This window comes from Photobacterium sp. S4TG1 (assembly GCF_036040035.1).
Classification (GTDB): Bacteria; Pseudomonadota; Gammaproteobacteria; order Enterobacterales; family Vibrionaceae; genus Photobacterium.
This window is the reverse complement of record NZ_JAYXUH010000002.1, coordinates 57672-173014: the sequence shown is the minus strand read 5'-3', so window position 1 is coordinate 173014 and position 115343 is coordinate 57672. Positions and strand designations below refer to the sequence as shown.

110 protein-coding genes, 4 tRNA genes and 2 pseudogenes (2 of these 116 cut by a window edge) are annotated in these 115343 nt (G+C 36.7%); 83 read left to right on the top strand and 33 right to left on the bottom strand.

Annotated elements, in window-relative coordinates; all coding sequences use genetic code 11:
* A protein-coding gene (locus VXS03_RS04435) for a DUF11 domain-containing protein (protein WP_327762206.1) crosses the window boundary here: on the top strand, positions 1 to 50 show its 3' portion. The gene continues 379 nt to the left of window position 1, outside the view; 50 of the gene's 429 nt are visible here — the last part of the coding sequence; its start codon lies off the left edge, out of view; the stop codon is at positions 48 to 50.
* A gap of 44 nt (positions 51 to 94) precedes the next feature.
* Here VXS03_RS04435 and VXS03_RS04430 read toward each other — a convergent pair whose 3' ends face one another.
* Complete coding sequence (locus VXS03_RS04430) at positions 95 to 553, bottom strand: hypothetical protein (protein ID WP_327762205.1); 459 nt, start codon at positions 551 to 553, stop codon at positions 95 to 97.
* 76 nt (positions 554 to 629) lie between these two features.
* On the opposite strand from VXS03_RS04430, the gene VXS03_RS04425 reads away from it, so the two are divergent.
* The 3 genes from VXS03_RS04425 to VXS03_RS04415 all read left to right on the top strand — a co-directional run bounded on the left by VXS03_RS04425 (position 630) and on the right by VXS03_RS04415 (position 4668).
* A complete protein-coding gene (locus VXS03_RS04425; RefSeq protein ID WP_327762204.1) occupies positions 630 to 1307 on the top strand; it encodes a CatB-related O-acetyltransferase in 678 nt (225 codons plus the stop codon).
* A 490-nt stretch (positions 1308 to 1797) separates the two neighbouring features.
* Positions 1798 to 2997, top strand: coding sequence for an acetate/propionate family kinase (locus VXS03_RS04420; protein ID WP_327762203.1), 1200 nt, complete (start codon positions 1798 to 1800; stop codon positions 2995 to 2997).
* A gap of 192 nt (positions 2998 to 3189) precedes the next feature.
* Complete coding sequence (locus tag VXS03_RS04415; RefSeq protein WP_327762202.1) at positions 3190 to 4668, top strand: C69 family dipeptidase; 1479 nt, start codon at positions 3190 to 3192, stop codon at positions 4666 to 4668.
* An 84-nt stretch (positions 4669 to 4752) separates the two neighbouring features.
* Here VXS03_RS04415 and VXS03_RS04410 read toward each other — a convergent pair whose 3' ends face one another.
* The gene (locus VXS03_RS04410; protein ID WP_327762201.1) at positions 4753 to 5004 is read right to left on the bottom strand and encodes a FeoC-like transcriptional regulator; all 252 of its coding nucleotides are present in this window, start codon (positions 5002 to 5004) and stop codon (positions 4753 to 4755) included.
* Positions 5004 to 7334 (bottom strand): Fe(2+) transporter permease subunit FeoB, encoded by a 2331-nt coding sequence (gene feoB, locus VXS03_RS04405; RefSeq protein ID WP_327762200.1) that lies wholly within the window; start codon positions 7332 to 7334, stop codon positions 5004 to 5006. Before feoB ends, VXS03_RS04410 begins: the two co-directional genes overlap by 1 nt.
* Before the next feature lie 350 nt (positions 7335 to 7684).
* Between feoB and VXS03_RS04400 the strand changes: the two genes are divergently transcribed.
* Positions 7685 to 8125 (top strand): hypothetical protein, encoded by a 441-nt coding sequence (locus VXS03_RS04400; protein ID WP_327762199.1) that lies wholly within the window; start codon positions 7685 to 7687, stop codon positions 8123 to 8125.
* Between the two features lie 368 nt (positions 8126 to 8493).
* Here the strand turns inward: VXS03_RS04400 and VXS03_RS04395 are convergent, their stop codons facing one another.
* From VXS03_RS04395 to VXS03_RS04375, 5 genes are all read right to left on the bottom strand, one after another.
* Positions 8494 to 8733, bottom strand: a complete 240-nt coding sequence (locus tag VXS03_RS04395; RefSeq protein WP_327762198.1) for a hypothetical protein — start codon at positions 8731 to 8733, stop codon at positions 8494 to 8496.
* Positions 8690 to 8851: a hypothetical protein gene (locus tag VXS03_RS04390; RefSeq protein WP_327762197.1), complete on the bottom strand. Its 162-nt coding sequence runs from the start codon at positions 8849 to 8851 to the stop codon at positions 8690 to 8692. Before VXS03_RS04390 ends, VXS03_RS04395 begins: the two co-directional genes overlap by 44 nt.
* 117 nt (positions 8852 to 8968) lie before the next feature.
* Positions 8969 to 9187: a hypothetical protein gene (locus VXS03_RS04385; protein WP_327762196.1), complete on the bottom strand. Its 219-nt coding sequence runs from the start codon at positions 9185 to 9187 to the stop codon at positions 8969 to 8971.
* A 363-nt stretch (positions 9188 to 9550) separates the two neighbouring features.
* Positions 9551 to 10939, bottom strand: coding sequence for a hexose-6-phosphate:phosphate antiporter (uhpT, locus tag VXS03_RS04380; protein ID WP_327762195.1), 1389 nt, complete (start codon positions 10937 to 10939; stop codon positions 9551 to 9553).
* Between the two features lie 743 nt (positions 10940 to 11682).
* Positions 11683 to 11841: a hypothetical protein gene (locus tag VXS03_RS04375; protein ID WP_327762194.1), complete on the bottom strand. Its 159-nt coding sequence runs from the start codon at positions 11839 to 11841 to the stop codon at positions 11683 to 11685.
* A 262-nt stretch (positions 11842 to 12103) separates the two neighbouring features.
* Between VXS03_RS04375 and VXS03_RS04370 the strand changes: the two genes are divergently transcribed.
* Positions 12104 to 12469: an STAS/SEC14 domain-containing protein gene (locus tag VXS03_RS04370; RefSeq protein ID WP_327762193.1), complete on the top strand. Its 366-nt coding sequence runs from the start codon at positions 12104 to 12106 to the stop codon at positions 12467 to 12469.
* 156 nt (positions 12470 to 12625) lie between these two features.
* Here VXS03_RS04370 and VXS03_RS04365 read toward each other — a convergent pair whose 3' ends face one another.
* A complete protein-coding gene (locus VXS03_RS04365) occupies positions 12626 to 12838 on the bottom strand; it encodes a VF530 family protein (protein ID WP_327762192.1) in 213 nt (70 codons plus the stop codon).
* A gap of 350 nt (positions 12839 to 13188) precedes the next feature.
* Complete coding sequence (locus VXS03_RS04360) at positions 13189 to 14010, bottom strand: hypothetical protein (protein WP_327762191.1); 822 nt, start codon at positions 14008 to 14010, stop codon at positions 13189 to 13191.
* Positions 14011 to 14590: 580 nt separating this feature from the next.
* On the opposite strand from VXS03_RS04360, the gene VXS03_RS04355 reads away from it, so the two are divergent.
* The 9 genes from VXS03_RS04355 to VXS03_RS04315 are packed head-to-tail and all read left to right on the top strand — an operon-like array spanning position 14591 to position 21483.
* A complete protein-coding gene (locus tag VXS03_RS04355; RefSeq protein WP_327762190.1) occupies positions 14591 to 14989 on the top strand; it encodes an ATP synthase subunit I in 399 nt (132 codons plus the stop codon).
* Position 14990: 1 nt separating this feature from the next.
* Positions 14991 to 15758: a F0F1 ATP synthase subunit A gene (gene atpB, locus VXS03_RS04350; protein WP_080155448.1), complete on the top strand. Its 768-nt coding sequence runs from the start codon at positions 14991 to 14993 to the stop codon at positions 15756 to 15758.
* Between the two features lie 51 nt (positions 15759 to 15809).
* Positions 15810 to 16046 carry a F0F1 ATP synthase subunit C gene (gene atpE, locus VXS03_RS04345; RefSeq protein ID WP_036791577.1) on the top strand — a complete coding sequence of 79 codons (237 nt, stop codon included), beginning with the start codon at positions 15810 to 15812 and terminating at the stop codon, positions 16044 to 16046.
* Positions 16047 to 16098: 52 nt separating this feature from the next.
* Positions 16099 to 16569 carry a F0F1 ATP synthase subunit B gene (atpF, locus tag VXS03_RS04340; RefSeq protein ID WP_080155449.1) on the top strand — a complete coding sequence of 157 codons (471 nt, stop codon included), beginning with the start codon at positions 16099 to 16101 and terminating at the stop codon, positions 16567 to 16569.
* Positions 16570 to 16583: 14 nt separating this feature from the next.
* Positions 16584 to 17132: a F0F1 ATP synthase subunit delta gene (locus VXS03_RS04335; protein WP_080155450.1), complete on the top strand. Its 549-nt coding sequence runs from the start codon at positions 16584 to 16586 to the stop codon at positions 17130 to 17132.
* A gap of 12 nt (positions 17133 to 17144) precedes the next feature.
* Positions 17145 to 18686, top strand: a complete 1542-nt coding sequence (atpA, locus tag VXS03_RS04330; RefSeq protein WP_080155451.1) for a F0F1 ATP synthase subunit alpha — start codon at positions 17145 to 17147, stop codon at positions 18684 to 18686.
* 57 nt (positions 18687 to 18743) lie between these two features.
* Positions 18744 to 19616 (top strand): F0F1 ATP synthase subunit gamma, encoded by an 873-nt coding sequence (gene atpG, locus VXS03_RS04325; protein ID WP_297483157.1) that lies wholly within the window; start codon positions 18744 to 18746, stop codon positions 19614 to 19616.
* Positions 19617 to 19637: 21 nt separating this feature from the next.
* Positions 19638 to 21023, top strand: a complete 1386-nt coding sequence (gene atpD, locus VXS03_RS04320; protein WP_080155453.1) for a F0F1 ATP synthase subunit beta — start codon at positions 19638 to 19640, stop codon at positions 21021 to 21023.
* 16 nt (positions 21024 to 21039) lie between these two features.
* The gene (locus VXS03_RS04315) at positions 21040 to 21483 is read left to right on the top strand and encodes a F0F1 ATP synthase subunit epsilon (RefSeq protein ID WP_080155454.1); all 444 of its coding nucleotides are present in this window, start codon (positions 21040 to 21042) and stop codon (positions 21481 to 21483) included.
* 228 nt (positions 21484 to 21711) lie between these two features.
* Here the strand turns inward: VXS03_RS04315 and VXS03_RS04310 are convergent, their stop codons facing one another.
* Entirely contained in the window at positions 21712 to 22656 is a 945-nt protein-coding gene (locus VXS03_RS04310; RefSeq protein WP_327762183.1) for a helix-turn-helix transcriptional regulator, read from the bottom strand.
* A gap of 175 nt (positions 22657 to 22831) precedes the next feature.
* Here VXS03_RS04310 and VXS03_RS04305 point away from each other — a divergent pair, with 175 nt between their 5' ends.
* Entirely contained in the window at positions 22832 to 23593 is a 762-nt protein-coding gene (locus tag VXS03_RS04305; protein ID WP_327762182.1) for an EAL domain-containing protein, read from the top strand.
* Positions 23594 to 23618: 25 nt separating this feature from the next.
* On the opposite strand, the pseudogene VXS03_RS04300 reads toward VXS03_RS04305, so the two are convergent.
* The 3 genes and pseudogenes from VXS03_RS04300 to VXS03_RS04290 all read right to left on the bottom strand — a co-directional run.
* Positions 23619 to 24245 (bottom strand): annotated as a pseudogene (locus tag VXS03_RS04300) (ISAs1 family transposase); the annotation flags it as partial.
* A 6-nt stretch (positions 24246 to 24251) separates the two neighbouring features.
* A pseudogene (locus tag VXS03_RS04295) lies at positions 24252 to 25170 on the bottom strand (IS1595 family transposase).
* A gap of 880 nt (positions 25171 to 26050) precedes the next feature.
* Entirely contained in the window at positions 26051 to 28339 is a 2289-nt protein-coding gene (locus tag VXS03_RS04290; protein ID WP_327762181.1) for an Ig-like domain-containing protein, read from the bottom strand.
* A gap of 223 nt (positions 28340 to 28562) precedes the next feature.
* On the opposite strand from VXS03_RS04290, the gene VXS03_RS04285 reads away from it, so the two are divergent.
* The 8 genes from VXS03_RS04285 (at position 28563) to VXS03_RS04250 (ending at position 38509) form a co-directional block, all read left to right on the top strand.
* Positions 28563 to 29132, top strand: coding sequence for a hypothetical protein (locus VXS03_RS04285; RefSeq protein WP_327762180.1), 570 nt, complete (start codon positions 28563 to 28565; stop codon positions 29130 to 29132).
* A gap of 73 nt (positions 29133 to 29205) precedes the next feature.
* Positions 29206 to 29751: a hypothetical protein gene (locus VXS03_RS04280; RefSeq protein WP_327762179.1), complete on the top strand. Its 546-nt coding sequence runs from the start codon at positions 29206 to 29208 to the stop codon at positions 29749 to 29751.
* 50 nt (positions 29752 to 29801) lie between these two features.
* The gene (locus tag VXS03_RS04275; RefSeq protein WP_327762178.1) at positions 29802 to 32537 is read left to right on the top strand and encodes a CS1-pili formation C-terminal domain-containing protein; all 2736 of its coding nucleotides are present in this window, start codon (positions 29802 to 29804) and stop codon (positions 32535 to 32537) included.
* Positions 32538 to 32539: 2 nt separating this feature from the next.
* The gene (locus tag VXS03_RS04270; RefSeq protein WP_327762177.1) at positions 32540 to 33259 is read left to right on the top strand and encodes a hypothetical protein; all 720 of its coding nucleotides are present in this window, start codon (positions 32540 to 32542) and stop codon (positions 33257 to 33259) included.
* Positions 33222 to 34313: a hypothetical protein gene (locus VXS03_RS04265; RefSeq protein ID WP_327762176.1), complete on the top strand. Its 1092-nt coding sequence runs from the start codon at positions 33222 to 33224 to the stop codon at positions 34311 to 34313. Before VXS03_RS04270 ends, VXS03_RS04265 begins: the two co-directional genes overlap by 38 nt.
* A gap of 96 nt (positions 34314 to 34409) precedes the next feature.
* Positions 34410 to 34661 (top strand): hypothetical protein, encoded by a 252-nt coding sequence (locus VXS03_RS04260; RefSeq protein WP_327762174.1) that lies wholly within the window; start codon positions 34410 to 34412, stop codon positions 34659 to 34661.
* 289 nt (positions 34662 to 34950) lie between these two features.
* Positions 34951 to 36042: a NapC/NirT family cytochrome c gene (locus tag VXS03_RS04255; RefSeq protein WP_327762172.1), complete on the top strand. Its 1092-nt coding sequence runs from the start codon at positions 34951 to 34953 to the stop codon at positions 36040 to 36042.
* Positions 36043 to 36055: 13 nt separating this feature from the next.
* Positions 36056 to 38509, top strand: a complete 2454-nt coding sequence (locus tag VXS03_RS04250; RefSeq protein ID WP_327762171.1) for a molybdopterin guanine dinucleotide-containing S/N-oxide reductase — start codon at positions 36056 to 36058, stop codon at positions 38507 to 38509.
* Positions 38510 to 38587: 78 nt separating this feature from the next.
* On the opposite strand, the gene VXS03_RS04245 is transcribed toward VXS03_RS04250, so the two are convergent.
* The 3 genes from VXS03_RS04245 to VXS03_RS04235 all read right to left on the bottom strand — a co-directional run bounded on the left by VXS03_RS04245 (position 38588) and on the right by VXS03_RS04235 (position 40974).
* Complete coding sequence (locus VXS03_RS04245; protein ID WP_327762169.1) at positions 38588 to 39196, bottom strand: DUF2799 domain-containing protein; 609 nt, start codon at positions 39194 to 39196, stop codon at positions 38588 to 38590.
* A gap of 95 nt (positions 39197 to 39291) precedes the next feature.
* Positions 39292 to 40323, bottom strand: coding sequence for a tryptophan--tRNA ligase (trpS, locus tag VXS03_RS04240; protein ID WP_327762167.1), 1032 nt, complete (start codon positions 40321 to 40323; stop codon positions 39292 to 39294).
* Positions 40324 to 40752: 429 nt separating this feature from the next.
* Entirely contained in the window at positions 40753 to 40974 is a 222-nt protein-coding gene (locus VXS03_RS04235; protein WP_327762166.1) for a GntR family transcriptional regulator, read from the bottom strand.
* Positions 40975 to 41133: 159 nt separating this feature from the next.
* On the opposite strand from VXS03_RS04235, the gene VXS03_RS20265 reads away from it, so the two are divergent.
* The 25 genes from VXS03_RS20265 (at position 41134) to VXS03_RS04115 (ending at position 69872) form a co-directional block, all read left to right on the top strand.
* Entirely contained in the window at positions 41134 to 41298 is a 165-nt protein-coding gene (locus tag VXS03_RS20265; RefSeq protein ID WP_442957416.1) for a YadA-like family protein, read from the top strand.
* Positions 41299 to 41920: 622 nt separating this feature from the next.
* A complete protein-coding gene (locus VXS03_RS04230; RefSeq protein WP_327762165.1) occupies positions 41921 to 43384 on the top strand; it encodes an MFS transporter in 1464 nt (487 codons plus the stop codon).
* 241 nt (positions 43385 to 43625) lie between these two features.
* Positions 43626 to 45488 (top strand): potassium transporter Kup, encoded by a 1863-nt coding sequence (locus tag VXS03_RS04225; protein ID WP_327762164.1) that lies wholly within the window; start codon positions 43626 to 43628, stop codon positions 45486 to 45488.
* A 106-nt stretch (positions 45489 to 45594) separates the two neighbouring features.
* Positions 45595 to 47061: an ATP-binding protein gene (locus tag VXS03_RS04220; RefSeq protein WP_327762162.1), complete on the top strand. Its 1467-nt coding sequence runs from the start codon at positions 45595 to 45597 to the stop codon at positions 47059 to 47061.
* Entirely contained in the window at positions 47054 to 47749 is a 696-nt protein-coding gene (locus tag VXS03_RS04215) for a response regulator (RefSeq protein ID WP_327762161.1), read from the top strand. Before VXS03_RS04220 ends, VXS03_RS04215 begins: the two co-directional genes overlap by 8 nt.
* A gap of 125 nt (positions 47750 to 47874) precedes the next feature.
* Entirely contained in the window at positions 47875 to 48147 is a 273-nt protein-coding gene (locus VXS03_RS04210) for a hypothetical protein (protein WP_327762160.1), read from the top strand.
* Positions 48148 to 48149: 2 nt separating this feature from the next.
* A complete protein-coding gene (tatA, locus tag VXS03_RS04205; RefSeq protein ID WP_394166397.1) occupies positions 48150 to 48353 on the top strand; it encodes a twin-arginine translocase TatA/TatE family subunit in 204 nt (67 codons plus the stop codon).
* A 252-nt stretch (positions 48354 to 48605) separates the two neighbouring features.
* Positions 48606 to 48947, top strand: a complete 342-nt coding sequence (locus VXS03_RS04200; protein WP_327762159.1) for a hypothetical protein — start codon at positions 48606 to 48608, stop codon at positions 48945 to 48947.
* 277 nt (positions 48948 to 49224) lie between these two features.
* Entirely contained in the window at positions 49225 to 50940 is a 1716-nt protein-coding gene (locus VXS03_RS04195; protein ID WP_327762158.1) for an NAD-dependent malic enzyme, read from the top strand.
* Between the two features lie 368 nt (positions 50941 to 51308).
* The gene (rbsD, locus tag VXS03_RS04190; RefSeq protein WP_327762157.1) at positions 51309 to 51728 is read left to right on the top strand and encodes a D-ribose pyranase; all 420 of its coding nucleotides are present in this window, start codon (positions 51309 to 51311) and stop codon (positions 51726 to 51728) included.
* 56 nt (positions 51729 to 51784) lie between these two features.
* Positions 51785 to 52711 carry a ribokinase gene (gene rbsK / locus VXS03_RS04185; protein ID WP_327762156.1) on the top strand — a complete coding sequence of 309 codons (927 nt, stop codon included), beginning with the start codon at positions 51785 to 51787 and terminating at the stop codon, positions 52709 to 52711.
* A gap of 54 nt (positions 52712 to 52765) precedes the next feature.
* Positions 52766 to 54088 (top strand): L-fucose:H+ symporter permease, encoded by a 1323-nt coding sequence (gene fucP / locus VXS03_RS04180; protein WP_327762155.1) that lies wholly within the window; start codon positions 52766 to 52768, stop codon positions 54086 to 54088.
* A 53-nt stretch (positions 54089 to 54141) separates the two neighbouring features.
* A complete protein-coding gene (locus tag VXS03_RS04175) occupies positions 54142 to 55158 on the top strand; it encodes an aldose 1-epimerase family protein (RefSeq protein ID WP_327762154.1) in 1017 nt (338 codons plus the stop codon).
* Between the two features lie 172 nt (positions 55159 to 55330).
* Positions 55331 to 56248 (top strand): ribokinase, encoded by a 918-nt coding sequence (gene rbsK / locus VXS03_RS04170; RefSeq protein ID WP_327762153.1) that lies wholly within the window; start codon positions 55331 to 55333, stop codon positions 56246 to 56248.
* A gap of 32 nt (positions 56249 to 56280) precedes the next feature.
* On the top strand, positions 56281 to 57288 hold the full coding sequence (locus VXS03_RS04165; protein WP_327762152.1) for a substrate-binding domain-containing protein: 1008 nt from the start codon (positions 56281 to 56283) through the stop codon (positions 57286 to 57288).
* A gap of 179 nt (positions 57289 to 57467) precedes the next feature.
* A complete protein-coding gene (locus tag VXS03_RS04160) occupies positions 57468 to 58400 on the top strand; it encodes an alpha/beta hydrolase (protein WP_327762151.1) in 933 nt (310 codons plus the stop codon).
* 323 nt (positions 58401 to 58723) lie between these two features.
* Complete coding sequence (locus VXS03_RS04155; RefSeq protein WP_412547359.1) at positions 58724 to 59020, top strand: SemiSWEET transporter; 297 nt, start codon at positions 58724 to 58726, stop codon at positions 59018 to 59020.
* A 209-nt stretch (positions 59021 to 59229) separates the two neighbouring features.
* Positions 59230 to 61674, top strand: a complete 2445-nt coding sequence (locus VXS03_RS04150; RefSeq protein WP_327762150.1) for a polysaccharide lyase 8 family protein — start codon at positions 59230 to 59232, stop codon at positions 61672 to 61674.
* A 202-nt stretch (positions 61675 to 61876) separates the two neighbouring features.
* Complete coding sequence (locus VXS03_RS04145; RefSeq protein WP_327762149.1) at positions 61877 to 63166, top strand: anaerobic sulfatase maturase; 1290 nt, start codon at positions 61877 to 61879, stop codon at positions 63164 to 63166.
* Between the two features lie 70 nt (positions 63167 to 63236).
* Entirely contained in the window at positions 63237 to 64856 is a 1620-nt protein-coding gene (locus VXS03_RS04140) for a sulfatase family protein (RefSeq protein ID WP_327762147.1), read from the top strand.
* Between the two features lie 169 nt (positions 64857 to 65025).
* A complete protein-coding gene (locus VXS03_RS04135) occupies positions 65026 to 66501 on the top strand; it encodes a DUF2264 domain-containing protein (RefSeq protein ID WP_442957422.1) in 1476 nt (491 codons plus the stop codon).
* A 116-nt stretch (positions 66502 to 66617) separates the two neighbouring features.
* On the top strand, positions 66618 to 67472 hold the full coding sequence (locus VXS03_RS04130; RefSeq protein ID WP_327762145.1) for a tagatose bisphosphate family class II aldolase: 855 nt from the start codon (positions 66618 to 66620) through the stop codon (positions 67470 to 67472).
* Positions 67473 to 67663: 191 nt separating this feature from the next.
* Positions 67664 to 68644 carry a sugar kinase gene (locus VXS03_RS04125; protein WP_327762144.1) on the top strand — a complete coding sequence of 327 codons (981 nt, stop codon included), beginning with the start codon at positions 67664 to 67666 and terminating at the stop codon, positions 68642 to 68644.
* Positions 68631 to 69275 (top strand): bifunctional 4-hydroxy-2-oxoglutarate aldolase/2-dehydro-3-deoxy-phosphogluconate aldolase, encoded by a 645-nt coding sequence (locus tag VXS03_RS04120; RefSeq protein ID WP_327762143.1) that lies wholly within the window; start codon positions 68631 to 68633, stop codon positions 69273 to 69275. Before VXS03_RS04125 ends, VXS03_RS04120 begins: the two co-directional genes overlap by 14 nt.
* 9 nt (positions 69276 to 69284) lie before the next feature.
* A complete protein-coding gene (locus tag VXS03_RS04115) occupies positions 69285 to 69872 on the top strand; it encodes a DJ-1/PfpI family protein (RefSeq protein WP_327762142.1) in 588 nt (195 codons plus the stop codon).
* Between the two features lie 545 nt (positions 69873 to 70417).
* On the opposite strand, the gene VXS03_RS04110 is transcribed toward VXS03_RS04115, so the two are convergent.
* Positions 70418 to 71101 (bottom strand): type 1 glutamine amidotransferase domain-containing protein, encoded by a 684-nt coding sequence (locus VXS03_RS04110; protein WP_327762141.1) that lies wholly within the window; start codon positions 71099 to 71101, stop codon positions 70418 to 70420.
* A gap of 262 nt (positions 71102 to 71363) precedes the next feature.
* A complete protein-coding gene (locus VXS03_RS04105; protein ID WP_080155491.1) occupies positions 71364 to 72086 on the bottom strand; it encodes a YebC/PmpR family DNA-binding transcriptional regulator in 723 nt (240 codons plus the stop codon).
* A 326-nt stretch (positions 72087 to 72412) separates the two neighbouring features.
* On the opposite strand from VXS03_RS04105, the gene VXS03_RS04100 reads away from it, so the two are divergent.
* The 4 genes from VXS03_RS04100 (at position 72413) to VXS03_RS04085 (ending at position 74543) form a co-directional block, all read left to right on the top strand.
* The gene (locus VXS03_RS04100; protein ID WP_327762137.1) at positions 72413 to 73150 is read left to right on the top strand and encodes an IclR family transcriptional regulator; all 738 of its coding nucleotides are present in this window, start codon (positions 72413 to 72415) and stop codon (positions 73148 to 73150) included.
* Positions 73151 to 73191: 41 nt separating this feature from the next.
* Positions 73192 to 74172 (top strand): formimidoylglutamase, encoded by a 981-nt coding sequence (locus VXS03_RS04095; RefSeq protein ID WP_442957421.1) that lies wholly within the window; start codon positions 73192 to 73194, stop codon positions 74170 to 74172.
* Positions 74173 to 74335: 163 nt separating this feature from the next.
* Positions 74336 to 74426: transfer RNA gene (locus VXS03_RS04090), tRNA-Ser, on the top strand.
* A 40-nt stretch (positions 74427 to 74466) separates the two neighbouring features.
* Positions 74467 to 74543, top strand: a tRNA-Asp gene (locus VXS03_RS04085).
* Between the two features lie 312 nt (positions 74544 to 74855).
* Here the strand turns inward: VXS03_RS04085 and VXS03_RS04080 are convergent.
* Positions 74856 to 75476, bottom strand: coding sequence for a LysE family translocator (locus VXS03_RS04080; protein ID WP_327762482.1), 621 nt, complete (start codon positions 75474 to 75476; stop codon positions 74856 to 74858).
* Positions 75477 to 75818: 342 nt separating this feature from the next.
* Here VXS03_RS04080 and VXS03_RS04075 point away from each other — a divergent pair, with 342 nt between their 5' ends.
* Positions 75819 to 76457, top strand: a complete 639-nt coding sequence (locus VXS03_RS04075; RefSeq protein WP_327762134.1) for a deoxynucleoside kinase — start codon at positions 75819 to 75821, stop codon at positions 76455 to 76457.
* Positions 76458 to 76524: 67 nt separating this feature from the next.
* Here the strand turns inward: VXS03_RS04075 and VXS03_RS04070 are convergent, their stop codons facing one another.
* Positions 76525 to 77559 carry an ABC transporter substrate-binding protein gene (locus tag VXS03_RS04070; protein WP_327762132.1) on the bottom strand — a complete coding sequence of 345 codons (1035 nt, stop codon included), beginning with the start codon at positions 77557 to 77559 and terminating at the stop codon, positions 76525 to 76527.
* 187 nt (positions 77560 to 77746) lie between these two features.
* Between VXS03_RS04070 and VXS03_RS04065 the strand changes: the two genes are divergently transcribed.
* The 4 genes from VXS03_RS04065 to VXS03_RS04050 all read left to right on the top strand — a co-directional run bounded on the left by VXS03_RS04065 (position 77747) and on the right by VXS03_RS04050 (position 79848).
* On the top strand, positions 77747 to 79027 hold the full coding sequence (locus VXS03_RS04065; protein WP_327762130.1) for an NAD(P)/FAD-dependent oxidoreductase: 1281 nt from the start codon (positions 77747 to 77749) through the stop codon (positions 79025 to 79027).
* A 103-nt stretch (positions 79028 to 79130) separates the two neighbouring features.
* Positions 79131 to 79478, top strand: a complete 348-nt coding sequence (locus VXS03_RS04060) for a RidA family protein (RefSeq protein ID WP_327762129.1) — start codon at positions 79131 to 79133, stop codon at positions 79476 to 79478.
* A 162-nt stretch (positions 79479 to 79640) separates the two neighbouring features.
* Positions 79641 to 79731 (top strand) — tRNA-Ser (locus tag VXS03_RS04055).
* A 40-nt stretch (positions 79732 to 79771) separates the two neighbouring features.
* A tRNA-Asp gene (locus tag VXS03_RS04050) sits at positions 79772 to 79848 on the top strand.
* Positions 79849 to 80260: 412 nt separating this feature from the next.
* On the opposite strand, the gene VXS03_RS04045 is transcribed toward VXS03_RS04050, so the two are convergent.
* The 3 genes from VXS03_RS04045 to VXS03_RS04035 form a co-directional block, all read right to left on the bottom strand.
* A complete protein-coding gene (locus tag VXS03_RS04045) occupies positions 80261 to 80365 on the bottom strand; it encodes a 30S ribosomal protein THX (protein ID WP_327762127.1) in 105 nt (34 codons plus the stop codon).
* Between the two features lie 290 nt (positions 80366 to 80655).
* Positions 80656 to 82284: an AMP-binding protein gene (locus tag VXS03_RS04040; protein WP_327762481.1), complete on the bottom strand. Its 1629-nt coding sequence runs from the start codon at positions 82282 to 82284 to the stop codon at positions 80656 to 80658.
* A gap of 290 nt (positions 82285 to 82574) precedes the next feature.
* Positions 82575 to 83828 (bottom strand): leucine-rich repeat-containing protein kinase family protein, encoded by a 1254-nt coding sequence (locus VXS03_RS04035; RefSeq protein ID WP_327762126.1) that lies wholly within the window; start codon positions 83826 to 83828, stop codon positions 82575 to 82577.
* Positions 83829 to 84058: 230 nt separating this feature from the next.
* Between VXS03_RS04035 and VXS03_RS04030 the strand changes: the two genes are divergently transcribed.
* From VXS03_RS04030 to VXS03_RS03995, 8 genes are all read left to right on the top strand, one after another.
* Positions 84059 to 84778 (top strand): L,D-transpeptidase family protein, encoded by a 720-nt coding sequence (locus VXS03_RS04030; RefSeq protein ID WP_327762124.1) that lies wholly within the window; start codon positions 84059 to 84061, stop codon positions 84776 to 84778.
* 131 nt (positions 84779 to 84909) lie between these two features.
* Complete coding sequence (locus VXS03_RS04025; RefSeq protein ID WP_327762123.1) at positions 84910 to 85371, top strand: TetR/AcrR family transcriptional regulator; 462 nt, start codon at positions 84910 to 84912, stop codon at positions 85369 to 85371.
* Positions 85372 to 85588: 217 nt separating this feature from the next.
* Positions 85589 to 87004 carry a TolC family protein gene (locus VXS03_RS04020; RefSeq protein WP_327762122.1) on the top strand — a complete coding sequence of 472 codons (1416 nt, stop codon included), beginning with the start codon at positions 85589 to 85591 and terminating at the stop codon, positions 87002 to 87004.
* Positions 87004 to 87978 (top strand): HlyD family secretion protein, encoded by a 975-nt coding sequence (locus VXS03_RS04015; RefSeq protein ID WP_327762121.1) that lies wholly within the window; start codon positions 87004 to 87006, stop codon positions 87976 to 87978. The genes VXS03_RS04020 and VXS03_RS04015 overlap by 1 nt, the downstream gene beginning before the upstream one ends.
* 4 nt (positions 87979 to 87982) lie before the next feature.
* Positions 87983 to 89167, top strand: coding sequence for an ABC transporter permease (locus VXS03_RS04010; RefSeq protein ID WP_327762120.1), 1185 nt, complete (start codon positions 87983 to 87985; stop codon positions 89165 to 89167).
* A complete protein-coding gene (locus VXS03_RS04005; protein ID WP_327762119.1) occupies positions 89154 to 90305 on the top strand; it encodes an ABC transporter permease in 1152 nt (383 codons plus the stop codon). The genes VXS03_RS04010 and VXS03_RS04005 overlap by 14 nt, the downstream gene beginning before the upstream one ends.
* Before the next feature lie 164 nt (positions 90306 to 90469).
* On the top strand, positions 90470 to 90943 hold the full coding sequence (locus VXS03_RS04000; RefSeq protein WP_327762480.1) for a glycine zipper 2TM domain-containing protein: 474 nt from the start codon (positions 90470 to 90472) through the stop codon (positions 90941 to 90943).
* Positions 90944 to 91360: 417 nt separating this feature from the next.
* On the top strand, positions 91361 to 92647 hold the full coding sequence (locus VXS03_RS03995) for an MFS transporter (RefSeq protein ID WP_327762118.1): 1287 nt from the start codon (positions 91361 to 91363) through the stop codon (positions 92645 to 92647).
* A gap of 98 nt (positions 92648 to 92745) precedes the next feature.
* Here VXS03_RS03995 and VXS03_RS03990 read toward each other — a convergent pair whose 3' ends face one another.
* The 3 genes from VXS03_RS03990 to maoP all read right to left on the bottom strand — a co-directional run bounded on the left by VXS03_RS03990 (position 92746) and on the right by maoP (position 96221).
* Entirely contained in the window at positions 92746 to 94725 is a 1980-nt protein-coding gene (locus tag VXS03_RS03990) for a flavohemoglobin expression-modulating QEGLA motif protein (protein ID WP_327762117.1), read from the bottom strand.
* Complete coding sequence (gshB, locus tag VXS03_RS03985; protein ID WP_080155510.1) at positions 94712 to 95737, bottom strand: glutathione synthase; 1026 nt, start codon at positions 95735 to 95737, stop codon at positions 94712 to 94714. The genes VXS03_RS03990 and gshB overlap by 14 nt, the downstream gene beginning before the upstream one ends.
* A gap of 127 nt (positions 95738 to 95864) precedes the next feature.
* Complete coding sequence (gene maoP, locus VXS03_RS03980; protein WP_327762116.1) at positions 95865 to 96221, bottom strand: DUF413 domain-containing protein; 357 nt, start codon at positions 96219 to 96221, stop codon at positions 95865 to 95867.
* A gap of 221 nt (positions 96222 to 96442) precedes the next feature.
* Here maoP and hdfR point away from each other — a divergent pair, with 221 nt between their 5' ends.
* Both hdfR and VXS03_RS03970 read left to right on the top strand, forming a co-directional pair.
* A complete protein-coding gene (hdfR, locus tag VXS03_RS03975; RefSeq protein ID WP_327762115.1) occupies positions 96443 to 97303 on the top strand; it encodes an HTH-type transcriptional regulator HdfR in 861 nt (286 codons plus the stop codon).
* Between the two features lie 226 nt (positions 97304 to 97529).
* Positions 97530 to 97694: a hypothetical protein gene (locus VXS03_RS03970; RefSeq protein ID WP_162836320.1), complete on the top strand. Its 165-nt coding sequence runs from the start codon at positions 97530 to 97532 to the stop codon at positions 97692 to 97694.
* A 133-nt stretch (positions 97695 to 97827) separates the two neighbouring features.
* Here the strand turns inward: VXS03_RS03970 and VXS03_RS03965 are convergent, their stop codons facing one another.
* Positions 97828 to 98280 carry an exoribonuclease R gene (locus VXS03_RS03965; RefSeq protein WP_327762113.1) on the bottom strand — a complete coding sequence of 151 codons (453 nt, stop codon included), beginning with the start codon at positions 98278 to 98280 and terminating at the stop codon, positions 97828 to 97830.
* 294 nt (positions 98281 to 98574) lie between these two features.
* On the opposite strand from VXS03_RS03965, the gene mrcB reads away from it, so the two are divergent.
* Both mrcB and VXS03_RS03955 read left to right on the top strand, forming a co-directional pair.
* Positions 98575 to 100893 (top strand): penicillin-binding protein 1B, encoded by a 2319-nt coding sequence (gene mrcB / locus VXS03_RS03960; RefSeq protein WP_327762112.1) that lies wholly within the window; start codon positions 98575 to 98577, stop codon positions 100891 to 100893.
* A 118-nt stretch (positions 100894 to 101011) separates the two neighbouring features.
* A complete protein-coding gene (locus VXS03_RS03955) occupies positions 101012 to 101560 on the top strand; it encodes an NUDIX hydrolase (RefSeq protein WP_327762479.1) in 549 nt (182 codons plus the stop codon).
* Between the two features lie 58 nt (positions 101561 to 101618).
* Here VXS03_RS03955 and VXS03_RS03950 read toward each other — a convergent pair whose 3' ends face one another.
* Positions 101619 to 102035 (bottom strand): META domain-containing protein, encoded by a 417-nt coding sequence (locus VXS03_RS03950; protein ID WP_327762111.1) that lies wholly within the window; start codon positions 102033 to 102035, stop codon positions 101619 to 101621.
* 346 nt (positions 102036 to 102381) lie between these two features.
* Here VXS03_RS03950 and VXS03_RS03945 point away from each other — a divergent pair, with 346 nt between their 5' ends.
* The 4 genes from VXS03_RS03945 (at position 102382) to VXS03_RS03930 (ending at position 104432) form a co-directional block, all read left to right on the top strand.
* Entirely contained in the window at positions 102382 to 102597 is a 216-nt protein-coding gene (locus tag VXS03_RS03945) for a DUF3820 family protein (protein ID WP_327762109.1), read from the top strand.
* Positions 102598 to 102601: 4 nt separating this feature from the next.
* Positions 102602 to 103144: a hypothetical protein gene (locus VXS03_RS03940; RefSeq protein ID WP_327762108.1), complete on the top strand. Its 543-nt coding sequence runs from the start codon at positions 102602 to 102604 to the stop codon at positions 103142 to 103144.
* A 2-nt stretch (positions 103145 to 103146) separates the two neighbouring features.
* A complete protein-coding gene (gloA2, locus tag VXS03_RS03935; RefSeq protein WP_327762107.1) occupies positions 103147 to 103530 on the top strand; it encodes an SMU1112c/YaeR family gloxylase I-like metalloprotein in 384 nt (127 codons plus the stop codon).
* Between the two features lie 113 nt (positions 103531 to 103643).
* Positions 103644 to 104432: a ParA family protein gene (locus VXS03_RS03930; protein WP_327762106.1), complete on the top strand. Its 789-nt coding sequence runs from the start codon at positions 103644 to 103646 to the stop codon at positions 104430 to 104432.
* A gap of 56 nt (positions 104433 to 104488) precedes the next feature.
* Here the strand turns inward: VXS03_RS03930 and VXS03_RS03925 are convergent, their stop codons facing one another.
* Positions 104489 to 105322, bottom strand: a complete 834-nt coding sequence (locus VXS03_RS03925; RefSeq protein ID WP_327762105.1) for a mechanosensitive ion channel family protein — start codon at positions 105320 to 105322, stop codon at positions 104489 to 104491.
* Positions 105323 to 105670: 348 nt separating this feature from the next.
* Between VXS03_RS03925 and VXS03_RS03920 the strand changes: the two genes are divergently transcribed.
* Together VXS03_RS03920 and VXS03_RS03915 are read left to right on the top strand one after the other, a co-directional pair.
* Positions 105671 to 107554 (top strand): DUF4832 domain-containing protein, encoded by a 1884-nt coding sequence (locus VXS03_RS03920; protein ID WP_327762104.1) that lies wholly within the window; start codon positions 105671 to 105673, stop codon positions 107552 to 107554.
* A gap of 96 nt (positions 107555 to 107650) precedes the next feature.
* Complete coding sequence (locus VXS03_RS03915; RefSeq protein WP_327762103.1) at positions 107651 to 108205, top strand: rhodanese-like domain-containing protein; 555 nt, start codon at positions 107651 to 107653, stop codon at positions 108203 to 108205.
* Positions 108206 to 108275: 70 nt separating this feature from the next.
* On the opposite strand, the gene VXS03_RS03910 is transcribed toward VXS03_RS03915, so the two are convergent.
* Entirely contained in the window at positions 108276 to 108698 is a 423-nt protein-coding gene (locus VXS03_RS03910; RefSeq protein WP_080155523.1) for a DUF3010 family protein, read from the bottom strand.
* 295 nt (positions 108699 to 108993) lie between these two features.
* On the opposite strand from VXS03_RS03910, the gene VXS03_RS03905 reads away from it, so the two are divergent.
* Positions 108994 to 109167 carry a hypothetical protein gene (locus VXS03_RS03905; RefSeq protein ID WP_327762102.1) on the top strand — a complete coding sequence of 58 codons (174 nt, stop codon included), beginning with the start codon at positions 108994 to 108996 and terminating at the stop codon, positions 109165 to 109167.
* Positions 109168 to 109232: 65 nt separating this feature from the next.
* On the opposite strand, the gene VXS03_RS03900 is transcribed toward VXS03_RS03905, so the two are convergent.
* Together VXS03_RS03900 and VXS03_RS03895 are read right to left on the bottom strand one after the other, a co-directional pair.
* The gene (locus tag VXS03_RS03900; protein WP_327762101.1) at positions 109233 to 109583 is read right to left on the bottom strand and encodes a hypothetical protein; all 351 of its coding nucleotides are present in this window, start codon (positions 109581 to 109583) and stop codon (positions 109233 to 109235) included.
* A 40-nt stretch (positions 109584 to 109623) separates the two neighbouring features.
* Positions 109624 to 110130, bottom strand: coding sequence for a M48 family metallopeptidase (locus VXS03_RS03895; RefSeq protein ID WP_327762100.1), 507 nt, complete (start codon positions 110128 to 110130; stop codon positions 109624 to 109626).
* Between the two features lie 138 nt (positions 110131 to 110268).
* On the opposite strand from VXS03_RS03895, the gene VXS03_RS03890 reads away from it, so the two are divergent.
* The 6 genes from VXS03_RS03890 to VXS03_RS03865 all read left to right on the top strand — a co-directional run.
* Complete coding sequence (locus VXS03_RS03890) at positions 110269 to 110715, top strand: methyltransferase family protein (RefSeq protein WP_327762098.1); 447 nt, start codon at positions 110269 to 110271, stop codon at positions 110713 to 110715.
* A gap of 105 nt (positions 110716 to 110820) precedes the next feature.
* A complete protein-coding gene (mog, locus tag VXS03_RS03885) occupies positions 110821 to 111354 on the top strand; it encodes a molybdopterin adenylyltransferase (RefSeq protein WP_327762096.1) in 534 nt (177 codons plus the stop codon).
* Between the two features lie 204 nt (positions 111355 to 111558).
* A complete protein-coding gene (locus VXS03_RS03880; RefSeq protein ID WP_327762095.1) occupies positions 111559 to 111843 on the top strand; it encodes a molybdenum cofactor biosynthesis protein in 285 nt (94 codons plus the stop codon).
* 361 nt (positions 111844 to 112204) lie between these two features.
* Positions 112205 to 113617 carry an undecaprenyl-phosphate glucose phosphotransferase gene (locus VXS03_RS03875; protein WP_327762093.1) on the top strand — a complete coding sequence of 471 codons (1413 nt, stop codon included), beginning with the start codon at positions 112205 to 112207 and terminating at the stop codon, positions 113615 to 113617.
* A gap of 18 nt (positions 113618 to 113635) precedes the next feature.
* Positions 113636 to 114928 (top strand): hypothetical protein, encoded by a 1293-nt coding sequence (locus VXS03_RS03870; protein WP_327762092.1) that lies wholly within the window; start codon positions 113636 to 113638, stop codon positions 114926 to 114928.
* A 1-nt stretch (position 114929) separates the two neighbouring features.
* Positions 114930 to 115343 carry the 5' portion of a polysaccharide biosynthesis/export family protein gene (locus VXS03_RS03865; protein ID WP_327762091.1) on the top strand. 123 nt of this gene lie beyond the right edge of the window, so only the first 414 of its 537 coding nucleotides appear in the window; the start codon lies at positions 114930 to 114932; its stop codon lies off the right edge, out of view.

Below are 115343 nucleotides of genomic sequence, written 5' to 3'. Positions count from 1 at the left end.
TTGAGGCCGGAGTTACGGCGCGAGTAAGTTATCAAGTAACGATTAAATAACGGTATCACTGGCGCTTTACTCATAACAAACGATAGTTGTTTTACTACTTATGGCTATCAATAAAATGCTGCAGTATTTGTAGGCTATTTGGTGAGTTTGCTTGTTCTGTAACTAAAAAGTTATAGATAGTATTTTCATGTTCAGCAACTAAATTAAATAATTCGTGGTATTGCTGAGCATTATCAGCTTGCTGTTGATAGCGTTGCTGGTAAGGGGCGACCCAAATAACCATGTTATCAATGAGTGCAGTCCATGAAAGGTGAAGCCATTTATTAGCGTCTTCTATACCTTGTTGTGACATTTTTTGATCATAATCTGGGCATGTTACACCTAAAGGGGCTAGTGCGAGTTTCAGTTTTTTAGCTGTTATTATCTCAACTTCTAATAAAGCATGCCATTTGTTGTTATGGCTAGGGTCACTATACTGTTCAATAAATGTGGTAAAAAAACTAATACCATAGAGCTCACCTAAATAAGCATTGTATAAATGATTAAGCGTCATAGTTGATCCATCATGATGAGTATTTTAGCTATGATATGCTGTTTTGTGGTGAATGTTGAGTATCAAGGAGACGGGTATGGCGTTGAGTATTTTTCCATCTTGGATTGGTGGCTATGAAATTAAGCAACATGTCACTAATCCTAATATAGAAGTGGGTGACTATAGCTACTATTCTGGTTACTACCATCAGCATCATTTTGAAGATCAATGCGTTCATTATTTGTTAGGGGATAAATCAAGTAATGAAGTTTGGCAATCTGGAATTTTTGGTGACGTTGATAAACTTATTATTGGCCGTTTTTGTTCAATTGCCAGTGGTGTTGTAATCATGATGGCGGGTAATCAAGGCCATCGGCATGATTGGATTTCATCATTTCCGTTTGATTTTGCAGAATTTGGTGATGGTGTTAAGAGTGGCTTTGAGCGAGCTGGGAATACGGTTATTGGAAATGATGTTTGGTTGGGAGCGGAATGTGTCATTATGCCAGGTGTTACCATTGGTGATGGTGCTGTAATTGGAACGCGGGCTGTGATCACAAAAGATGTTGAGCCATATTCAATTGTTGTTGGTAACCCTGGACGATGTGTTAAAAAGCGATTTAGCTCACCACAGATTAAATTACTACTAGAAATGCAATGGTGGCATTGGTCTCAAACACAATTAAAAGCAGCAATGGCAATAATGTGTAGTGCCGATATTGATCGTCTTTATGAATATTATATAACAATGGATAAGCCATCTACAGATGAATAATTGGTTATTTATTATCAAAAAAGCGAATTTGTTTGTGATCGGTAATGTTTTCTTACTATTTAGTATTCGCTGCAAGAATGCATAACTGATAACATTATTTTTATTAAGTCTATACACTCTTTCGATTGGAAAAACGCTATTAAAAGTGGTGCTTATTTGAACTTTTTGATTGATATGTCGCATATTTGTGTTAGTAAACGCTCAGAATATGAAAAAGTTCATATGTGACATTCAACTTAATTTGATTAAATGGTGCGGATTTATGCGAATTAAATCGATTTTTAGTCTTTAAATTGATCTAAACCAGTAAAATTTAAATTTTTAAGTGGTTTTTGAAACAAAAGTTGAGACATTAAAAAAAAATTGAGTAGTATGGGGTATAAGATACTTACTGAGTTGAATGATTATTACGCATTGAACTGAGTAAATATAAAACTGGATGTTGTTAATAAATCCGAAATTCGCCCTTAAATATTCTGATGAGATAACCATGAGCAATTCTTTAGTTCTTGTAATCAATTCTGGTAGTTCTTCACTTAAATTTGCATTGATTGATACGGTAACCGGTGAAGCTACGTTAAGTGGTCTTGGTGAGTGTTTTAATCTTCCTGAAGCCGTTGTTAGCTGGAAAGTGAACGGAGAAAAGCAAGAATTTAAACTTAATGGCCTTGATGGCCATCATCAACAAGCAATTGATCGTATTGTTGCTTTAGTTGATGAACTTGGTATGAAAGACGACATCGTGACAATTGGTCACCGTGTAGTACATGGCGGAACTAAGTTTAATTGTACTGTTCATGTTGATGAACAAGTTATGGCTGATATCGAAGCGTTGAGCGATTTAGCTCCGTTACATAATCCAGCTCATGTGCTAGGTATGCGAGCAGCAGCAAAAGCTTTTCCAACATTGTCTCAGTTTGCTGTATTTGATACTGCTTTCCACCAGACAATGCCTGAAAAAGCATATACTTATGCAATTTCTAAAGAAGTTTGTCAGCAATATAATATTCGTCGTTATGGTGCACACGGCACTAGCCATTATTATGTAACTCGTGAAGCGGCAAAACGCATTAATAAATCTGTTGAAGCATCAAGCTTTATTTCAGTTCATCTTGGTAATGGCGCATCGGTATGCGTGGTTAAAAATGGTGAAAGTATTGATACTTCAATGGGTTTCACTCCGCTTGCTGGTCTTATGATGGGAACGCGTTGTGGTGATATTGATCCAAGTATTCTTGAATATTTAATGAAGAAAGGTTGGTCACAAGAGCGTTTACATCAAGAACTAGTGAGTAACTCTGGTTTCTTAGGGGTTTCAGGTTTAACTAGTGACTGTCGTGGCATTATTGAAGCGATGGAAGCGGGTAATCATGACGCTAAACTTGCGTTTGAAGTTTTCTGTTACCGTGCGGCAAAATACATTGCTTCATACATGGTTGCATTAGATGAATTAGACGGCATTATCTTTACTGGTGGTATTGGTGAAAACTCTTTACCTGTACGCCGTGAAATTATGCGTTTATTGAAAATTTTTGGATACCGTGAAGATGTTGCAGGTAATGAAGCTGCACGTTTTGGCGCTGAAGGTATTATTAGTCAGGAGAATACACCATTAGCGATGGTTATTCCGACTAATGAAGAGTTTGTGATTGCACAGCAATCGCTAGCACTACTGAATGCTGAAGCATAAGTAGTTGCAAACCACCTTAGGTGGAACGCTAAGGTGATATTCTGAAGTGGAACGCAGAATATAGTGAACAGGAAAACGGCTTTGAGCATATGCTCAAAGCCGTTTTGCTTTTGATTGTGATTGTGATCACAATCATGTTTGGTTTTTATCGTATACAGTGAGGGTATATTTTTATGCGCTGGATACTGGCTAATGAAACAATTATCTTCAATATATTGTAATACTAAAAACACAACAACATTAGCGACAAGCGCTTGCACTACGATTTTAGTCGGTAATCAAGTTACTATTGATGGATCCTTTATTATTGCCCGTAATGAGGATCATGAAGCGATCAACGCGAAACACTTTAATTTCCATCCAGCTGAAGACTTGCAGCGGCAAGACTTCCATTCTATTGGATCTATGGGAAATAATTTCACCTACCCAGCAGCAAAAAATGCGCTGCAATACACGTCAAACTCTGATTTTGATACTAATGGTACCAGTTTTGGTGCTGCTGGATTTAACTCAGCCGGTGTTGGTATAACAGCAACGGAAACAGTGTTTAATAATGCACAAGTGCTCGCGATTGATCCTTATGTTACCGCTTCTGGTATTGGTGAAGATGCTATTGTTAATGTTATCTTGCCGCGAGTGCATAGTGCGCAAGAAGGTGTAGCTTTACTTGGTCATATTATTGAAACGCAAGGTACTGCTGAAGGGTTTGGCGTTGCGTTTGTTGATAAAGAGGGTATTTGGTATTTAGAAACAGGTAGTGGCCATCATTGGATGGCAGCTAAAATTCCAGCAGATAAATATTTTGTTTCCGCCAACCAAGGTCGGTTAGTTGATTATATTGCTGATCATCCCGATTTTATGGCTTCTGCTGGGTTAGTTGAATTTGCTAAAAAACACCAATTACCGTCGGCTGAAAATCGAGGTGTTTTTAATTTTCATCGTGCTTATTCTCAAGATATTGAGCGTGATAAAACATATAACTACCCACGGGTATGGACATTACAACACCTCTATACTGATGGTCTAACAACTAAAATAGATCAAGGCTCAACGTTTCCTGTTTATTTAACACCTAAGTATAAACTGAGCGTCTATGATGTCATGCAGGGGTTACGTAACCACTATCAGGCGACGGATCATGACGCTTATGCTCATTGTAATCCTAATGATTCTTACCGTCCGATAGCTGTTTTTCGTACTGAGCATTCTCACGTATTACACGTTCGGCCCCAGTTACCCATTGCGATTGGTGAGGTACAATATATAGCTTATGGAATGACGGCACTTAGTGTGTATTTACCTTTTTATCAAGGTATGACATCTGTACCTGAAGTACTCACGATTGGTGAAAATACAGCAGATAGCCATTCTGCATATTGGAAGTTCCGTAAACTACAAACATTAGCAATGATGAATTGGAATAAGTTTGCGCCTATTGTGCAGCAGGCTTACCATGATTTCGAGCAACAAACAGCCCATAAACAGCAACTGATGGAAGCTGAATATCTAACGTTGTATGTTCTTCATCCTCAACAAGCAATTGAACGTATTAATACTTTTGAACATGAAATATTAGCATTAGCGCTAGCATTGACAGAAGAATTAACCAATGAATTGTTTACGCTATTAACGATTGAAACGGATAAGTTATATAATTTTTCTGGGGCGTAATAAACACTGAGACATAATTTAAAAGACCACTGTCATTCATAATGAAGTGGTCTTTTAGGTTAATGTTAACGTCTAAATAGGCCGTTAAATATTAGCAATCGCGATTTGCTCATCACACCAGCGATAAGTTATGTCGAGCGTTGTTGTTTGGCATCCTTGGCATTCTTGACTGCAGGTTTTCATCATTTCACAACGTTCTATTTTTCCTCTTTTAATTAAATCATCAAGTAAAATCAATAGCCATTGTGGTTCACTGTCAAATTGCTGGCTGAGTTGAGTCAGTGAAATAATCCTTGCTGTTCGTACTGCATTTCTTACTGCAATTAAGGATACCATTAGTGACAGCCTCCACTTTTATGTTGTGGGGCTGTGGTTGGAATTGACATTTGCCAGTCAACTTTGTGGCTTAAATAACGAATTCCAATAATGAAGCTAGTAACGAGTAAGACCGCAAAAATCACCCAACCAATAGTGGCGATTGGATGCGCTATAAATGTAGCACTTTGGTAAAAAAGGATAGCTAATGCATAAGCCACTGCAATTCCCCAGAAAGTAGAAAACCAAGCCCAGTTGCGTCCAATTTCTTTAGCAATAACCCCGATGGTTGATACGCACGGTACATATAATAAAACGAAGATTAAATATGCATATGCGCCGACCATAGATCCAAATTGATGCTGCATTTGTCCCATCGCTGTTGTATTCATTGTGCCATCAGCTTCACTGGCTTTGATCGGGTTTTTCAATGTGGTTAATGAAAAACTATTCACGACGCCATTAATCGTATCTTGCCATGCGGTTTTTAATTCCGCGGATAAGTTGAAAGATTGGGAACCATTAAGAAGCTGCTTATTGGCTAATTCAGCGCTATAAAGGGTGTTAAGTGTACCAACAACAACTTCTTTAGCTAGGAAGCCCGTTAATAAGCCAACACTTGCAGGCCAATTTTGTTGGTTGACACCAAGTGGCGATAACACGGGTGTGACCCAACGACCAATATCTGATAATGCCGATTGTTGCTGTTGGCCTGGCTCAATAACTCGTCCAGAAAATGTAATGCTATTGAGTGCCATCACAATCATACAAATGGGAATTATCAGTCGACATGCTTTGACTAAAAAGCCACGAAGACGGCTCCAGCTATGGATTAAGGTCGTTTTAACACTAGGCACATGGTATGTTGGTAATTCCATGATAAAAGGCGATGGTTCGCCGGTTAATAACGTTTTCTTTAATATAAAACCCGTCAATACGGCAACTAAAATACCTAACAAGTAGAGTGAGAATACGATCAAGCTGCCCATACCTTGAAAAAAAGCAGCAGAAAAAACGCCAAAAATGGCCAGTCGAGCTCCACAAGACATAAAGGGCGCCATCATTGAAGTGAGAATACGATCCCTTGGTGTTTCAAGCGTACGCGAAGCCATTATTGATGGAATGTTACAACCAAAGCCAACAATGAGTGGCACAAATGATTTACCGGGTAAGCCTATTGATTGCATCAGACGGTCGATAACAAAAGCTGCTCGCGCCATATAGCCACTGTCTTCTAATACCGAAAGATATAAGAACATTAACCCTATTTGAGGGATAAAAGGCATTACAGTGTTTATACCGCCGCCAAGTCCCTGTGATAAAATGGCTGTTAGCCAAACAGGTAAACCGAGATATTGGCATAGCCACGCTGTACCGTGAATGAAGATTGCGGCTGAACCTTGATCAAAAATAGGTTGGAGCCCACCACCAATATTAATTGCAAACCAAAACATTAAATACATGACGAACAAAAAGATCGGTAACCCTAAATAACGATTCAACACTATTGAATCGATCCATTGAGTTAATTTGTGCTGAGTCGCTTGTTCATGAGAAGTACATTGATTGACGAGAGTAGCGACAGTTTGATAGCGAGAGTCGGCAATCAATAAATCAGCATGTTCACTATATGTTTGATAAAGTGAATTTTGATAGTGTGTTACACGATTTGGAATATCGGTATTAATTACGTGGTGCTGTGCTGAAATATCTGATTCAAGTAATCTTAATGCCAACCATTCTTTATTGTTATCTGCAATTAATTTATCAGGGAATTCAGCTGCTAATTGTGTGATAGCTTGATGTAACGGTGCTGGAAATTCTGTTTTAAATTGAGATAACTGAGGCGTAATAAGTTGTTTTTCTATTGCTGCTTTTAATGGATCGATACCTTTATTTTTATTGGCGATTAAACTGACGACTGGGCAACCAAGTTGAGCAGATAATTTTTCACTATCAATAACAATATTTTTTTGACGGGCAATGTCTAGCATATTAAGTACAACCAGACAGGGCACATTCATTTCAAGTAGTTGCAATGTGAGATAAAGGTTACGTTCTATATTGGCTGCATCAATAATGTTAACTACAAGATCGGCTTCACCACTTAAAATATACTCACACCCAATTTGTTCATCAAGAGATCCTTGTTCATCAAAAGAACTCATTGAATAAATACCGGGTAAATCTACTACCGTGACAGTTTTTTTTTGATAGTGATAAATGCCTTCTTTTTTATCAACTGTTACGCCCGCCCAATTGCCAGTTCGTTGTCTTGAACCTGTTAAAATGTTAAATAATGTGGTTTTGCCGCAGTTTGGGTTTCCCAATAAGGCAATATTATTTGCCATTATTATTTCTCCGAACAGAATATGATAATAGAAAAAATCACTAATAAATAAGAGATTAAAAGTATATTAACGTTATTAAAATTTATAATGAGTTACAAACGTAAATAGAAATCAATTACATTTATATCGAGATTGACAGCTATCGTCAAATATTATTTATAAATAGATATTAAGCCTGTTGGTATAATTATCACTATTTAATAATGGCATTAATATTTATATATTAATCATGGCCTTATTTTGATGGTATTTTATCGTTAGTACGAGAAATAATATGCTTTATAATAATGAGTAAGTGTTATTCTAGCTATTGTGAGAGTGTTTATTTATGATGTTTTAGGCTGCTGTAAATGAAAGATAACAACATCATCTCGTTCTATAATAGCATTGTGACGAAGCGAGTTTATGATCTATACGACGAACACAAAAAGTTACACTTTAAGATAAATGGTCACATGTTGACTCATATGTTATTTTTTATCGTTATATTTGTGATGAAGATAAGATTTAGAAGCGGTTATGTGCTTTTTAAAACGCTATTTCTGGTTTATTATCACTGTGTTTATAATCAGTATGTGAAATTTTTTATGTGGTTTGAAAGCAAGAAAAAAGCAGCCGTTGTGGATAAAGATAAATTAATTTCTGAACTTCATGAACTTGTTTTAAAACAATATAGCCAACATGATATTAAATTGATAAAGAACATAACCTCAAAAGGTGGTATTGAACTGCATTTTGCTGTTGCGGGTGAGGATGTCCTTCAGATGAGTATTGAATCATCTAATGTTTAATTTTATATCATAATAACCAGCCACAAAAAATGGCTGGTTATATCTTTTTTATAATTCATATTACGTTAATGCTATTTTTGTATTTGATTAATATTATAACTTTATTTCATTAAATTAACCTGTAGGTTCGGTTATAATAATTTCAATGATTGAGATTCATTTTAGAATAGATTAAAGCCGTTATAATGCATTTCTGTGGTGAATGATTGTTCGTGTATATCTTGATTTTTATCGTAGTATAAAATATTTCGTTTATTATCCTAAGTTATCACGATACTGCTATTGGCTTAGATAGTGTATTGGTTTTATAAAAGTATAAAAATGCCGAGCCAGTAATTAGCTCGACATTTTATATTATTTCTATACCGTTAAATAAAATCGATATAAGGCGAATTAAAGTTAGTTAGATTCGGGAATATTGATAGTATTTGTGCTTCTGATAAACCAACCCAACGACACAATGAAGCATTGACTTGGTCTGCTGCAATCGTTGGAATAATACGACCATTATTATAATTATGTTGGCTATCGACAGTTAATTGCGGCCATTCTCCATAGATGGCTTTACCACGAACGGCATCTCCCGTTACGATTTGGTGTCCAGTCATAAGTATTACCAATATTTTCAGTATCCAACTGCCATAGATCTTGCTGTAGGTTATATGTCATCAATAATTGTGGCAATGTAACTCCACGATTATTGATGATGTCAGTGTTGATACTCACCTTGAGTACCCTGTCCAGATCGTTAGCTAAGCCTGCAAAAACGTCAGGATCGGTTAATATCGCTTTAATTGTTGCTTGTAAATCGCCACGAATGCCATCACCGTTATCTATGAAGACTTATGCAATCCATTTTGTATAATTACGGTTACTGTTGAAAAGATCTTTTAGCTTTGGTAAATGAAAAGTAGGTGGTGTTGAAAATGGTTCATCAAACCAAGCATCAAAACCATTTTTTTGAAGGTGATCTATTTGTCCTTTTTTAGGCCCGAACGAACCACGATAAAGAAATTTTGCGCATTGACGGCGGTCAGCGCTATATATTCTAGTGTCTGTCATAATTATTCCAGTTGATACTAATTTTGTATCAATCTTATTAGTGAAGTATATGGATTCTTTCGAGATGATAATACTATATATATTTCACTAGGGAATAGGTGCATTTAAATGCTGACATATAACTGACTTTTTGTACTAAAATATAGACTGATGTTAATAGTGGCCATTAATCAATATTAAAACAACTGATATTAAATACTTCAGTTAGATATTAAATTATTTGTGCAAAAGAAAGTGATTTTTATATTAATGGATTATTGGGTATATTATTAATTAGAATAATAACTCTATTTGTTTTTATGGCGATATAAAAAAGCCCTCATAATTAATTTAATTATAAGGGCTTTTTATTCTTTTAGCTTATTAATGTGCAGCAGGTTGCCGTGCTAGTTTTCTTATTTTAATTTCTTCAAATAAAGCAACAAGCGCCATTAATACACAACAAGCAATTGCCGCAGCTTTGATTGCTGCAAAGGTACCAGTCCAACCATCAAGACCAAAGAAAGGGTTACCTTCTGCAATATAGCCAAGACCAATTTTTGCAAATGAGTCACCAATTAGGTAAGCAAACGTGCCTTTAACACCGTCGGCTGCAGCTAGACCTTGTTTAGGTACAAAACCAATTGCAGCAACACCAATAAGTAATTGAGGTGCAAATACTAAGAAACCTAATGCAAATAGAGATGCTTTATAAGCAAAAATCGAGTCTGCGTGTTGGTAGTAACCTAGTGTGAATACAATACAAATGAGAGCAAAACAAGATACAGCACCACGGCGACCATTAAATAAATCTGATAATAGGCCCCATAGACAAGTACCCACTAATGCACCGACTTCAAACATGGTAAAACCAGAGTTTGCAACGTCTTTAGAGAAGCCTAAAATTTGGTGTGCGTAAACGGTTGACCATTGGTCAATACCACTACGTACGATGTAAAGAAAGACGTTAGCAAAACAAAGGATCCAGATAACTTTATTAAAGAGAACATATTTCTTAAAAATTTCCATTTTAGTCAATTTGTTTTCTATAACCGCATTATCTTCTTCTGAAACAGGCTCTTCAAAGATTTCTTCTACAGTACCTAAACCATAAGCTTCAGGGCTATCGTTACCCATAAAGAAGCCGATGATTGCAATAATGATAGCAATCACAGCAGGGAAGATAAACATCCCTTTTACATCACCACCAAAGAAATAATCAGCACCAAACATCGCTACAGCGGCTGCTAATGCGCCACCTGCATTATGTGAAATGTTCCAGAAACCAACACCTAGACCACGACGATTACGTGGTGTCCAGTTAGTAATAGTTACTACTGAGTTTGACCCACCACCTGACTGGAAGAAGCCTGAAGCCGCATATAAGATGGTCATCATAATAAATTGGCTAGAACTTGGTCCCATGACTAAGCCCATACCAAGAATACAAAAACCTGATAATAGTAGACCTAGAGGAAGAATGTTTTTCGCATTCTTACCGCCAGACCAGTAGTTTAGAATGGTCTTACCAACACCATAAGTGATTGAGAATCCAAGACCGATAGTACCCAGTTGGGTTAAACTCATGCCATAGTCAGAAATCATATCATTCTGAGCTATATTGAAGTTTTTACGGACCAAATACATGGCCATATAACTAACGAAAACTACTAAATAGGACTTTAGAAAAGGAGAAAACCATAGTTTACGACGTTCTTTTGGCGATAGGTCAAGCGTAGGCTTGCGGACTCGTTGAAGTATTGATAATTCCATCGATTGAATCTCGTTAGGGCTTAAATCAGATTTGTATTGGTAAGACAAATCACTATGGCGAGACCATACCGATGATACGTGAAAATGGATTAAGAATTTTTCCTAGTTTTTTTATGGAATTTTAAATCTCAAAGTTAGATCACGTTTTTTAATATTTGCAGTGAAATCTTTGGTTGCATTTTTGACGCGGTAGTGTGAAGTTGTTTAACACTATCCATTATGATTGTGTTTTTATAGAAATCAATAAAATAATAATAATTTATTAAAATAAGCATAGTGAAAAATTATTATTGTTAATTGGCTTGTAATTAGATTTTCTTTCTTCTTTTTTGTTGTAAAATAGAAATTAAGCATAAATAATAAAATTAAAAACTTAATTCAAATAAAGACCTTAATAACTTAAATAACAATTTAATTAATGGTTGAGAAATTTTAGTTGTTATTTTTTATTTGGCTAGGGTATTGATTGTCTTTGTAAATATAAAAGACAGGGCTTATTACTAGTGATTTTTGATAAAGATCACATCTTTAAATTTGCCTATTCTCGATTTATCTACCATAGTTAAATTAACCTGAACTAAGATATATTATCGAGCTTAAGGAGGAAACAAGCTGTTTTCATCTAACTTAGGGATTCAGGTTCCGGTTGTTGTTAGTAGACCTATTCAACCCGTTATTAATAGCAATCAAGTTGCAACGCGTAACAGTAAGTGAAATACGTAAAAGCTTCTAAGGTAACACTCTTAGTTGTTAACAATTTGGATAGCAATACCGTAAAAATCTTGCTTCTTCGTCAAAATATCGGTCCATACATTGTTATCGGACACGCCAAGCTCAACGTAATGAGTGACGAAGCGTAACAAACTTGATGTGCCATGTAAGTACATTAAGTGCAACATCACAGCCGCACTTGCATAGTGCGGCTTTTTTATTTTCTGATGTTTGTTGTTGAAAATTATATCGTATTGATATTTAGATATAAATAACTGTTATCCACAAAAAAAGTGGGTAACTATTGAATGCTAGTAAACTCTGTCTGTCATTGTTGCAATGTCATATTGAGTAAAGATTTGGCTTTGGAGGCTGAAGCTTTATTAATAAAGGTGCATAGTAACAGAGTCATGATGTTTGCGAATTAACATAATATTGAATAAGGAATTTTATATGTTAACAATGATTGATATTGGCATCGATAATGCTGTTGCTTTTACATTATCAGGTAAAGTAACAGAAGATGATATGAAGCGTGTCCTAATGGATGCGGAAGCTAAAGCTGTCGATCATGGTGGTATTGTGATCTACGAAGAAATTGAAAGTTTTTCTGGTATTGAATTAGCTGCTATTGCAGAGGAATTGAAATATCTTGTTCATGCTGGCATCAAACATATTAAACAAGTTGCTGTTGTTACTGATGCAAGTTGGATCGAAAAAGTAGTTAAGATTGAAGACGTATTATTTCGTGATATTGATATTCAATACTTCACCTTTGCTGAAAAGCCACAAGCGATCACGTTTTTGCAATTACAATAAATCATGTAGCCGCTAAAATTTCCCTTGGTATCAATAATAAAATCATCATTACTATACCAATAGATATAATCTAAAGCTTCATACACTTAAGTTCAGTAAGCCGCTACATATCAGCCTTCTAATGGGCGAATGTAGCGGCTTTTCTATATGTGTTTATTAGCTAACCATATCAAGATACAGATTTTCAACTTTAGTACGCGCCCACTCTGTTTTACGTAAGAATTTGAGGCTTGATTTGATACTTGGATCATCATTAAAGCAACGAATGTTAATTCGAGCTCCTAGTTCATTCCATCCATAGTGCTCGATAAGTTCTATCAATACTTTTTCTAAAGTAATGCCGTGTAGTGGGTTATTTTTTTGTGTCATGGTATATGCCGTCTGAGTGACTAATTTAAAATATTGAGTTCTTCGTTGTTAGTGTAACTGACAATGGCCTGATCACCCAGCGTCGTTTTTAGAGTCTTTGGTGTTGGCGAAATGCAAGGATGGTAACTTCAATATAGATAAAGTGTGCTAATACTGTCTTTAAGTGAACCGAAATATTTTTATGAACAACCAGTCTTATTCAATCGTATTATTAATTGTAAATTCACCAATAACGCCAGCTTATATTTAAAAGACTATGACTCGTCTATTAATATGGTGCTTATTATACAGTAGGAGCAATATTTTGTACTTCGTCATTGGTAGCAAAATAAAGCGTTAATGTAAGTGATTTAATAAGATTGTAATAATTTAATCGGCGGTTGTTTATTTATATTATTGATTTTTTTTTTACTTTGTTGTGCACATTGTTGGCAACCGCTGCCTGCCAAATGGTTGGTTGGTAATTGAAAAAATTGGCCATGAATACTGCAAATAATAATGCCTTTCGTTCGCATATTTTGGTATTCAAACAATGAATAGTTATACCGATTACCATGAATTTTTTTTGCATCAACGATAAATTGTTTTGTGGTTTTTTTATGGCTGTTTTTTGCACATTTTGGACAACCGTTTCCGCGTAAATGTGCATCTGCACGTTGAGTAAAAATACCATGAATAAGACAAGTTATGTCTATTTTCTGAAGTGCGTTGGTATAGTTTATATTTGAATATTGATAACGATGAAGGTGAATAGCATTGGCTTTTTCAATGTAGACAGTTTGTGAGTAATGATAGGACGAAGCACATTGAGGACATCCTTTTCCTGCAAGATGTGCATTAGGGCTCTGTGTAAAGTTACCATGAATGTGGCAGTGAATGATCCCCTTCTGTGAAGTTCCACTATATACAAATTCCTCATAAGTATATTTATCACCATGAAGTACCGTAGATCGGCTAATAAAGGTGTGAATGTCCATTTTTAACTTACCAGAACAAGCCGGACAACCATGTCCTGCAAGGTGAACATCCGGCCTTTGTTCAAAATTACCGTGGGTTGGGCAAGTAATAATACTTTTAGTTTTGGCGTTTATATAATCAAAAAAAGCGTAATTATACCGTTGGTGGTGGCGTTTTTTTGCTCTTTCAATGAAAAGGTTCTTATTTTTATTCATTATGTTTTGGTTTCTAAATAGTGTTTTTTTATGAGTAGTATTGTTGCGTAAATGATTTATAAAGTAATAACGATAATCCATTTTATAAAAGAGTTAATCACATAACCACAAAGAAAATATCGTTATTTTAATAAGATAACTTAATCGTTGAATATTTTTAATGTAAAAAAAAGTTAAAAATAATTAATGGTTATTTATGCGATTTTTGCACATTATAATGTAAATGTTAGGTTGCAACATCAACCACCAAAAATGGTAATCATTGTTTGCATTTATTTTAATGGCTATCACAAAATTGATCACGTAGATTTCATATCGTATTCAGTAGGCCTAAACGTATTGAAAAATAAGCCTATTAGTGTAATTGCTTATTATATATAACTTGGTTTTATATATTTTAGTGAAGTGACGATATTGAATGTTTTATTACGATATGAAAATATATTCAGTTTTTATACAGACTCAAGGTGTAGCCTGATATAAGCAGGGATTATTTAATGTTTTTATATTTCCTGTAATAAATTTCATAAAGGGAAGGAGTCATAATAATTACGATACAGTCGGTGTAGAGGATTTAAATATGAAAGCATACTCAGGTTGTAACGATATTATTTCTGCAGCAAAAATCATATTACTCGGACAGTTAATACTTGGATTTTTATTTATAATATTAATTTGTATTACAAATAATGCGTTTGGTGTGAAATCTGCAATTATAGGTGTAGCGATTGCCATTATTCCTTCATTGCTTGGACTTAGTAGTGCGGCATATAAATTGAAGAAGAATAGAGAAGCGAATATTAGATATTTAGCCAAGCTTAACTCATTAGTTAAATGGGTTTATACCGCGTTAATGATACTCGCTGTGGTTCGTTTTATACCCGTCGATAACAAAATTATGCTATTGGCGTATAGCGTTACATTTTTAGGGTGCTTCTTAACTCCGATACTTAACAAACCTCAATTTAGGATGACGTAAGGTGGAATCAGTAACTACCGCTCACGATTATATTGAGCACCATCTAACATTCTTCACTGTGGGTAAGGGTTTTTGGAGCATTAACATTGACTCCATGCTCATGGTTTGGTTGTTAGGTTTACTGTTTATCGGTGTCTTTCGATATGTTGCTTCACGAGGAACCAGTGGTGTTCCTGGTAAGTTGCAATGTTTTATCGAAATAACCTATGAATTTGTAAATGACCTTGTTAAGGAAATTTTTCAAACTAAAGATAAGTTAATAGGGCCATTGGCTTTAACTATTTTTGTTTGGGTTTTCTTAATGAATACCATTGACTTATTACCGGTTGATTTTATTCCAGCACTTGCTCGTCTACTTGGTTTTGAGCATTTCCGTGAATTGCCGTCAGCGGACGTCAATGTGCCGATGTCGATGGCGCTTGGTGTATTTATGTTAATCATAATTTATACACTAAAAGCAAAAGGACTTAGTGGCTTTATTAAAGAACTCACTACACAACCTTTTGAAAGTCCATGGCTTTACCCTGTGAATTTAGTTTTGGAGTTAGTGACATTAATATCAAAACCAATTTCTCTCGGTCTTCGGTTGTTCGGCAACATGTACGCAGGTGAAATGATTTTCATCCTAATAGCATTGATGCCGTGGTGGATGCAGTGGGCACTTAGCGTTCCATGGGCATTATTCCACATTCTTATTGTGTTCCTTCAAGCCTTTATCTTCATGGTACTAACCGTTGTGTACCTTGCGATGGCAACAGAAGAACATTAATAAACTAAGTTCGATTTACGTTTTAACTATTTAATAATTTTGGAGTCATTCATGGATATTGTAAGTGCAGTTCTTTATGTTGCTGGTGCACTACTGATTGGTTTGGGCGCTGCAGGTGCGGCGGCTGGTATTGGTAACTTAGCAGGTAAATATCTTGAAGGTGTTGCTCGTCAGCCAGATCTTATGCCGATGTTACGTACGCAATTCTTTATCATGATGGGTCTTGTCGATGCGGTTCCTATGATTGGTGTTGGTATTGGTCTTTACATCATCTTTGCTGTGGCTTAATAGCTAAAACTACCGTTATTTATCATAACGTTATTTAAATAGTGAGGATGGTATGAATTTAAATGCAACCATGCTTGGTCAAGCAATTTCCTTTGTGATTTTTGTTTGGTTATGTATGAAATATGTCTGGCCGCCGCTTACTGCGCTAATAGAACAACGCCAGCGTGATATTGCAGATGGGCTTATTCATACTGAAAACGCAGCGAAAGAACTTGATATCGCAAAAGCAAATGGTGCCAAAGTTCTTGAAGATGCGAAGAAAAGTGCGAGTGAGTTAGTTGAGCAAGGTAATAAGCGTCGAGCACAAATTATCGAAGATGCCCATGCAGAAGGCGAGAAAGAAAAAGCCCGTCTTGTAGCGCAAGGTCAAGCAGAGTTAGAAAGCGAACGTAATCGCATTCGTCAGGAACTACGCGCTGAAATGTCCGATATGGTCATTGAAACAGCAGAGAAACTGATTAATCGCAATTTGGATACTGATGCTAACCGCGATCTCGTTAATAAACTTATCACGGATATGTAAGCGGAGAGCACATTATGTCAGATCCACTAACCATTGCTCAGCCCTATGCCAAAGCTGCATTTGATTATGCAGTTGCTAATCAGGCATTGGAACAATGGGAGCAAATGTTGACCATCGCAGCAACGGTTGCTAGTCAACCAATCATTGCTCAACAGATTGAAGACAGTGAACAGTTTGGTGCTAACGATTCAGCAGCGTTTACTGACATGTTCTTGGGCGTTTGTGAAGGTCTACTGGATGAACATGGCCAGAATCTGATCAAAGTAATGGCTGAAAATGGACGTCTAAATGTGATCGTTCAGGTTGTTGAATTGTTTCGTGAGCTTAAAGATGATTATGAACGCATGGTTACTGCGCATGTCACCACAACAGAGCCATTAAGCATTCAACAACAAGCCAATTTAGTACAGGCGCTGCAGAAAAAATTAAATCGTAGTGTTGAGCTTGATTGCCACATCGATGAAACGCTAATAGGCGGCATACTGATCAACGCTGGAGAACTGGTGATTGACGGTACGCTTAAAAGCTCTATCAACCGACTCGCAACGAGCCTTCAGGCGTAATAGGTAATAGATATGCAACTAAACTCGAACGAAATTAGCGATTTAATTAGACAACGAATCGCAACCTTCAACGTGACAAGTCAAGCACGTAATGAAGGGACTATCGTCTCTGTAAGCGACGGTATTATTAATATCAATGGTCTTGCTGATGTTATGCAAGGTGAGATGATTGAGTTACCTGGCAACCGTTATGCGCTAGCACTTAACTTAGAGCGTCATTCTGTAGGTGCGGTAGTAATGGGTCCTTATGCAGACCTTGCAGAAGGCATGAAAGTAACAGGTACAGGTCGTATTCTTGAAGTTCCTGTAGGTAAAGGTTTATTAGGGCGTGTGGTTAATACCCTTGGCCAACCTATTGATGGTAAAGGCGCTATTGATAATGACGGTTTCGCACCGGTAGAAATCATTGCTCCAGGTGTTATTGACCGTAAATCGGTTGATCAGCCTATTCAAACAGGCTACAAAGCAGTTGATGCAATGGTACCAATCGGCCGTGGTCAACGTGAACTTATTATCGGTGACCGTCAAACAGGTAAAACAGCGATGGCGATTGATGCCATTATCAACCAGAAAGATTCTGGTATTTATTCTGTTTATGTTGCGATCGGTCAAAAAGCGTCAACTATTGCGAACGTAGTACGCAAATTAGAAGAAAATGGCGCCCTACAAAATACTATCATCGTGGTTGCATCTGCTTCAGAAGCCGCAGCGCTACAGTACTTAGCCCCTTATGCTGGCTGTACGATGGGCGAGTATTTCCGTGACCGTGGTGAAGATGCACTTATTGTTTATGATGATTTATCGAAACAAGCGGTTGCTTATCGTCAAATTTCACTATTGCTTAAGCGCCCACCGGGTCGTGAAGCCTTCCCTGGTGATGTGTTCTACCTTCACTCACGTCTACTAGAGCGTGCATCACGTGTAAATGCTAACTATGTTGAGCGTTTCACTAATGGTGAAGTAACAGGTAAAACTGGTTCATTAACTGCGCTACCAATTATCGAAACTCAAGCGGGTGACGTATCAGCATTCGTACCCACTAACGTAATTTCGATTACTGATGGCCAGATCTTCTTGCAGACTAACTTGTTTAACGCGGGTTTACGTCCAGCAGTTGACCCAGGTATTTCAGTCTCGCGTGTTGGTGGTGCAGCTCAGACTAAAATTATCAAGAAGCTGTCAGGCGGTATTCGTACAGCACTCGCGCAGTACCGTGAATTAGCTGCATTTGCGCAATTCTCATCGGATCTAGATGACGCAACCCGTAAGCAGCTTGATCACGGTGAAAAAGTAACAGAGCTGATGAAACAAAAGCAATACGCACCGATGTCTGTAGCGGAGCAAGCACTTGCTATTTTCTCTGCTGAAAAAGGCTACTTAAATAACGTTGAGTTATCTCAAATTGGTGTATTTGAAGAAGCATTAATGGCATTTGCTAAGAGCCAACATGCTGAGTTGCTTGCCTCAATCAATGAATCAGGTAATTACAACGATGATATCGAAGCAAGTCTGCATCAGCTTCTAAAAACATTCGTTGATACGCAGTCGTACTAAGTAACGAGAATGCTTTCCGTCCAAACGACGCAGTATGAATGTAGATAGGAGCTAACCATGGCAAATGCAAAAGAGATCCGCACTAAAATCGCTAGCGTACAAAATACGCAAAAGATCACTAGTGCAATGCAAATGGTTGCCGCAAGTAAGATGCGTAAAGTTCAACATAACATGGAAGCTACCCGCCCTTACGCAGAGAATATGCGTAAGGTGATTGGACACTTAACTTCCGGTTCGTTGGAATATAAGCATCCCTATCTTGAAGAGCGTGAAGTAAAACGAGTCGCTTACATCATTATTTCCTCAGACCGAGGATTATGTGGTGGCTTGAACATTAATTTGTTCAAGAAAGCCATGGCCGATATGCGCCAATGGCGAGATCAAGGGGTTGATGTAGATACCACCTTGATCGGTTCAAAAGCAATTTCGTTTTTTCATCGCTTCGGCAACGTAATTGCACAAACATCAGGTATTGGTGATGAGCCAAAATTAGAAGATATTTTAGGCCCGGTTAATGCCATGTTGGAGTTTTTCGACGAAGGAAAAATTGACCGCTTGTTCCTGGTTTACAACGAGTTTGTAAATACTATGGTGCAAATGCCAAAGGTAACCCAACTGTTGCCTAACCCGGAACTTGAAGAGACAGCATCTGAAGATGTGAATAAAGCAAGTCGCTGGGATTATATCTATGAACCTGATCCTAAACCGATCCTCAATGAATTGATGCTTCGTTATATCGAATCACAAGTCTACCAAGGCACCGTTGAGAGTATCGCTTGTGAACAAGCTGCACGAATGGTTGCAATGAAAGCTGCAACAGATAATGCGGGTGAGCTGATTAATGATCTTCAGCTTGTATATAACAAAGCCCGTCAAGCAGCAATCACCCAAGAGCTAAGTGAAATTGTAGCTGGGGCACAAGCCGTTTAAACAGAATTTTAAGGACATCAAATGAGTATTGGTAAGATTGTCAAAGTCATCGGCGCTGTCGTTGACGTTGAATTTGATCAAGATAGCGTGCCTCGAGTATATGATGCGCTTACCTTAAGTGATAGTGAGCATGCAGCATTAGTATTAGAAGTGCAGCAGCAAATTGGTAGTGGTGTTGTTCGTTGTATTGCAATGGGTTCATCAGACGGTCTTCGTCGTGGTTTAGAAGTGGTTAATACTAATGCGCCAATTTCTGTACCAGTAGGTGAAGAGACCCTTGGCCGTATCATGAACGTATTGGGTACTCCAATCGATGAGTGCGGTGAAATCGGTGAAAAGAAAAAATATGCTATTCACCGCGCAGCACCTTCATATGAAGATCAGTCAAACAGCTCTGAATTGCTAGAAACTGGCGTTAAAGTCATTGACCTTATTTGTCCGTTTGCGAAAGGCGGTAAAGTGGGTTTGTTTGGTGGTGCGGGTGTAGGTAAGACCGTCAACATGATGGAGCTTATCAACAACATCGCCAAAGCGCACTCAGGTTTATCAGTATTTACCGGTGTCGGCGAACGTACTCGTGAAGGTAATGACTTCTACTTCGAGATGAAAGAAGCCGGAGTGCTTGATAAAGTTGCCATGGTTTACGGTCAGATGAACGAGCCACCGGGTAACCGTCTACGTGTAGCGCTAACAGGCTTAACTATCGCGGAAAGTTTCCGTGATGAAGGTCGTGATGTTCTTCTATTTATTGATAACATCTACCGTTACACACTTGCGGGAACGGAAGTATCTGCACTGTTAGGCCGTATGCCATCAGCGGTAGGCTATCAGCCAACATTGGCTGAAGAGATGGGTGTACTACAAGAACGTATTACCTCAACTAAAACGGGTTCTATCACCTCTATTCAAGCGGTATATGTACCAGCCGATGACTTGACTGACCCATCACCAGCAACAACCTTTGCTCACTTAGATGCAACCGTTGTACTGTCTCGTAATATCGCTGCATTGGGTCTATACCCTGCGATTGACCCATTGGATTCAACTTCACGTCAGCTTGATCCATTGGTTGTTGGTCAGGAGCACTATGATGTTGCTCGTGGTGTGCAGACAGTACTTCAGCGTTATAAAGAATTAAAAGATATTATCGCTATCCTTGGTATGGATGAGCTATCTGAAGAAGATAAGCAAACCGTATCGCGTGCACGTAAGATTGAACGTTTCTTAACGCAGCCTTACCACGTAGCGGAAGTATTTACCGGTCAAAAAGGTATTTTCGTTTCTCTTAAAGAGACTATCGCTGGCTTTAAAGGCCTATTAAGCGGCGAGTATGATGACATTCCAGAACAAGCATTCTTGTACTGTGGTGGCATTGAAAATGTACTTGAAAAAGCGAAAACCTTATAAGGCTTGAGGAGGCATTATGGCTATTGGCGTTACCGAGAACACGTTCCAGCTTAATATCGTAAGTGCTGAAGGACCGTTGTTCTCTGGTCCAGCTCACGCGCTGGCAGTTTCAGGCTCCGATGGTGAGTTGGGTATTCGCCCTGGTCACTCTCCTTTATTGAGCCGACTAAAACCTGGTGTAGCAAGCTTTGTCACAAATCTGAAGGATCCCGAAGAAATCCTTTATATTTCTGGCGGTATAGTCGAAGTTCAGCCCAATGTAGTAACTGTACTTGCCGATACGGCAATGCATGGGAAGGACATCGATCAAGCCCGCGCTGATGAAGCTCGTCGCGCCGCCGAAGAAAACATCAACAAGCATGCTGATGATGTTAACTTCGCAATGGCGGAAATGGATTTGGCAAAAGCAATGGCACAATTACGTGCAGTTGAATTGACCCAGAAACAGATGCGTCGTTAAATCAGTTGGAATAAAACGCTAACCGTGTGTTATGGCTAAATCACCATAGCGATAACATGTGGTTATTGTCTTATGCTTACTGGTTCCCGTCTCTATAGGTCTCCAGCCTAATACCAAGGGACAAAGTAATAGATATACAGGATGTTATTTATTATTGGTGAACGTAAGTTTACCGTCACTATCTAAAGCCCCTGTTCTGTACCGAGAGCAGGGGCTTTTTTTGTGTTTTTATATCTCTGTATGGATTGATGTTTCATATATTTTCTTTAAAAGAGTAGGGTTATTTCTTTTTAAACTATGATAACTTTTTAAACAAAAGTTTAAAAAGTTTTTGTTTGATAATAAGGTTATGGTGTCTATTTTTATTATATGTAAAAAATTCAAATCACTATATTCATTTAATATAGAATCAGGTTCTGCGACTGTTGCTATTTTTTTTCCGCCACCAGAGACAATTAATTTTAAAAAAAAATCAGTACGCACATAAAAAAAGACATATTTTAAGTCATTATTCTTAATGAGAGTATCAAATAAACACAATGTAGATAATTTATAATAATCTTTAGTTGATGTCACGTGCTCTAAAACTGCAATACTATTGATTTTACCATTAACATTTTTTATATATAAATCACTTAAGTTATCACTGTGGCCATAATTAAAGATTTTGTCATTTGTATATAAATGTATAAAAAAAGCTTCTATGATATCATCTAAATACCAACAGCCGATGGTTATTGGCCATTTATCGTTCAATTTAAAATGTTCATTTTTTTGAATTTCTAAAAACTCACTAATATTATAATTAAGATTATGTCTGTTTTTTGATAATTTAAATGAAATATTATTTGATATTTTAACATTATTGATTTTTTTATATCTGTTTATTTCTACCCCAAATCTTACTTTTAATGATTTTTCTATCATATTTTCATTTATAGATATGCTACCAATTGAGTATATATAAGAAGTAAGCAAATTTAGTTTTCGCATTATTCTTATCTTTTTTTCTAATGAAGGTGATGTTTTTTCATTTTCCCAGCGGCTTAAAGTGACTACATCTAGTTTAGATAAAGATTCATCATCTAATGTTAATTTGTCAACAAGGTCATTCTGAGATAATTCATTGTTATCTCTGTGTTTTTTTATAAGATTGATAAACTTATCTTGCATTTTAATTCTCACATTTAGAAAGAAATTGTTAATATAGTACTGTGTAAGTGTAATGGGCATCGGTCTTTTATGTAATAAAGCGTAGCATTTATTTATAGATTAAATCAAATATGCTATTACAAATAAATATGCTTTATCGGTAAGATATTGCCTCTATTTTAGAGGCTTGTTTTTAATGTGTAATAAGAAAGTAACAAAAAAAGTTATAACTGATGGTCTGATTAATAATCATTTTTCTAATAACTATCAGCCGATTTATAGTGCGGATAATAATTTACTTAATGGTGTTGAAGTACTATTAAGGTTTAACAGTCCTTCTTTAGGGTATATTAGCCCAGATTGTTTTATAAGTTGCGCAGAAGAAGAAAATTTAATTAATGATCTTTTTTTCTTTTCTACGAATCAAGCTTTAATAGATTTAAAAAACAATCATAAATTAAAAAAAATATCTATTAATATCTCTCCAAGTACATTAATGATCCCTGATTTTTATTGTTGGTTGCATGATAAGTGTAAAGATAATTTTATTTCTAATGATAATGTAACTTTAGAAATAACTGAGAATGTTGAATATTTTGAAACAGAAGTATTTTTAGAAAACATCAATAAGTTAAGGATGCTTGGTTTTGGGTTAAGCATTGATGACTTCGGTACTGGATATGCTTCATTATCAAAATTAAAAAATATTCCATTTACTGAATTGAAGATAGATAGAACATTTGTGAAGCATGCAAAAAAAAATAATATAGATAGAAAAATTATTGAGCATTTAGTGAGTTTAACACACAACTTAGGATTAAAAGTTGTTGCTGAAGGTATTGAGGATGTAGAGACATATAATATGATGAAAGAAATTGGTGTTGATTTATGTCAAGGCTATTTTTTTCATCGTCCAGTGCCTATTAACAAATTAATAAATAATGTTATAGATGGGTAGTTAGGCTGGGCGACCGTATGAGTGCCTAGTTTTTCGCCATAGCTATAAAACCGGCACCCAACATAGCTTCTAGCATGGAACTATTCATCATGCAGCGTTTCTGCTTTCCAACTATACTGAGTTTAGTTGGTTCAGCTTGAAGCATATTCAGACCCATATGACGAATACAGGCTAGCTTTTCGGCACCGTGATCTTTATATATTTGGCACGTAATGCTCACATCAAGTACTCAATGAATGGATTCTATACTCCAGTGCTCCCTAATCGAGCTCGAGGCTTATTCTGCTGTAATATCTTTTGTGATGGTATTCGAGATCTAACTTCTTCCCTTTAATAACGTGTAATTTTTAGTCATAATGATACTTTTTAGGTCTTTCCAACGAGAGACGTTGCCCTCAAGCTTATCGCTTCCAAATACATGGCTCTGTCGTGATTCTATGCGGCTATGACCTTTTTCAAAAGTAATGTTATTGGCTACATTTACTCGCTCTGCTGCAAATGCTTTTTCTACCGCTATTCGAAGTTTTCCCTGATTACCTTTGACTGCAAGCAAGTAATTGGCGCCTTTATCAACAATAGCTTTAGCTATCTTCGTTTGAGAAGCCATTGCGTCAATAGTCACCAATGATCCCTCTATGTCGAGCATTTTTATACCTGCTTACCACCGAGACTCAGCCAGTGTTAATAATTTCTCTAGCATTGGTGGTGATTTTGCACCACATTTAATTAGCGTATTGAATATATCTTCAACTCGAAACTGAAAACAGAATTCATCAAGATAACGAGGAATATGTTTTTCTCTAATTGCGTGATATGTCCCTTTTATAGAAATTTTAATGTTACCAATCATGGTATCGACCCAATAAAATGTAGCTTCATATTGGTGAAGCTCTTTACCATTTTTTGGTAATGAACATGAATAATTTCAGCTGCTAACAGACCATTAAAACAGGGTAAACCATCTGATATGATAACGTTTTTTCTTGTAAATGCTTTTTAGCCCAATCTGTAATTTCTTGTTTTTTTAAACAAGAAACAACACTTAGCCGCATATAAATAGGATGACTTTCTTCATCTAAAGAGATCTCTGATATAAAAGGTCACCACGTCCACATTTTCCTTTTTTTTACCTCCAATATATGCATCATCCAATTGCACGATGTTGCCTAACTTTCGATTATTATCATGTTCTTTCATCACTCGCATGAGCTTATGTTTTATTCGTCATGCCCCGTTATAAGAACCCCCTAATTTACGCTTTAGCTCTAATGCTGAAATACTATTTTTATCTTGCGTGATGAGATAAATATTTAAAAAAACAAAGTAGTTAACGGTGATTTTGAATGAGAAAATAAAGTACCTACTGTCAATGATGTCTGATGGTGACATTTATTACATTGATATAATGACCGTGATTTAAGTTCACAATAACTTTGAGAAGCACACTTAGGGAAAACGTAACCATTTTTCCAGCGAATATTAAATAAACGCTCTCTACATTGCATTTCTGTCCCATATATTTGCATAAATTCGGGTATAGAAAAGCCTTTCTGAAATTGTATTGAATTCTTAAGCATAACGTAGATCTTATACTTCAATATCTTGAAGTATAGGAGATAATTTAACAGTGGCTGTTAAATAGTGGTAATCAGGTAATCAGGTAATCAGGTAATAAATTAACAATGATATGAAGGATCAAAAGTAGAGGTCTATCGCATGTTTTTATGGTGTTTCATTTGTACAATGAACACCATAAAAAAACGCCTAATATCAACCCAGAAATCCAAGCTCTTACCGAGCTTTAAACGATGGTAAAGACACTGTTAGCGTCGCAAAACAAAGTAAATATCAATGGCAACAAGAGTGTCAATAACTGTTTAATAACTCGAACTTGCCTTCGTTCGATCGCCTGTTTGCTAAATGCTTTGAGATGTTAAATATTACAATGCGTCTCAAAGTGATCCCTTTAACGAAGTGGAATGTAAAGCAGTTAAGAAAGAATAAGTTGAGAACACGATACAACTACCACGAAAAGCGTTGTAAACGCAAATCCTCGCCTAAAATGTTACCGCGTGAAGTTATTGAATTCGATATTGATGCTAACGAGAAGCAATGCTCTTATAGTGACCATACTCTGCATAAAATCGGTGTGTTAGAGTTTAGTACTCTAGGTAAAGCGATAAAATACACGTAGGGTCAATGGTCGAAATTTGAGCCAGATAATAATATCGCCCGTGGGTCATGGAGCGGATACAGCTAAATGAAAAGTTTTAACATTCAAAATCTATAAATGTCAGTGAGTTGAAATAAATTATAAATATATCAATTCTTATTAACAATTCAAGTAAAGCTAAGCCTATGAAAAAGCTAAGTATATAGCACTTAGCCTTTATTTAAATTAAATCATTTAGGTCTATGATAAAATATACAAGGATATTTCTCGTATATTGCTAGTTACTAATTTCGAGACCAGCATGATGGGTACGAATATGTATCTTTGAATGATTGAGTTTTACCTGATTGAACATCAAATTCTGATGAGTCATTCTTTTCGTTTACATAATGTAAATCAGTTGGGTCACTGTTAACATAACCTAATCCGTAGTAAGAAACATGGCCGAGACTATTGCCGTCAATGGCTGATAACCACTTTACAAATCCTCTTACTTGCGGGTAATAAACTGAGCTAACATAAAATAGACGACTATGTGTTTGTGAACTACTAGTAAGATGCGGTATATTGTCAGAACCAGATGTCCAATTATCTCTACCACTTAATTTTATTTTATTAAAGACAGTACAAACTTTATTGATTACTTTTAGCCAATTTTCCCTATCTTCAACTGTAGTAGTTGGCTTTGACCACTGCAAAGCTTTAACAACAGTAGAACCATTACCAACTTGCAGTTTTGAAAGGCTATTAATCTCTGTAGGTGACAGCCCTGCTATTTCCATAATATGATTTGTTAAAGCAAGCGTAAACTTTTCAGTTTTCCAACCTTTGATAGGGATTACACAACCAAGAGCATCAGCTTGTTGCGGTTCAGTAACATCTGAAGGGCAGGTTGATATACCTAATATGACTTTTGTGGTGGAAGTTGGCGCAATAGGATCAGATAGACGGAGAGTAACGTTAACAGCATCGTCAATATTGCCTGGCTTTTTAGTGATCTTAATAGAATTACTAGCTATTGTTACCTTAATAAAATTATCAGCAAGCGCAGGATCTATTAAAGTACCATTAACATTTATAGCTTCTACTTCATAACTTAAGTCGTACTTACTTGGAGCTAGAAAAATAGAATCACCAGAGGCGCTTTTAGCAGTTAAATAGACCTTCGTTGTTTGATTATATTTAGCTGGATAGTATTCTTCTGCAAAAGTCCAAGAGCGCGGAGTGATAGTATCGGTACATGAAAAGTAACCATCAGTAGAAGAAGTGTCTTCAATTCCTGAATCAAGACTTATTGCAGTACCATCAATAGTTACATAAGGCTGTCCGCTATGCCATAAATATTTAGTTCTAAAAACTGATTTATCGCCTAATACATTAATTCGCATTTGCTCTAATTCTGTAAATGACGCTGTTCTCATCCCTTTAGTCGTACAATATGCATCTGCTAAAATGTGATCAAACGTTGGATATGTTCCAGTAATGCCTGTTGTTCCATTCTCTTTAAATACATTTGTAAATGTACCATTTATTTCTGATAATTGTGGAGTTGTTAGTGGTGGCGTGAAAATCAGTTTTTGGATGTCATCTATTATCGTTTCATATGGTGAGACAGTAAAAGATAATCTACCGATACCATAGCCACCATTATGATCAGAAATAATATAAGTCAGAACCTCAGTTCCAATTTCATTTGGAGTATAAATAAAAGAATGGCTAGAATCGATTTTTATTGTACCTAAGAATGTTTTAACATTGATTAATTGGAGTGTATCGGCCATATCGGGATCACTAATATAATCAGAGATATCAATATTTACATTACCACTTGTCAAAGGTAGAGGTTCTAACACTCTATCTAAAGCGATAGGATTATGGTTTCCTTTCTGACCTATTGCTATATAGGCTACACCAGGTCTTGCTATATTATTGGCAGGGTCTATCTCAGTATAAAAAATTCTTACCGTACCTGTGGTCATGGTTGGGGCTTGATAAGTTATTGATGAACTATCAGCAGTAACACTACCTATATCTGAAGATGCTGTTTCTCCAGTTAAATATACTGATGTGGGATCAATTTCAAATCCAGACTCAATTAGCAAATCTTTAGCATTCAGTGTTAATAAATCTGATTCAGTTATAGTACGTGATACTGGAGGTAAAAAATCACCTTTAGTGTAATCGTCTGTTACGACCACTTGGGCAATAGCCTCACTTGTTCCGGTATACTTTGAAGATTGTGTTTTTACATGATATTTAAAGCGGCAAACATTAGCACCACCAGTTCTAACTTTAAATGTTAAGCCATTAATATCACTTTTGTTAAAATCGCAGTTATTATCTATATTTTCTATATTCTCTATAATTAACTGTTGATTATCTTCTGCAGTTACTCTTTCTCTCAGGTCGATAACTTGAGTATTTTTAGTAGATGAAAAAGAAAGTAAATCTTGAGCATTTATAGTAATTTTTTTTTGTGGTGATGGTCCTTTATTATCATCACTTTCGCTACCACAACCCAAAAGCACTAATGATAATAAACTAAATATAAAAATTTTTTTTATATTAAACATGTAATCTCACTATCTCATTATTTAATTGATTCGCGATTGTAATAATATTTAAAGCTGTATTAATAGCATAAAAATATATTTTATTTGTTAAATGCTATTAATCTATTTTTTTTGTTCAGTAATATATGTGCCGACTCCACTTAGGAGTCAATTGGTTATGTAATAACTATTACATAACTACGATCATATAATAAGAAACAATAATCATTATGGAGTTAGTCTCATGACAAATAAAAAAAAGCTACTGGTAACTGCTTTAGTATCTACACTAGGTTTTTCTTCTGTATCAGCATATGCAGATGCAGATGCAGATGCAACAATTCCGGTTTCGGGTGATGTTTCATCTGCTTTTCTTGAATGGAGCGGTTTTGCTAAGGTTATTCCTGGTAACGACATCGTAATTACTGGTGCTCGTTCTGGTGCTGTTGAAGATGGTGTTCTAACGGTTAATGGCGATGGTACGTTTGAGACAAAAACACCTATCATTCTAGAGTCTCGTTTGTACTGGGATCAAGGTTCAGGTTCTAAAACTGCTGGCGATTTATTCGCTACAAACTGGACAGTGGATGCTGATGGTATCACTGCTACTTGGGGTGCGAACTCTACAGCAGGTATGGATATTAAAATGACTGATATTGCATCAGGTACAGAGCTAACGTCTACAGCTGGTGCTAACGGAGTTTCAACTGTTACTCTAAGTGTAAACAGTGTATCGCCTGTAACTTCAGCGACGCCTCTGAATTTGCTTGAGCCTCTAGTTGTAAACGCTAATGTTCTAGCTACAGTAGCATAATATTAAGATTAGGCATCATAGATGCCTAATCTTTTATTTTATCCAGCTGGTTAATGATTTTCAGGAGTGTCTTTTGTCTAAAGAAATGTTAATAGTGTTAATGTGCACTTTTTTTGCTAGTAATTCTTTTGCTAAGACTGAATTTCCTGTTGATTTTCTACTCCAAGCAGATGTAACACCATCCGCCGCAGGGTTTAAAATTAAATCAGTTGTGATATCGCCAAATAATTTTACTGTTATTTATGATGAAAGTCATGAACGTTTCCACGATATTAATTCTACATTAACTGTTAATACTGATATACCTTCAAGTCGACTTGAAAGTTTTTATTATGATATTAATCTTGTGGAAAACAATGCTTCTTGTTTACTACATAATGGGAAAACTATTTATTATGAACCGCCAGTATTAGCTATGACTAATAATGTGGGGGATCTCGTCGAAGTGAATAGTCGCAACCCGTTATTATGGCAAGAGTTTGATGATGTTGTGTCTGGAACACAAGCTAGTGTAAAAAAAATTAATCTTTCTTTTTCAAAAATACCTGTCACTGATTTTATTAATAATTATAAATATTGTGAAGGTAAAATGACGCTAATGGTTGGGCTATCGATATGAGAAAAAGTCATCTAGTATTAACTGTCTTTTTTTTATGCCTATACTCGTCTGTGGCATATTCTGATGATTTGAAATATGACAACATCCCTGATGAATTTAAGGAAATGTTTAATGAGGAGAACAAAGTTGTAAAAGTTGTTTTTCCTTCTGGTGATTTTGGAAAACAAGCGTTAATTAGTTCATATAACAAAGTACGGTTGAATAAAAACGATAAGTTAGCAATTGATAATTTCAAAAAGCTATTGAAAAATAATAATATTAAAGAAAAATATGTAAGTAAGATATTATCTGATTTGCTATCTAACGAAGGGATAATGAATACAAATGAGTGTCAAGGAATACCAAGTTCTTGTATTGTATCTACAGATAGCTATGCTTTTTTCTATAATATTGACTCTAATATATTAAGAGTGTTTCTTTCTGAAAATATACTTAAAGAAAAAAAATCAAAAGTAGTATATGCATCAAATATAAATAATAATAATGCATTGATTAATAGTTCTTCTGTTTTTATTAATCAGTATGATGATGATACATCTTTAAATATATCAGATAATTTTGTTCAAGGATTTAAATATGGATATTTACGTTCTGATTTTAATATCAATACTAATAATGATGATGTATTTGATCTCAATGAATTATCTTATAGTGTAAATAAAGATAATACTGAATTAAAAGCTGGATATTTTTCAGATAATAATTCAATGAATGCAACAGATGTAATAGAGTCATTTACAGATTCTGATACTGTTGATATTTCTTTTGGCTCATCACGAAATCTGCTTATAAAATCGAATCAAGCATATAAGAAAGTTAATATTTATGTACCTTCTGCTGGGTTATTATCCATACAAAAAAACGGTACGTATATTAAACAGTATGCAGTAAAAGCAGGCCAGCAAGAAATTACATATAACGATTTACCTTCTGGTGTTTATGAAATTAGAGTTACAGTTAAATCAGGGAGTAATACATTCTTTGATAAAACATATAATATATATAATATAAAGTCAGCAATGTTATCAAAAGGCGATTTTAGTTATCGTATTCAAGCAGGAATGTTGATAAATGGGAATAATGATGAAAGTTATAATGATGGTAGTGATAAGTATATTAACGATTATAATGATTCTCTATATTCATCAGTTAAATTAGCTTATGGCATCATTGATGGGATGACTTTGTCAGGAGCAATTACTCTCTCAGAGAAAAAAGATCTTATTCTACAATCGGCTATTGATTATACGTTTATTGATAGCTCTCAAGTTACTTATAATAATAAAATTTATAGTGAAGGTTCTAGTTTAAATTCAGTAAACTTATATTCTTCATGGATTAATATAGGTTATGAAAAATTTAATTTTGACGATGATGATGAGCTTGCTTGCTTTACTGAAAGTTGCAGCTCTCGAACCAATATTAATATAAATAAGTCCATGTTGTTAACTGGTTCTTTATCGACAGGATTGTACTATAATTATTATAAATATGAAGATGGTAGCAATACATCTATAACTAATAATTATAATTATAATTATAATTCATCTAATAGTTTTTATTTTGATATAACGTATAACAAAAATGATGGTAGAGTTAGTAGATATAACCAATTTGATGATGAATTTCAATTTAACTTCAGATATACAATAAATTTTGATAATAATAGCCAATTATCTTTTAATACGAGTGCACAAGAAGATCAATTTAATGATTTCACTTCTGAATTTGATACTGGAGATTTATTACCTGACGATAATATTTCTTTTTCAGCATTAGCTAGGACTGCATTTGTAAAAGATAGAGATCAAAATAATGATACATCTTTAGATATTATGGGTGATTATCAAAATAATAATTTTGATGCGAATTATTATGGTTCTATATCAACAACAGGAACTATTCAGCAAAATATTGCATTTAATAATACTCAGGTAATTAATTCTGATGGTATTGATTTTACAAGAGAACGATCAGAAGCTTATCTTAAGTTAGATATCAAAAAATCAGATGATATTAAAGATAATGACACATATGGTATTCTTACTATTGAGCAAGATAATCATCGTAAATATGATGTTAATATTAATAATAATAATAAAGTTGTTCCATTAAAGTCATATTCTCAATATGAAAATAAAATTGATACTGAATCATCATCTTTAGAAAATACAGGTAAGAATAGATCCAGCTTTTTTGTTCATCCTGGTAGTGTAATAACGACTAATATGAATTTAACTAAAATTGTTTCTTTTGTTAGTGGTTTTAAAGATATTATTGATAAAGATATTTTAGACGTTGAATGTGTTGGAGAGGGGTGTGTTGATGTTGAAAATATTGACGGTAACATTTTTAAAATTGCAGTTAGATCTGGGCAGCCTTTTGTTTTAAAGAATAAAGAAAAAGTATTAACTTGTTTAACACCTCAAGTTCGAGATATTAGTGTTCTAAATATAGGTATAAATTACTGCATTCCTAATAATGAAGATAATCAAGAATTAGTAATGAAAGATCCTCAAACAGGTAAAGACATGCGTTATGTTTATTTAGGAATTTTTGAAACTAAAAATAAATGGCGTTATGCGTCTTTAGATAAAGACAGTCAATATAATATTATTGAGAAAAAGTTTGGGGATGATAAAAATTTAGTTTACGTATCTTATGATCAAGAGCAAATAGCTAGTAACGATATAAAAGAAAAGTTTCATAATGTTATGCTAACTGCTGACGTTCCGAAAGATACAATTTCAAATTACGTATTATTATTGAATGAAAAGTGGAATTAGAAATGAAAAAATTGATATTATTAGTGTTATTATTTCCTTCAATATCACATGCAATTGCTATTGATACGATGCTAAAAGTTTCTGATGAACATGGTGCAGGCGTTTATACAGTTACAAATAATCAAGCTGATCCTGCATTTGTTAATGTTAAGTTGTCTAAGGTTGAAGTTAAAAGTGGCAAGGTGGTTAAAACACCTTATACAAAATCTAATTTATTAGAGTGGGATGCAACATTAACTCAAAATAAATTTATTCTTGACCCCCTAATGGCGAAAAAAGTAGGTGTGAGAGCATTATGTGCTGAAGGCTGTAATCCTGATCACGATACTATTTTTGCTGTTCAATTTACACCGACACCTTATTCTAAAAATGGGAAAATGAAAGGTGTTGCTATAAGTTATGGCTATGAAAGCATATTTGTTATTCCTGCTAAGAATAAAAAAATATCATATTCAATTGAAAAAAAGAATGAATATGCACTACTTGAAAATACAAGTAATACAACTTTAGAAGTATTTTTTAATCAATGTTCTGCTATGTTTAAAGCAGATTGCAGTACTAAAGTTATTATGCTTCCAGGGAAAATAAGAAAACTATTATTACCTAAAAATGCAAGAAAAGGCATGATTGATGTATTTATTTCATCAATTGATGATACTTTTTATAAAAAAGAGGTTGTTGCAAATGATAAGAAAGTTATTTTTAATAAAGTTATTAAATAATAAAAAACTTTTATTATTAATAGCGATGTATTCTTCAAATTGTTTTTCTTTTATTCTCGATGGTGAACTGACAGGTAGTGATCTTAAATTTAAAAATGTAGTTTCTAGTGTTTCCTCTGCTAGTTATAAAACATTAGCTAGCTGGGAGCCTGAAACTAACTTATTACCAGCAACTTCTTGGTCTCCGGGGTTTAAATACGAGAGTAAAAATATCAGCTTGGTAGGGCCTAGTGGTGTAAAAGTCAATATCAGTGATGCAATTACGATTGTTGGCCTTGAATATAAAGCAAGCAATACATTAAAGGAGGACACTTTAAAATCACCAATAACTAAATGTGATTCGTTTGGAATTAGTGGTAGTACTACTTTTGTTGTTAATTCAACGAGTTCTACTGTATGTTCTGGTTCTGTTTTAAAAAGTAATAATGCAATGCCTTATCATTTTATTCGGCCTATATTATCTATCGATAAAACGAAAATAATTGATGCTTTTGATAATTTACCTACAGCTGATAGACGAGAAGGTATATATAGTTTTAATTTTGGATTTACATATCCTTATGGTTTTGTTATGCCTTTATCTGGAGTCCAGACGTGGCAAAATAAATTTAAAAACTTAGTGATTAATATAAATTATAAACCAGGCTATTTGATGGATGTTCGATTAGAAAAGCCTGGTATACACAAGTTTGATTTTGATATTAGTAAAAAAGACAGTGCTTTTCTTGAAGGGATTGCAATGTTTAATGTTATTGCAACCGGGTCTTTTTCTACTGGGTTAGTCTTAAATATACCTACGGGTAATAATTTTAATTTAAAGCATATTAACGGAAAGTTAGGTGCTGTAGATATTCCATTAAATATTGTTTGTCCTAAATGTGATGTTCAAGAGCTAGTAAAAGATGGTAAAGAGCAAGTATCAAGGACTAAAATTAAAGTTAGCGGCTCTAAAGTTAAATTACCAATTTTAGTTAAAATAAAAAAAGAAAGGCAAGATGTGGCCCTTGGACGATATTATGGTAATTTTACATTTACTTTTGGGTTAGATATATAATTAAGTTTATTTTTATTTAAATACGACTAGTAGATATTGTTCTCTATGAATTATTTATAGTTAATACTTTCAAATGAATACCTTTTAGGTAACGGTGTGTCAATAAAAAAGCATCAATTAAGAAAGCGAGTAAATAAAAGATTCCAAGCGGCCTATGATACGTATGGGTATTTATCTTTATGTTCTATTGTTAATTCAAATTTAATGAAAAATAGAAAGCAAAGAAATATAATAAAGCCTAAAAAAATATATTTATTTGAGCAGTATGAAGAAAATAAAAAAAATATTAAATTATTACCTCAGCAAGTAAAAATTTCCGCTTACAAAAAACACTCAAAAATACAATAATAACTAACAAATTAACTAAGCCACAATAAGCAACTAATTGTTATTTGTGGCTGGCTTAGTTGGTTATTAGTGTTGATGTCGGTTTAAAATTAAGAATGGGGTAATGAGATAGCTATTGCTTGTAAATAAGTCAATAAAAGTCAGTATTTATTAATAAAACAATCAATTATGAGTGTTAAGTCACAATTGTGAGCGATTGAACAATGTTTGTGAATAAATATGTAATATTGTTCGGTAAAATCTTTTAAATAGCCACGTAAATACTATGGCTAACTAAAGGATAATACTTATGAAAAAACGCTATATTGTTTTAATCGCTGTTATCGGCATTATTATTGGCTGGATAACGCTAGGTGGTACACAGGCTGTGCTTCATGCCACCTCAAGTACTGAATTTTGTGTGTCGTGCCATACGATGCAAAAACCCCTTGCTGAATATCAAGGTTCAGTACACTTCAGTAATCAGAAAGGCATTCGTGCAGAATGTGCTGACTGCCATATCCCTAAAGATCCTATTGATTATTTAATTACCAAGGTTCGAGCTTCTAAAGACATCTACCATGAATTTGTTACTGGTAAAATTGATACTGATGCTAAGTATGAAGATCACCGCTTAGCAATGGCTGAAACGGTCTGGGGACAAATGCGTGAAAACGATTCTGCTACTTGTCGTTCTTGTCATAGTCTTGATGCGATGGAAACCTATGACCAATCAGCAAGTGCACAGAAAATGCATTTATACGGTAAAGAAAATAATCAAACCTGCATAGATTGTCATAAAGGTGTAGCCCACTTTGCACCACAAGCTACGTTGGATACCTCCGCTTTTGATCACCTTTTTGACATGGCTAAAAATACTAAACCTGATGCAGTCAAAGTTTATCCAATTGAAACCATTAAAATGGCTGATCTTGCGACGATTAATCCAACGGTTGAATTAACTACAGTCGCGAATAAAGATAACCAGCGTACGGTTATGGTTTCTGGTTACCAAATGAAAGGTGCAGAATCTGTTATCTACATGGGTGAAGGTCAACGTTCAATTATCGCGACTTTAACGGATGCGGGTATTAAAGCTTTAAAATTGGGTGAGGCTAAAACTGACGCTTATGGTAATCAATGGCGTAGTGCTGAACTAACGGGCACCATTGATGCGCCTGTTCTTGCTTCTAATCAGCCGCTATGGGATTACGCAGAAGAATTGGATAACGTTTACTGTGCAACTTGCCACGCTAAAATTCCAGCTAATCACTTCACTGTTAACTCTTGGGGCCCTGTTGCAAAAAGCATGGGTGCACGTACAGATATCTCTGAACTAAACCTTGAGATCTTAACTAAATTCTTCCAAAACCACGCGAAAGACGTGGCTACTCATCAATAAGGGAGTGATGAAAATGACAACTATTACTCGTCGTGGTTTTTTAAAAGGCGCAAGTGCATCTGCAGGTGCATTAGCAATCACTTCTATTGCTCCGTTATCAGTGAACGCATCAACACTGGGTCGTACTGATTCTTTAATTTTAACCGCCGGCCGTATGGGGCCATTGCTGTGTGAAGTTAAAGATGGTCAGCTTGTCTCAACTAAAAGTGGTTTAGCACAAACTGTTCCAAATAGCTTGCAACAAACAGGTCCATCACAGGTTTATACTAAAGCACGTGTTAAATACCCAATGGTGCGTAAAGGCTATTTAGCAAACCCAAGTGATCCTCAAGGTGTACGTGGTAGCGATGAATTTGTACAGGTATCTTGGGATGAGGCTTATAAGCTGATCCATGAGCAACATATGCGTATTCGTAATGCTTATGGTCCTGAGTCTATCTTTGCAGGTTCTTATGGTTGGCGTTCTAGTGGTGTCTTGCATAAAGCACAAACATTACTTCAACGTTATATGAGTATGTCGGGTGGTTATGCGGGTCACTTAGGTGATTATTCTACAGGTGCTGCTCAAGTCATTATGCCGCACGTTGTTGGTTCGATTGAAGTCTATGAGCAACAAACTACTTATCCTGTAATTTTAGAAAACAGTAAAGTGGTTGTGTTATGGGGCTTAAACCCAATTAATACCTTGAAGATTGCATGGTCTTCAAGTGATGGACAAGGTCTGGAGTTTTTCCATCAACTTAAGAAATCAGGCAAAACTGTTATTATCATTGACCCAATGCGTTCAGAAACCGCTGAATTTTTTGGTGATAAAGCACAATGGATTGCACCTAATCCGCAATCGGATGTGGCAATGATGATGGGTATTGCTTATCAATTGATCAAAACACAACAACACGATACTGAATTCCTAACTAAATACACAGTAGGCTTTGAGCAATTTGAAGCCTACCTCATGGGTAAAGAAGACGGCATTGAGAAAACACCACAATGGGCTGAAGCTATCTGTGGCGTGCCTGCAAAACAAATGGAGCTTCTGGCTAAAATCTTCAAAGAAAACCGCACCATGCTTATGGCTGGTTGGGGTATGCAACGCCAGCAACACGGTGAACAACGCCATTGGATGCTAACGGTGCTTGCTTCTATGCTTGGTCAAGTTGGCTTACCAGGCGGTGGTTTTGGTTATTCATACCATTACTCTAATGGTGGTAATCCAACGCGTGACGCTGGTGTATTACCTGCAATGTCGCCATCTTTAGGAACAAGTTCTGCAGGTGGTAATGACTGGGCTGTTCAAGGTTCGGTTACAGCTTTCCCTGTCGCGCGTATTGTTGAGTGTTTGGAAAAGCCGGGTACAGAGTACCAACATAATGGTCATACTCTAACGTTCCCTGAATTAAAGATGATTTGGTGGGCGGGCGGTGCAAACTTTACTCATCACCAAGATACCAACCGTTTAATTAAAGCATGGCAAAAACCTGAATTGATCGTTATTTCAGAACCATATTGGACGGCTGCGGCCAAACATGCGGATATTGTACTGCCGATCACGACCTCATTTGAACGTAATGATCTTACGATGACGGGGGATTATTCTAACCAACACCTTGTGCCAATGAAGCAAGTGGTTGAGCCACAAAACGAAGCGCGCAGTGATTTAGATGTGTTTGCTGATATGGCAGAACATTTAAAACCCGGTGGTCGAAATGTGTATATGGAAAATAAAACGGAGATGGAATGGCTGCGTGATTTCTATAAAACAGCGCAAAAAGGCGGCCGTAATGCACGCGTTCCGATGATGAACTTTTCTAAGTTTTGGGAAGCAAATAAGCTTATTGAAATGAAATGGAACGCAAAGAACGCTGAGTTTGTTCGTTTTGCTGATTTCCGTAAAGATCCCATCATGAATCCATTAGGCACGCCAAGTGGTAAAATTGAGATCTTCTCTAAAACGATTGAAAGCTTTAAGTTAGATGATTGTCCTCCACACCCGGTATGGATGGAGCCAACTGAGTGGATGTTTAATTACAATGATGGTGAATTGCAGTTAATGACATCACACTCAGCACACCGTTTACACAGCCAATTTAACTATGCTGATCTTCGTAAACAATATGCGGTACAGAATCGTGAACCGATTACAATCCATCCTGAAGATGCCAAAGCTCGTGGTATTAAAGACGGTGATTTGGTTCGCGCTTATAACCAGCGTGGTCAAGTTTTAGTTGGTGCTTTTGTTTCTGATGGCATCAAAAAAGGCAGCGTATGTATTCATGAAGGAGCATGGCCTGATTTAGATCCTAAGACGGGTATGTGTAAAAATGGCGGGCCAAACGTATTAACGATGGATATTCCAACATCCCGTTTAGGTAATGGTAACTGTGGTAATTCTGGTGTAGTGAAAATTGAGAAATTCACAGGTGTAGCTCCAACATTAACGGCGTTTACACCACCTAAAAACGGTTAGTTAATAGTGTAACGTGACTTAAAAAGCCGAGTATTCATACTCGGCTTTTTTTATAAATAGTTAATAAAAAAGATATTTCTAATTGCGCTGTACTAATTCTAATTCAGCTAATTCTTTTTTTAATCTGTTTAATTGTGCTTTTTTCTTTTTGATTAAATTAGGCTGTTGATTGATTGCTTCTATTTTTTCTAATTTCTGCTGTCGTTCACGAGCGGTTAACTTATCGTAAATGATACTGTTTTTTAATCTATTCAATCGTTGTTGCTGATATTCACTATCATATTGTTCATTTTGTAATGCTTGCTCGGCTTGAGTGAGTTTATTTTTTAAGGCAAATAATTGTTGTCCTTGATGATAACCCCGTAAAAATAGAGTAGAGGTTGATTGTGGACAAACACCAAGATAGCTATTGCCATTTGAACCAACAAAAAAGCCATGACTTTCAGTACAGTATATTATTAATCCTTGCTGATAACTTGCTTGATATTGGTTAAAGTTAGCATGAACCTTATATTCAGAGCACGCAGAGTTACGTTCATTAAATTGATTAGCTGATGCGCCTTGTGAGCCATCGACATAGCCTAAAGCTGCCCAATTCGCCGCCTGGCATTGTTGTTCATTCATTACGGAGCATGCACTTACCGTTGAACATAATATAAGTGTAATAGCGAGTGATTTTATCGTCATGAATGATTATCTTATAATGAATAAAATGGAGTATTTTAAAGATATAATAATTAAAAGCGATACCTATATTTAACAGTTATAAATATCGCTAATGATTAAAACAAATTCAAACCAAAAGCCGTTTTAATATCTGTTAAAACTTGTTGAGTTTGCTGATTAGCATGTTCAGTTCCTGATTTTAAAACTTCAATGAGATAGTCTTGATTGTTTAAGAAATCAGTACGACGCTGGCGTATAGGCGAAATTAAATCTTGCAGGCATTGTTCTAAAATTTTCTTCGTTGTGCCATCACCTAGCCCACCTTGGCGATATTGTTGCTTTAGTGTTTCGATATAAACACTATCTGGGTGAAAAGCATCAAGGTAAGTAAATACAATATTCCCCTCAACACAGCCAGGATCGTCTACACGAAGATGATTTGGATCGGTATACATTGATTTTACTGCTTGTGAAATTGTCTTACTATCTGCACCTAATGTGATGGTATTACCCATTGATTTCGACATTTTATTTTTACCATCTGTACTCGGTAAGCGAGCGACTTTACTTAATAGTGGTTGGCATTCAACTAAAATATTTTTACCTGCAATAGTATTTATTTTTCTTACAATTTCATTTGTTTGTTCGAGCATTGGTAATTGATCATCACCGACAGGAATTAAGCTTGCACGAAATGCTGTAATATCAGCGGCTTGAGAAATAGGATAAGTTAAAAAACCAGCAGGAATAGAACGACCAAACGCTTTTGATTGAATTTCACTCTTCACTGTAGGATTACGCTCTAAACGTGCAATAGAAACGATATTAGAATAGTACATGGTTAATTCTGCCAGTGCGGGAATGGCCGATTGAAGACAAATAGTGGTGAGTTTTGGATCAATACCAACAGCTAAATAGTCGGCGACAACATTAAGAATATTTGTGGCGACTTTACGTGGATTATGACCATTATCGGTAAGACCTTGCATATCAGCAACGAGAATGTTTTGTTGGTATTGATGCTGTAATTGAACTCGTTGTTGTAATGAACCCACATAATGACCAAGGTGAAGCTGGCCTGTAGCGCGGTCACCTGTAAGAATAATAGGTTGATGTTGATTTGGTGCAATTGAAGCTTGAGTGTTCATATTTTTCTCCGAAAAAGTGCTGCCGGAGAGGTGAGGAGATACGGATAAGATTAGGCGTATTCATTTGCGACCTTCCGGCGGCAAAATGAAATAGAAAGATAACTCTATATCAGCGCCGCTCTATGAAGAACGCCACCAAAAGAAAAGGGGTGAGATAATGCTTGTTATCTTATTCATGCAATAAACCTATCAAAATAAAACAAATGAAACAAGTTGTTTTATGTAATTTATGAATGATATTTTATTGATTGTAAATTTAACTAATTTAGCCATTGAACGTAATATATGAGTGTCTACTTATATAAAGATACTTATATTTAAATATACGGATTATATTGCAGGATTAAAAGTAATATATTGCTTATGCATTTATCTATTTATCTAGTTTCCAATTTATATGTTGGCATTCCTTTGCTCGTGATTTTAATTTCACATCAAAAACCAGCCTCGGCGCTCTTTACGATAGATAATACCTTGGGCTTCTAAGTGTAATAATGCTTGTTTTACTGTTAGCCGGCTGGCATTAAAAATATCACTTAGCTCTCGCTCTGAGGGTAACCGTTTTGATTGCGTTGCAAATAGCCCACGGTCAATTTGTTGAAGTATGGTGTCACAAATTATTAATAGCTGTGATGGTTGTTGTCTACTCATTGTTACCTTTGATTGTCAAAGCTGTATTCATACCGAATAGCATAACAATGGTATGTCATTATTGTGTCATTACTGTTGAGGTTATTGGTTGTAATTAACTAAAAATGATTGTTTCAGCACTATCTTTTATTGGAAAGATATGTTTCATTTACCGTTAGTATGCGTTTTGTTTTTCATATATACATTTCATATGCTGAGCGAGCCGCAACAGCTATTGGTGCTAAGTTTAGAGTAAATAAAAGTACGACCATTGGACTAACATCTTCGTATGATTCTCAGCATAATTTTGGTACATCTGTTGGTGCTAATTGGTCATTTAGCTAAATTTCTCTAATCTTATGAATTAATAGAGAAAAAATCTTTATTTTTGTACGCATAAAAACAGTTAATCATAATTAATGTTTTTGTGTGCGGTAACATCTAAGGCCGTGGTTATTACTCATAATAAGGGTTATTAAGTAAGTCTCGGCTTGTTCATTATGATTATAAAAATAGATCGTATTTTTTATTAACAAAAAGTAGGGATATTTTTACACATATTGACTGCTTTTTTAGCAATTAAATTGATAAATAAAAGATGGTTTAATTTAATTTTCATTAAAAAATAACTAATATTGCTTAAATATTAGTTAATGGACACATAATAAATAGTATTTTATATTTTATTTTTGATCTTTACATATAAAATAAATCTAAAAATTAGCATGCTATTGCTATTTTTATTGTTTTTGTTTTTTCTTTAATTTGTTGATTAGATTAAATAATATTGATGTTTTTTAATTTAATTTACCCTCAATAACTAAATGAATCGGCTTGTGTTGCATAGTAACGGTTAATTACGGCTAGAAAATAAATTTCAACTTTAGTTGTGATATATGTTTATATACTGCCAACTTTAATACTGATATTCGTCTGAATTAAGACAATAAGCATTGTTGATTTTAACATGAATCAAAAAATAGAGATTCAACCGCAAAACACGATCCAGAGTTATATTGATGAAATATCAATAAGTAATCCAGTTACTAATAAATATTCAATGTCAATGACACGTGTGCAATGGCGTATTTGGCTATTAGCAACATTTGGTAAGTTTTTTGAGGGTATGATCGTTTTTATGATGGGGTTAACTCTACCATTATTAACCCTACAATTTCATTTAACAGAGCTACAGAAAGGTATAATTAGTTCCTCGATTCTGTTTGGTATTTTAATTGGAGCCAGTGCTCTGGGGGGGCTATCTGATCTTTATGGACGTAAAAAAATGTTCATTATTGAGATGGCTTTACTCTCTATCTGCTTAATAGGTATGGCTACTAGTCAAACTTATTTGAGTATTTTAGTGTTTAATTTTGGTATTGGCTTGGCTTTAGGGTGTGATTATCCGACGGCGCACTTAATGATATCTGAAAGTATTCCGTCTAAAAACCGCGGTAAGTTGGTTTTGGGGGCGTTTGCATTTCAATCTATTGGTGTTTTGCTGGGTATTTTAACCGGTATCTTTGTATTGACGTATGTAAATGACATCAATGCATGGCGGATAATGTATATTATTGCTTTGATTCCATCATTAGCGATTACGATTGCACGTTTTTTTATTCCAGAAAGTGCGCATTGGCTTTTGTCTAAAAATCGTAAAGCTGACGCTGAAGTGTCATTGAAACGATTACTGCATCGTCCTCAACAGTCGTCTATGCCAATTGAAGAAACGCCGTGTGATGAAGTTGAATTAACCTCTTGGTTACATGGTTATAAACGGCTATTTAAAGAAAAATACCGTGCAAAAACAATTTTAGCGTCTGTACCTTGGTTTATTCAAGATCTTGGCACTTATGGTATTGGTATTTTTACACCAGTGATACTTGCGTCTGTGCTTGATCCACATAAAGCGATAGGAGGCGATGCGTTACATAACACGATTGCTAATACAATTTATTTAGCAAAAGGTACCGCTGTTATTGACTGCTTGTTAATTGTTGGCGTTATTTGTGCGATTATTTTTTCTGAATCTGTTGGCCGTATGAAGCTTCAGATTTACGGTTTTATAGGTTGCGCAGTTGGTTTGTTATGTGCGGCAATTTCAGTGAAGTTGCACGGTGATTATCAAATGTACATGTTGTTTTTAGGTTTTATGCTATTCAACTTTATGAATAATCTAGGGCCTAACGCACAAACATATTTGATCTCTGGTGAAGTTTTTCCAGTGAAAATTAGAGCTAAAGGGGCAGGTTTTGCAGCGTCAATTGCTAAATTTGGTGCTATATTAACGGCTTTCTTATTTCCGATTTTACTGCATGGCATTGGTGTTTTTACGCTCTTATTGTGTTTAGTGGTAACGTCATTACTGGGCGCATGGGTAACACATAAGTACCGTTTTGAAACGTCTGGCAGAAATATTGAGAGTATCTAAACACTGACATCACAGTATATTTGAAGCATCAGTCTATGGCTGGTGCTTTTTTTATATTTAGCCATTGCTGAGTGTTGCTACAGGCTGTATGAATAATCATCAATCTTTATATTTTATTTATATTCTGCGCTTGAAAATATACCCTAACTTTATATTCCCCTTGTTAATCTGCTCACCTCATTAAATGAAACAAGGCTTTATGTATTGCTGTTATAAAAAGCAAACATATATGTAACATGTTATGCAAAATCAAAAACAGTCATTATTAGTACTTACGTGCTTATCTGTTGGGATTGTATATGGTGATATTGGTACTAGTCCATTATATGCCTTTAAAGCGATGTTTAGTGGTACACATGCTCTAGCTATCGATTCTGCCAATGTATTTGGTGTGCTATCACTTGTCTTTTGGACGTTTGTTATTACTGTCTCTATCAAATATTTGGCTGTTGTTACGCGAGCGTCTAAGCGTGGTGAAGGGGGAGTATTGACGCTAACGGCATTAGCACATAGTGCAGCTTCTCAGCACAGTAAAAAAATCATTATCTTTTTAGGTATGCTTGCCGCTGGTTTTTTCTTTGGTGAAGCCATTATTACACCAGCGATGTCGGTGCTCTCTGCGGTAGAGGGAATTACCGTTATTAATCATGATCTACAACCAATGATTATTCCGATTGCCATTACTATTATCTGTGCACTATTTGCGATTCAAAAATATGGATCGGGCAGTATTGGACGTCTGTTTGCGCCTGTCATGCTGTTATGGTTTAGCTGTATAGGCATACTTGGAATTATCAGCATTGTTGCTCATCCTCAAATTCTATTAGCATTAAATCCATGGTACGCATTAATGTTTGTAATTAATCATGGTATCGAGACACTTTTTACTTTAGGTGTGGTCGTGCTGGCAGTTACTGGGGTTGAGGCTCTTTATGCTGATATGGGGCATTTTGGGATTAAGTCTATCCGTCTTGCTTGGTTTTTTATTGTCATGCCCTGTTTAGTATTGAACTATTTTGGCCAAGGGGCATTAGTGCTGTCTGATGCAAGTACTGCGGTGAACCCTTTCTTTTTACTTGCGCCAACAATATTACGTATACCATTAATTATATTGGCAACGTTTGCAACAGTGATCGCCTCTCAGGCTGTGATTTCAGGTATTTATTCTCTAACTCGTCAGGCGGTAAATTTAGGTTATTTGCCTCCAATGCGAATTCATCATACCTCACATCAAGCACAGGGGCAGATTTACGTACCATTAGCTAATTTATTATTGTTTGTTCTTGTTATTACGGTAGTGTTAACTTTTGGTAGTTCAGAGCGCTTAGCCGCAGCTTATGGTATTGCTGTAACTGCAACCATGTTGATCTCATCGATATTTACGTTAGTTGTTGCGCGTCATTTATGGCAATGGTCACGCTTGATGACATTACAATATGGATTATTGATGTTGACCTATGATGCCTTATTATTTACAGCAACAGCATTAAAATTTATGGATGGCGGCTGGTTACCGTTAACGATTGGTTCAATGGTCTTTATATTAATGGTGATTTGGTATTTAGAACGCCAGCGATTGGGATCACTTTTAAAACAGCCATTATCTGCAGAAGCAATGGTGACTGAGCTTGAACAAAAGCCATGGACTCGAGCTTCAGGAACGGCAGTTTATTTTTCTCGAAATGAAGGTCAGGTTCCTTCTTCGTTAATTAATAATTTGAAATATAATGAAATATTACACCAACGTAATGTATTACTAACGTTTAAATACCCAGATCAACCGCGAGTACATCCATTAAAACGAATGGAGGTGACGCAATTATCAGCAACTTTCTGGCAGATGATTGTATATGTTGGTTATCAAGAATCGCCGGATATTGAACAAATTTATACTGTTTCTCGTAGCAATGGTTTTACGCTACATTCGAGTGATACGTTATTTTTTATGTCATCAGAGAGGATTAAAATCAAGCCTATATCATGGTGGCATGATACAAAAGCACGTTTATTTATCTTGCTAAGTCGTAATGCTCTGCGTACATCTGAGCGACTACATGTCCCACCTGATAGATTGATTGAAATTGGTGTTCACGTAGAAATTTAATTCTGTAATATATTCTGATGCTTATCTTTATGGTAATTAATAAAGATAAGCATTTTATTGTAAGTTATATAATATTGAAACGAAATTTTGAAATAATGAGAATTTGATGAATAACGCGTTGTCATGGTTTGATGTAATTAAAACCGGTATTTTGTTATTACTGTATATATTAGTGACGTATTTTGGGGTGGCATTCCGTGATGTTATCATTGAAACTGATACTGCAATGTTGTTGTTATTATTAAATATTATTAGTGGTTTTCTACTTCGTAAGCGTGTGGCATATGTCATCACCGCAGCAAGTATTGTCGCTTTTCATTTTTTTGTTTTACCCGAACACAATTCATTTAAATTTCAAAACTACCAACATATTATTACTTTTTCGGTAATGGCATTCAGCGGTGTGTTTGCTGTGCGGTTAACACAATCTCAGCAACAAAAAATACGAGAAAATAGAATTCTTCGAGCGGAGCTGAACAGTAATTATAATTTAGCTTCTGTACTTGCGGCCTTAAATGAGAGTCATGCCATTGCTAAAGCGTCGATTATCCATCTAGAACAACATTTACATATGCGCTCCCAAATATGGTTATTCTCTCCACAACTGCATTGCTTAACTACACATGAAAATCTCAGTGATACACTCTATCAACCTTTAGTTAAACGATTTATGAGACGCCAGCAGCAATGCGTTGAGTATATTTCGCCTAACTTAAGTTTACATCCATTAGATGGCCAATCAGGTATGTTTGGTGTGTTAGTGATTGAGACATCATCAGAGCAGGTATTTAACCCTATTTTGAGCACTCTTATCAGTTTGTCGTTAGCACGCTCAGAAGCAAATGCAGCGTTAACTGCTGCAAAAGAAGCCACACAATTAGAGCAAATGAGAAATACATTGTTAGCGGCAGTGTCGCATGATTTAAAAACACCATTAGGGGCAATTATTGGTTCTGCAACAACATTAAGTGATACAACACTACGTCTACCTCAACAAACACAGCAAGAGCTTTTACAATCGATTGCTGAAGAAGGCTATAGTTTAAATCGAAGTTTAACTAAGTTGCTTGATATTAGCCGATATAGCATTAAGACACTGATCCCTAAATGTGATTGGGTGGAGCCAGAAGAAGTGATTGGCAGTGCAATTAAACGCGTAGAGCAGTTAATTAAATCACATCCTATTAAATTACGTGGCGATACTATTTTGGTGTCACTTGATTACACCTTAATTGAGCAGATTATTGCTAACCTCATTGAAAATGCAGCGAAATATAGTCCCACTGAAAGTGTAATTGATATTCAAACGAATTATCGACGAGGGCATTTTATTATTGAAATTGCTGATCGTGGCTGTGGCGTCGCACCTGAAGATCGGTTACGTATTTTTGAACGCTTCTATCGTTCAGAACAAGTAAAAGTAAAAGGCACAGGTTTAGGTTTGGCTATTTGTCAGTTAATTGTCACCGCACATAATGGCGAGATTAGCGTACTATCACGAGCGGGTGGTGGTAGTATATTTGTGGTTAAAATTCCTTGTGACAAATATGAATTAACGGATATTTATGAGTAATGAAAATAAGATTTTAATCATTGAAGATGAAGCCCCTATTCGCCGATTTCTTGATATTTTAACCACAGGGCATGGTTATCAGGTTAAAACGGTTGAGACAGCGCAGGAAGGTTTGAAACTCATCACGACTTGGAACCCACATTTAATCTTATTAGATCTTGGGCTACCTGATGCTGATGGTCTCGATTTTACAAAAGAGCTACGTTCATGGACTGACATACCAATCATTGTTATCTCCGCTCGTGATAAAGAAGCGGATAAAGTGCAGGCTTTAGATGCGGGGGCGAATGATTATTTAACCAAACCATTTGGTAGTGAAGAGTTATTAGCAAGAATTCGAGTTGCATTACGGATGAGCGCTAACACTAGCAGTGAAGAGGTGATCCAGTATCAGTTTGGTGATGTTGTATTAAATGTTGCAATGCAAACAGTAACACGTCTTGATGAAACGATTAAGTTAACGCCTAAGGAGTATAAGATATTGACTTTGCTCGCTAAAAATATGGGTAAGGTGCTAACTCATAAACAAATATTAAAAGAAGTTTGGGGTGGTAATTATACTGAACATGCGCATTATGTTCGAATTCATATAGCGCAATTACGTCATAAAATTGAATGTTCACCAGCCCAACCACAATATATTATTACTGAAAATGGGGTTGGTTATCGTCTTATTAGTGATGATTAGGCGGTTTAATAAATACTGACAGTGTTTTATTTATAAAAATTTTATACTCACTTCAAGAATCCTTACATAAACATTAGATTAAAATTTATACCATCAAATTAGCTTAACTAATTGAGGATAATAATGTGTTTATTGAAGTGAAAATTGCTCTTGCCGTGATTCTTTTTATATGGATGTTAACCCGTAGCCTTTGCAACAAAGCAACGTGGTTGCAATTAATTATTGTTGGATTACAGATATTTTCAGTGCTGCTTTTACTTGAATTATCTATTACTCATTATTTTCCTGAGTTTCTAGAAGCTAAATGGTTAATTGGCGTCTTTTTTACTGCAGTTTTTGTAATTGCTGCCGCTAAAGAACGTTATTTAGCTAAGTACGACCAACATGAGATTAACTAAAAATGGGTGAAATTAGCATTGGTAAGTTACTGATTGTAGCTGTGATTTTTGTTTTGTTATTTGGTACGAAGAAGCTGCGTACATTAGGCAGTGATTTAGGTTGTGCTTTACGCGGTTTTCAAAATGCAGTTAAAGATGAGCCACAAGACAAAGATGAAACCAGCGTCGATAGTAAGATCGGCTCAAAATCAGTTAATGATCAATAAAAATCAAATTATTGCTATTGAAAGAGAGTGACATTATTTGAATGTTACTCTCTTTACTATATTCGCTTGACCTTCCCCTCGATGTAACCTTTATGATGCAACTCAAGCATCGTTAATCGTGAATAGAGGTCAATATGAGTTGTTGTAATAAAGCCCCAAAAGGCGGCGCTAATTTAGGGCTATTATTAAAGTTTATTGCGGCAATTTTTGTGTTGTTGTTAATTGTATCTTATTGGCAATAAGGTCAAGCTAATGAGACCTACCCTTGTTATCGAACCTCATCATCGTTGCTGTTATGTCACAGGCCCTGCAGTGAGTATTGAAGCGATGCTAGTAGCATTAAAGGCTAACCAATACATTCGATCCGTAAAGGTTAACTCATCGCATAAATTGCGATTGATTTATGACTTTAGATATATTGAGTTTCAGCAAATATTAGCCATTATCAGTGCCATAGGTGTTACTTACAAAGATGGTTTTTTTCAGCATTTAAAATATCAACTTTATAGTGATGCTGATTTACAGGCACGTGATAACTTAAAGATTACGCCATTTTGTTGTGATAAAGTCGCAATTAGACGTGAAAATTTATAATTTAGCTAGAAATACGCTATTGGAATTTTATATTATTCTGAATAGTATTTTATGGCACTCTCTCTCCGTACGATAAATAAATTCAATATAGCACATTAATTAAGTTGGCATTTTTAATCATCAATGTGATTAAAAATGCGACCGTTCACATTTTTATTGAAGGGTTGGATATACACTTAATTTTATATTATGGCTTTATCATTACGAATAACAGTCGTTATGGTTATCTGTGATCATAAAGTGTGTGGACTATTGTTGTTATACACGGAGATAGAATATGACTGTCGGTAAGTACCTCAGATGGAAAGATTCGCAAGGGAAAGTGTTTCGTCCTGTGTCATTAACGGGCACCGAGTTACTCAATGATCGCACTTTAAATAAAAGTACGGCTTTTACTCAAGAAGAGCGTGATGCTTTTCAATTAACGGGATTATTACCCCCGCGAGTACAAACGTTTGATGATCAACTTAACCGTGTCTATGACGGCTTTAGTAATGCGTCCACTGATATTGAAAAATACCTCTTTTTACGCTCACTTCAAGATCGTAATGAAACCCTCTTTTATGCGTTACTTTCACGTCATGTAGAAGAAATGACGCCCATCATTTATACCCCAACGGTAGGTAAAGCTTGCCAAGAATTCAGCCATCGCTATCAAAAAGCACGTGGGCTATATATTACCGAAGAAAACGTGGGTGCAATGGGTGAGATGTCACGTCATTTTATGGGCAAAGATATCAAAATTATTGTCGTAACTGATAGCCAAGGTATTTTAGGTATTGGTGATCAAGGCGTTGGCGGTATGGGGATCCCGATCGGTAAGTTATCACTTTATACTTTAGGAGCGGGGATCCATCCCGCACATTGTTTACCGATAGTATTAGATGTAGGTACTGATAACCAAGAGCTGCTTGATGATCCTATGTACCTGGGTATTTCGCGTAAACGTCTTCGTGGTGATGCCTATAAACGCTTTATTAAAACATTTGTAAAACAAGTTAAACGCCATTTTCCAAAAGCAGTCTTGCAATGGGAAGATTTTAGTAAAGCTAATGCGTTTGATAATCTGAGTGATTATGAAGACAGCTTGCCATCGTTTAATGATGATATTCAAGGTACGGGCTCTGTTGTCTTAGCGGGTATTTTAGGAGCATGCAAGATAAAACAAGAGCGCTTAGTGGATCAAACCTATGTGATCTATGGCGCCGGTGCTGGTGGCGTAGGTGTTGCTGATCAGATTTATGCCGGGCTACTAAAAGAAGGTTGTACTCATCATTCTGCACGCGCCAAGATTTTTATTCTTGATTCTCAAGGTGTGGTATTTGATGATCGTGATGGGCTTGAAGAGTATAAACGTCGCTATGCTAAATCACGTTCTATTTCTGCTGGGTGGCATGCCGCTGAACTGGGTAAGATCAGTTTAACTGAGCTTATCAATAATCATCCCGTTACCGTATTATTAGGTGCAAGTGGTATCGGTGGTGCGTTTGTGGCTGAAAATATTCAAAAGATGATGGAATATACGCCACGACCAATTATATTTCCATTATCTAATCCCACCGCAAATTGTGAAGCGATTCCTGAAGCAATTTATCATTGGAGTGATGGACAAGCGATCGTTGCAACGGGCAGCCCGTTCTCTGATGTTGAATATAATGGCCACCAATACCGTATTGGACAAGGCAATAATGTGTTTATTTTCCCTGGCGTTGGATTAGCGTCGATTGTGTCGCAAACGGAAAAAATCACTCAAGATATGTTTACCACGGCATCTTATGCGCTTGCTGAGTGTGTGAGTGATGAAGATATTGCTAGAGGTTGTATTTACCCTCGTATTAGTGCGTTGAAAGCAGTGTCTGTTCATGTCGCTCATTCAATTTTAACGCAAATGCAAGCAACGGATGCTTGTTGTCATTTACGAGATAAAGATTTGAAGCAAGCATTATCCGAGCATATGTGGGAACCAGTATACTTACCTTATCGACGTGTATAAGCACATTATTTTATAAAATAGTTAGATAAAGAAAGCCATATTCATGATTGAGTATGGCTTTTTTATTTTATAAATCAACACATTAGTTTTTTATATTATCAGGGGGTTATCCGTTGTTATATCTCATGACTTTATTATGTTATCGAAACGTTTCGATAGTGAAACTGTGAGCCAAATAGACATTTTGGGTCTTTTATTCGCGTTGAAAGCGATCATTCTCACACCTTATCTATTTCGCACTGGTGAAATTATTGAGGCCGTTTATTATTCAAATCGAAACGTTTCGATGTGTTTTTCTGTCACTTAAAAATATCAATTCTAAGACAGAAAATTTGAACGGTATAACGTGTAACGAGAAGGTCTACCAAATGAAAAAAACGACACTAATTAATGCAGAGCTTTCATACCTTGTGGCAACACTAGGACACACAGATGAAATTACTATTTGTGATGCCGGCTTACCGATACCTCAACATGTAAAACGCATCGATCTTGCGTTAACTCATGGCGTACCAAGTTTTCTTGATACAGTGAAAGTAATGTTATCTGAATCACAAATTGAAGGGGTTATTATGGCCGCTGAGTTTGCTGAAGTCAGTCCTGAACATCATCAAGCATTGTTAGCTATTTTAGATCAAGAAAGTACAACAACAGCTAAACCGATTCATATTTCATATTTATCTCATGAAGAATTTAAACAACGTACAGCGCAAAGCCGTGCAGTAGTGAGAACAGGAGAATATACACCGTATGCCAATGTTATTTTCCAAACCGGTGTCGTTTTTTAAATTATTGAGGCAGTGATCCTCGTTTATTTGTTTAACGTAACTAGAAGATATTTGATATGAAAAAGATAGCGGTTATTGGTTCGACTAATGTTGATTTAATTACTTATGGTGATCGTGTTGCTAAATGTGGCGAAACACTTGAAGCTGCTGCTTTTGCCATTGGTAATGGTGGTAAAGGTGCAAACCAAGCAGTTGCAGCGGCTAAATTGGGCGCACAAGTATTAATGGTATCAAAAGTGGGTGATGACCAATTTGCAGCAATGAGTTTAGCAAATTATAGCAGCCAACACATAGATACAAAATTTGTGACTAGAGTGAGTGGTGTTAGCACCGGCGTTGCCCCTATTTTTGTTAATACAACCACATCACAAAATTCTATTTTAATTGTAAAAGGGGCAAACAATTACCTGACTCCGGCAGATATCGATAGCGCAGAGGCGGAATTAAAAACTGTCGATATGATTGTATTGCAACTAGAAGTACCTTTAGAAACGGTTTATTACGCAATTGATTTCGGTCAAAAACACAATATCACTGTTTTACTTAATCCTGCGCCAGCCATTCCTGAATTATCTCTGGAATATGTTTGTAAATGTGATTTTTTTGTACCTAATGAAACTGAACTTGAAATATTAACGGGTAAACCGGTTTCAACGATTGAAGAGATCAATCAAGCCGCGAATATGTTATTTGAACATGGTTTAAAGAATTTGATTGTGACGATGGGATCGCGAGGTTCACTGTGGATATCTAAGACGGGTGAGTATCTTGCTAAACCAATTAACGTGAATGCGGTTGATACATCAGGTGCAGGAGACGCGTTTATCGGTTGTTTTTCACATTTCTTTACTCAAACAGGAGATGTGATATCAGCATTGGAAAAGGCATCTATTTTTGCGGGGCTTTCCGTTACCGAAAAAGGGACGCAGTCCTCTTATCCTTCGATTGAAAGATTTAACGCTTATCAAGCAAACGAAATCTAAAACCAAGAAAAATCATGCTCTTTGATTAGAGTGATTATTTATGGAAGATAAATTATGTTTATTAAGAATAATACAATTCAACATGCTGATGGTTATTTAAATAGAACACCGATATTCCAATTTTTATTATTATCATCAGTATTTGCTCTTTGGTCAGCGGCTGCTGCTTTAAATGACGTATTAATTACTCAATTTAAATCAATTTTTGATCTGTCTAATTTTGCTTCAGCATTAGTACAGTCAGCGTTTTATGGTGCTTATTTTTTAGTGGCTATTCCAGCCTCGATGGTTGTGAAAAAAACCTCTTATAAATTAGCGATTTTATTAGGTTTAGCATTGTATATTTTTGGCTGTTTGATGTTCTTCCCTGCATCTCATGCCGGTACATATACCATGTTCTTAGCCGCCATTTTTTGTATTGCGATTGGGCTATCGTTCCTTGAAACATCATGCAATACCTACTCTGCAATGATTGGTGAGCCTGAGCGTGCAACATTACGTTTAAACGTTTCTCATACGATCAATGCGATGGGCTACATTATTGGTTTATTACTGGGTAAACATTTAATTTTCCAAGAAGGTGTTGATGTTGGTCATATGATGGCAACGTTAACAGGTCCTGAACTTGAAGCGTTTAAATACCAAGTATTACAACAAACATTAGAACCGTACAAATGGTTAGTCGGTGTGATAGCAACTATCGCTATCTTAATTGCGATTACTGAATACCCTAACTGTAAAGCAGCGACAGACAGTAAAGATAATCAGCCATCGTTTGGTGAGACACTGTCTTATTTAATGGGCAATAAACGTTTCTTTAAAGGTATTGCGACTCAGTTTGCTTATGTTGGTATGCAGGTAGCTGTATGGTCATTCACCATTCGTTTGGCGTTAGAGTTAGATCATAATATGGTTGAGCATGATGCGGCTAACTACTTATTGTATGCCTTCATTATGTACTTCTTAGGTAAGTTATTAGCAAACTACTTATTCACTAAAACGGCACAAGAAAATGTATTAATGGGCTACTCAGCAATCGGCTTTCTTTGCTTGATGTATGTCACCTTTATTCCTAATTTCAGTGCTGTTTGGGTTGCAGTGGGTACGTCAGCCTTGTTTGCACCTTGCTGGGCTACAATTTTTGCTTCTACTTTACAATCTGTTGATACACGTTACACAGAAACAGCGGGTGGTTTTGTGGTGATGTCTATTATCGGTGGTGCCGCTATTCCTGTGATTCAAGGTCTACTTGCCGATAATATTGGTCTACAGTCTTCTTTCATTGTAAGTGCATTGTGTTTTGCTGTGGTATTTGTTTACTTCATGAATGAGAAGAAATACAAACAACAATTCAATTTTGTGGCTGCTAAAGCGTAATGTTCTGTTATGACCACTCAATCTTGGGTGGTCAGTTTTTGGAGGAATTAAATATGTTTACCTTACCGTTATATAAAGAAAATTTCACGAAACAGAGAACCTTGATCGCTCAGTCTGAACATTTTGAGATCCATAGCTTTTTATATAATTCAGGTGTGCATGCTGTTGAAATTAAAAATGCAAAAGGGCATTTAGTCGTATTACCGTTTATGGGACAGATGATTTGGGATGCCCAGTTTTTGAATACTGATTTGGGCATGAAAAATATGTTCTCTGAACCAAAGTTTGCCAAAACAGTCGTTGAAACTTATGGGTGTTTTGCTTTTCATGCTGGCATGATTCGTATGGGGTGCCCATCGGCACAAGATGATCATGTATTACATGGCGAAATGCCTTGCGCAACAATGGATACTGCGTGGTTAGAAATTGATAATGATAGTGTTGTTATCAAAGGCTCTTATGAATATGTAATGGGATTTGGCGATCACTATTTAGCGACGCCTTCAGTACAGTTGAATAAAGATGCCAGCCTTTTTGATATTAACATGATGGTGAAAAACCTTGCCTCTGTGAATATGCCGTTGCAGTATATGTGTCATATCAACGCCACATATGTTGAAAATGCAGTGATGACGCAGAATATTCCAGACAGTGCTTTAATGTTACGTGAAAGTGTACCTGCACACGTACAACCGACACCGCAGTGGTTGGCATATAACGAAGGTTTGAAAACATCAGCACCGATTTCAATATTAGATCAACCAGAAATGCATGATCCTGAAGTTGTGTATTGTATGGATGATATTGCTCGTTATGTTGATAAAGCTGTATTTAAGATGCAGATCGATGCTGATAAATACTTGCAAACTGAGTTTGATACCCATGACTTTAATTGCGCGACTAGATGGTTATTGTGTAGTGGTGATCAACAAGTTGCGGCATTTGCATTACCTGCAACGTGTCGACCTGAAGGGTTCTTAGCCGCTAAAGAGAAGGGTACTCTGATTTATCTTCAACCGAATGAAGAGCGTTGTTTTAGCGTTCGTACGGGTATTTGCCAATCGTTCTAAATCGTTATCAATGAGAGTTTACTCTCTCCTAAATGTTATTTAATGATGATAGGAGAGAGTAAAATGGATGCTTTTGATTTTTTATTTTAACGGTTTATTTAACTAAAAATTAAAATCATCCATTTTTGTTATGTTCTACTAGAAAGGCTCATAAAGAGTCGAGGAAAATCCTATGAATAAGTTAGTGGTATTAGGTAGTGTTAACGCTGACCATGTTCTGCAAGTCCCTTCTTTCCCACGCCCAGGCGAGACACTTCATGGCCGTAATTATCAAGTTATTCCTGGGGGAAAAGGCGCTAACCAAGCGGTAGCTGCTGCGCGTTTACATGCGGATATCGGCTTTATTGCTTGTGTAGGAGATGATTCATTTGGGATCAATATTCGTGAAAACTTCCGTATGGATGGCATTGATATAACGGCCGTAAAAATGGAGCCTAATTGCCCCACTGGTATTGCAATGATTCAAGTATCGGATTGTGGTGAGAATAGTATTTGTCTTTCTGCGGAAGCGAATGCAAAGTTAACAGCTAGTGCGATTGAAGCTGATTTAGATCGTATTCGTGATGCTGATTATTTATTAATGCAATTAGAAACGCCATTATGTGGCATCGAAAAAGCGGCGCAAGTAGCCAAAGACGCAAATACTATGGTGATCTTAAATCCGGCACCAGCGCGCGTATTGTCTGATGAATTATTAGCATGTGTCGATATGATCACGCCCAATGAAACCGAAGCTGAAGTGCTTACTGGGGTAACGGTTACTGATGCTGAAAGTGCGCAACAAGCGGCGAATATTCTGCATGCAAAGGGAATTAAAACGGTAATGATCACTCTTGGCGCTAAAGGTGTATGGCTAAGTCAGGATGGGTGTGGAGATATTATTGCAGGCTTTAACGTTGAAGTAACTGATACTACGGCGGCGGGTGATACGTTTAACGGTGCATTCGTGACTGGTTTGTTAGATGGTTTAGCTTTAGAATCAGCAATCAAATTTGCTCATGCGGCGGCGGCTATTTCCGTGACTCGTTTTGGTGCTCAAACATCAATTCCAACCCGTAAAGAGGTTGAAGATTTTCTCGCCCAGCAATAAGTAAACGTAATTACTCACCAAGGATCAATAACATGGCTACGATGAAAGATATCGCAAAATTAGCTGGGGTTTCTACATCTACGGTGAGCCATGTTATTAATAAAACTCGCTTTGTTAGTGATGAAATATCAGAGCGGGTTAATAACGCGGCAAAAGAACTGCATTATAACGGGCCATCAGTGTTGGCGCGTAGTTTTAAAGTTAATCGCACTAAAACATTTGGCATGTTGGTAACGACATCAACTAATCCATTTTTTGGTGAAGTCGTCAAAGGTGTTGAGCGCAGTTGTTATCAAAATGGGTATAGCCTTATTTTGTGTAATACCGAAGGTGATCACCAACGAATGCGCGAGTCGATCAATACCTTATTGCAAAAGCGGGTTGATGGGTTGATCTTAATGTGTTCATCATTAGAAGGTGAACGTATTGATGTATTTGAACAGTATCCTGATATTCCCGTCGTAGTAATGGATTGGGGACCGATGCTGTTTACCAGCGATAAGATTCAAGATAATTCTTTACAGGGGGGCTATATGGCAACCCAATATTTAATTGAATCAGGCCATGAAGATATTGGTTGCATCACTGGGCCATTGATTAGACATCAAGCTCAAATGCGATATGAAGGTTATAAACGCGCGATGAATGAGGCGGGTTTAACTTTTGATGCTAATTGGATCATTGAATCTGATTTTGAATGCGAAGGTGGTTATGATGCCTTTATGAAAATGAAGCAGCATGGCGTGCTACCGAGTGCTATTTTTGTCTCTAATGATATGATGGCATTAGGGGTGATGAATGCAGCTAATGAGTGCGGCATTCGTGTTCCTGATGATTTATCTGTGATTGGTTATGATGATATTCATATTGCTAAATTTATGTCGCCAGCGTTGACGACTATTCATCAACCGAAGTATCGTTTAGGGCAGGCTGCGGTTGAAACCTTATTAACCCGTTTAGATCATCAAGCCAGTGCGACACAAGTGATTCAAATTGAACCTACATTAGTGACTCGAAACAGTGTCAAGATAGTCAATTAGAATAAGTAAATAGATTACTGTTAGATGATAAGTTTCCCCGCTTGTCATCTTTTTTTTATCTTACATAGTATGATGTTATCTCAATAGATTATAATTTAGCTATTGCTATTTCTCTGATAACGCTAAAGGCTAGAATAGCGTACTCAATAAGTGATATTTTGAGAGAAGTGAGATAATTTATGCGCAAAGTAGATGATTCACTTGCTGTCTGGTTGCAGGCATTTAACGATGAATTAGCGGCCTCAATGACTGCTGATGTTGAATTTAGTATAACGAGTGTTCGAGCTGGACTAGAGGCTATAACTCAGACTTTCATTACTGATATACCGCATATTGAGATGATTGCTGATGATATTATTGAGCATGTGCCTATTCGTATTTATCATCCTCAGCCACAAACAGCCTTACCTGTATTAGTGTATTTACATGGTGGCGGGCATGTTGCGGGCAGTCTTGAGATTTATGATCCTATCTGCCGTAAATTGGCTTTAGCCTGCCAATATATAATTGTGGCGATTGACTATCGTCTAGCTCCCGAATATCCCTATCCCGCAGCGATAAATGATGTGTATTTATGCTTACAACATCTTTTTTCTCAACTCAATAATATGGCGGTTAATTATATTCCGTACCTAGCTATTGGCGGTGATTCTGCTGGTGGAGCACTGGCAGCAACCGTGTGTGCTATTACACAAGATGATAAAGTACAGATTAATAAACAAGTGCTTATTTATCCAAGTCTTGATTACACATTGTCTTCACCATCAATAGCAATAAATGGTAATGGTTATTTTCTTCAAAGCAATAAAATGAAATGGTACTTTGATCAATATTTTCAGAATAACCAAGATCGATGTGCAGCCTCACCATTATGGCTACCAATACGCATTGGATTTCCGTCCACGTTAGTGATTACGACTGAGTTTTGCCCTTTGAGAGATGACGGTATCAATTATTATTATAAATTACGTCAGCAAGGCATTAGTGCGCAGCATTATCATATACCTGATATGGTGCATGCGTTTTTAAATTTAGAAAATGTGGTACCACAGCATTGTCGGCGATTGTACACTGCGATTGGAGAGTTTTTAAGAACAGATGAGACGGAATAAAAAGCCGTAAGTAAACGTATTAAATGATTTACTTACGGCTTAGTGGCTGGGAAAGAGTTGTTTCATTATTCAAATATTGACTCTAGTAATAAATATAAACCGCGTAGTAAATCCATTTAACACCTTCCATAGTTTGTATACATTTCATCATTTTCTTCTTATCCAGAATAGTGTGATTGCAAAGTAAGTCAATGGCTGTTGCTGTAAAAAAGTGTATATTGTGAATCCTAATCACCATTTGTTATTAATAAGTAATAAAGAGTTTTTTAAAGTGTATTTTTTTAATATTATTAGATTAGTAATAAAATACATAAGGATAGCCGATGATTCCTCGTCTTAAACGCTTAGCAAGTGCATTTGAACCGTTTATGCTGTTAATGGGGATAGTAGGTCCTTTAGCAACATTACCGCAGTTGTTTAAGCTGTTCTTTTCTCATACAGAACACGCCTTAGGATTATCATTAACCACATGGGTACTTTATGCCTTATTAGCTGCACTATGGGCAGTATATGGTTTTGTCCATAAAAACCCCCCGATTTGGGTTGGTAATAGCTTGGGTTTTTTAATGGATCTGGCAATGGTGATTGGTATTTTTTGGCATACTGGCGGCACGTTCTAAGGCTATGTACGATTGCTGTATGTGTTTTTTTTACCAATGGTCATTGCTTTCATTTTTACATATGTTCAGCTTTCAATTGTGATATTGTGGCTAAAACTGAAGTTATGATTATTTTTCAACCTAAAAAGAGTGATGGTAACGCTTTATTGCTTTCATTTTGTCCAGTACCGTAATTAAACGAAAATTAAAAACGGAAGGATAAAGGAATAATGAAACATGCTAATTTAGCGGTATCTATTGCCGTAGCGTTATCAACATTGATCGTACCTACCTTTGTATTTGCTCAATCTAACTCTGCTTTGATTGTTAGTCATCAACAATCACAATCGCTGGTGGAATATCAAGCATTGCGCCAACGTTGGGCGGCGAGTTTTCTTGGTGATGCCACTATTCCCTTTGATGAAACTTTAAAACAAACTGTTATTACAACTAATAATGCTGCTAATCGACATTGGTCATCAATGTTAACTGCGCCGACACGGACGAGTCTGTGGAGTGATGTGGTATTAGATGATCAAACAGATGTAGGTAAAAAGGTTTTAGGGGCTAATCTTCGAACTTCTTACCAGCGGCTATTTAGTATGGCAAAAGCTTATCGTTTACGTGATGGGTCGCTTCAGAACAATTCAGAGTTGTTAAATGCGGTTATCGATGGAATGACATTCCTGAATCAACATTATTATAAAGTTGGTGTTAAAGAATGGGGTAATTGGTGGCATTGGGAGCTTGGTACGCCCAAAGATATACATAATATTTTAGTGTTGTTATATGATCAATTTCCGCCGCAACTAATGACTGCTTATACTCAAGCAACCCGTTATTTTACGCCAGAGGCAACCCATTTAGGTGCAGGATCTGGCGCTGATGTGTCAAGTAATCCTCATTACCGTTTATCAACAGGGGGTAACCGTACTGATAATACTCAAGTAGTTATTCTGCGTGGTATTTTGGATAACAATAGTACTGAAATAGAAGCCGCTATTGCTGCTTTATCACCTGTATTGGCGGAAGTGACAATCAGTGATGGCTTTTATAGTGATGGTAGTTTTTTACAGCATTATGATATTGCTTATAACGGTACTTACGGTAATGTGTTACTTAATGGCCTCGGTGCACAATTAGATTTGGTTGCGGGATCACCTTGGCAAGCTACTGATCCTGTGCTTAAAAATATTTATCCAATTATTTTTAAAAGTTACGCGCCATTATTAGAGCGTGGCACCATGATGGAGTTTGTGAACGGTCGCGCTATATCTCGGCCAACAGAGCAAGGTCATCAGGTTGGGCATTTAGTGATTGCTTCATTGTTACATTATCTTGATGGTGCAGATCCACAAACAAAACAGCGGTTACAAGATTTAATTAAAACGCAAATTATCCAAGATACCTCCCTCGACTTTTTTACCTCGATCAATCACGTTGGAAATTATCAAAAAGCAAAACTATTAGTGGCTGATTCCAGTGTTAATGGTGAGCAACAGTTACAAGGTTTCTTTAACTATCCAGCGATGGATAGAGTTATCTATCGTGGTGATGATTGGAGTTTTAGTTTAGCGATGCACTCAAGCCGGTTAGGTAATTTTGAGTGTATGAATAATGAAAACAAACAAGGATGGTTTACTGGCGACGGCATGGGCTATCTCTACAATGGTCAGCTTGATCATTATCAGGATTATTGGCCAGCAGTAAATCGTTATCGCTTAGAAGGGACAACTGTCGATAACCAATTGATGTCTGATTGTGGTGGCCAGCGAAATCAAATTAGAGGTGGTCGTCAAACACAAATGGATTGGGTTGGTTCGGTGCGTTTTGATGATATTGGTGCTGCTGGAATGGTGTTTAGTAATTGGAATAACACGCTAACGGCTAAAAAGTCATGGTTTATGTTTGAAGATGAGATCGTGATGTTAGGCTCTGATATTACATCAACTATTCAAGCTGATATTACCACCACGGTAATGAATCGAAAGTTGGCAGGTAGCGGAAATAATACGTTGTATGTTAATGGTAAACGTTGGCAACCACAGTTAAATCACTTATTGAAATTACGAACATTAACCCTTAGCAATGATGAACTTGATGATAGTGATATTAGCTATGTATTTCTAAAGCCAACAACGGTTACTGTTGATCAACAGCTAAGGACTGGAGACTGGAGTGATATTGGAACACGCAGTGGGCAAGTGAGTGCTAACTTTGTTTCTGCTGAAATAGCGCAAACTTCGACAAATGATCACTATGCATACGTCGTTATGCCTAATGCTAATAAAGACGATGTGCAGGACTTTATTGATGAAATGCCAATTAAAGTTCGTCGCAATGATAATTTAGCCCATATTATCATTCATAAAGATGAAGAGGTAACAGCGGCTAACGTCTGGACAGAACAAGGCGTTATGATCACCAAGCAAATCACGGCATTTTCAAAAATGGCACTAATAATTGAAAAAGATGATCGCGAATTAGAGATTGCAGTTAGTGATCCATTACAGACGCAGACAACGTTACATATGAAGTTAACAAAGCCTGTTCAAATTGAAAGTGATGCAGAGCAACGATTACAACTTGATAGTCAAGGCAACCTGATGATCAATGTAGAAGGATTAGTTGGCCAAAGCTACCACTTTGCACTGAAAGTCGTCTCCGCTGATTAATTATTCTGTCATTAATATCGCCGTTATTAAGTTGCAGATTACCGCTACTTAGTAACGGCATTTTTTCACTTTCTATTTCATAAGATAAAATACTTACGTTATCTTTCATTTTTATTCGTTTGTGATCTTTGCCGCTTTAATCTTTCGTTTTCTTTCGTATTATGGGTTATCAGTATTTCGAAAGCATTTAAAAAGGTTAACTATGGCGCTGTCTTCATTTCATTCTCAACAAGCACGTTTCCATATGATGGCTAAGCCAACCAGTTACCGTTGTAACTTAAAATGTGATTATTGCTTTTATTTAGAAAAAGAAACGGTTGTGGGAAATGCTAACGGTAACCATTGTGGCTCTGGTGCTAGTAATACGCTTCCTAGTGCGACAGTTGCAAGTAGTGATCAAATGTCAAATACCACTCTTAAACGGTATATTCGACATTATATTGCAAGTCAAAATAGTACTGATATCGACTTTTCATGGCAGGGTGGTGAACCCACGCTCGCTGGACTGGATTTTTACCGTAACGTGGTTAAATACCAAGCGCAATATGGCGTTGGTAAGAATATTACCAATAGTTTTCAAACTAATGCGGTTGCGATTAATCGCCAGTGGGCGCAATTTTTTGCAGAACATAAGTTCTTAATTGGTGTCTCCGTTGATGGTACGCCAGAAGTACATGATAAATATCGTATTTCAGTCAACGGTAAACCAACTTTTGAGCGAGTTAAAAAAGCCATTGAATTACTTTTAGAATATAAAGTTGAATTTAATATTCTAACGGTTATCAATGATCAAAATTGGCATAAAGGGCGTGAAACTTACCGTTTTTTAACCTTATTAGGGGCGCGCCACTTACAGTTTATTCCTATCGTTGAAGTTCAAGCACAATATCAAGCTAATACTAGTGGTCATTATTCGCCACAAAAAGACGCACCATTAACCCATTTTTCTGTTCCTGCTGATGGCTATGGTCAGTTTATGAGTGAAGTCTTTGATGAGTGGTTACAGCATGATGTAGGTACTGTGTTTGTACGTATGTTTGACAGTATTTTAGCGACATGGCTTGGTTATCCCGCCTCTGTCTGTGTGCAGTCAAAACAGTGTGGTCAAGCGATGGTGATTGAGGCCAATGGTGATATTTACTCGTGTGATCACTATGTTTATCCCGCTAATAAACTGGGCAATATTGCCACCACTGATTTGGTCAAGTTAGCTACCAGTAAACAGCAGCAGCGGTTTGGAAGTGCTAAATCACAAAAGCTTACTCAACAATGTCAGCAATGTGAGGTGCACGGCTTGTGCTACGGTGGTTGCCCTAAACACCGTTTGGTGAGTGTGGCAGGAGAAAAGTATAAACAAAATTATCTGTGTGGCTCATATCAACAGATTTTCCGTCATACCGCCCCTGCAATGCATATGATGAGTCAGGCAATTCAACAAGGTGGAACCGCAGCAGATGCATTGCCTTATTTAGCACAATTACGCTCAGCATAATATTGATTATTAAATTGAATTTTAAGACGTATTGCTGTGTGTTACAGCAGTATATTACAAGGAGTATACAATGAATCTGTCCTCGACGAAGAAGACGGTAATTGCGAGTTTTGTGGCCGCCGCTTGCATGGCCTCTTCTGCTGTAGTAAATGCAGTCCCAACAACAGCCACAGCAAAACAACCCAATGTATTATTGGTGGTTATGGATGATTTGGGGACAGGTCAATTAGATTTTGCATTAGACAGTTTGAATAAAAAAACCTTAGCTGAGCGGCCTGTACCTGTTCGCTACCAAGGTGATTTTGATAAAATGGTCGATGCAGCTAAACGTGCGATGCCAACGGTGGCGAGTTTAGCGCAACAAGGCGTGAAAATGACCAATGCTTTTGTGGCTCACCCTGTTTGTGGTCCTTCTCGTGCGGGTATTTTTACCGGTCGTTATCCAACCAGTTTTGGTACTTACAGTAATGATGATGCACTGCAAGGTGTACCACTAGATATCAAATTACTTCCCGCTCTATTTCAAGAAAATGGCTACAATACAGCCAATATTGGTAAGTGGCATAATGCTAAAATAAGCAGTAAAAATGCCGTTGCTGATAACAATAAAACCCGTGACTATCATGATAATCAGATCCCTGTAACACCAACAGAATATTCACCTGAGAATCGCGGTTTTGATTATTCTTACAGTTTTTACGCCTCTGGTGCTGCATTATGGGATTCGCCTGCGATTTATCAAAATGGAAAAAACATTCCGGCTCCAGGTTATTTAACTCATAATCTGACTAATGAAACGCTGCAATTTATTGAACAAAGTGGAGATAAGCCATTCTTTATTAACCTTGCCTTCAGTGTGCCCCATATTCCATTAGAAGAAGCGTCACCTGCGAAATACATGGAGCGTTTTAATACTGGTAATGTTGAAGCTGATAAATATTTTGCAGCGATCAATGCCGCCGATGAAGGTCTTGGACAAATTGTTGAATTGCTCAAGAAAAAGGGTGAATTAGATAATACGTTGATTTTCTTCTTATCTGATAATGGCGCGGTACATGAATCACCGATGCCAATGAATGGTATGGATCGTGGTTATAAAGGCCAGATGTATAACGGTGGTGTACGTGTACCGTTTGTCGCTTATTGGCCAAAGCATATTCCAGCGGGTGGCACCAATAACACTTTGATTTCAGCATTAGATATTCTGCCAACAGCGTTAAGTGCTGCTGGGATTGCTATTCCAGAAGAGATGCAAGTTGACGGTAAAAATATTTTGCCTGTACTTGAAGGAAAAACAACACAGTCTCCACACCAATACATTTACTGGGCAGGCCCAGGCGCGAAACATTACAGTGAAGAAAATGATGCATTTTGGCATGGTTACTGGAAGTGGATCACGTATGAATCGAATGATATTCCTAAGAACCCAAATTTAGAAAAACTATCTAAAGGTTCATGGGCAATTCGAGATCAAGATTGGGCATTGTACTTCTATGATGATGGCACTAATAAAGTGAAATTATTTAATGACAAGCTTGATCCAAGTGAATCAAAAGATCTTGCTCAGCAATATCCACAAAAAGTGAAGCAAATGAAACAAGCTTTTTATGAGTGGATCAAAGACAAGCCAAAACCTGTTGCTTGGGGACAAGATCGTTACCAAGTGCTAACTGAATCAGCAAAAGGTTAATCACGCGACACCTACTATCGCACTGCAATCATGTTGACGTTATATCAACAAGGCTGTGGTGCGTTATTGTTCATGGAGGATAACAATGATAAATGATACTCAAGCGGCTATTTCACTTTCTGAGTCGACTTTAGATACCCCCCTCGAAGTCTCACTGCAATCGCCTTATATAGCAAAACAAATTCAAGCAACTGAACGTCCCACTATTCCTTATGAACACCCAACGCCAACAATGTACTTGAAGCTATTTAAACAACGACTTGTGCGTTTAAAAATGAAAGCGACAACTTACTCTGATAATGATGTTGCAGTGGCGGCCTGTTTTTCTAATGATGCACTAAGTATTAAAAATAAATGTGATTACTTAGTACGCTATGTTGCACAAGCGTTTGATCATTATGCTGTATGGGATTATAGCCATGCTTATTATCCGGGGCGTCCTAGCCAGCAAAGCGCACGTACTGATGCGATGGAAGGCACCAGTCGAGTGTTACCTACAATAGCAGCATGGGTTAGTCAGCATGGTCCAGTGCCATTAGAAGGGCTAAATGGTCAGCCTTTAGATCTGGTTGCAATGTTACGCAATGCTTTTTTAGCAGGAACAGACCCTCAGCATGCGGGATATTGGGGGGAATTGCATGACTATGACCAGCGTATTTGTGAAAGTGCCGATTTAGCATTAGCACTATGGTTGAGTCGTGACCATGTTTGGCAACCAATGAGTATTACTGAACAAACGCAAATTATTACGTGGTTTAAACAAGTTAACCACTGCCAAACGGTGGATAATAATTGGCATCTTTTTCCTTTAACGGTGCAGTTTGTTATTAAAGCACTAACAGGGGAAGACTCGATTGCACTGGATAAGTACCACCGAATTAAAGAGTTTCATGTGGGTGATGGCTGGTTCCGAGATGGTGCGAAAGGGAATTATGATTATTATAACGCGTGGGGATTTCATTACTCACTCTATTGGCTCGATCAAATAGATTCAAGTTTTGATAGCGGATTTATTCATCAAACTCTTGCGGATTTTGTCAGTCAATATCGCTATTTCTTTACCGCGGAAGGCCTGCCTTTCTTTGGCCGTAGTGCTTGTTATCGCCTTGCCGCCGCCGCACCTTTGATTATGGCTATAGATCAACACAGTGAAGCTATTACTGCTGGTGAAGCTCAACGCGCCTTTGCTACTAGTTTGGAATATTTTATTGGTCATGGTGCGATGCAACATGGCGCGCCAACACAAGGGCTGTTTGATGATGATACTCGATTAGTTGATAACTACAGTGGCCCAGCAAGCAGCTTCTGGTCATTGCGAGCATTGAATATTGCATTATTTTGTGGAGATCGATGTGGTTTGTGGCAAGCAGATCCACAACCATTACCCATTGAACAAAGTAATTTTAATGTGGAATTTAAGGCGATTAATGCACAAGTCATTGGCGTTTTCGAAACGAAAGAGGTGGTAGTGATATTTAAAAATGATTATATCACCGAACAAAATCCATTATCTCGTCGTTTAGAGACCCAATCAGCCCGTTCTTACTGGCTAGAAACTATTTTAGGACGAGCGGAGAGGCCGAAGAATAACTTATTGCGTAAAGGCATTACCTGTTATTCATCCAAAATGTCACATTTCTTTTGATTTCATTTTGTTATTTATTTTCGATTTGAAAGTGTTTATGTGATTCAGATCTTTTTATTTGTTTTTGTTTTCGAATATCATCTAAATCGAAAGTTAACGGAAGGTTTGGGGTTTTTATGTTTTTGGTTTCTTCGCGTGAAATGCTGTTGAAAGCGCAGCTAGGCGGTTATGCCGTTCCTGCTTTTAATATTCATAATCTTGAAACAATTCAAGTTGTACTTGAAACAGCGGCAGAGATGCGTTCTCCCGTTATTCTTGCTGGCACGCCTGGAACTTATTCTTACGCGGGCACTGACTATTTGGTGGGGATTTGTCTTAAAGCGGCAAATATTTATCAAACACCTATTGCGTTACATATGGATCATCATGAGTCGTTCAGTGATATTCGTACTAAAGTAGAAGCAGGTATTAAATCAGCGATGATTGATGGTTCGCATCATAGCTTTGAAGGCAATATTGATCTCACCCGTAAAGTCGTGCAATTTTGTCATGGTTGGGATTGTTCTGTTGAAGCAGAGCTAGGCCGTTTAGGTGGCCAGGAAGACGATCTTATTGTTGAAGATAAAGATGCACTTTACACCGATCCTGATGCGGCAGTTGAATTTATTAATGCGACAGGCATTGATTCATTAGCGATTGCTATTGGTACTGCTCACGGAATGTATAAAGAGCAGCCGCGATTAGATTTTGATCGTCTGGGTATTATTCGTAGTAAAACAGACACACCATTAGTGCTTCATGGCGCATCGGGCGTACCAGATGAAGATGTACGTCGTTGTATCGAACTTGGTATTACTAAGGTGAATGTTGCGACTGAACTTAAAATTGCTTTTGCTGATGCTGTGAAGCAATACTTTATTGAGCACCCTGAAGCAAATGACCCGCGTCATTACATTATTCCGGGTAAAGCGGCAATGAAGAAAATTATTCAAGATAAAATTCGCGTATGTGGTAGCGAAGGAAAAGCGTAATTAGCCACAGACTAGAACCTCTCGCCAGGGATGACACAATGTAATGCCATTTCCCCCTTAAGCAGATCTGCTTTATGTGGCATTACATTTATAACTTTGAGTGATGATGTTTTTTGGCCATGATTGATTTTCATATCTCATCGTCATGGCCTTTTTTCTGATAGCGAATAATGGTTAATAGGTGAGGAAAAATGACATTTCCAACATCAGCAATAAAGCGCAATATCGCCATTTTAGGTGAGTGCATGATTGAGCTGAGTGGCGCGCCTTTTGCAACTCAGCAGCAACGTTTTGGTGGTGATACGCTCAATACTGCGATTTATCTTTCTCGATTGCTTCCTCAAAGTTCTCCTAGTTATATTACAGCATTAGGTACTGATAATTATAGTAATGCCATGATTGATGCATGGCAGCATGAAGGTATTGATTGCCGTTTTGTAATGCGTGAACGCGATAAATTACCCGGTATGTACGCCATTGAAATTGATGCCAAAGGAGAGCGTAGCTTTCATTATTGGCGTAGCGACTCTGCTGCAAGGTATATGTGTGAACATGCTCAGTTTTCACAAATTATTGCGCAATTAAAAGACTATGATTTGATCTACCTCTCAGGGATCTCTTTGGCTATCTTGCCTGAACATGGCAAAATTAAGCTTGTTGAGGCACTAGAAAAGTTAAAAGCTGCGGGGTGTAAAATTGCGGTTGATTCTAATTATCGACCACGATTATGGAATAGCACAACTCACGCGAAGACATGGTTATCAGAATTATACCGGTTGGCTGATATTGCGTTAGTCACCGCTGATGATGAAGATTTATTACGTGGCGAACTGGATACACCTGCTGACATTATTGCTGATCGGTTGCATCGTTTAGGGGTCAGCCAAGTGGTGGTAAAGCTAGGCAGTAAAGGCGCTATGTGGTCACAAGCAGGCCAAAAAGGTAATGTTGATGGTAATAGGATTGATGTTGTCATCGACACAACAGCCGCGGGTGATTCTTTTAATGCTGCTTATCTAGCTGCATGGGCCAAAGGGATGCCAATGATTGCCTGCTGTCAGTGGGGAAATAACCTTGCCGCTCAAGTAATTCAACATCGAGGTGCAGTTATTCCTCTGCAATGTACCCAATATTTAACGGATTTAATGAGTAGTAATTATGATGACAAATGAATGGATTGATCGTTTGCGTGCATTGCGAGTCATGCCTGTAATTCAAATTGAACATGCCGAAGATGCTGTGCCTCTTGCAAAAATATTAGTTGATAATGGTTTACCAGCTGCTGAAATTACATTCCGCACTACAGCTGCCGTGGAATCTATTCGCTTAATTCGTGCCGCTTATCCTGATATTGTGTTATGTGCTGGTACTGTTTTAACGGTTGAACAGGTGAATGCTGCGATTGAGGCGGGGGCTGACTTTGTTATTAGCCCTGGGTTTAATCCAACTACTGTTAAATATTGCCTAGCCAATAATATCAAAATGATCCCTGGGGTGAATAATCCCAGCTTGGTTGAGCAAGCATTAGAATTAGGTGTAAGTGCACTGAAGTTCTTTCCTGCTGAAGCATCTGGTGGTGTGAACATGCTTAAATCATTAGTTGGGCCTTATAGCCAGGTTCAGTTAATGCCAACGGGCGGTGTGACACCTCTTAATTTAGGTGAGTATTTAGCGATTCCACAAGTAATTGCTTGTGGCGGAACATGGATAGCGCCAACTAAGGCAATTGCTCATCATGATTGGGATCTGATTGCCAGTAATGTGCGTGAAGTCAGTGCAATGATAGCTCAAATGAAAGCATAGGGATTGATGATGACCAGTGTTAAACACGTTGCTGTACTTCTTGCAGATGGCTTTGAAGAAGGTGAAGCGGTGGTTTTTATCGATATTATGCGCCGTTTGGATATTAAAGTAGATGTATTATCTTGCATGGAAACCACAGAGCTTAATACTTATTTTGAAACTAAAATCAGTGCTGATTATCTGTTAGTGGATAAGTTTGATTGTACTTATGATGCGGTTATGATGCCTGGTGGACCACAAGGGACTGATAATTTATCAGCAAATGCTAATGTCATTACTTTTTTAAAGCGCCATATTGAAGCCAATAAGTATATTTGTGCATTATGCTCATCTGGTGCAAAAGTACTTGCTGCACACCATTTATTACAAGGCCGTACTTATACGACAGGTGATAAACTGGCTGAAAAATTCGATGATGGTGACTTTGTTAAACAAAAAGTGGTTGTTGATGGTCAATTTATTACTGGGCGTGGTTTAGGGGTGAGCTTTGAATTTGCCTTTACAGTAGCACGTTATTTATTAGCTGATAATCATGAAAAAGTTGATTGGCAAGCAAACCATATCTATTTTGAACATTGGCCGTTAGATAACGCCTAGTGCTATAACGGCAATAGAGATCGAGTTAAGCAAGCCTAGTTAAGTTAACTAGGCTTTTTTGTTGAGGGAAAGCGGTAGTCTTTATTATTGGCATGAATTGAAATTATTCTTGGCGGCTACTGATTTTTGTTCTTGGGGCAAAATAACGGTACAACGTGAAAAATTTGGAATAATTGTCTGGTTAATTATGCTTATTATTTTTTTCTGATTATTAATATGATTTAAGGGCGTAGTGGAAAGACTATTTATCTTAGTTTGTATTGTTTTTGGTTGAAAAGTGTCTGTAGCATTCGCAGCATAAGAAATACAGCTAAGAGCAAATAAGAATAAGTATTTTTTCATTATATACGTTATGGCTAAATTAAAAGCTAATTATTAATTGATGAGTGTTAATGTAAACATAAGGTGAGATTAAAACAATGAGTAGAAAATGATAATTCATTGTTGGTAAAGAGAGGGGGGGAAATTTAATATATCCACATAATTATATGATCATGAAAATAAAAATATAAAATGTGGATAACTATTTAACATTAATGCCGTCATTAATTTGTGTGTAATTGACGAATAATTTCTGCTGCAACTGCTTGTGCAGAGGCTGGATTTTGACCTGTGATGAGATTACCATCGACCACAATATAGCTCTGCCAATCGGGCCCTTTACTGTAATGCGCTCCTTGGTCAGTTAACATATCTTCCAGTAAAAAAGGCACCACAGTACTTAATCCTACTGCGTCTTCTTCACTATTACTAAAACCAGTGACATTTTTGCCCGTGATAAGTGGACTGCCATCAGCATTTTGGGGCGCTTTTAATGCTGCGGGACCATGACAAACAAGGCCCGTTGGTTTGTTATGTTGGTAACTTGACTCAATAATTTTTTTTGATGCGGTATCTTGCGATAAATCCCATAATGGTCCATGTCCACCAGGATAAAATACAGCATCATAATCCGCTGGATTGATTGTTGATAATAGTAAGGTATTGGCTAATTGTGTGATTGCATTAGTGTCGCTTTTAAATCGAACAACAGATTCTGTTTGCATCTCGGGAGTGTCGCTGTTGGGATCTATGGGTACTTGCCCACCGAGAGGAGAGGCTAGGGTTACTGTATCGTTATTATCTTTAAATAGATAAAAAGGGACGGTAAATTCATCTAACCATAGGCCTGTTTTTGCTGTGGTTGTACCTAAATTTTGATGAGATGTTAATACGATTAAGATATTCATATTAGTTTAAGCCCTCGTTTAATCAGTGAGATTAAAAATACATAATTTAATGTCTGTATTAGTTATAGGCTTAAATAATGTGGCTCACAAGCGTAATAATTACTGTTTTTATCAATATAATATCTAAGGAAAGATAATAAATAATGGTTTGAAGATTGGGATTATTACAGTAGTAGTGAATGCTGTTGATTGTCTTTTTTATGGAAAGGTAAACAAAAAGGCCACCGAAGCGACCTTTTTGTAAATAAATGGCGGTCTACAATTAGTCAGCCATTTCCGCATTGTGGTAAACGTTTTGTACGTCATCACAATCGTTTAGTGCATCAAGGAATTTTTCAAACATTGCAATGTCGTCACCAGCCAATTCAGTCATTGTCTGTGGTACGAAAGCAATTTCTTCTGAATCAATGATAACGTCAGCCATTGTTGCAGCCAGTGCGTTTTTCACTTTAAAGAATTCAGTGTGTGGGGCGTAAACAGTGATCTCGCCATCTTCACAAGTGATGTCAGTAACGTCTACGTCTTCCATCATTAGATTTTCAAGAACAACTTCTTCATCAGTGCCTTTAAATTCAAACACAGCTTGGTGTTCAAACATGTGGCCAACAGTGCCTGGGCTACCGATTTTCGCATTGTTTTTAACGAATGCTTGACGAACGTCCATGAAAGTACGGTTGTTGTTGTCTGTTAGACAGTCAACGATAACCATGCAGTTGCCAGGGCCAAAACCTTCGTAACGTGCAGTTGAGTAATCTTCACCGCCGCCGCCTTTTGCTTTATCAATTGCTTTTTCAATAACGTGGCTTGGTACCTGATCTTTTTTCGCTTTTTCGATAAGACGACGAAGCGCTAGGTTACTATCAGGATCCGGACTACCGTTCTTAGCACAAACGTAGATCTCTTTACCATACTTTGAGTAAACCTTGATCTTAGCGCCTTGGGTTTTTGCCATAGACAATTTGCGTACTTCGAACTTTCTTCCCATGAGGAATCACTCTCTTTTACTGTTTTAAACGGTCAATTATGCAAATATTTTACCAGCACCCCTTTATTCTGGCTAGTTAGATCTGTATTTATGCTAAGTAAAGACGTTTTTTTTATTTTTACGTTGAAATATTAAACCAACTTAAAAAAGAGTAATCGGAATACTTATTTTTGAAGCTAAAGATTTCAAATATAGTTTAATTTCTCGTAAGGTAATAAAACAAAGCAAATAAATCCTATATTTTCTTACAATATAAGAATGTCTCTTGTTGTTAGCGCTATAATTGGTTACAAATAATCATCACACAAATTAGAGATAACTTACCTGTGACTCATTCACTAAGCGCTAATGAAAAATTGTTACAAGTGCTGGTTCATATCGCGGCATCAAATGTACCGCTTCAAGCACAGCAACTCAGTACTGAAATGGAAATGCCGATAAGTAGTTTATATCGCTATTTAGCGTTGCTTCGTGATTGGAACTTAATTGAAGAGAATCATGGGCGTAATACTTATAGTGCGGGTCCTGCTGCGTTACAGTTGCAACGTAATTTTGAAATGAATTCACCATTACCTGATGGTGTAAGACCTATTTTAAAACGATTACAACAGCAAACCGGTGAAATGTCAGCGTATATGGTTGCTGTCGGTTTTAATGCACTTTGTGTTGATAGTATTGATAGTATTGATAGTCCTTATGCGTTGCGCTGTAGTTATGAAAAAGGACAAAGTCAGCCATTGATTCGTGGCGCATCGGCTAAAGTTATTTTGGCTTACTTACCGTTAGCTCGCCAATTAACGATTTTAGAACATTATGATATTACCGAACAAACACAAATAGATACGTGGATCGCGGAATTAGATCTCATCAAACAAGATGGTTTTGCTATCAGTACTTCAGAAATTGATGCCGGTGTTTCTGGTGTGAGTGCGCCAGTGTTTGTGGGGAATAAAGTTGTCGGTGCAGTGAGTGTAATGGCGCCAGCAGAGCGTATAAATAGCCGTAAAAATAAAATTGTAATGAGTGTATTACAAGCAGCAAGAGCATTACCACCACAACACTAGCCTGTGTTGTTTGTGCAATGAAAGAGAGGGAAGATTGGCGTATGTTAGTTGATCAATTAAAAAAGTTATTTAAAAATGAGCCTCAAAAGCCGATGTTATACCATCGTAAACATACGCTCATCAGCCCTTATACCCAACAAAACCAACCTGGTATTATGCTTGTTGGCGTTATTTCCGATCTTAGTCTCGACTGGGGACGTGGGTTGCAAGGTGCAAAAGAAGGCCCAGCAAGTATTCGGCGTATATTGCCTCACACTCATGCTCAAACGAAATTACCTTTCTATGATGCTGGTGATATAGAACAAACTAATAATGATCATAGCTTTGCCGCCGTTAGCCAGAGACAGCATCAATTGTTATTGCGTAGTCTGCGTGATGGCCATTTTCCTGTTGTACTTGGTGGCGGACATGAGATATCTATTGCGAGTTATCAAGCTCTGTCTGATTTCAGTGTTGAAGCTATGCCGACGTTCATTGAAGGTGAACCATTGCCCATACTGGCTTCGCCACGAGTTGGGGTGATTAATTTTGATGCACATTTTGAGCTAAGACCATCACTATCATTACGTGCGGGATCTGCTTTTCATGCCGCATGGTGCTATAGCAAAGAACAACAACGCAGTTTTGATTTTCTTGGTCTTGGTATTTGTGATCATGCTAATTCACAAGCAATGTTTAAATTAGCAGAAGATCTGGGTTGTCAGTGGTTACTTGATAATCAAATGACGACGCGTAATAAAAAACATGTTCAAGCACAATTAGATAGTTTTATTGATAGTGTCGATTGTATTCAATTAAGTGTCGATCTTGATGTATTTTCTTCCTCGATTGCTCCTGGTGCAAATATGACGCGTATGCATGGCGTGAGCTTATCGATGGTGGAATGGGCAATCAAACATATTATGGCGAGTGGCAAAGTTAAAATTGTTGATATTGCGGAATTGAATCCAGAATATGATTACGATAATCAGACTGCAAAATTGGCGACTAAACTAATTCAAACCATTGTTCATTTTGTTTAACGCATTTTTATATATGGGTAACAACATGAAATTGAAATTTTTATAATCAGAAAGATGCTTTTTTAATGATTTTGATTAAATAATAACATAAAACTCATTAATTACTGTGTTTCTAAAAAAAAACTTTACAGCAGCCGTGATGATAGGTATTATTCGCGCCATTGGAGAGATGGCTGAGCGGTTGAAAGCACTGGTCTTGAAAACCAGCATACGTTTATAGCGTATCTAGGGTTCAAATCCCTATCTCTCCGCCACATTCTAGAAATTTGATTTGATCGAGTTTCATAAAGAATTGGAGCGGTAGTTCAGTTGGTTAGAATACCGGCCTGTCACGCCGGGGGTCGCGGGTTCGAGTCCCGTCCGCTCCGCCAACACAACGAATCCTCGTCAGAAATGACGGGGATTTTTTGCGTTTGTTTTATGGCTGTTTTTACAAATAATAACGAGGTTATTATCCGTCATCTAGGAAGGGAGGTACGAACTATCCGTGATCTATTCATCACGTGTTTGAGCATTAAAGACGGCTGTGAACATAAGCTAAAACCCATCGAAAACAGTTACTCTACGGCGCGTGGGGAGTAGATTCCCTATCTCGTTCGTAACCTCACTGGTAGGGAATGACGGGGTTGTTCGTCACCTCCCTGTCGAGAATGACGCAAGGTAGTTAACCGCGAATCAAACAACTATTTATTAATCGCTAAATACGCCCCTGCAGCAATCATAATACCACCCGCTGTTTTGTTTAACCGTTGCTGTGCGATGGGTGTCTTAATCACTTTAGCTAATCGTGAAGCGCCATAAGCAACTAACATAATGGCTGACATCAAAGCAATGGATGACAAAACTGAGATTAGGATGATATCAGTGCTGTTTAAGCGGGTTAAATCAATAAATGTCGGTAAAAAAGATACATAAAATAAAATGACTTTAGGATTAGATGCTGAAATCAAAAAACCATGGCTAAAACTTGCGAGTGGTGTTTGTTGAGGTTTTTCCTGATTTGGAATGGATTGATTGTGAGTAAAAGCGGTGATCATTTTATAGCCAAGATAAATTAAGTAACCAGCACCCACGTAACGAATAATCACAAACACTTCTGACCAATTTTCCGCGATAGTCGCTAAGCCAAAGCAGGCTAATTGTAAATAAAGCAGATCACTTGCCACCATCCCTAATGCCATCATGATGCATTGACGAGGACCTTCAACCATCGCTTTGGCGAGAATAGCAAATACACCAGGACCTGGAGTAATCGCAAAAATAAAAATAGCAAAAAAAAAGGCAATTGCAGCTTCTAGTGACATCATATCGTCCTTGTTAATGAATCTTTTTCGCATGCTATCATGCTAACAATGTTTTGCCTTTAAATTTTCAGACATCAATGACAATATTGTTCATTTTCATATAACTTATTGTATTTATATGTTTTTATTTATTGGCTACCGCGGATTTATAATAATTATTATTATTGTTAATTTGAACGTGATAATTAAAGTGCTCCTTTTTGCTTTTTTAATAATCAAACGACACATAAAGCATGGTTTTTTGTGACGATTAGTTTCAGAATGTCGAGCTTATTGCATTAGCAAAAGTTAAGAGTATCACTGCGTGGTTCTCTACCTATAAGTCTTCAGAGGGAAAAGTTCTTGGATAAGCCCAAAATTATATGTGTAGAAGGTAATATCGGTGCTGGTAAATCGACATTGCTCCCTCAATTAGCTGTAGCCTTAAATGCAACCGCCATTTTAGAACCAGTAGATTCTGATCCTGAATTTCAACATTTATTAGGTGAATTTACTCGTGATCCATTTAACGTCGAGGCTCGCAGTAATTTTCAGTGCTATATCACGGCTCAACGTGCAGAACTCTTGAATAATTTGAATCCTCAGGGTGTCTATATTATTGAGCGTTCTTTGCTGAGTGATTTGGTCTTTACCCATGCTTGTATTGCCAATTACAACAGCACAGCTGAAGATATTGCTAAACATATGGCGTGCTATCAACATTTGATTGGTCAGATCAACCAATATCCAACCATTGATTACTGTATTTATTTGAAAACAGATCCTGAGATTGCTTATGGGCGTATGCGTCAGCGTGGACGTGCAGAAGAAATGGGTCTAGATCTTGGTTATATTAGTGATATTGATGCATTTCATGATGCAGTATTGCCACAGGCATGCCGTAAGATGGGAACAACGTTAATTTATATTGACTGGAATACACCACTTGCGATTGCTGATTTATTACCGCAATTGAATGCTGCTGGTTTAGTTATAAACTAACGTCGTGGATCAGTAGTATAAAAATAGAGAGGCTACAGTTAATCATCAACTGTAGCCTTTTTTGTGATTAGCTTTTTAGCATCTGCCAATATTTTTGGTATATATTTACAGCATCACCCACATCATCTGTAAATTCACCATTATTGACCTGTGTATCCGTTGGGAAAATCATTGGGTCATTTTGTAATTCAGTCGGTAAAAATTGTTTCGCTTGTTTATTTGGCGCTGGGAATCCGAGCTCTTCAACAATCTTTGCCTGATTTTCAGGACGCATAAAGAAATCGATAAATTTAAATGCGAGCTCTTTCTGCTTACTACCTTTAGGGACGATAAAGTTATCCATCCATAAAATAGCGCCCTCGGTTGGATAGACAAATTTAAGCTCAGGCATTTCTTTTTGTGCCATAAACGCATTGCCGTTCCACTGCATACCCACCATTGCTTCTCCAGTTACGTAAGGGACATGCGGAGCATCAGAATTATAAACAACAACATTTGAGCGTAATTGACGTAATTTCTCGTAAGCTTGCTTTATTTCTGCTTCATTGGTGCTATTAATACTATGGCCTTGGGCTCGCAATGCCATACCGAACACATCTCGAACATCATCAAGTAACATCACTTGTTGTTTGAAATTGGTGTTCCATAAATCTTTCCAGCTAGTTACCTGATCGGATGTGATCACTTCTGCATTATAGCTAATTCCCGTGACACCCCATACATAAGGTAAAGAGTAATCATTATTAGGATCAAAAGGCTGTTTCATTAGACCCGAATAGATGTCATTTAAGTGATGCATTTTGCTTTTATCTATCTTTGCAAGCATGCCTTCACGAGCCATTTTTTCAATAAAATACGTTGAAGCAAATGCAACATCATAGCCTTTACTATCAAGTAGTTTGAGCTTGGTATACATCGATTCATTATTATCAAACGTAGAGTAATTGACGGTGACATCATATTCTTTTTCAAAGGCTTTGATTACATCTGTCGGCATATACTCAGCCCAGTTGTAAACGTTAAGCACATCATTTGCTGCCGAAACATTAAATGCTGAAAGTGCGAATGCTAGTGTGGTCACCCCTTTGAATATTTTCTTCATGTTATTAATTCCTAATTGACCAGGTAAGTCAGATCTGAGCGCGGATATTAGACAGATGTTTGTTTGTGTCAAAAACAATAGAGTAAAATTATGAACTTAGTCACAGTAATAAATTACTTGTGAAGCCACAAAACTCGTGACATTATCCGCGCGATTTTTAACCTGTATTTTTTTGTGGGCAATTGGAATGTCAATCAACAGTCAATATATCGATAGTTACTACCAAGCAACCGTTAATGCGTTACCTGAACAACCTCTACTAGATCAAGCGATTGAAGCTGATGTATGTATTATTGGTGGTGGTATGACAGGATTAAACGCCGCGATTGAATTACGTCAGAAAGGATTCTCTGTTGTGGTACTTGAATCACAACGGTTAGCATGGGGAGGTTCTGGGCGTAATGGTGGCCAGTGTTTAGTAGGTTATTGCCTAGGGTTACGTGAAGTTGATGAAACATACGGACCTGAATGGGGTAAACAACTATGGGATCTCTCTTGTGAAGCGATTGATATTGCTCGTGATCGAATCGAGAAATTTGATATTGATTGTGATTTTCAACAAGGCTATATCGAGCTTGCGTTGAAGAAAAGCCAAGAAACCGAATTAAAATCTTGGCATGATCTTAAACAGGGTCGTTATGATTATCCAAGTGCTAGCTGGTGGGATAAAGATAAAGTTAATCAAGTAGCGCATACTGAGCGTTATTTAGGTGGACTTTATGATTCAAACAGTGCTCATATGCACCCACTAAATTACACCCTTGGTTTAGCACAAGCAGCGTTAAGTTTAGGGGCGACTATTTTTGAGAACACGCCAGCGATAAAACTGGATAAAGGTAATCCACATATTATCCATACGCCAAAAGGTCAGGTTAAAGCTAAACAAGTTTTATTGGCCTGTAATGCGTATCTTGAGGGATTACATCGTAAAGCACAAAGCGTTGTACTACCTGTTGTGTCTTATATTGGTGTTACTGAGCAATTAGGTGATCGCCAACCTATCAGTAATATGATGGCAATGTCAGATTTAAATAACAGCCTTGATTATTACCGCCCAACACCGGATGGTCGTATTCTTTTTGGCGGTGTTAATCACCCATTCAATGGTGAGTATAGTGATTCAAGTGAGCGTTTACGCCAGCGAATGATCACGGTATTCCCACAACTTGCTGATGTAAAAATGGAATACCATTGGGGTGGCCTATTTGCGGTAACGCGCTCTTACATGCCACAAATTGACCACTTAGGTGATGATATTTATGTTGCCCATGGTTATACCGGTCATGGCGTTGGATTAACCAATATCGCAGGTAAGGTTGTTGCTGAAGCAATGGCTGGTACTGCTGAGCGCTTTGATGTGTTTGCTAAAATTAAGCACGGTTGGATTCCAACGCCTGAAGTTTTACGTAAACCTGCATTAGCAATGGCTATTTGGAAAGCGCGTTTAGAAGACTCTTTAGGTAAATAATTAAAATTTATTTGCAATAAAATACAAAATAATAAATTTATTTGCTATCTTTGGCGGTTAATAGTGAATTATTTGCTTATTTAAACCAATCAGAGAGAGCCTTATGATCGAGCGTCAAGAAACGAAAGCCCGTATGAGTCGTATTGTGAAGCACAATGGTACTATTTATCTTTGTGGCCAAGTTTGTGCCGATGCAACGAAAGACATTACAGAGCAGACACAAACCATGCTTGATAAAGTGGAAACATTACTTGAACAAGCAGGCAGTGATAAAGAGCATATCCTATCAGCAACAATTTATATTAAAGACATGAGTATGTTTGCTGAGATGAATGCGGTATGGGATAGCTGGGTTCCCGCTGGTTATGCTCCTGCACGTGCATGCGTTGAAGCTAGCATGGCTCGTGATGCTTTGTTGGTTGAAATTTCTGTGATTGCGGCTGAAAAGTAGCACTACACTTATTTATTATTGCCAAAGGTCGACAATATGTCGGCCTTTTTTATACCTAAGTAAATGATAAAATTTACCTTAGTATGAAAAATAAGCAATTGATCTTTTTAATTAAAATTTCGCTTTACACGAACAATTAACCTCGCTATCATGCGCGGCATTGGAGAGATGGCTGAGTGGTTGAAAGCACCGGTCTTGAAAACCGGCATACGTTTATAGCGTATCTAGGGTTCAAATCCCTATCTCTCCGCCACATTCTAGAAATTTGATTTAATCGAGTTTCATAAAGAATTGGAGCGGTAGTTCAGTTGGTTAGAATACCGGCCTGTCACGCCGGGGGTCGCGGGTTCGAGTCCCGTCCGCTCCGCCAACACAACGAATCCTCGTCAGAAATGACGGGGATTTTTTGTGCTTGGAGTTTCAAAACTTAGATAATAAATGTTAGATGTGATGCATAAGTGTTAATAGTCAGCCTGTCACGCTGGGGGGCGCGTTGATTTTCGGAATGGCAAGTTCACGTCCGCTTCACAACACAACGAATCCTCGTCAGAAATGTGAGGATTTTTTGCATGTAATAGTTTTAGTTTTACAGTATTTTCCAAAGATAATCATTTAATGAATTGGTGGGTATAATTATATTATAAGAATTTGTTGTAGCTATATAGAGCAGTTTATTAATCTACTCAGCATAGATTAATATTATATTTTTAAATGAATTTTCAAATGATACTAATTCAAAAATAAACATCTTGAATTAGTATCATATATATTAACGTATAAAATTAAGCGTCGTGGTGTTTTCTTTTACCTTCAGTTGTTAAACGAGCATTGCCATGAGAATGCGCACGACGTTTACCTTTACATGTTTTAATATCGCCTTTAGCCATGATAAATAATCCTTTTAATAAAAATGTTAATAACAAATAAGATGCTATCATCTTAAAACTATTATTATTTAATTCAACATGAGGATTAACGAGCTTAAAACATAAGAGTGTAAATATAAGCGGACACTTTTAATCGGTTATTGTCTTATAATTAATATATGTTAAGATATTTGCTTATGAATTATATAAAGTTGCATTATTCGATTATTTTATAGTGATATTTTAAATAAGGAAATATCATTATAAAACGGTATCATTCTTATATACTAAGAAAGTCGTTCAAAATAGTATTATTGTTGCCATCTTATTAGCTGTTCGTCACTCCAACTATCATCAAGTGTTGCATATTGTTGTTCTAGAATATGACGCTTTATTTTTAAGGTTGGCGTCAAAATACCATTATCAATACTCCATGGTTCTTTGATCATCAATACACCTTTTATCTTTTGATGTGATTCAAGCTCAGTATTAATTTTTTGAATTATTGATTGGAGTTTCTTCTCATAACGTGATTGATCAAATTGAGTATAATTGTGGGCGACAGCTAATAAAATAGGTGCGGCCATTCCGGATCCAATTAAACAGACCATTTCAAAATTACCCAAATCCATTAAACGTTTTTCAATAGGGACCGGTGAAACAAATTTGCCTTTCGCTGTTTTAAATGTGTCTTTTTTACGACCTTGAATTGTTAAATAACCATCGTTGTCTAAATCACCGATATCACCAGTATATAACCAACCGTCATTATCAAAACTTTCTTGGGTTGCTTGTGGATTGTTATAGTAACCACTAAATAATCCTTTACTACGAACCAATATCTCTTTATCTGCTGCAATTCTTAATTCAATACCTGGGCCTGCACAACCGACTGTGCCAATTTTATCACTGCGATAGGGATGATTAAGCGTGCTATAGGCAAATGATTCAGTCATTCCCCATGCTTCGGTAATATTAAGTCCAATACTTTCATACCAAGATAATAAACCCGCTGATACCGGTGCGGATCCACAGCCAAGAACCCGTGCCTGATCAAGACCTAATCCTTGTGCTAATTTACGTTTAATTAATGTCGAGATAAGAGGGATTTTAAGTAAAATATTCAACTTTTGTTGTGGCAGTTTATCTTGAATGCGTTGTTGAAATAAGGTCCATAAGCGAGGAACGGAAACAAATATCGTCGGTTGATGCATTTTTACATCATCGATAAAAGTATCGAGAGATTCAGGAAAAGCAACTTGTAACCCTGACATAATTGAAGAGCCAAAGATATAAACGCGTTCGGTAATGTGCGCTAGAGGTAAATAAGAAAATAACCTTTCATTGCTTTCTAATCCAATGTGTTCAATGATTTTTTGCGATGACCATACAAATGCGCCGTAAGTTAACATCGCACCTTTTGGCATACCTGATGTGCCCGAGGTGTAAACGATGGACATTAAATCTGTGTCATGATGCGTTAGCCGTTCAGTTATTGGAGAATGTTGTTCAATAAGAGCATCGAGTTGATATTGGCATGTAGGTGTCTCAGGATAAGAAAAGGCAACTGTCGGGAGTGAAGCGTGGCTGGCTATAACTTCATTTATGGCTGTTGAGCTGTCTAATTTTCCGATAATGATTAATGCTGCATCACTATGGTCAATACAATGAGTAATAGTGTCAGCTCCTGCGGTGGGGAAAATAGGGACACTGACATAGCCCCCTAGCATCATTGCTAAATCACAAATAAACCATTCCGCACAATTTTTAGAAATTAACGCAATACGTTCGCCTGGTTGAATACCTAATTGTTGAAATGCAGTGACGAGACGTTGTGCTTTATCTGCAACACTTGCGTAAGTGTAATTTACAAATTTACGATTAATAATTTGCTTTAAATAAACATCGTCAGGACGTTCATTGGCCCATTTGATGATCATATCAGCAGGTGTTTGCAATTGAGCCATAAGCACTCCGATTGATAAATGGACCGAAATTTACAATGTTACCATAATGTTAAATTTAAGCTGTTATATTTACTATAGTCAAGAGTGAATATACTAGTTAATTAGTCTTATATAGCCTTACAAGAAGAGAAAATAAAGCTAAGAATTTGAATAATAACACTTTGATGAGTTGTATAAATAACTGGGCGTTGGACTTACTCAATTTAGGTGTCTTATGTGACATGAATAAATTGAGTAAGGATATCAGAAGAGAACAATGGTAATTAAGCGGAAATATAACCTTGGGCTTGGGTGTATAATTGTTGATATAACGCTGTATTATTATCTTGAGTATGACAAATAGATAATAAATCCTCAACAAAATAGCCAACAGCTCGCCATTCAATAGCGGCAATTTTTTGTTGTTGTTCTGGGGATAAATCATCATAAATAGATGCAGCCCCAAAATCACCCACCAAAATATTAGCCTTATCGTCAACTAACACGTTGTGTGCGTATATATCACCATGAGCCACACCTTGTGTTTGCATATGACTAATCACGTCGATCATTTGTTCAACTATTGTTCTTATGGCATTAATTGACAGTGTAAATCCAGCCGGAAATGTGTCACGAGTGCACGTAACTAAAGTGGGTGGTAAGCCTAGATTATGATAATGGGCTGGTATTAATGCCATTATTAATGCGAGATAATGAGGTTCGTTCACTTGTGCTAGTGATGCCACTAAATTAGGGTGTGAACCTGTTTTTAAACACGCATTTAATTCGTCTTGCGGGTAGCCATCAGAAGTAACTTGGCCTTTAAAAACTTTAACAGCGATATCATTATCAAGTTGATGTGGATTAGACCGCCATTGAGCTAAAGATATAACCCCTGAAGCCCCTTGGCCTAATACTTTCTCTAATTGATAATCATTTGAAGCGATATTCGGCAGGGTATTATTTACACATTGATGACGATTGAAATGGTTACCAGAAAAAGCCAGCCAAGCTAATTTAGGTAAATCCAATAACTGATCTGGAAATGCAGTTAATGCATTAGCTGATAATCGAATTAATTGTAAGTTAACTAATTGCTTCATCGATAATGGCAGTGCAGTTAAAGCGTTACCTGCCAGTGCTAACTTTTGTAAATGGATACAATTACCAATAGCTTCAGGCAGGCTTGTTATTTTATTATCGGTTAAGATCAACCAGCGTAATTTCTTTGGTAGTGAACGAGCATCAACGGTTGTGATTTTATTGGATTTAAAGCCGATCATTTCTAGATTTGGGCAACAACCTAAAATGGGTGGTAATTCAGTAAAGCAGTTGTTAGAAATGAAAATAATACGTAATTTAGTTAGCTGGCTGAAACTATCAGGTAAATGGCTTAATTGATTATTGGTTAGATCTAACACTTCTAAGCTGTTCGCGAGTGTTAGAATCTCTTCAGGAAAGTGAGTTAGTTGTTCGCTGAGCGCTAAATGTGTGGTGCCTTCAAGTTGGCCTGAGCGTAATTGTTCTAACGTATGCAAAATCGTCTCATTTTTAAATAGGTATAATTTATGATAGCTATTGTAAAGATTTTAAAGGGTTAGATCACGACTACTGTGTAAGTTTACGAATTCATTAAAATCGACGTATAAATTGATGGTTGTTTAAGCAGTAATTCGAGTAAACTGATATAATTCAGCCATAGAGTATGGTTTGTTATCGGTGAATTACCGCAATGTTGTGCGTGTAGAAAATTATCATTGAGGGTAGTGTGCTAAAGAACGTTATTTGTCCAGTAATGCTAGTGTTAACATCAATCAGTTGCGCACGCGCAGAGTCATTATATATTCCAACATCAACTTATTCATTATACCCGCCAACAGGTAGTCGTACGGTGAGTGATGTAATGAACCGTTATTCACCTTTTGTTGAGCCTCGATTAAAACGGTATTTTGATAATGTTGGGTTAACCTATCCACCACAAAATATTGCTTTATTTGCGATGAAACAAGAGCAGAGTGTTGAACTGTGGGCTAAAGAAAAGGGTAAATGGGCTTACGTAAAGCATTACGATATACAAAAAATGAGTGGCCATATGGGGCCGAAAATGCGTGAGGGTGACAAACAAGTACCTGAAGGTGTTTATCAGGTGTCGTTGCTTAACCCTAATAGTCGTTATCATTTATCAATGAAGCTCAATTATCCTAATGCATTTGATCGAAAATATGCGCAACTAGAAGGACGAACGTCTCCGGGAAGTAATATTTTTATTCATGGTAAAGAATCCTCCGTGGGGTGTTTAGCTATGGGGGATTATGCGATTGAGGAATTATTTTTATTAGCTGAAAGAACCGGTATTGATAATATTGAAGTTTTGATCAGTCCACATGATCCTCGAAAAGGTAAATTGCTCGCAGCTAATACGCAACCTTATTGGACTAAAATTTTATATCGTGACATTGAACAACATGCGAGAAAATTTAATCGTTAATTATGTGGGTTTGCCCTAGTTAAGCGAAAAACATTTTGTAATACTACAGCGAACCAATATTCTTGACATGATTACAATCATGTTGAGGGTATTATCGTTGCATAAAATGATTAGAACAGAGCCAACGCATTATGCCCAAGCGTAGTAAAGAAGACACCGAGATCACTATTCAGACCATTATGGATGCTGTCATTGAGCAAATATTGACCTTAGGTTACGATAAAATGTCATATACCACTTTGAGTAACCAAACGGGTATATCAAGAACTGGCATTAGTCATCATTTCCCTAAGAAGCAAGATTTCGCTCATGCCCTTGATGGTCGTATCTATCATCTCTTTGTTGATAAGTTGGATTTGACCGGTGATTTGCAGACATTTGCCACAAGTTGGTCTGCCGCATTAGATGATGAAAGTTTTCGCGCTATTTTACGACTATTATTCCACCATATCTCCTCCGCTGAAACATCCCATGAATTTGCTCATCGTGGCATTGAGCGTTTATTTACGCTTTGTGAGCAACGGTATGGCAAACAAAGTATTGGTGAACTAGAGTGTTTATTAGGACGTTCATTAATTCGATTAGCACGTTAATTATTGCCTATTTAATAACTGTGATTGTTTAACTAAATATTAATAGCCCACATTTTTGTGGGCTATTTTGTTTGTAGGCAAAGTGACATTTATATTTTTGCGCAGCAGAGAGATAATTAAAATAAAGTATTCTTTTAATTATCTGTTAAAATTTATCATTTTAGAGTATGTACTCTATATTTTCGCATTGGCTTGAAAGAGGTTAAAGGGGTAGTAGATGAAGATTAGGCCATTGATGGTGAAGCAACTCACGATAGCATTATTAGCAATCGTACCAACGGTACATGCTGCGCCGGTTAGTTTTAATGATGCATGGCATACGGTTGTGACAACAAACGATGGTCTAGCGGCCGATCGAGCCAGTGTTGAACAAGCACAGTATATGCAAGATGCAGCGCACGATATGTATTTACCTAAGGTCACACTAGGGGCTAATTACACCCGTTTAGATCATGATATTAAATTGTCGCCATCCGATCTTTTTGGTAGTACCTCAGCTTCACAAACTGAAATTGGTCAAGTAATTAATAATATTATATCTAATTCACAATTAAACTCGGCTTTGACATCTAATATTTCTGATCGCGATGTATTTACCAGTTCGATTCGTGCTATCTGGCCAATATTTACTGGTGGTCGAATTAATGCGGCGCAAGATATTGCTGAAGGAAAAACAGACCAAGCAAAATACATGTTAGCCATGCAGCAACAAGCAAAGTTTGAAGACTTATCCCGGTTTTATTTTGGGGTAGTATTAGCAAAAAATGTATTACAAACCCGTACTGAAGTAGCGAGTGGCTTACAACGTCATTATGAGGATGCAATAAAGCTTGAACAGCAAGGACAAATTGCACGGGTTGAACGTTTACAAGCGCAAGCCGCTTACGATAAAGCTAAAGTTGAACAACAGAAGTCTTTACGTGACTTAGAAATTGCACAAGTAGCGCTAACGCAACTATTAAAACAAACTACGCCAGCGATGCCATTAACTGGACTATTTATTAATAACTCATTACCACCAATGTCTGCTTTTGTTGATAAAACTTTAGCCACATATCCTGGCTTGCATATTTTGGATGCCAAACGGAAGCAGGCGGGAGGTTTGATAGATGTTGAGCAAGGTAAATACTACCCTGAGGTGTATTTATATGGTGACTATAACCTTCATGACAGTGGTAGTTTAGCTGCAACACTGGCTCCTGATTGGGCGGTCGGTGTTGGAGTGAGTGTGCCACTGATTGATAACTCTGGTCGTTCAGGAAAATTAAGTGCAGCTCATTCAATGGTGACACAAGTTAACCATTTACAAGCGCAAGCACAGCAAGATCTAACGGTATTAGTTGAAAAAACGTACCGTGAAGCGAAACAAGCATTAGAAGAATATAACGGTCTTGCATCTAGCTTGGCATTGGCAAATGAAAATAGTGTATTGCGAGAAAAAGCCTTTGGCCAAGGGCTATCAACGTCATTAGATGTCGTCGATGCCGAGTTATTTGTTGCCAGTATTAAAACGCAACGTTTAGCGGCAGCTTATCAGTATGTCGCAAGTTTGACGCGCTTACTTGCGATCAGTGGCGAGATGAATACATTCAAAAATTATCAGCAATATCAAGGGATCGAGGTTAAATTATAATGAGTAAGTTAAAAGTAATTGCAGTGGCGGTTCCTGTTATCGCAGTGGTTGGATGGCTTGGTTATACCTTCTGGCATGCTTATCAACCTCAACCTGAACGTATGCAAGGTCAAATTGAAGCCCAGCAATATAATATCGCTTCTAAAGTGCCGGGGCGTATTGATAAAGTTTTAGTACGTAAAGGCGATGAAGTACAACCTGGGCAGTTAATTTTTACTATTTTAAGCCCTGAAATTGACGCTAAATTAGAACAAGCACAAGCCGGAGAACAAGCCGCGGGAGCATTAGCTCAAGAAGCGGAAAATGGCGCTCGTATTCAACAAATTGCGGCGGCAAAAGATCAATGGGGTAAAGCCAAAGCGGCGGCGGCACTGATGCAAAAAACTTATGTTCGTATTAATAACCTTTATAAAGACGGTGTATTAGCAGAGCAGAAGCGTGATGAAGTGTATACCCAATGGCAAGCAGCTCAATATACCGAAAGTGCTGCTCTTCAGATGTATCAAATGGCTAAAGAAGGGGCGCGTGTTGAAACCAAACGGGCGGCTCAAGAAAAAGTAAAAATGGCAGCTGGCGCTGTTGCTGAAGTTCAAGCCTATGTTGCTGATACAAAAATAAGTAGCTGGCATAAAGGTGAAGTATCCCAGGTACTGTTGCATGATGGAGAATTAGCACCACAAGGTTTTCCTGTGGTTAATATTATCGATATTAGCGACGCATGGGCGGTATTTAATGTTCGCGAAGATAAATTAAAAGACTATCAAGAAGGTAAAACCTTTAATGTGATTATTCCTGCGTTAGGGGATAAAAGCTATCAATTAAAAGTGACCCATGTAGCGGTTATGGGGGACTTTGCGACGTGGCGTGCAACCGATACGGCTAAAGGTTTTGATATGCGTACGTTTGAAGTTGAAGCTCGTCCGACTCAGCCTATTCAAGGGTTACGTGTTGGTATGAGTGTGATTGTTGAGTAGTGATATGGTTGTCTATTCAGCAATAAAAAATGAGTGGCAGACTATTTGGCAAGATAAATGGTTGCGTGCGTTAGTGATTTGGCTTCCTGGATTGTTATTTTTGACGATGTGGGCGATCTTTGCGACGGGTATTGCACGTAATTTACCTGTTGGTATTGTGGATCTTGATCATAGCCAAATGTCACGTCAATTAACGCGTTATATTGATGCTAGTCCAAGTATGGCTGTGACGCGTCAGTTTACCGATGATTACACTGCCAGTGCTGCAATGCGTGCTAATGATATTTATGCGATGGTGGTGATCCCTGATAATTATGAAAAAGAGGTTAAGTTGGGTCAAGCACCCCAAATTACTACTTTTTATAATGGTCAATTCATTTTGATCGGCAAGGTGATCAGTGCAGCTATGCTGCAAGTAGAAGGGACCTATAATGCTGGCGTTGAGGCGATGAGGAATATGAGTTCCGGTGCGCCTGTGCCCTTACAAGCGTTAGGGCAAGCGGTACCTATTCGTGCTCAAATAACCCCTTTGTTTAATAGTAATAGCCATTATGGTCAATTTCTAGTTTCAGCGATTATTCCGTCTATTTGGCAAATTCTAATTGTAGCAACGACTGTATTAGCATTGGTACATGAAGCTCGTGGGCAAGGGTTGTGGCGGTGGTTAGTACACACTCCGTGTCAAAAGTTATTGGGTAAGTTGCTCGCATATTCTGGCTTGTTTTTGATTCAGGGTGTGTTGTTTTTATGGTGGATGTACGTTGCTCTTGACTGGCCGATGCATGGTCAATGGGAGATCTTGATTGTTGCGCAGTTATTGATGGTGTTTGCTTGCCAAAGTATGGCAAGTTTGATCTATTTTGTCGCAATGGAAGCGCCACGAGCAATGAGCTTTGTTGCGGCTTATACCGCTCCAGCGTTTGCTTTTATGGGCATTACCTTTCCCGCAACCGATATGCCGATTATTGCTAAAATGTGGCGTGGATTACTGCCTGTTAGCCATTATATTGAGGTGCAATTACAGCAAGTCGATTATGGTAGTGGTTGGTATCAAGCCTCCCATCAACTATTGGTGTTAAGTAGCTTTATATGTGCTTTATTTTTGGCAATGGGATTAATGTTAGTTCGCCGTAAAAAAGCATTAGCAACAATGAGTAATGCAGTGGGAGATCATCATGAATTGGGGTGATTTATTTAAACATGAATTAAAAGCCATTTTTAGTAACTTTTCATTAGTATTTACTGTCTTTGGCGGGGTTATATTTTATTCATTTTTATACCCCTTACCTTATATTAATGAATTACCGCGAGAACAACGAGTGGCAGTGGTCAATCTTGATCATAGCCAAATGAGCCGTGAGTTAATTCGAATGACGAATGCGACGCCACAAGTTCATATTACACAACATCTCGGCAGTATTAGTGCTGCAAAGGTTGCACTAGAAGATCGGCAAGTTGATGGTATTTTAGTTATCCCTGAGCATTTCTACCGTGATGTGATGATGGGAACCAGCCCTACATTGGCTTATGCCGGTAATGCTGCCCTGTTCTTAGTCTATGGTACGGTGGTTGAAGGTTTAAATGATGCTGGCAATGGTTTAGCAATTAAAACAAAAATAAACCGTATGATGTTGATGGGAGATGGTGCTGTTGAGGCGACTCAACATGCTACTGCTATGAAGCTTAATATGCGGCCAGTATTTAACGTTACTATGGGTTATATCAATTACGTAGTACCTGCCGTTTTTGTGTTGATTCTACATCAAACCTTATTAATTGGTGTTGGAATGATGGGAGCAACAGAGAATGAAGCGCGCGCTGCGGGTAAAACAGGATATTGGGCGCACTATCCTGTTTGGATGGTAATGACGGTACGCGCATGTTTATTTTGTTTGATTTATTTACCTTTAGTAATGTATTACTTTGGTTTTAGTTATGTTTATTACGGCGTGAATCGGTTGGCATCAATAGGTGACTTAGTCATGATGACGATGCCATTTTTATTAGCAGTTATTATGCTTGGTATGGTGTTGGGCCAATTATTGCCGCGTTGTGAATTAGTCACATTAGTCGTGCTTCTCAGTTCGTTGCCATTAGTGTTCAGTGCTGGGTTTATTTGGCCTCCGTCTGCGATACCTGCCGCGATTAATTATCTTGCACAATTAGCCCCTTCAACAGCAGCAATTAATGGTTTTCTTGGAATTAATCAACTTGGCGCGACATTTACTCAAGAAATAGATCGTTGGGGGCAACTATGGCTCCAGTTTGTTGGTTTTGCAGTGATCAGCTATTGGTTAATGTGGCGTTCACGACGAATAATTAAATAATAAAAAAAGGGCATTTAGGTGCTCTTTTTTTTGCATTTAAATGTACGCTGTTTTATATTGGAATTATTTGCGTAAATAAGATGTGGCAAATGTTAAATTTAGAGCCACACTTAGTAAGCAGAACGGGACTTTAATAGTAGGAGGTTGTCTTGAGTCATAAATCGATGACGAATAAAAAAGTAATGGTCGCGGTGGCAATGATATTGTCATTCGGTGTTGTAGGCTGTGCTCAAAACCCTTATGGCGATGCTTATAATGTTGATGAAGCTCGCACTATGCAAACGGTTTCGACTGGAACAATTACCAAATTAGATGCCGTAACAATGAATTCTGATGGCGAAAGCACGATTGGTACGCTTGCGGGAGCTGCTGTTGGTGGTATTTTAGGCTCTAAAATTGGTGGTGGTTCAGGTTCTGATATTGCAGCCATTGGCGGTGCACTTGCTGGTGGCGCATTAGGTAGTAGTGCCGGTGATGCGGTTGGTAAGCGCCAAGGTGTAAACATCGTTATTAAACTAGATAGTGGCCGTACAGTTGCTGTTGTGCAACAAGTTGATCCTAATATGATATTCAAAGTAGGGCAACGAGTAGATCTTTATCAGCAAGGGCGCACAACACGTGTTGTCCCTGCTAATTAATTTAACAGTGTAATTGATAAAAAGGCAGTGAGTACTGCCTTTTTTATTATTTGTCATTTGATAATAGTATATGAAATGGTTTTTATTGTTAATTAAATAGTATTAATGTGTAAGTGTTGTTTTTTTTATGAATATATATTTCATATCTTAATTTAAATATGTTTTTTAACGTTATGTTTTTTAGAGCGCAGTAATTTATTGCTTTTTATTTAAATCCGTTATTTTGAGATTTATGGTTTATTATGTCTTTTTGTTGATGATTTAAAGGTTATTATATTGCCGGTTTGGTTTTCTTATCTAGTTACTAATAGAATGAGCGTATGATTAATTAATAATCTAATAATTAAATTGTAACTAATTGTGTCTGAGAGTACGCTGTGCGCATTATCAACCCCCTCTTTGAACGATCCATATTAGATGAATAACCCTAAATTAGATGCAACTTATAAACGCCTTCGGTGGCAAATAATTATTACAACTTTCTTAACTTATACGGTGATGTATATTTCAAGAAAAGCGTTTGCTGCTGCTGCGCCATTGTTAATGAAAGATCTTGGCATGACCATGGTTCAGTTTGGTTTAGCCTCATCGATTTATTATATTCTATACGGCCTTTCAAAGTTTAGTTCAGGTCTTCTTGCCGATAGAATTAATCCTCGCTTATTTTTAGCACCAGTATTAGTTGTTATTGCCATTATCAACGTTGGTATTGGTATGACAAACAGCGTCACTATGTTGTTAGTGTTGTACTGTTCAACTGCGATTGTTCAAGGTTGTGGTTTTCCACCTATCGCAAAAGCAATCAGTCAGTGGTATTCAAAATCTGAGCGTGGTGGGTGGTATTCGCTATGGAATACATCTCACAATGTCGGTGGTGCATTAGCACCGTTAATTGCTTCTGCTGTGATTGCTTACACAGGTAACTGGCGTTATGCATTTTATGTTCCTGCTGTTATTACCGCAGTACAAGCATTGATTGCCGCTATCTTGATGCGTGGTAAGCCTGAAAATTATGGCTTACCTAATGTTGGTGTATGGCGTAATGATGCGAAACAATTAGAAATAAATGAGCGTTCTGAAGCTGGGTTAACAATGTGGGTAATGTTTCAACGCTACATTTTAACTAACCCTATTATTTGGCTAGCGATTGGCGGTGATTTATGTATCTATGTTATTCGTACTGTTTCAAGTGATTGGGTAAGTGTTTACTTCGTTGATGTTTTGCATTGGGATTTGGTTAAGTCAAATTCTTTAGTAGCTTGGTTTGAAGTTGGCGGTATTGTAGGTGGTTTAACCTCAGGTATCATCTCTGATAAATTCTTTGGTGCTGACCGCTGGAAAACAATTTTAATTTATAGTTTTGTATTAATTGGCGGTATGGTGGGTGTCGCTCTGACTATCCATATGAGCTATTTGCTTGTTGCACTGTGCTTCTTTATTATCGGTGCTGGTATTTACGCACCACAGATGCTTTTTGCTTTAGGTATTATTGAAGCATCACATGCTGATGGGGCTGGTGCGGCAACGGGTCTTAAAGGGGGTGTTACATATATTGGTGCAGCACTTGCTGGTGCGCCGATTGCAATGATTGAAACCGCTTATTCATGGAATGGTGTGTTTACATTATTAGCTGCTATCGCTGTGACATTAGTGGTGTTAATTTGCGTTATTATTCGCGTTGATAGCAAACGTCTCCCAATGTAATATTTTGATTTTATAGATAATAAAAAAGCGACCATCATGGTCGCTTTTTTTGTATCTTTTATCAGTCATAATAAAAGATCAATGTTTAGTGGCGTCGGTTATCGAATAGAGTTCAACATAAAATCCATGACAGGATCTATATCAGCATCAATATCCAGTGCTTTTGGCATAAAGCTTGGTGCATTCAAAATACCACGCTCAATCAGTTCATCAAGTAATGGTTTAAACTCAAACCCTGTTTTACCAATGAATAATGAAGTTAAGTCTTCGGTATGGTATGCCTGAATGGCATCTTTTAAGCCGCGTAAGTAAAGGAAGTCTTTTGTAAAACCGCCGCCACGATAAGCACGAGCTGTAATGGTAAAGGCTTCATCATCACACACATCATAATCATGACGTAAGCTATTAAAACAATCGTTAAAGCTGTCGCCATTAACCATCATTTCAACCGCAACTACACGTAACGCCAATGTTTTTAGGCGATGAAGTGGGAAGTTACCAGATAAATGCTCACATAAAATCGCAAGGCCTTCTTGAGTATGGGTATTACCCGGTAAGCCTAGTTGTAAAATTTTAAGTGGTTGTCTTTCAGCGTTAACTGAAGTAACCAAGTGAACACCTAATTCATGGTGGATCAACGCATCTAAATCATCTTGGGTAAAGCGACTGTTTGGATTAACTTTAATCACTTTGCCACTTACCATCGCACGGGCAATTAATTGCTTTGATGATACCACTTTACAAGGGATATCATATTCAGCCGCTGCGATTTTAAAGGCTTCAATAGCTTCTTTGGCGCTGATATTGGCAAGCTGCTGATCTTTATATTCACATGCATGAAGAATAAATTTCGCATTAGCAATATCACGCTCATCAGGTTGTCCGTAATAGCGTAATGAATTATATAAAAATTCATCAGTACCTATGCTGCATAATAAATCAATACGCACAGCTAGCTGATCGATAACTTTGCGGTACATTTTTTGTACGTCAGCATCCCGAATAGTTTCAACAGGTAAGCGATAAAGCTGCTCACGGAATTTATACGGATCCAAATCCAGTTGACGGTAAGTAAACTGTGGTTGATAGCTGTATGGCTTATTTAAAAAGCGTCTTTTTTCTTGCTTTAAATTAGTTGGGTTAATATAGCTTAAGGTATTAATTCCTCTAGCTATTTTATATAGTTTACGGTCAAGATTAAGTACTTCTTTGGAAAGGTTTGATGCTAAAACATCACTGCCTGTAAGTCCTTTCGCTTTGGTGCGTTTTGTGATCGTAAACGCTGCGTGTTCAGTGATCACTGTTTTCATTGATTCTTTAAGTTTTTCAATCACAAGAGGATAAGCTTCTCCCCCTTCTTCGTTCATGAAGATCTTCTTCACCTCAATCGGCATAATTAAGGTGTTTTTAAAGTGTTGCTTAATAAAAGCAGCTTGATAGCCTAAGCCTTTAAAAATATCATTCTCAAGTGCATTGACATCAATATTAGGCAGTTCAACACTGTTAAGTCCTTCTAATAGAATATCAATCTCTTTACGCCAACGACGACGATTAACCTGCATAGTACCAACATTAAATGTAGGCGTTGCAGTATCAATACGTTGGTAATTGTACGAATGAATGTCGTAAATTAGGCATAGCCCAAATTGCAGCTCTAACGTCTCTACTAAGCATTGCAGTATACGGTAGTAACTTTGGTGTTTAGCTAAAGTTATTTCGCGTTCAGCATCACTTAGAGGCGTTGACCAGACATTCTTACCCCATGCATCATCATAGATACAGTTTTCGGGTGCACGATTGAGATCATACTCATAACGTGAATCCTCACCTTGCAATACGATTGGCAATGAAGAAATAAAATCACCAGTAAAGGGATCTTCTTCAAAATAACGTTCTTCTTCAGTCAATGCGCACTGTGATTGTAGTGATTGACGCAATTTATGACCGTTATGGATCGCAGTTGCAATGTAAGGTTGATATTCACTGATGCGAATCATTAAGCTGCCATCATTAAGATGGGCTTCAAATGGCGTAAGAGTGCGGATTTTTTCTAAAATTTCTAACTCAGTAAGCTGCATCTGCAATTACCTTCCGAAAATCGTTTTTGCGGGTGATGCCAACTTCTTTTGCCATCACAACGCTTTCTACAAAATCCAGCACGTTACGCTGCAATTTCACACGGTTTAAGCGGTTAATACGAGTAATGCCACCAGGACTTAAGACATTAACTTCAACTAATTTGCCGTTAATCACGTCTAAACCAACGAAATAAAGACCATCACGAACTAACTTAGGACCAATGTGCTTACAAAGGGCTAGTTCTTGTTTCGTTAATACGTGTTTTACTTCGCGACCACCAGCATGGATATTTGAGCGTACATCGCCTTCTGCGGGGATACGACGCATAGCACCAATAGGTTCGCCATTTAACAACATAATGCGAACATCACCTTGCTCAGCGCCTTCAATGTAGTCTTGAAGAATCACGTAGTTCTGATCATCACCAATGTAGAAATCGAGTAGTGACTTCACGCTTGATTTAGCGCTCTTTTCAATCAAGATAACGCCCTTACCACCATAACCATTTAACGGTTTAAGGATCATGCGTTCTTGTGGCGATTCATCTAGAACACGTTCAAGGTAATCACGGTTTTTAGATACGTGAGTAACAGGAATAAATTCTTTGTTTGGATCGGGTAACGACGCCGTATACAGCTTGTTATTTGCGACACGTAGGCCATCAATATCGTTAACAATAAAAGTATGGTCACGCACTGAATCAAGGAAGTTCAGTGCCATTGTGTCTAATGGTGGGTTAGCACGCATAAAAATAACGTCAAATCCAGCCAATGGTAGCTCGGCGTTATTAAATTCAGCTTTGCGGTAGAAGCTTGGAATATTGTTTGAGACTTCACCTTTTTTTAATACGTTACAGAAAGCAATTGCCATACTGTCGCGCATGGTTAAGTTACTCGGTGTTGTAATTGCAACCGTGTGACCGCGGCTTGCGGCTTCATGAATCAAACGTAAAGTAGAGTCGTTTTCTGCTTCAACGCGTTCCCACGGATACATAACAAAACAAATTTTCATAGCTATACCAAAAAGTGGCCTGTTAAATTATTGCACAGGCTAATATAAAGAAATAAGCCATCACACAGAGTGGGATGGCTTCATTTTGTTGGCGATTGTCTTGAAAATCCGTTTCTAAAAGTGCTACTTAATAATCGAGATCGTTATCAGTACCACTATCGCTATCATCATCTTCACCGTAAGAGCCTGTCGTATGAGCTCGTTGTGAAACACATAATGTATAACTACGTGTTTTATGACTGGTATGGTTTAGGTATTTAATCCAACATTTACCAAATTCAGACACGGCTTGTTGCTGACCTTGAACTTCAGCTAAAAACTGAACTTCGGACTCATCAATAGGCTGAGTAGTGCCGTCAAATAGCGCCCGCATAGAACGTCCATAATTTTCTAATACGCTGGCTTCACTAATAGTAAAAACACCCGAGCGATTAAAGCCGCGTGGGAAATTTTTATCGTCGTAAAATTTACCTTCACTTCTCATTCATAAAGTCCTTGATGTGATTTGCGCTGATATTTATCCAGACTTGCAAAGTTGTAAATCAATTATTTTTTGTTGTTACGATGAAAAAATTTGATTAATATTCAGTGGTAATAGGTTGTACTATTCTATTAGGTATTAACATTGATTTTATTCGCTATATAATAATTAATATATACAGTTTCTTTTCTATTTAACCTACTCTTATTATTGAGAATTTCTCCGTGGATACTGAATTACTTAAAACGTTCTTGGAAGTTACCAAAACACGTCATTTTGGTCGTGCTGCAGATAACTTATATTTGACCCAATCTGCAGTTAGCTTTCGTATCCGTCAGCTTGAGTCACAATTAGGTAATCCGCTATTTTCTCGTCAGCGTGGAAATGTGCACCTTACTGCTGCTGGTGAGCGTTTACAGCCTTATGCCGAAGCAATTTTACAAACTTGGGGCCGAGCTAAACAAGATGTGGCATTAACTGATAGTTTAAATACTCAACTGGCAATTGGTGCATCCCCTTTATTTTGGGAATTTGATGGTATCTCAGTTTGGATTAATCGTATTTATGCCACCGTACCTGGTTTGGCTCTACGTTTAGAATCGGTAAAACGCGAAGGTATGGCAAAACGCTTGTTTGATAAAAGCATTGATTTGTTCATTACCAGCGAGCCGCCTAAAATTGAAAACCTGCATGTTCAAAAAGTACGTGATTATCAATTACAGTTAATGACTAATCAGCCTTATTGTAATATGCATAGTGTGCGTGATCTGCCTCTTATCTATCTTGACTGGGGAACCCGTTTTTCTGTAGAACACAGTCGTATACCTGAGCTACAGCGTACGCCCATACTACATACACATTCATGTAAAATGGCATTAGACTACATTTTGGCTAATGGTGGAGTCGGATATTTTCCTTCTTTTGTTGTCGGTGATAGTGCTGTTTCAGATAAATTGTATGTTGTTGAAGACGCACCAATTATGGAGCAGTGTCTTTATTTAGTATGGCGAGAAGGGAGTGGTAAAGAAGCATTAATTAACGCAATTGTTGATGTTCCGTTTAAGAATGTGATCGAAAGCATTTGATTTGAATTATTTGTCATTACCAGCAAAATAACTTGTTGTACGGGAGCTAATTCCTGAATTAGTCTAAGAAAAAATACTGCTAGGGTAAGAAACAATGAACTATGGACCGGATTGTCTGTCATGTTTTTTGCATCAACTTAGCACTGTTTTGTCACAATAGAACGTTACAATTGCCAGTGTTCTATTTTAATAATTATCTACTCTGGATGTAGTTCAGGAAACGCAAATGGCTAAGTTAAACCAAAAATTTCACAAAGGCAGCAAATCAAAATTCAATTCTGAATTTGCAGATGATTTTCAGGATTTAGATCTGCAATCTCGTGGTAAGAAGAAACGTCGTGTGACTCGTTCGCGTTTCGATAGTCCGGAGTACAGCGATTTCGATTATTAATAGTGATGTGTAATTCACGATAAAAGATCGGCAATTAAGCATTAAAAAAGGCGTACCTAGAAGGGTACGCCTTTTTGTTATCTAAAAGAGCTACAGTGATATGCTGTGATAACAAATCACTAATTAGTAGCTATTATTGACTTTTTTGTTCACTTAATGTGGCATAACAGTGCAGTAATTCAGTTAATACACTGATCCAACCAAATGCATTATCTGGTGCATTTATTAGAATCTGTTCTACTTCAGCGCAGTGTTGCTCTAATGTTATCGCTTCTTCTAGTTGAAAAGAGATCGCATAAAAGTGCCATAACAATAAGCGGATCATGCGCTCACTGTTTTGTTTAGCATTATCAGAATCAGAAAATGCAACATTTACTTCTCCTAAGGCAATTGCTGTCATTCGAAGCATTGCATCAAACTGAGTTGATTTTAAACGCTCGTCACTGTCAATTTCTTCTTGGTCAAAGGTAAATATTTCCTGCATGACATCCTCTGGTACCATACGACCGATTACGCGAAGGCTAAATTCTTCTAATTCATGTCGTGGCATGGTTAAAAGGCAGTTTAAAGTATAATCACGTTGCATATAATTTCTCGCAGATACCACAGCGCCGATCAGGATTGATCACAGGCGAATAAATAATGAAGCGTATTTTGGAGTATTTATGTCTAAAAGGCTAATAAAACCCAAACTGATAGATTTGTGCCGAAATATCTGACAACGTGATGACAACCTAATTTACACATTAAGTTATAATAATTTCATTTAAAATCAGTGTGCAGACACTGGTATCATTTAGCGAATGCTTTACCAATATACGTTGGCTGCCACCGTGAATTATAAGGTGGTAATGACGAACTTATTACATTGAACAGGCTTATGACGTCAAATAATCAACAAGCACCTTCTCAAGTGCCTCAAACAAAGAAAAAACGCAGTGTTGTTGTGCGAACCTTAATTGGTGCCGTATTAATTGGTACTGCTGGTATGGCTTATTTAGGTTATAACTTAAACCAACAAATTAGCGCTAAGTTTGCAGGTCAATTATGGCAATTGCCTTCTGTTGTTTATGCGCGTGAAATGGCATTGCAGCCTGGTGCGCCGATAACCTACAATACATTGGTGAATGAACTTAAAGTTCTCGGGTATCAAAAAGTTGCGCACCCTGATCAAAGCGGTGAGTACGCTGCTAATGGTTGGAAGGTTGATTTTGTCCGTCGACCATTCAATTTTAAAGAAGGGCCGGAAGGGGCACGTCATGTTTCGGTGTCGTTTAATAATGACAGCATTACTCGCATCATGGATTTAGATTCGAATAAAGAGCTCGGCTTTTTACATATCGATCCTAAAATGTTAGGTATGCTTGAAGCACATTCTGATGAACAACGTATTTATTTACCTGAAGATAAAATGCCTAAGTTGCTAGTCGCAGGATTGATTGATACTGAAGATCGTCATTTTTATGAGCATGATGGTATTTCACTCGTGGGTATTGCGCGTGCCTTTATTGCAAATATTAAAGCAGGTCACACTGTTCAAGGTGGTAGTACGCTAACACAGCAGTTAGCTAAAAATATGTTTCTAAGTAGTCAGCGTTCTTTTTGGCGTAAATTCAAAGAAGCTTATATGGCGATCATCATTGATACTCGCTATGGCAAACAAGAAGTGCTTGATGCTTACATGAACCAAGTCTATTTGGCTCAATTTGGTGGCCATGGAATCCATGGTTTTGCTCTAGCATCACGTTATTATTTTGACCGACCTTTGTCTGAATTACGCGTTGATCAACTTGCATTATTAATTGGAATGGTAAAAGGACCAACATATTATAATCCTTGGCGTCATCCTGAGCGGGCCAAAGAACGCCGTAATATTGTTTTGAGTTTAATGAACAAAGACGGTGAAATCAGCGATAAAGTTTACCAAGCTTCGATTAAGCTGCCACTAGACATTCAGAAAAAAGGTCAATTGGCTAAACGCCAACCTGCCTATTTTGATCAAATTAAAACAGAGCTTGAGCAAAAAGCAGGAACAGCGTTTGAAGCAGGTAAGGGATTACGTATCTTTACTTCATTGGATCCTCAATCACAAAAATTAGCCGAAGAAGCCGTTGCTAAAGTTATGCCTGAAGTACAAAAACGTGCAGGTAAGGACTTACAAACTGCGGTGGTTATTGTGGATCGCACTACAGGTGAAATTCGTGCGATGATCGGTGGAGATAAACCTGGATTTGCAGGATATAACCGTGCAATAAATGCTCAGCGCCAAGTAGGATCAGTAATTAAACCTGCTTTGTATCTCAGTGCGCTGGAAAATCCAGCACAGTTTAGCCTTGCAACGTCTTTAAAAGACCAACCGCTATCAATTAAAATGCATGATGGTGCAACTTGGAGTCCGCGTAACTACGACCGTAAATTCCGTGGTGAAGTACCATTATTTGTCGCGTTGGCGAAATCATACAATGTACCAACAGTAAATCTTGGTATGGCTGTTGGTGTTGATAAAGTCACCGATACATTAACCAAATTAGGTATACCACGGGAAGATATTCCACAAGTTCCTTCTTTATTTCTTGGCTCTATTAGTTTATCACCGCTAGATGTCGCACAAATGTACCAAGGTATTGGCAATGAAGGCTACTTAGCGCCATTAACGGCATTAAATGCAGTCGTCGATGAAACAGGTAAGGTACTCTATCAAAATTGGCCGAAAGCCGCTGAAGTTGTTCCGCCACAAGCGGCATGGCTGACGATGTTTGCACTACAAGATACGGTTAAATTTGGTACAGCCCACTCATTGAATAAGCTATTTCCAAATACTCATTTAGCGGGTAAGACTGGTACTACGAATAATGGACGCGATAGCTGGTATGTGGGTATTGATGGCCGTGAAGTTGTTACTGTTTGGATGGGGCGTGATGACAACAAGAGCACACATTTGACTGGTGCAAGTGGTGCTTTGCGTCTTTATACTAACTATATTCAACACCGCAAGCCTGAGCCATTATTATTGCGCCAGCCTGCAAATATTGAAGCTGAAAAATATAATATTGCGGCTGATGGTGAGTATATTCCAAGTTGTGCAGGTAAAACACGAATGCCCATTTGGGATCCTCATGGCGATCTTAAACAAAACTGCCAAGTAGAAAAAGTGAAACATAAAGTTGAAGGTTTTTTCAATAATTTGTTTAACTGGTAGTTAGTACTTACTCTCAAATAGCCTCCTGTTATGGGGGCTTTTTCATATAGAGATGATTCGTATTTTAGTTGTTGGTTCGGTAGAATGTTCGCTTGCAATATAAAATGAGTAAACCGTGATGCGTTTTTTAAAATCGTCAATACACACTGATTTAACCAAACTTGATCTTCAATCACCTACGTTGAGAATATATCATCGTCAAGCAACACGAGCGATTGTACTCAATGGTAATAATATTTTGATGTTATACACCGCTCGTTATCATGATTACACGCTACCCGGAGGTGGCATTGATGCTGGGGAAGATCAGATTCAAGGGTTAATTCGCGAACTAGCTGAAGAAACTGGGGCGATGAACGTACGCGATATTAAGCCGTTTGGATTATATGAAGAGTATCGGCCTTGGTATAAAAATGAACATGATATTGTCTATATGGAATCATTTTGTTATACCTGTACGATTGATGAGCAATTAGGGACGACACAATTAGAAGATTATGAGCAGAAAAATGGTATGAGGCCGGTATGGATTAATATTTTTGATGCTATTGCTCATAATGAACACACAATGCAGTTTTCTGATAAAAAAGGGATGTCAATTGAACGTGAGACATTTTTATTAAAACGTATTGTTGCTGAATTATTAGCTGTATCAATAACCCAATAGTGAGTGTGACACAGCAAGACCCACAATATTATTTTTTGTTGTGGGCCTAAATATAAACTTATTTGTTTTCAACACGCTTAAATGTCACGGTGTGGTTATCTGAGCTTAAAATCAACGTATTATTATTAACCAAAAAATCAGAAGGGCCGATGAGCATTTGCTTAACAAAACCATCAACGGTTGCTTGTTCTGTTTGAATACACATTTTTTGGGTTGAAACTAAATTTTTGGTTGTAATATCTTGAGCCGTTACGCGTATTTTACCTGTTAATGTATTACAGCCAGAATAGCGAACATTAAGATTTTTATTAATAATTAGCTGTGGTTTAGTTGTTAACGCATCAATAGGCTGAGTATAACCATCAATAGAACTTACAGCCCAAGTATTGATAAGATCGGTGGTTGTTTTAGGTGAATTCGCACACCCAGTTAATATGGTTGTGATAAATAGCGTTGTTAGTAACGTTTTTTTCATGGAGATTCTCTTAATCTTATTGATGAGGTCTACCGTAAGGTATTGAGATTTTATTTACTGTCTATGTTGATAATCAGCGCATAGTGGGAAAACGAAAAGTGTGATGATTACCTGTTGCCTGTTATATCCATTAGCTATCAATGAAAAAAACGGGTGTCAAGTGTGACAAAGATCGCTAAAAATGTAAATGTTCAGTTGTTAAATAATAGGATATTAATAGAGTAAATATCTACATGGTATTTATTTTTTTTAATATGATAAATTATATTCTGTGAGTACTTATCTAAGATGAAATCTTACTTTTAGATGTTACCATTTGATTTTTTGTATCGTTGTTGGGGTTTTTATGTTTCAAAAACAACATCTTGTACAATTGGCTAATATGAAAATGCCATTTGGAAAGTATGCAGGTAGGGTATTGATTGATTTACCTGATGAATATTTATTATGGTTTCAAAAGCAAGGTTTCCCCGAAGGGCAATTGGGAATATTAATGGCGTTAGCGCTTGAATTTAAAATAGAAGGATTAGAATCAGTCATTCGTCCTTTGAGGCAGGTTTAGTTTAGTGTTGAAATGTAGTCATCGTCATCTACGTAATGTTGTAATTACGGCTATCACTAGTGCTGTACTTTCTGGGTGCGCGCAACCCAAAACAGTAAGTTCGTTAACGTTTCTTGACCCTAATTTTAAGCGCTGTGTTGTTGCACAAGGTAAAGATAATATTCGGCAGATTACGTCGCTAAAATGTAGTCATTTTAATATTCGAGATGCACGAGAAATTCGTTATTTAACGGCTCTAAAGAGTTTAGATTTATCATCAAATAGAATGACTTATCTTGATATTAGCCACAATCAACAATTACAACTTATAAGTGTTGAACATAATAAATTGGCCCATCTAAATTTGACAGATAATCCTCAGTTAAAAATTGTTAATGTTAGTTTTAATCATTTAAAAACATTAGATGTGAGTGACAATCCGTTACTTATGTACTTAAATTATGATAAAACTTTAGTTAATAATATCGATATTAGTCATAATCCTCGTTTACTCGCGCCCTTTAATACTATCAATGTGCCCAATGGCCCTACAATAATGGCAGAATAATAATGTTAAAAGCGATTCATCATGTCGCTATAATTTGTAGTGATTATTCGCGCTCAAAAGCGTTTTATTCACAGTTATTACAGTTAGAAATTATTTGCGAAACATACCGTGAAGAGCGGGATTCATATAAATTAGATTTAAAGTTACCGGATAATAGCCAAATAGAACTATTTTCATTTAATGGCGCGCCTTCTCGACCAAGTTATCCTGAAGCACAAGGACTACGTCATTTAGCGTTTGCTGTTGATGATCTCGCTGCAACGGTACGTTATTTAGAAATAAATGGAGTGGCTGTTGAACCGGTGCGTATTGATGAATTAACGAATAAAGCATTTACTTTTTTTAATGATCCTGACGGTTTACCGCTAGAGTTGTATCAGATTTAATAAACATATTCTTGAGTAAGCAACTGTGTATCGATAATGATATCTTTAACTAACAACTATATGCATGAGTGTGTATAGTTGTTGGTAGTTATTGATGATCAGGGATGGAATAAATGCGCAGGATTATTTTCAATCAAAAAGGTGGCGTCGGAAAATCAAGTATCACCGTTAATTTAGCAGCAATTAGTGCAGCTAAGGGCTATAAGACTTTGGTGATAGATCTTGATGTACAAGGTAATAGTAGTGCTTATTTAGGGATTGATATTAATAAGCCTAACGATAAAACGATTGCAGAATTGTTGAATCAAACAGCATCGTGGTTTGCGATGTCGACTCCTGTGCGCGATTACCCTCAAGCAACAGCATATGAAAATTTATTTGTTATTCCTTCAAGCCCTAAATTGGATAAGTTAGAAGTGGAACTTGAACGGCGTTATAAAATTTATAAGTTAAGGGAAGTATTAGATTCTTTAGCGGAAGATTTTGATCGTATTTATATTGATACACCACCAAATTTAAATTTTTATACTAAATCGGGTTTAATTGCAGCTCATAAATTATTGATTCCGTTTGATTGTGATAACTTCTCTCAGCAAGCTCTCATCAAGGTCATGGATAATCTGGCAGAATTGCGTGATGATCATAATCGTGATTTAGTGCTAGAAGGTATTATTGTCAATATGTTTAACGCACAGGCGAAATTTCCTCGTCAAATTATAGAAGAGATCAAAACGTTGGGCTTTCCTATTTTAGAACCGTATTTACCCCAATCAATAAAAATGAAAGAGTCACATTATCAGCAATGTCCAATGTTACATTTCGAGCCTAGGCATAAGTTAACTCAACAGTTCATTGCATTGTATGATGGTTTAGAAGCGAAGCTAGTGCTAGAAAGTGAGTAACATAACAATAAGTGGTAATTCAAGACTGAATTACCGCTCATTGGTGGCGTAATAGATTATGAAAAAGTCCGTGTATATTCTTCCATAAAATCACGACGAATATCTTGTTCAAGGTGAGTCGCGCGTTCTGTTGGACAAAACAGCATAAAATGTACAATTTGTTCACCAGTCGTTGAACTACTGATATGTATATGAGGCTCAGAGCCCGGTAGGTCGACACCTGCATGTTTTTCTATGACACTATTATAGCGACGAGCCACATCAATAAAATCTTCACTATGGTGATCTATTTTAGCAATGATTATTGGTAATAGCGGATAAAGATTAACGAAGTCTTTCACTACAATTGAAAAGTTATGATAAACATAGCGCTTCATAAAGTTCAGATTTTTTACTGGGTAAGTGAAAAACATACTGTTTGGCAAAGTAGCTGTTTTACCTGTGTAATGATACTGGCCATGGTGAAGATCTATTTCTTGAATAACCGTTGCCATCATATTGTGCTCAATGACTTCTCCACAAATTTTCCCTACCTCTATCCAATCACCAATGCGAAATGAACGAGAGCTCGCTCGCTGAATAGATCCTGTAAAACACAATATTATTTCTTTAGACGCGACAACAATAGCAACAGCAATTGCTGTAACAGATAGTGCAAATTCATTTATTTCTGAGCGCCATAAGATGAATAAAACTACTAATGTTAAAATAAATGTGCCGTTTTTAGTACGTGACATCCATTTACGTTGAGTTTCAGTAACAAAAAACTCATCACCGCGTACTTGAGATAAAATAATTCGGCGCATAATAAGAATTATTGTAATAATGAGTACACTAAAGATGACTTTGTTGGCTAATAAAGTTGTAAATATTTCAGTCATTATATCCATATCAATTCCGTGATATTTATTATGTTAATTATTAATATAAATACGTTCTCATATGTTGGTGTTTGAATTCAATAATTAATTTTTTTTGTGAATATTTTAAATTCACAAAATATTATGCACACAGTTGTTTATGCTTATAGTTTATTATAGTTATCTGTAATATGGAAGAAATATTTCTTGCTAATTAATAATCACATAAAATATTTTTTCAAAAACTGTTTTTTATTTTAATTTACTATAAATAATGCCAATTTATAATATGTTATTATATAAAGCTTAGAGTATTTTAATATATGAAATATTTTACATAATGTCTATTTTTGTTTTCATTTAATTACAGGGTATCTAATGAATTCTACATTATTCTCATTTCTTCTTGCGTCTTCTTTTCTTAATCCAACGATTAATTCTTCAGCTTACAACAATATTAATAATGTTGTAAATAAACAAAATATTATCAATGTTTACCCTAAACAAAGTGATGAAATATTAACAAATCCAGGTATTGGATTTACTGAATTACAACGAATAGTCAGTAATGAACCCAGTAATCCCTTTTATAGTGACACTCCTATTTTATCTTATCCAGATACCAGTACTGTTTATTACCGTTGGTATTGGGATCAATTAACAACATCAGAAAATCCTAATCTTAACGAAGCAATGCTTAAAAGAAAGATTGATAATGTTTTACAAATAGCGGCTTCAGTTAATAAGAAAGTTGTTATTCGTTTTATGGCGCTACGAGGTAAAGGTGATCCTATTTATGATGCTGATGTAAATAAAGATAGCAGCGGTATTCCGTGTTGGTTAGTTCAAGAATTATATGGCCACGGTTTATACGGTACTAGCTGTCATTTATCCGATAAAGAAGCCGTAAATATGTTTAAAAATCCTTGGTTTATTCATAGATCTCAAGAGTTTTTATCTGCACTAGGTAAGCGTTATGATAATAATAAAACGTTGCTACGTATTGATGTCGGTATGGTTGGTTCATGGGGGGAATGGAATTTATCTGGGTACGCATCAAATAATAGTTTGAGTGTGGGGTTTGATGATAATAATTATAAGTTTCAGAATTTAAAGCCTTATATTGATGCAGTGATGAAAGCTTTTCCTAAAACACCTAAAGTAATGTTGGGCACCAATAAAGGGGATTACCTAAGTTATGCAACGAATAATGGAATGGGCTGGCGAGTTGATTGCTTAGGTGATTGGAGTAAAGGTTGGAATCATATGGAGAATGGTTATCCAACGATGATTTCTCATATGACAGATACATTAACCAATAGTCATCCTGATCTTGACTTTAATCAACGCTGGAAAAAAGCAGCGGTGGATTTTGAAATCTGCCAAGGATCATTGCAGGATTGGTATAATATCAACAATCCTCAACATCTTACATATAATCAGGTGCAAAAAACATTTGAATTTGCTTTAAAACAGCACGCATCATTAATTAATGCTAAATCAGCAGCTATTCCTGATGAATATCAGCCTTTGGTTAAACGATTTTTAAATAAACTAGGTTATCGATACCAATTAAATCACTTAGAAGTAAATAATATTGTTCATATTGATGATTATTTACAATTAAAGTCAACGTGGCAAAATTTAGGGGTTGCTCCGAGTTATACCAATTATCCTGTGACGTGGCGTTTAAGATCTGCAAATGGCGATATTGTTGCTTATTATACCTCAAAGGCTAATATTGTTAATTGGCTTCCTGCTGACGATGATGATGATAAAAGTCCGATGTATATTGTGAATGAGAAATTCAAAATTACTAATATTCCTCAAGGAAAATATTTTCTTGATGTTGGTTTGGTAGAAGAAAATAGCCATAAAGCAAAGGTAAGCTTAGCGATTGATACCAAACTTACCGACGATAATGGTCAGTATTATGTTGCAGATAATGGCAATAAAATGCCATGCATTCAACAATATGTACCAAGTGATGACGGCCAATACGTGCCAGATAATCGAGGTCAGTATGTGCCTGATAATCGGGGACAATATATAGTGGATAACAGTGGCCAATATAATCCGGATTCTTATCGAAAGACTGTAGGTTATAATAGTGCGTTATATGTTAAGAACCATATTAAAACACAATTATTACAACATGCAGATATGTATGACATGTCTATTGATAAGCATAGTAAACAATATGTTGAACAGCAGAATAATATTGGCCGTTGGAATGAAATAACAATGATAAATGTCATTTAATATGTGATCACGGCAGTTTATAGTATTATATAAGACCTAAGCTATTAAATAGTTTAGGTTTTTATAAATTAATTTACTAAATGTAGGGCAGTAAGTATGCATATATTTACAGATCGTAAACACATTATTATTGATACACGATCAACCGCTGAATTTTTAGAACATCATATAGAAGGTAGTGTTTTTGTTGGGTTTAATGGGGGGAACTTTAAATATTGGTTAGAACTATTATTACCGGATAAAAATGCAGATATTGAAGTAATTGCTACTGTTACGGATGCTAATAAGGTCATCGCAATTATTAATGAACTGGGTTATACCAACGCTAAATTAATGGAGTTTAATGCTACAGGTGATGTGTTAAATCATCTTTCAACGGACGAATTTAATGGCATAAAACAGAGTAATGATACTGCGGTACTTGACGTTAGAGAAGTGGATGAGTATTCACAAGGCTCTGTGGAAAATGCAGAGAAACTACCGCTATCAGATATTTTGCAAGGCCAGCTTCCAAAGCAAGATAAACAATATATTGTCCATTGTGGAAGCGGCTACCGTTCTGTGATTGCAATATCAGTATTAAAATTACTGGGGCTGTGTAAATTTATTAATCTCGATGGTGGCTATCAACAATTGATGGCTAAAAAATAAGATGCGATTAGAGAAAAGGCAGCACTATTGATATAGTCCTGCCTTTTTTATGGGTTACTGTTTGTTGCTGTTAGCGACCAAGAAAAGCATAACCTGTGGTAAATGCCGCTTCTTGGAATTGACGCAAACCTGTTGCACGGAAATCAATAGCCATAGGGTTACGCTTTAGTTTTTCTTTGATATCTGCATTAGACATAAAGTTAACATCAAGATCTTCAATTAACTGAATAGCAGATTCAAGCTTAAAGCCGACAGAACTTCCTGCAAATTTTCCGCGTGTTTCGCGTGTACGAATCACAACTTTCTCTACTTTATAGTCATCAAGTAGTTTTTTAAATGCAAATTGGAAATCTCTCATTTTTTGGTTATCAAGAGAATTATCCATAATGAACTTTTGAGTACGGCACTCTGGAATACCGATCATTCCGCCCTCTAAAGTGAGTAGGCAAATAATAGCTTCGTTGCTACGTAGTTCAACTGAACAAATTTTCATGTTTATACCTGAATCATAATATTTTGGTCGTTATTGTAGGCTAAAAACGGATTAGCTGTTAGTGATGCTGCCATTTTTTATTAATATTGTTGTTGAAATTGGCATTCTTGTCTTTATCTATAATTTTTTTGAACATAGACGCGAATCCATGTTTGAAATTTCCTCTATTAGAGCGGTTTGTTATGGCATTGGGCTGTGATTTAAGTGAAAACAGGAATAAATATAAACAAGATATTCTGTTTTTACGATTAGCCTGTTAAGTCACAATAATGAGGTACTTAATGGAGAAAATTTGATGAATTACCAATGGTTAAGTTGTGAAAGTAGCACGATGTTAATTTTTTTCAAACAACGGTTATCGATTGCGCAAACCAATGCGGAGTATGATGCGATTATTGCGATGATCAAATTATGTCATTGGGAACAAAAAATGGACAGTCAAGACGAAGATGAAGCGAGTAATTTTTGATTGGTATATTTTATGGCTAACAATAACAAGCCAACGACAAGTTGTCGTTGGCCATAATGATGATACTAGTGACGTTTAACAGGCTTGTAAGTGCAGCCAGCGGCTAAATATGTTTCTTTATCCGTGATTTCAAATGTAGTGTAGAAGAACCAAGCAATAAAACGTAACATCTCATCGCCAACATTCATTACCCATTCTGCAAATTCTTCAAGTTCACCTTGTTCATTTTCTTGACTAAAAACATGGTAAATACGTTTTTCACCCTCTATTTCCGCGAGACTAAAGTGGCCAATTAATGCGGTTGCAGCTTCTGCAACTTCTGGCTCCTCATTACTTGCTAGTTTTTCAAGGATTGCAGATACAGAATCAAGCTGTGCTAATTCTTTTACTAGTATTTCAAATTCATCTTGTTGCATGATGTTATCTCATAATTACACTATGCTGAGTATCATAACCTTAATTGTAAATAGAACCAAAATGTTCAACTTGCGTTAAGTACATTCGCATATCAAATTCAAGTTGATGGTATTGGGGTTCCATATGACAACAAAGTTGATAGAAAGCTTTGTTATGCTCTTTTTCTCTTAAATGCGCGAGTTCATGAACAACTATCATACGTAAGAAGGGTAATGGTGCTTCTTTAAATACTGTCGCTATTCTAATTTCATGTTTTGCTTTAATTTTATTGCCATGTACACGTGAGATAAAGGTATGTAAGCCTAATGCATGATTAATGACATTAATTTTATTGTCATAAGCGACTTTACTTATGGGGGCTGATTTTTTTAAATACTGATTTTTTAATTCGATTACATAATCATAAAGTGCTTTTTCTGTTTTAATGGTATGGGGGGTTGGATAACGGTTAAGTAACAATGTTTTGAGTTGGTCCTTATTAATTAATTGCTGAACTTGATCCACGAGATGAGTTGGATAACCTTGGAGATATTTGAGTTGTTGCATGACCGATATGACTCTAAACCAAAAACCTCATGCTATAAGGTGGTCTTTATTGAGGCAACCTTATTATTTGATAATACCAACGTAAAATTGAGATAATCACATTAAGATACGTATTGATCAGTAATAAGGATGATGACTGTGGCTTTAAAAATACCCCCTCCAATTTTTATGTTAATTGCGTTAATCATCATGTCTGGATGCTACTATTTACTGCCATGGTGGCAATTTAATAGCCTTTGGATTATCGCTATCCCATTGATTCTTATTGCGGTGGTGAGTGGTTTTTTATCCGTTTTAGCTTTGACAAAGGCGGATACAACCATCAGCCCTTTTATACCGCAGCAAACTGCTCGATTAGTCACTCGTGGCATATATCAATATAGCCGTAATCCAATGTATGCCAGTTTATTGTTATTGCTGACGGCTGTCGTCTTTATTTATGGTGAAGTCTCAACAATAATGGGTATAGTTTTCTTTATTGTAGTGATTAATCACTATCAAATTAAACCAGAAGAAAAAGCATTATTAACTTTATTTGGTGAGGAATATGCTCAGTATTGTCGACAAGTTCGACGATGGTTTTGAGACCTGATTTACCATCTTATTGATTTTTAAATATGCAGTATCCATTGATAGTGATGGAAATGTTACTATTCAATGTAAGATTGATTTTAAGTGAAGAGGCGACACATGAGTAAAGCAAAAATTGGTATCGTAACGGTAAGTGATCGCGCAAGTGCGGGTATCTATGACGATATTTCAGGGCAAGCTATTATCGATACATTAAATGATTATCTTACTTCAGAGTGGGAACCTATTTATAAAGTTATTCCTGATGAACAAGATATCATCGAAGCAACGTTAATTGAGATGACAGATATAGCGCAATGTAGTCTAGTTGTGACTACTGGTGGTACCGGACCAGCAAAACGTGATGTTACTCCTGAGGCAACAGAAGCTGTTTGTGATCGAATGATGCCAGGTTTTGGTGAATTAATGCGAGCCGAATCATTAAAATTTGTCCCTACGGCAATTTTATCACGCCAGACGGCTGGATTACGTGGTGATAGCTTAATTGTTAACTTACCAGGTAAGCCAAAGTCTATTCGTGAGTGCTTAGATGCTGTTTTTCCAGCTATTCCTTATTGTATTGATTTAATGAATGGTCCATTTTTAACGTGTAATGAAGCCGTGATTAAACCATTTCGCCCTAAAAATAAATAAGAGGGAATTAATCTAATATGCTATTAAGCGATACTTGAGTATCGCTTTTTTATTGCGAGTTAAACTTAATCGAGATCACATAAATAGTAAATAAGGGTTGTTAGAATATTAATAATATTTATCAAGTGAATTTTTTTTATTTATAATATTCCTACAATGATTGTATTCTTGGTTATATGAAAGTATTTATGTGTAGGTTTAGATATGGATGTTAAACAAAGTTGGGGGGGGATTTCTATCTCTTTAGGTATTATATCTCTTCTATGGAGTGTTATGTCACTGAATGGCGTGATTGGTCAAGATCATCTTTTTACTGATATAGGAGCATTTCTCAATCTTACGGGTTCTAATTTGTATGATAAAACATATGCTGAAAATATATTAGAAGTTGACCGACATAAAAATTTTATAGTTTTACTAACTGGGATAGGTATGGCTATTGTTGGCTCACTGTTAATGAAAAGTTGTCATCGTAAAAAGGCGATATGAATTTAGATATAGTTTTTGATAATTTAAAATAAAATTAAATAATATTCTCTTGAAAAGATTAGTAACTTATATTTTAGTGTGATTTTAATCTTTATTAAGAGATATTTTAATTTTATAAACACCTTAAAGTTGTTGTTTTTATTTTTTATTTTTTTTTGTGTTAATTGTACGTCAATTTTTTATTTTAATTTTTCTTCCATGTTTTTTATTATGATTAAAGTGTCAAAAAAATGGCTATTTGTTGTTTTTTTACAGTATAATTAGCACTATAAGTATATATATTTACTACGTGGTGTTATTAGGATGAGTATAAACATAAAATTCTCCTTATAAAACAAGTATACTAGAGGGAAATTTAAAGATGAAAACAGCAACTATAAAGATAGCAGATGATGGTTATGCTATATTAATAAAAGCTAGTGATTTTTTTCTACTTAATTTAATATTGGTTCCTATTCTTGCTCTACATAACGCTCATGAAACAGCTGTTAGTCTTGGGGTTAGTTTTCTCTTTTCTGTTATTTTTCTTCTTATTGGTGAATATTGCCGATTATATCAAGAGTTAGCTCGTAAAAGTTATTATTATTCTATTTTAAAAACCTTTTTAACGTTCTTATTATCATTTCTCACATGGAATATTTTATGCCAGCAGCTGAATGCATTTGATGATATTCAGAATATGAATTTACATTATATTATTGTATGGCAGTGGTTCGTTTCATCGATTATTTTTATGATTTTAATAAAGTGTATGGTTATTTATGTTATTCGTCAGTTTTTAAAACGCAAAGCCAAAGTTAGACGAATTGCAATATTAGGAATGACTAAAGGCGGTATTGCTATTGAGCATGCATTACGGAAAGATATTCGTTATCAGGATTTTGAAATATCTTATTTTGATGATCGCGATCTTAACCGATTTGGTTATTTATCAAAATCACAGCTTCGTGGAAATATAAACGAATTAGTGCAGCTAGCTAAAAGCGATAGAATCGATGAAGTTTATATAGCTTTACCAATGATTGCAAAACATCGAATTCAAAACGTTTTAAAATTATTATCAGATACGACGGTTGAAACTTACATCGTTCCTGATTTATATACTTATGATTTAAACATTAGTCAAATCCGTACAATTGGCAATGTCCAGACATTTAGCGTCTTTAGTTCCCCATTTGAAGGTATGGGAGGGGTGCTGAAGCGTATTGAAGATATCATTATCAGCTTAATTATTATTCTATTAATTTCACCAATATTGATCATTGTAGCTATTGGAGTTAAGCGTAGTTCTCCAGGACCAATACTATTTAAACAAGATCGCTATGGTCTAGGTGGTAAAAGAATCCAAGTATGGAAATTCCGTTCAATGGGCGTAATGGAAAATGATAGTGTTGTTACTCAAGTAAGAAAAAATGACCCTCGAGTAACGAAGTTTGGTGCTTTTATTCGTCGAACATCGTTAGATGAATTACCACAGTTTTTTAATGTCTTACAAGGTAGTATGTCGATCGTTGGTCCTCGTCCACATGCAGTAGCACATAATGAAGAATATCGAGTCCTTGTACATAAATACATGCTACGTCACAAAGTTAAGCCAGGTATTACCGGTCTTGCGCAAATCAAAGGTTTTCGTGGTGAAACAGATACACTAGATAAAATGGAAATGCGTATTAAATACGACCTACAATATATTCAGAATTGGAGCCTTTTAAAAGACTTGAAGATTATTTTTCTTACTATTTTTAAAGGATTTGTCAGCGAGACTGCGTACTAAATTATGCATTTATTTAAGATGAAGGATGTCTATTTCTTGCTAATAGGTTGCGTTTTCGTAAGCTATAGCTTTGCGGCTCGTGCGGAAAATACTTTTCAAGACTCTAAATATATTGATCCATTTTTAGGATTAGAATTTTCTTCATCAATCAATACAGCTTATGGCTTTGATGATAACGTCTTATATCAACGTGATAGTAATATCATTAGTTCTGATTTTTATGCGATAAAACCAACTTTTAGTATTATTGGAAAACGTAATACTAAAAATTTTAGCCTTTATTATATAGGTGATTATCGACGTTACAATAATGATTTAGTAGAAAGTGATAGTTATTATGATCACCAACTTAATGGTGTATTTAATTGGGAATTAGATATTCGCCATCATTTATCTGTGACGGGTAGTTATAATAAAAATCATGAAGCGTTAGGTACTGGTGTAACAAATGGCTTTTTCTTTGATGATAATACATTAACTCAAAATCTGGCCACATTTGACGCTTTTAATATTACGCATGATATTGGTCGAACTGATACTAAGATTAATACTCTATATACATATGGAGCCAAAGGTGCGGAAGGGAATATCATTGTTGATTTATCACAAATACGTACTAATTACGATATTCTTAATAGTTATCAAACGGAATTTAAAAATTATTTAGAAAATGAAAATGTTACAGAGAACAATGTACAACTAATTTTTAGACATCAATATACAGATAGAACACGTTTTGATTATATATTAATGTATAAAGATTTTAATTATCTAAGTCGAGAACGAGATAATACTGAGTTGATTGGTGCTTTCTCTATACTGAATCAATTGACCGGAAAGTCAAAGATAGAAGCAACAGTCTCAAAAGTACAAAAGAAAATGCAAAGTAGTCATTTTTCTGGTGTAAATTGGAATGTTTCTTACAGATGGCAACCTTTTGATTATTCAACAATAAAATTAAAAACCTTAAGTGAAGTAAAAGAGCCAGATAATACTGGAGATTTTGTACAATCTTTTCAAAATAGCATCAGCTGGGAGCATCAATTTTTAGGACGTATAACAAGTTTATTGTCTTATAAGCACACCTCTGATAAGTACCATATTCGGAAAAGAACAGATCGGTATGATGATCTATCCTTTAGTTTACATTACTTATTTAGACCTAAAGTTGAGTTTATTTTCGATTATCAATATGCTTTGTTTCATACTAATAATGGTACTGACCCTGTATTTATTGATGGTAATAATTATGAGAGACGATTGGGTTATGAGAAAAATAAATTTTGTTTATCAGTCAAAGTGGCGATTTAAAATGAAGAAGATAATAAGTATTATTTTGGTATTAACTCTTAGCTTATTTATGAGTAATATTGCTGCAGCATCAAATAGAAATGCTAGTGAGTATCTGCTTGGTGCTGGTGACCATATCCAAATTTTAGTTTTTAATGAACCTGATCTATCTATGAAAATAATTATTGATAGTAGTGGTAATATTATTTACCCCTTGATTGGTAAATTACAATTGACAGGTAAAACACCAAATCAAGTTGCTATTGATATTCGAAATAGGTTAAAAGATGGTTATATTAATAATCCAATGGTAACTGTATCTATGCTTGAATTTCGGCCTGTTTATGTTTCTGGTGAAGTTAAAACACCAGGTAGTTATGAGTATCAACCTGGATTAACAGTCGAAAAAATTATTGCTGTTGCAGGAGGATTTACT

Coding starts and splice junctions, on each gene's coding strand:
- VXS03_RS04430 (WP_327762205.1), bottom strand. CDS start 553: ATGACGCTTAATCATTTATACAATGCTTATTTAGGTGAGCTCTATGGT.
- VXS03_RS04425 (WP_327762204.1), top strand. CDS start 630: ATGGCGTTGAGTATTTTTCCATCTTGGATTGGTGGCTATGAAATTAAG.
- VXS03_RS04420 (WP_327762203.1), top strand. CDS start 1,798: ATGAGCAATTCTTTAGTTCTTGTAATCAATTCTGGTAGTTCTTCACTT.
- VXS03_RS04415 (WP_327762202.1), top strand. CDS start 3,190: ATGAAACAATTATCTTCAATATATTGTAATACTAAAAACACAACAACA.
- VXS03_RS04410 (WP_327762201.1), bottom strand. CDS start 5,004: ATGGTATCCTTAATTGCAGTAAGAAATGCAGTACGAACAGCAAGGATT.
- feoB (WP_327762200.1), bottom strand. CDS start 7,334: ATGGCAAATAATATTGCCTTATTGGGAAACCCAAACTGCGGCAAAACC.
- VXS03_RS04400 (WP_327762199.1), top strand. CDS start 7,685: ATGAAAGATAACAACATCATCTCGTTCTATAATAGCATTGTGACGAAG.
- VXS03_RS04395 (WP_327762198.1), bottom strand. CDS start 8,733: ATGACTGGACACCAAATCGTAACGGGAGATGCCGTTCGTGGTAAAGCC.
- VXS03_RS04385 (WP_327762196.1), bottom strand. CDS start 9,187: ATGACAGACACTAGAATATATAGCGCTGACCGCCGTCAATGCGCAAAA.
- uhpT (WP_327762195.1), bottom strand. CDS start 10,939: ATGGAATTATCAATACTTCAACGAGTCCGCAAGCCTACGCTTGACCTA.
- VXS03_RS04370 (WP_327762193.1), top strand. CDS start 12,104: ATGTTAACAATGATTGATATTGGCATCGATAATGCTGTTGCTTTTACA.
- VXS03_RS04365 (WP_327762192.1), bottom strand. CDS start 12,838: ATGACACAAAAAAATAACCCACTACACGGCATTACTTTAGAAAAAGTA.
- VXS03_RS04360 (WP_327762191.1), bottom strand. CDS start 14,010: ATGAATAAAAATAAGAACCTTTTCATTGAAAGAGCAAAAAAACGCCAC.
- VXS03_RS04355 (WP_327762190.1), top strand. CDS start 14,591: ATGAAAGCATACTCAGGTTGTAACGATATTATTTCTGCAGCAAAAATC.
- atpE (WP_036791577.1), top strand. CDS start 15,810: ATGGATATTGTAAGTGCAGTTCTTTATGTTGCTGGTGCACTACTGATT.
- atpF (WP_080155449.1), top strand. CDS start 16,099: ATGAATTTAAATGCAACCATGCTTGGTCAAGCAATTTCCTTTGTGATT.
- VXS03_RS04335 (WP_080155450.1), top strand. CDS start 16,584: ATGTCAGATCCACTAACCATTGCTCAGCCCTATGCCAAAGCTGCATTT.
- atpA (WP_080155451.1), top strand. CDS start 17,145: ATGCAACTAAACTCGAACGAAATTAGCGATTTAATTAGACAACGAATC.
- atpG (WP_297483157.1), top strand. CDS start 18,744: ATGGCAAATGCAAAAGAGATCCGCACTAAAATCGCTAGCGTACAAAAT.
- atpD (WP_080155453.1), top strand. CDS start 19,638: ATGAGTATTGGTAAGATTGTCAAAGTCATCGGCGCTGTCGTTGACGTT.
- VXS03_RS04315 (WP_080155454.1), top strand. CDS start 21,040: ATGGCTATTGGCGTTACCGAGAACACGTTCCAGCTTAATATCGTAAGT.
- VXS03_RS04310 (WP_327762183.1), bottom strand. CDS start 22,656: ATGCAAGATAAGTTTATCAATCTTATAAAAAAACACAGAGATAACAAT.
- VXS03_RS04305 (WP_327762182.1), top strand. CDS start 22,832: ATGTGTAATAAGAAAGTAACAAAAAAAGTTATAACTGATGGTCTGATT.
- VXS03_RS04290 (WP_327762181.1), bottom strand. CDS start 28,339: ATGTTTAATATAAAAAAAATTTTTATATTTAGTTTATTATCATTAGTG.
- VXS03_RS04285 (WP_327762180.1), top strand. CDS start 28,563: ATGACAAATAAAAAAAAGCTACTGGTAACTGCTTTAGTATCTACACTA.
- VXS03_RS04270 (WP_327762177.1), top strand. CDS start 32,540: ATGAAAAAATTGATATTATTAGTGTTATTATTTCCTTCAATATCACAT.
- VXS03_RS04265 (WP_327762176.1), top strand. CDS start 33,222: ATGATAAGAAAGTTATTTTTAATAAAGTTATTAAATAATAAAAAACTT.
- VXS03_RS04255 (WP_327762172.1), top strand. CDS start 34,951: ATGAAAAAACGCTATATTGTTTTAATCGCTGTTATCGGCATTATTATT.
- VXS03_RS04250 (WP_327762171.1), top strand. CDS start 36,056: ATGACAACTATTACTCGTCGTGGTTTTTTAAAAGGCGCAAGTGCATCT.
- VXS03_RS04245 (WP_327762169.1), bottom strand. CDS start 39,196: ATGACGATAAAATCACTCGCTATTACACTTATATTATGTTCAACGGTA.
- trpS (WP_327762167.1), bottom strand. CDS start 40,323: ATGAACACTCAAGCTTCAATTGCACCAAATCAACATCAACCTATTATT.
- VXS03_RS04235 (WP_327762166.1), bottom strand. CDS start 40,974: ATGAGTAGACAACAACCATCACAGCTATTAATAATTTGTGACACCATA.
- VXS03_RS20265 (WP_442957416.1), top strand. CDS start 41,134: ATGCGTTTTGTTTTTCATATATACATTTCATATGCTGAGCGAGCCGCA.
- VXS03_RS04230 (WP_327762165.1), top strand. CDS start 41,921: ATGAATCAAAAAATAGAGATTCAACCGCAAAACACGATCCAGAGTTAT.
- VXS03_RS04225 (WP_327762164.1), top strand. CDS start 43,626: ATGCAAAATCAAAAACAGTCATTATTAGTACTTACGTGCTTATCTGTT.
- VXS03_RS04220 (WP_327762162.1), top strand. CDS start 45,595: ATGAATAACGCGTTGTCATGGTTTGATGTAATTAAAACCGGTATTTTG.
- VXS03_RS04215 (WP_327762161.1), top strand. CDS start 47,054: ATGAGTAATGAAAATAAGATTTTAATCATTGAAGATGAAGCCCCTATT.
- tatA (WP_394166397.1), top strand. CDS start 48,150: ATGGGTGAAATTAGCATTGGTAAGTTACTGATTGTAGCTGTGATTTTT.
- VXS03_RS04200 (WP_327762159.1), top strand. CDS start 48,606: ATGAGACCTACCCTTGTTATCGAACCTCATCATCGTTGCTGTTATGTC.
- VXS03_RS04195 (WP_327762158.1), top strand. CDS start 49,225: ATGACTGTCGGTAAGTACCTCAGATGGAAAGATTCGCAAGGGAAAGTG.
- rbsD (WP_327762157.1), top strand. CDS start 51,309: ATGAAAAAAACGACACTAATTAATGCAGAGCTTTCATACCTTGTGGCA.
- rbsK (WP_327762156.1), top strand. CDS start 51,785: ATGAAAAAGATAGCGGTTATTGGTTCGACTAATGTTGATTTAATTACT.
- fucP (WP_327762155.1), top strand. CDS start 52,766: ATGTTTATTAAGAATAATACAATTCAACATGCTGATGGTTATTTAAAT.
- VXS03_RS04175 (WP_327762154.1), top strand. CDS start 54,142: ATGTTTACCTTACCGTTATATAAAGAAAATTTCACGAAACAGAGAACC.
- rbsK (WP_327762153.1), top strand. CDS start 55,331: ATGAATAAGTTAGTGGTATTAGGTAGTGTTAACGCTGACCATGTTCTG.
- VXS03_RS04165 (WP_327762152.1), top strand. CDS start 56,281: ATGGCTACGATGAAAGATATCGCAAAATTAGCTGGGGTTTCTACATCT.
- VXS03_RS04160 (WP_327762151.1), top strand. CDS start 57,468: ATGCGCAAAGTAGATGATTCACTTGCTGTCTGGTTGCAGGCATTTAAC.
- VXS03_RS04155 (WP_412547359.1), top strand. CDS start 58,724: ATGATTCCTCGTCTTAAACGCTTAGCAAGTGCATTTGAACCGTTTATG.
- VXS03_RS04150 (WP_327762150.1), top strand. CDS start 59,230: ATGAAACATGCTAATTTAGCGGTATCTATTGCCGTAGCGTTATCAACA.
- VXS03_RS04145 (WP_327762149.1), top strand. CDS start 61,877: ATGGCGCTGTCTTCATTTCATTCTCAACAAGCACGTTTCCATATGATG.
- VXS03_RS04140 (WP_327762147.1), top strand. CDS start 63,237: ATGAATCTGTCCTCGACGAAGAAGACGGTAATTGCGAGTTTTGTGGCC.
- VXS03_RS04130 (WP_327762145.1), top strand. CDS start 66,618: ATGTTTTTGGTTTCTTCGCGTGAAATGCTGTTGAAAGCGCAGCTAGGC.
- VXS03_RS04125 (WP_327762144.1), top strand. CDS start 67,664: ATGACATTTCCAACATCAGCAATAAAGCGCAATATCGCCATTTTAGGT.
- VXS03_RS04120 (WP_327762143.1), top strand. CDS start 68,631: ATGATGACAAATGAATGGATTGATCGTTTGCGTGCATTGCGAGTCATG.
- VXS03_RS04115 (WP_327762142.1), top strand. CDS start 69,285: ATGACCAGTGTTAAACACGTTGCTGTACTTCTTGCAGATGGCTTTGAA.
- VXS03_RS04110 (WP_327762141.1), bottom strand. CDS start 71,101: ATGAATATCTTAATCGTATTAACATCTCATCAAAATTTAGGTACAACC.
- VXS03_RS04105 (WP_080155491.1), bottom strand. CDS start 72,086: ATGGGAAGAAAGTTCGAAGTACGCAAATTGTCTATGGCAAAAACCCAA.
- VXS03_RS04095 (WP_442957421.1), top strand. CDS start 73,192: ATGTTAGTTGATCAATTAAAAAAGTTATTTAAAAATGAGCCTCAAAAG.
- VXS03_RS04080 (WP_327762482.1), bottom strand. CDS start 75,476: ATGTCACTAGAAGCTGCAATTGCCTTTTTTTTTGCTATTTTTATTTTT.
- VXS03_RS04070 (WP_327762132.1), bottom strand. CDS start 77,559: ATGAAGAAAATATTCAAAGGGGTGACCACACTAGCATTCGCACTTTCA.
- VXS03_RS04065 (WP_327762130.1), top strand. CDS start 77,747: ATGTCAATCAACAGTCAATATATCGATAGTTACTACCAAGCAACCGTT.
- VXS03_RS04060 (WP_327762129.1), top strand. CDS start 79,131: ATGATCGAGCGTCAAGAAACGAAAGCCCGTATGAGTCGTATTGTGAAG.
- VXS03_RS04045 (WP_327762127.1), bottom strand. CDS start 80,365: ATGGCTAAAGGCGATATTAAAACATGTAAAGGTAAACGTCGTGCGCAT.
- VXS03_RS04040 (WP_327762481.1), bottom strand. CDS start 82,284: ATGATCATCAAATGGGCCAATGAACGTCCTGACGATGTTTATTTAAAG.
- VXS03_RS04025 (WP_327762123.1), top strand. CDS start 84,910: ATGCCCAAGCGTAGTAAAGAAGACACCGAGATCACTATTCAGACCATT.
- VXS03_RS04020 (WP_327762122.1), top strand. CDS start 85,589: ATGAAGATTAGGCCATTGATGGTGAAGCAACTCACGATAGCATTATTA.
- VXS03_RS04015 (WP_327762121.1), top strand. CDS start 87,004: ATGAGTAAGTTAAAAGTAATTGCAGTGGCGGTTCCTGTTATCGCAGTG.
- VXS03_RS04010 (WP_327762120.1), top strand. CDS start 87,983: ATGGTTGTCTATTCAGCAATAAAAAATGAGTGGCAGACTATTTGGCAA.
- VXS03_RS04005 (WP_327762119.1), top strand. CDS start 89,154: ATGAATTGGGGTGATTTATTTAAACATGAATTAAAAGCCATTTTTAGT.
- VXS03_RS04000 (WP_327762480.1), top strand. CDS start 90,470: ATGACGAATAAAAAAGTAATGGTCGCGGTGGCAATGATATTGTCATTC.
- VXS03_RS03995 (WP_327762118.1), top strand. CDS start 91,361: ATGAATAACCCTAAATTAGATGCAACTTATAAACGCCTTCGGTGGCAA.
- VXS03_RS03990 (WP_327762117.1), bottom strand. CDS start 94,725: ATGCAGCTTACTGAGTTAGAAATTTTAGAAAAAATCCGCACTCTTACG.
- gshB (WP_080155510.1), bottom strand. CDS start 95,737: ATGAAAATTTGTTTTGTTATGTATCCGTGGGAACGCGTTGAAGCAGAA.
- maoP (WP_327762116.1), bottom strand. CDS start 96,221: ATGAGAAGTGAAGGTAAATTTTACGACGATAAAAATTTCCCACGCGGC.
- VXS03_RS03970 (WP_162836320.1), top strand. CDS start 97,530: ATGGCTAAGTTAAACCAAAAATTTCACAAAGGCAGCAAATCAAAATTC.
- VXS03_RS03965 (WP_327762113.1), bottom strand. CDS start 98,280: ATGCAACGTGATTATACTTTAAACTGCCTTTTAACCATGCCACGACAT.
- mrcB (WP_327762112.1), top strand. CDS start 98,575: ATGACGTCAAATAATCAACAAGCACCTTCTCAAGTGCCTCAAACAAAG.
- VXS03_RS03955 (WP_327762479.1), top strand. CDS start 101,012: ATGCGTTTTTTAAAATCGTCAATACACACTGATTTAACCAAACTTGAT.
- VXS03_RS03950 (WP_327762111.1), bottom strand. CDS start 102,035: ATGAAAAAAACGTTACTAACAACGCTATTTATCACAACCATATTAACT.
- VXS03_RS03945 (WP_327762109.1), top strand. CDS start 102,382: ATGTTTCAAAAACAACATCTTGTACAATTGGCTAATATGAAAATGCCA.
- gloA2 (WP_327762107.1), top strand. CDS start 103,147: ATGTTAAAAGCGATTCATCATGTCGCTATAATTTGTAGTGATTATTCG.
- VXS03_RS03930 (WP_327762106.1), top strand. CDS start 103,644: ATGCGCAGGATTATTTTCAATCAAAAAGGTGGCGTCGGAAAATCAAGT.
- VXS03_RS03925 (WP_327762105.1), bottom strand. CDS start 105,322: ATGGATATAATGACTGAAATATTTACAACTTTATTAGCCAACAAAGTC.
- VXS03_RS03920 (WP_327762104.1), top strand. CDS start 105,671: ATGAATTCTACATTATTCTCATTTCTTCTTGCGTCTTCTTTTCTTAAT.
- VXS03_RS03915 (WP_327762103.1), top strand. CDS start 107,651: ATGCATATATTTACAGATCGTAAACACATTATTATTGATACACGATCA.
- VXS03_RS03910 (WP_080155523.1), bottom strand. CDS start 108,698: ATGAAAATTTGTTCAGTTGAACTACGTAGCAACGAAGCTATTATTTGC.
- VXS03_RS03905 (WP_327762102.1), top strand. CDS start 108,994: ATGAATTACCAATGGTTAAGTTGTGAAAGTAGCACGATGTTAATTTTT.
- VXS03_RS03900 (WP_327762101.1), bottom strand. CDS start 109,583: ATGCAACAAGATGAATTTGAAATACTAGTAAAAGAATTAGCACAGCTT.
- VXS03_RS03895 (WP_327762100.1), bottom strand. CDS start 110,130: ATGCAACAACTCAAATATCTCCAAGGTTATCCAACTCATCTCGTGGAT.
- mog (WP_327762096.1), top strand. CDS start 110,821: ATGAGTAAAGCAAAAATTGGTATCGTAACGGTAAGTGATCGCGCAAGT.
- VXS03_RS03880 (WP_327762095.1), top strand. CDS start 111,559: ATGGATGTTAAACAAAGTTGGGGGGGGATTTCTATCTCTTTAGGTATT.
- VXS03_RS03875 (WP_327762093.1), top strand. CDS start 112,205: ATGAAAACAGCAACTATAAAGATAGCAGATGATGGTTATGCTATATTA.
- VXS03_RS03870 (WP_327762092.1), top strand. CDS start 113,636: ATGAAGGATGTCTATTTCTTGCTAATAGGTTGCGTTTTCGTAAGCTAT.